The organism is Sphingomonas fucosidasi (genome assembly GCF_036663855.1).
In the GTDB taxonomy this organism is placed as follows: domain Bacteria; phylum Pseudomonadota; class Alphaproteobacteria; order Sphingomonadales; family Sphingomonadaceae; genus Sphingomonas; species Sphingomonas faeni_B.
Genome location: NZ_JAXOJR010000002.1, coordinates 1 through 115,343 on the forward strand (window position 1 = coordinate 1; position 115,343 = coordinate 115,343).

Annotated in this window: 107 protein-coding genes and 1 tRNA gene (1 of these 108 running past the window's edge); 51 read left to right on the plus strand and 57 right to left on the minus strand. The window is 64.8% G+C overall.

Annotation, left to right across the window (positions count from 1 at the left end; translation table 11 throughout):
* Positions 1 to 266: 266 nt before the first annotated feature.
* The 9 genes from U1737_RS03475 to U1737_RS03515 form a co-directional block, all read right to left on the minus strand.
* Positions 267 to 881: a superoxide dismutase gene (locus U1737_RS03475; RefSeq protein WP_332795650.1), complete on the minus strand. Its 615-nt coding sequence runs from the start codon at positions 879 to 881 to the stop codon at positions 267 to 269.
* Between the two features lie 134 nt (positions 882 to 1,015).
* Positions 1,016 to 1,630, minus strand: coding sequence for a DUF1989 domain-containing protein (locus tag U1737_RS03480; protein WP_332795651.1), 615 nt, complete (start codon positions 1,628 to 1,630; stop codon positions 1,016 to 1,018).
* A gap of 5 nt (positions 1,631 to 1,635) precedes the next feature.
* Positions 1,636 to 2,343 (minus strand): guanitoxin biosynthesis heme-dependent pre-guanitoxin N-hydroxylase GntA, encoded by a 708-nt coding sequence (gntA, locus tag U1737_RS03485; protein ID WP_332795652.1) that lies wholly within the window; start codon positions 2,341 to 2,343, stop codon positions 1,636 to 1,638.
* Positions 2,344 to 2,485: 142 nt separating this feature from the next.
* Positions 2,486 to 2,833: a hypothetical protein gene (locus U1737_RS03490; protein ID WP_332795653.1), complete on the minus strand. Its 348-nt coding sequence runs from the start codon at positions 2,831 to 2,833 to the stop codon at positions 2,486 to 2,488.
* Positions 2,830 to 3,627, minus strand: a complete 798-nt coding sequence (locus tag U1737_RS03495) for an SDR family NAD(P)-dependent oxidoreductase (protein WP_248521763.1) — start codon at positions 3,625 to 3,627, stop codon at positions 2,830 to 2,832. The genes U1737_RS03490 and U1737_RS03495 overlap by 4 nt, the downstream gene beginning before the upstream one ends.
* A 15-nt stretch (positions 3,628 to 3,642) precedes the next feature.
* The gene (locus tag U1737_RS03500; RefSeq protein ID WP_248521765.1) at positions 3,643 to 4,407 is read right to left on the minus strand and encodes an SDR family oxidoreductase; all 765 of its coding nucleotides are present in this window, start codon (positions 4,405 to 4,407) and stop codon (positions 3,643 to 3,645) included.
* A 140-nt stretch (positions 4,408 to 4,547) separates the two neighbouring features.
* On the minus strand, positions 4,548 to 5,591 hold the full coding sequence (locus U1737_RS03505) for a phosphotransferase family protein (protein WP_332795654.1): 1,044 nt from the start codon (positions 5,589 to 5,591) through the stop codon (positions 4,548 to 4,550).
* A gap of 17 nt (positions 5,592 to 5,608) precedes the next feature.
* A complete protein-coding gene (locus U1737_RS03510) occupies positions 5,609 to 6,691 on the minus strand; it encodes a Zn-dependent alcohol dehydrogenase (RefSeq protein ID WP_332795655.1) in 1,083 nt (360 codons plus the stop codon).
* 228 nt (positions 6,692 to 6,919) lie between these two features.
* Entirely contained in the window at positions 6,920 to 8,203 is a 1,284-nt protein-coding gene (locus U1737_RS03515; protein WP_332795656.1) for an acyl-CoA dehydrogenase family protein, read from the minus strand.
* 156 nt (positions 8,204 to 8,359) lie between these two features.
* Between U1737_RS03515 and U1737_RS03520 the strand changes: the two genes are divergently transcribed.
* Together U1737_RS03520 and U1737_RS03525 are read left to right on the plus strand one after the other, a co-directional pair.
* Positions 8,360 to 9,604, plus strand: a complete 1,245-nt coding sequence (locus tag U1737_RS03520; protein ID WP_332795657.1) for a TetR/AcrR family transcriptional regulator — start codon at positions 8,360 to 8,362, stop codon at positions 9,602 to 9,604.
* Between the two features lie 97 nt (positions 9,605 to 9,701).
* Complete coding sequence (locus U1737_RS03525) at positions 9,702 to 10,076, plus strand: hypothetical protein (protein ID WP_332795658.1); 375 nt, start codon at positions 9,702 to 9,704, stop codon at positions 10,074 to 10,076.
* Between the two features lie 164 nt (positions 10,077 to 10,240).
* Here the strand turns inward: U1737_RS03525 and U1737_RS03530 are convergent, their stop codons facing one another.
* Positions 10,241 to 11,545, minus strand: a complete 1,305-nt coding sequence (locus U1737_RS03530) for a spinster family MFS transporter (RefSeq protein ID WP_332795659.1) — start codon at positions 11,543 to 11,545, stop codon at positions 10,241 to 10,243.
* 450 nt (positions 11,546 to 11,995) lie between these two features.
* On the opposite strand from U1737_RS03530, the gene U1737_RS03535 reads away from it, so the two are divergent.
* Entirely contained in the window at positions 11,996 to 12,691 is a 696-nt protein-coding gene (locus U1737_RS03535) for a glutathione binding-like protein (protein ID WP_332795660.1), read from the plus strand.
* 404 nt (positions 12,692 to 13,095) lie between these two features.
* On the opposite strand, the gene U1737_RS03540 is transcribed toward U1737_RS03535, so the two are convergent.
* Positions 13,096 to 13,893 carry an SDR family NAD(P)-dependent oxidoreductase gene (locus U1737_RS03540; RefSeq protein WP_332795661.1) on the minus strand — a complete coding sequence of 266 codons (798 nt, stop codon included), beginning with the start codon at positions 13,891 to 13,893 and terminating at the stop codon, positions 13,096 to 13,098.
* A complete protein-coding gene (locus U1737_RS03545) occupies positions 13,890 to 14,504 on the minus strand; it encodes a glutathione S-transferase family protein (RefSeq protein WP_332795662.1) in 615 nt (204 codons plus the stop codon). The genes U1737_RS03540 and U1737_RS03545 overlap by 4 nt, the downstream gene beginning before the upstream one ends.
* 73 nt (positions 14,505 to 14,577) lie before the next feature.
* On the opposite strand from U1737_RS03545, the gene U1737_RS03550 reads away from it, so the two are divergent.
* The 5 genes from U1737_RS03550 to U1737_RS03570 all read left to right on the plus strand — a co-directional run bounded on the left by U1737_RS03550 (position 14,578) and on the right by U1737_RS03570 (position 19,869).
* Positions 14,578 to 16,170 (plus strand): class I adenylate-forming enzyme family protein, encoded by a 1,593-nt coding sequence (locus tag U1737_RS03550; protein ID WP_332795663.1) that lies wholly within the window; start codon positions 14,578 to 14,580, stop codon positions 16,168 to 16,170.
* 91 nt (positions 16,171 to 16,261) lie between these two features.
* Positions 16,262 to 17,038, plus strand: coding sequence for an acyl-CoA thioesterase (locus U1737_RS03555; RefSeq protein ID WP_332795664.1), 777 nt, complete (start codon positions 16,262 to 16,264; stop codon positions 17,036 to 17,038).
* Positions 17,039 to 17,171: 133 nt separating this feature from the next.
* Entirely contained in the window at positions 17,172 to 17,720 is a 549-nt protein-coding gene (locus U1737_RS03560; RefSeq protein ID WP_332795665.1) for an EF-hand domain-containing protein, read from the plus strand.
* 69 nt (positions 17,721 to 17,789) lie between these two features.
* Positions 17,790 to 18,509: a response regulator gene (locus U1737_RS03565; RefSeq protein ID WP_332796030.1), complete on the plus strand. Its 720-nt coding sequence runs from the start codon at positions 17,790 to 17,792 to the stop codon at positions 18,507 to 18,509.
* Between the two features lie 10 nt (positions 18,510 to 18,519).
* Positions 18,520 to 19,869: a sensor histidine kinase gene (locus U1737_RS03570; protein WP_332795666.1), complete on the plus strand. Its 1,350-nt coding sequence runs from the start codon at positions 18,520 to 18,522 to the stop codon at positions 19,867 to 19,869.
* Between the two features lie 150 nt (positions 19,870 to 20,019).
* Here the strand turns inward: U1737_RS03570 and U1737_RS03575 are convergent, their stop codons facing one another.
* The 6 genes from U1737_RS03575 to rpsU (U1737_RS03600) all read right to left on the minus strand — a co-directional run bounded on the left by U1737_RS03575 (position 20,020) and on the right by rpsU (U1737_RS03600) (position 25,635).
* Positions 20,020 to 21,315, minus strand: coding sequence for an MFS transporter (locus U1737_RS03575; RefSeq protein ID WP_248521788.1), 1,296 nt, complete (start codon positions 21,313 to 21,315; stop codon positions 20,020 to 20,022).
* Positions 21,315 to 23,450 (minus strand): M3 family metallopeptidase, encoded by a 2,136-nt coding sequence (locus U1737_RS03580; RefSeq protein ID WP_332795667.1) that lies wholly within the window; start codon positions 23,448 to 23,450, stop codon positions 21,315 to 21,317. Before U1737_RS03580 ends, U1737_RS03575 begins: the two co-directional genes overlap by 1 nt.
* Positions 23,451 to 23,555: 105 nt before the next feature.
* Positions 23,556 to 23,738 carry a hypothetical protein gene (locus U1737_RS03585; RefSeq protein ID WP_132740535.1) on the minus strand — a complete coding sequence of 61 codons (183 nt, stop codon included), beginning with the start codon at positions 23,736 to 23,738 and terminating at the stop codon, positions 23,556 to 23,558.
* A 47-nt stretch (positions 23,739 to 23,785) separates the two neighbouring features.
* A complete protein-coding gene (locus U1737_RS03590) occupies positions 23,786 to 24,502 on the minus strand; it encodes a Crp/Fnr family transcriptional regulator (RefSeq protein ID WP_248521792.1) in 717 nt (238 codons plus the stop codon).
* A gap of 187 nt (positions 24,503 to 24,689) precedes the next feature.
* Positions 24,690 to 25,268 carry an FKBP-type peptidyl-prolyl cis-trans isomerase gene (locus U1737_RS03595; RefSeq protein ID WP_132740541.1) on the minus strand — a complete coding sequence of 193 codons (579 nt, stop codon included), beginning with the start codon at positions 25,266 to 25,268 and terminating at the stop codon, positions 24,690 to 24,692.
* A gap of 160 nt (positions 25,269 to 25,428) precedes the next feature.
* Positions 25,429 to 25,635 carry a 30S ribosomal protein S21 gene (rpsU, locus tag U1737_RS03600; protein WP_055878578.1) on the minus strand — a complete coding sequence of 69 codons (207 nt, stop codon included), beginning with the start codon at positions 25,633 to 25,635 and terminating at the stop codon, positions 25,429 to 25,431.
* Positions 25,636 to 25,800: 165 nt separating this feature from the next.
* Between rpsU (U1737_RS03600) and cysS the strand changes: the two genes are divergently transcribed.
* A complete protein-coding gene (gene cysS / locus U1737_RS03605) occupies positions 25,801 to 27,228 on the plus strand; it encodes a cysteine--tRNA ligase (protein ID WP_248521794.1) in 1,428 nt (475 codons plus the stop codon).
* A gap of 4 nt (positions 27,229 to 27,232) precedes the next feature.
* Here the strand turns inward: cysS and U1737_RS03610 are convergent, their stop codons facing one another.
* The 9 genes from U1737_RS03610 to U1737_RS03650 form a co-directional block, all read right to left on the minus strand.
* Positions 27,233 to 28,174, minus strand: coding sequence for a DUF979 domain-containing protein (locus U1737_RS03610; protein ID WP_332795668.1), 942 nt, complete (start codon positions 28,172 to 28,174; stop codon positions 27,233 to 27,235).
* Positions 28,171 to 28,824: a DUF969 domain-containing protein gene (locus U1737_RS03615; RefSeq protein ID WP_248521796.1), complete on the minus strand. Its 654-nt coding sequence runs from the start codon at positions 28,822 to 28,824 to the stop codon at positions 28,171 to 28,173. The genes U1737_RS03610 and U1737_RS03615 overlap by 4 nt, the downstream gene beginning before the upstream one ends.
* Positions 28,825 to 28,830: 6 nt before the next feature.
* Entirely contained in the window at positions 28,831 to 29,760 is a 930-nt protein-coding gene (gene bla / locus U1737_RS03620) for a subclass B3 metallo-beta-lactamase (RefSeq protein WP_332795669.1), read from the minus strand.
* 76 nt (positions 29,761 to 29,836) lie between these two features.
* Positions 29,837 to 31,393 (minus strand): glutamine-hydrolyzing GMP synthase, encoded by a 1,557-nt coding sequence (gene guaA / locus U1737_RS03625; protein ID WP_332795670.1) that lies wholly within the window; start codon positions 31,391 to 31,393, stop codon positions 29,837 to 29,839.
* A 239-nt stretch (positions 31,394 to 31,632) separates the two neighbouring features.
* The gene (gene rplQ, locus U1737_RS03630) at positions 31,633 to 32,055 is read right to left on the minus strand and encodes a 50S ribosomal protein L17 (RefSeq protein ID WP_248521802.1); all 423 of its coding nucleotides are present in this window, start codon (positions 32,053 to 32,055) and stop codon (positions 31,633 to 31,635) included.
* A 180-nt stretch (positions 32,056 to 32,235) separates the two neighbouring features.
* The gene (locus tag U1737_RS03635) at positions 32,236 to 33,306 is read right to left on the minus strand and encodes a DNA-directed RNA polymerase subunit alpha (protein WP_031395236.1); all 1,071 of its coding nucleotides are present in this window, start codon (positions 33,304 to 33,306) and stop codon (positions 32,236 to 32,238) included.
* 97 nt (positions 33,307 to 33,403) lie between these two features.
* A complete protein-coding gene (rpsK, locus tag U1737_RS03640; RefSeq protein WP_031395237.1) occupies positions 33,404 to 33,793 on the minus strand; it encodes a 30S ribosomal protein S11 in 390 nt (129 codons plus the stop codon).
* Between the two features lie 84 nt (positions 33,794 to 33,877).
* The gene (gene rpsM / locus U1737_RS03645; RefSeq protein ID WP_056015521.1) at positions 33,878 to 34,246 is read right to left on the minus strand and encodes a 30S ribosomal protein S13; all 369 of its coding nucleotides are present in this window, start codon (positions 34,244 to 34,246) and stop codon (positions 33,878 to 33,880) included.
* 154 nt (positions 34,247 to 34,400) lie between these two features.
* Positions 34,401 to 34,646, minus strand: coding sequence for a hypothetical protein (locus U1737_RS03650; RefSeq protein ID WP_332795671.1), 246 nt, complete (start codon positions 34,644 to 34,646; stop codon positions 34,401 to 34,403).
* Positions 34,647 to 34,830: 184 nt separating this feature from the next.
* Between U1737_RS03650 and U1737_RS03655 the strand changes: the two genes are divergently transcribed.
* Together U1737_RS03655 and U1737_RS03660 are read left to right on the plus strand one after the other, a co-directional pair.
* Positions 34,831 to 35,043, plus strand: coding sequence for a DUF4160 domain-containing protein (locus tag U1737_RS03655; protein WP_332795672.1), 213 nt, complete (start codon positions 34,831 to 34,833; stop codon positions 35,041 to 35,043).
* Positions 35,027 to 35,452, plus strand: a complete 426-nt coding sequence (locus U1737_RS03660) for a DUF2442 domain-containing protein (protein ID WP_332795673.1) — start codon at positions 35,027 to 35,029, stop codon at positions 35,450 to 35,452. The genes U1737_RS03655 and U1737_RS03660 overlap by 17 nt, the downstream gene beginning before the upstream one ends.
* Positions 35,453 to 35,459: 7 nt before the next feature.
* On the opposite strand, the gene mutL is transcribed toward U1737_RS03660, so the two are convergent.
* A complete protein-coding gene (gene mutL, locus U1737_RS03665) occupies positions 35,460 to 37,265 on the minus strand; it encodes a DNA mismatch repair endonuclease MutL (protein WP_332795674.1) in 1,806 nt (601 codons plus the stop codon).
* Between the two features lie 171 nt (positions 37,266 to 37,436).
* Here mutL and U1737_RS03670 point away from each other — a divergent pair, with 171 nt between their 5' ends.
* The 9 genes from U1737_RS03670 (at position 37,437) to U1737_RS03710 (ending at position 46,516) form a co-directional block, all read left to right on the plus strand.
* Entirely contained in the window at positions 37,437 to 38,480 is a 1,044-nt protein-coding gene (locus U1737_RS03670; protein WP_055878614.1) for a rod shape-determining protein, read from the plus strand.
* Between the two features lie 105 nt (positions 38,481 to 38,585).
* Complete coding sequence (locus U1737_RS03675; RefSeq protein ID WP_332795675.1) at positions 38,586 to 39,458, plus strand: rod shape-determining protein MreC; 873 nt, start codon at positions 38,586 to 38,588, stop codon at positions 39,456 to 39,458.
* Positions 39,459 to 39,468: 10 nt separating this feature from the next.
* On the plus strand, positions 39,469 to 39,999 hold the full coding sequence (gene mreD / locus U1737_RS03680) for a rod shape-determining protein MreD (protein WP_332795676.1): 531 nt from the start codon (positions 39,469 to 39,471) through the stop codon (positions 39,997 to 39,999).
* A gap of 26 nt (positions 40,000 to 40,025) precedes the next feature.
* Positions 40,026 to 42,068 carry a penicillin-binding protein 2 gene (gene mrdA, locus U1737_RS03685; protein WP_332796031.1) on the plus strand — a complete coding sequence of 681 codons (2,043 nt, stop codon included), beginning with the start codon at positions 40,026 to 40,028 and terminating at the stop codon, positions 42,066 to 42,068.
* Positions 42,069 to 42,117: 49 nt separating this feature from the next.
* A complete protein-coding gene (rodA, locus tag U1737_RS03690; protein WP_248521814.1) occupies positions 42,118 to 43,224 on the plus strand; it encodes a rod shape-determining protein RodA in 1,107 nt (368 codons plus the stop codon).
* A gap of 158 nt (positions 43,225 to 43,382) precedes the next feature.
* Positions 43,383 to 43,458, plus strand: a tRNA-Lys gene (locus U1737_RS03695).
* A gap of 254 nt (positions 43,459 to 43,712) precedes the next feature.
* Positions 43,713 to 44,837, plus strand: coding sequence for a DEAD/DEAH box helicase (locus U1737_RS03700; protein WP_332795677.1), 1,125 nt, complete (start codon positions 43,713 to 43,715; stop codon positions 44,835 to 44,837).
* A 166-nt stretch (positions 44,838 to 45,003) separates the two neighbouring features.
* Positions 45,004 to 45,822: an ATP-binding domain-containing protein gene (locus U1737_RS03705; protein ID WP_332795678.1), complete on the plus strand. Its 819-nt coding sequence runs from the start codon at positions 45,004 to 45,006 to the stop codon at positions 45,820 to 45,822.
* The gene (locus tag U1737_RS03710; RefSeq protein WP_332795679.1) at positions 45,812 to 46,516 is read left to right on the plus strand and encodes a DUF2290 domain-containing protein; all 705 of its coding nucleotides are present in this window, start codon (positions 45,812 to 45,814) and stop codon (positions 46,514 to 46,516) included. The genes U1737_RS03705 and U1737_RS03710 overlap by 11 nt, the downstream gene beginning before the upstream one ends.
* Before the next feature lie 65 nt (positions 46,517 to 46,581).
* Here U1737_RS03710 and U1737_RS03715 read toward each other — a convergent pair whose 3' ends face one another.
* From U1737_RS03715 to U1737_RS20655, 3 genes are all read right to left on the minus strand, one after another.
* Positions 46,582 to 50,055 carry a class I SAM-dependent DNA methyltransferase gene (locus tag U1737_RS03715; RefSeq protein ID WP_332795680.1) on the minus strand — a complete coding sequence of 1,158 codons (3,474 nt, stop codon included), beginning with the start codon at positions 50,053 to 50,055 and terminating at the stop codon, positions 46,582 to 46,584.
* A gap of 962 nt (positions 50,056 to 51,017) precedes the next feature.
* The gene (locus U1737_RS03720) at positions 51,018 to 51,479 is read right to left on the minus strand and encodes a hypothetical protein (protein WP_332795681.1); all 462 of its coding nucleotides are present in this window, start codon (positions 51,477 to 51,479) and stop codon (positions 51,018 to 51,020) included.
* Positions 51,476 to 51,640, minus strand: coding sequence for a helix-turn-helix domain-containing protein (locus U1737_RS20655; RefSeq protein WP_443027087.1), 165 nt, complete (start codon positions 51,638 to 51,640; stop codon positions 51,476 to 51,478). Before U1737_RS20655 ends, U1737_RS03720 begins: the two co-directional genes overlap by 4 nt.
* Before the next feature lie 336 nt (positions 51,641 to 51,976).
* On the opposite strand from U1737_RS20655, the gene U1737_RS03725 reads away from it, so the two are divergent.
* Positions 51,977 to 52,156 (plus strand): hypothetical protein, encoded by a 180-nt coding sequence (locus U1737_RS03725; protein WP_332795682.1) that lies wholly within the window; start codon positions 51,977 to 51,979, stop codon positions 52,154 to 52,156.
* Positions 52,157 to 52,200: 44 nt separating this feature from the next.
* On the opposite strand, the gene U1737_RS03730 is transcribed toward U1737_RS03725, so the two are convergent.
* Both U1737_RS03730 and U1737_RS03735 read right to left on the minus strand, forming a co-directional pair.
* Positions 52,201 to 52,830: a hypothetical protein gene (locus U1737_RS03730; protein ID WP_332795683.1), complete on the minus strand. Its 630-nt coding sequence runs from the start codon at positions 52,828 to 52,830 to the stop codon at positions 52,201 to 52,203.
* 117 nt (positions 52,831 to 52,947) lie between these two features.
* On the minus strand, positions 52,948 to 54,138 hold the full coding sequence (locus tag U1737_RS03735; protein ID WP_332795684.1) for a tyrosine-type recombinase/integrase: 1,191 nt from the start codon (positions 54,136 to 54,138) through the stop codon (positions 52,948 to 52,950).
* A gap of 479 nt (positions 54,139 to 54,617) precedes the next feature.
* On the opposite strand from U1737_RS03735, the gene U1737_RS03740 reads away from it, so the two are divergent.
* A complete protein-coding gene (locus tag U1737_RS03740) occupies positions 54,618 to 54,854 on the plus strand; it encodes a hypothetical protein (protein WP_332795685.1) in 237 nt (78 codons plus the stop codon).
* Positions 54,855 to 55,199: 345 nt separating this feature from the next.
* A complete protein-coding gene (locus U1737_RS03745; protein ID WP_332795686.1) occupies positions 55,200 to 56,087 on the plus strand; it encodes a hypothetical protein in 888 nt (295 codons plus the stop codon).
* Between the two features lie 336 nt (positions 56,088 to 56,423).
* On the opposite strand, the gene U1737_RS03750 is transcribed toward U1737_RS03745, so the two are convergent.
* The 4 genes from U1737_RS03750 to U1737_RS03765 form a co-directional block, all read right to left on the minus strand.
* A complete protein-coding gene (locus U1737_RS03750; protein ID WP_248521820.1) occupies positions 56,424 to 56,765 on the minus strand; it encodes a hypothetical protein in 342 nt (113 codons plus the stop codon).
* Positions 56,766 to 57,324: 559 nt separating this feature from the next.
* Positions 57,325 to 57,945 carry a hypothetical protein gene (locus U1737_RS03755; protein ID WP_332795687.1) on the minus strand — a complete coding sequence of 207 codons (621 nt, stop codon included), beginning with the start codon at positions 57,943 to 57,945 and terminating at the stop codon, positions 57,325 to 57,327.
* 132 nt (positions 57,946 to 58,077) lie between these two features.
* Positions 58,078 to 58,362: a hypothetical protein gene (locus U1737_RS03760; protein ID WP_248521824.1), complete on the minus strand. Its 285-nt coding sequence runs from the start codon at positions 58,360 to 58,362 to the stop codon at positions 58,078 to 58,080.
* A gap of 243 nt (positions 58,363 to 58,605) precedes the next feature.
* Entirely contained in the window at positions 58,606 to 58,869 is a 264-nt protein-coding gene (locus U1737_RS03765) for a hypothetical protein (RefSeq protein WP_248521826.1), read from the minus strand.
* Between the two features lie 279 nt (positions 58,870 to 59,148).
* Here U1737_RS03765 and U1737_RS03770 point away from each other — a divergent pair, with 279 nt between their 5' ends.
* From U1737_RS03770 to U1737_RS03780, 3 genes are all read left to right on the plus strand, one after another.
* On the plus strand, positions 59,149 to 59,499 hold the full coding sequence (locus U1737_RS03770) for a hypothetical protein (protein ID WP_332795688.1): 351 nt from the start codon (positions 59,149 to 59,151) through the stop codon (positions 59,497 to 59,499).
* Between the two features lie 217 nt (positions 59,500 to 59,716).
* The gene (locus U1737_RS03775) at positions 59,717 to 60,598 is read left to right on the plus strand and encodes an alpha/beta hydrolase (RefSeq protein WP_332796032.1); all 882 of its coding nucleotides are present in this window, start codon (positions 59,717 to 59,719) and stop codon (positions 60,596 to 60,598) included.
* A gap of 257 nt (positions 60,599 to 60,855) precedes the next feature.
* Positions 60,856 to 62,199: a metal-dependent hydrolase family protein gene (locus U1737_RS03780; protein ID WP_332795689.1), complete on the plus strand. Its 1,344-nt coding sequence runs from the start codon at positions 60,856 to 60,858 to the stop codon at positions 62,197 to 62,199.
* Between the two features lie 63 nt (positions 62,200 to 62,262).
* Here the strand turns inward: U1737_RS03780 and U1737_RS03785 are convergent, their stop codons facing one another.
* The gene (locus tag U1737_RS03785; protein WP_248521830.1) at positions 62,263 to 62,994 is read right to left on the minus strand and encodes a VIT1/CCC1 transporter family protein; all 732 of its coding nucleotides are present in this window, start codon (positions 62,992 to 62,994) and stop codon (positions 62,263 to 62,265) included.
* A complete protein-coding gene (locus tag U1737_RS03790) occupies positions 62,991 to 63,641 on the minus strand; it encodes a BON domain-containing protein (protein ID WP_332795690.1) in 651 nt (216 codons plus the stop codon). The genes U1737_RS03785 and U1737_RS03790 overlap by 4 nt, the downstream gene beginning before the upstream one ends.
* Before the next feature lie 182 nt (positions 63,642 to 63,823).
* On the opposite strand from U1737_RS03790, the gene U1737_RS03795 reads away from it, so the two are divergent.
* The 4 genes from U1737_RS03795 to U1737_RS03810 all read left to right on the plus strand — a co-directional run bounded on the left by U1737_RS03795 (position 63,824) and on the right by U1737_RS03810 (position 67,595).
* The gene (locus U1737_RS03795) at positions 63,824 to 64,642 is read left to right on the plus strand and encodes a universal stress protein (RefSeq protein ID WP_248521833.1); all 819 of its coding nucleotides are present in this window, start codon (positions 63,824 to 63,826) and stop codon (positions 64,640 to 64,642) included.
* Positions 64,643 to 64,790: 148 nt separating this feature from the next.
* Positions 64,791 to 66,458: a PAS domain-containing sensor histidine kinase gene (locus U1737_RS03800; protein ID WP_332795691.1), complete on the plus strand. Its 1,668-nt coding sequence runs from the start codon at positions 64,791 to 64,793 to the stop codon at positions 66,456 to 66,458.
* Positions 66,451 to 67,083: a response regulator transcription factor gene (locus U1737_RS03805; RefSeq protein WP_248521835.1), complete on the plus strand. Its 633-nt coding sequence runs from the start codon at positions 66,451 to 66,453 to the stop codon at positions 67,081 to 67,083. The genes U1737_RS03800 and U1737_RS03805 overlap by 8 nt, the downstream gene beginning before the upstream one ends.
* 74 nt (positions 67,084 to 67,157) lie before the next feature.
* Complete coding sequence (locus U1737_RS03810) at positions 67,158 to 67,595, plus strand: response regulator transcription factor (protein ID WP_248521836.1); 438 nt, start codon at positions 67,158 to 67,160, stop codon at positions 67,593 to 67,595.
* 57 nt (positions 67,596 to 67,652) lie between these two features.
* On the opposite strand, the gene U1737_RS03815 is transcribed toward U1737_RS03810, so the two are convergent.
* The 4 genes from U1737_RS03815 to U1737_RS03830 form a co-directional block, all read right to left on the minus strand.
* Entirely contained in the window at positions 67,653 to 67,937 is a 285-nt protein-coding gene (locus U1737_RS03815; protein WP_248521837.1) for a hypothetical protein, read from the minus strand.
* Positions 67,938 to 68,065: 128 nt separating this feature from the next.
* A complete protein-coding gene (locus tag U1737_RS03820; protein ID WP_332795692.1) occupies positions 68,066 to 69,088 on the minus strand; it encodes an acetate/propionate family kinase in 1,023 nt (340 codons plus the stop codon).
* Positions 69,079 to 71,406 (minus strand): phosphoketolase family protein, encoded by a 2,328-nt coding sequence (locus U1737_RS03825; protein ID WP_443027088.1) that lies wholly within the window; start codon positions 71,404 to 71,406, stop codon positions 69,079 to 69,081. The genes U1737_RS03820 and U1737_RS03825 overlap by 10 nt, the downstream gene beginning before the upstream one ends.
* A 205-nt stretch (positions 71,407 to 71,611) precedes the next feature.
* Entirely contained in the window at positions 71,612 to 72,295 is a 684-nt protein-coding gene (locus tag U1737_RS03830) for an NAD(P)H-dependent oxidoreductase (RefSeq protein ID WP_332795694.1), read from the minus strand.
* Positions 72,296 to 72,596: 301 nt separating this feature from the next.
* Here U1737_RS03830 and rpsU (U1737_RS03835) point away from each other — a divergent pair, with 301 nt between their 5' ends.
* Positions 72,597 to 72,797 (plus strand): 30S ribosomal protein S21, encoded by a 201-nt coding sequence (gene rpsU / locus U1737_RS03835; RefSeq protein WP_031393196.1) that lies wholly within the window; start codon positions 72,597 to 72,599, stop codon positions 72,795 to 72,797.
* Positions 72,798 to 72,880: 83 nt separating this feature from the next.
* Here rpsU (U1737_RS03835) and U1737_RS03840 read toward each other — a convergent pair whose 3' ends face one another.
* Positions 72,881 to 73,807, minus strand: a complete 927-nt coding sequence (locus tag U1737_RS03840; RefSeq protein WP_332795695.1) for an L-lactate dehydrogenase — start codon at positions 73,805 to 73,807, stop codon at positions 72,881 to 72,883.
* 272 nt (positions 73,808 to 74,079) lie between these two features.
* Here U1737_RS03840 and U1737_RS03845 point away from each other — a divergent pair, with 272 nt between their 5' ends.
* The 3 genes from U1737_RS03845 (at position 74,080) to U1737_RS03855 (ending at position 75,450) form a co-directional block, all read left to right on the plus strand.
* Entirely contained in the window at positions 74,080 to 74,445 is a 366-nt protein-coding gene (locus U1737_RS03845) for a DUF4440 domain-containing protein (protein WP_332795696.1), read from the plus strand.
* 152 nt (positions 74,446 to 74,597) lie between these two features.
* On the plus strand, positions 74,598 to 74,948 hold the full coding sequence (locus tag U1737_RS03850; protein WP_332795697.1) for a hypothetical protein: 351 nt from the start codon (positions 74,598 to 74,600) through the stop codon (positions 74,946 to 74,948).
* A gap of 244 nt (positions 74,949 to 75,192) precedes the next feature.
* Complete coding sequence (locus U1737_RS03855; protein WP_248521846.1) at positions 75,193 to 75,450, plus strand: hypothetical protein; 258 nt, start codon at positions 75,193 to 75,195, stop codon at positions 75,448 to 75,450.
* Between the two features lie 60 nt (positions 75,451 to 75,510).
* On the opposite strand, the gene U1737_RS03860 is transcribed toward U1737_RS03855, so the two are convergent.
* From U1737_RS03860 to U1737_RS03880, 5 genes are read right to left on the minus strand one after another with little or no spacing between them, the layout of a single operon-like run.
* Complete coding sequence (locus U1737_RS03860) at positions 75,511 to 76,965, minus strand: mannitol dehydrogenase family protein (RefSeq protein ID WP_332795698.1); 1,455 nt, start codon at positions 76,963 to 76,965, stop codon at positions 75,511 to 75,513.
* Entirely contained in the window at positions 76,962 to 78,374 is a 1,413-nt protein-coding gene (gene uxaC, locus U1737_RS03865) for a glucuronate isomerase (RefSeq protein WP_332795699.1), read from the minus strand. The genes U1737_RS03860 and uxaC overlap by 4 nt, the downstream gene beginning before the upstream one ends.
* The gene (locus tag U1737_RS03870; RefSeq protein ID WP_332796033.1) at positions 78,371 to 79,657 is read right to left on the minus strand and encodes an MFS transporter; all 1,287 of its coding nucleotides are present in this window, start codon (positions 79,655 to 79,657) and stop codon (positions 78,371 to 78,373) included. The genes uxaC and U1737_RS03870 overlap by 4 nt, the downstream gene beginning before the upstream one ends.
* Entirely contained in the window at positions 79,651 to 80,862 is a 1,212-nt protein-coding gene (gene manD, locus U1737_RS03875) for a D-mannonate dehydratase ManD (RefSeq protein WP_332795700.1), read from the minus strand. Before manD ends, U1737_RS03870 begins: the two co-directional genes overlap by 7 nt.
* Before the next feature lie 10 nt (positions 80,863 to 80,872).
* A complete protein-coding gene (locus tag U1737_RS03880; protein WP_332796034.1) occupies positions 80,873 to 83,242 on the minus strand; it encodes a glycoside hydrolase family 3 N-terminal domain-containing protein in 2,370 nt (789 codons plus the stop codon).
* A 166-nt stretch (positions 83,243 to 83,408) separates the two neighbouring features.
* Between U1737_RS03880 and U1737_RS03885 the strand changes: the two genes are divergently transcribed.
* The 4 genes from U1737_RS03885 to U1737_RS03900 all read left to right on the plus strand — a co-directional run bounded on the left by U1737_RS03885 (position 83,409) and on the right by U1737_RS03900 (position 89,179).
* Entirely contained in the window at positions 83,409 to 85,532 is a 2,124-nt protein-coding gene (locus tag U1737_RS03885; protein WP_332795701.1) for an alpha-glucuronidase family glycosyl hydrolase, read from the plus strand.
* 49 nt (positions 85,533 to 85,581) lie between these two features.
* Complete coding sequence (locus tag U1737_RS03890) at positions 85,582 to 86,604, plus strand: sugar kinase (RefSeq protein WP_443027089.1); 1,023 nt, start codon at positions 85,582 to 85,584, stop codon at positions 86,602 to 86,604.
* 116 nt (positions 86,605 to 86,720) lie between these two features.
* Positions 86,721 to 87,932 (plus strand): endo-1,4-beta-xylanase, encoded by a 1,212-nt coding sequence (locus U1737_RS03895; RefSeq protein ID WP_332795703.1) that lies wholly within the window; start codon positions 86,721 to 86,723, stop codon positions 87,930 to 87,932.
* On the plus strand, positions 87,929 to 89,179 hold the full coding sequence (locus tag U1737_RS03900; protein ID WP_332795704.1) for an SGNH/GDSL hydrolase family protein: 1,251 nt from the start codon (positions 87,929 to 87,931) through the stop codon (positions 89,177 to 89,179). The genes U1737_RS03895 and U1737_RS03900 overlap by 4 nt, the downstream gene beginning before the upstream one ends.
* Here U1737_RS03900 and U1737_RS03905 read toward each other — a convergent pair whose 3' ends face one another.
* Both U1737_RS03905 and U1737_RS03910 read right to left on the minus strand, forming a co-directional pair.
* Entirely contained in the window at positions 89,180 to 92,188 is a 3,009-nt protein-coding gene (locus U1737_RS03905; RefSeq protein ID WP_332795705.1) for a glycosyl hydrolase family 28-related protein, read from the minus strand.
* A gap of 136 nt (positions 92,189 to 92,324) precedes the next feature.
* Positions 92,325 to 92,594, minus strand: a complete 270-nt coding sequence (locus U1737_RS03910; protein ID WP_248521861.1) for a helix-turn-helix domain-containing protein — start codon at positions 92,592 to 92,594, stop codon at positions 92,325 to 92,327.
* 294 nt (positions 92,595 to 92,888) lie between these two features.
* Between U1737_RS03910 and U1737_RS03915 the strand changes: the two genes are divergently transcribed.
* Complete coding sequence (locus U1737_RS03915) at positions 92,889 to 94,247, plus strand: GntP family permease (RefSeq protein ID WP_332795706.1); 1,359 nt, start codon at positions 92,889 to 92,891, stop codon at positions 94,245 to 94,247.
* Positions 94,248 to 94,290: 43 nt separating this feature from the next.
* Positions 94,291 to 94,968, plus strand: coding sequence for a FadR/GntR family transcriptional regulator (locus U1737_RS03920; protein WP_248521865.1), 678 nt, complete (start codon positions 94,291 to 94,293; stop codon positions 94,966 to 94,968).
* A gap of 37 nt (positions 94,969 to 95,005) precedes the next feature.
* Here the strand turns inward: U1737_RS03920 and U1737_RS03925 are convergent, their stop codons facing one another.
* Entirely contained in the window at positions 95,006 to 95,614 is a 609-nt protein-coding gene (locus U1737_RS03925; protein WP_443027080.1) for a gluconokinase, read from the minus strand.
* A 368-nt stretch (positions 95,615 to 95,982) separates the two neighbouring features.
* Between U1737_RS03925 and U1737_RS03930 the strand changes: the two genes are divergently transcribed.
* The 3 genes from U1737_RS03930 to U1737_RS03940 are packed head-to-tail and all read left to right on the plus strand — an operon-like array spanning position 95,983 to position 100,642.
* Positions 95,983 to 99,021 (plus strand): TonB-dependent receptor plug domain-containing protein, encoded by a 3,039-nt coding sequence (locus tag U1737_RS03930; RefSeq protein ID WP_332795707.1) that lies wholly within the window; start codon positions 95,983 to 95,985, stop codon positions 99,019 to 99,021.
* A gap of 44 nt (positions 99,022 to 99,065) precedes the next feature.
* Positions 99,066 to 100,172: a Gfo/Idh/MocA family protein gene (locus U1737_RS03935; protein WP_332795708.1), complete on the plus strand. Its 1,107-nt coding sequence runs from the start codon at positions 99,066 to 99,068 to the stop codon at positions 100,170 to 100,172.
* Positions 100,169 to 100,642, plus strand: a complete 474-nt coding sequence (locus U1737_RS03940; RefSeq protein WP_332795709.1) for a cupin domain-containing protein — start codon at positions 100,169 to 100,171, stop codon at positions 100,640 to 100,642. The genes U1737_RS03935 and U1737_RS03940 overlap by 4 nt, the downstream gene beginning before the upstream one ends.
* A gap of 147 nt (positions 100,643 to 100,789) precedes the next feature.
* Here the strand turns inward: U1737_RS03940 and U1737_RS03945 are convergent, their stop codons facing one another.
* Complete coding sequence (locus U1737_RS03945) at positions 100,790 to 101,902, minus strand: SMP-30/gluconolactonase/LRE family protein (RefSeq protein WP_332795710.1); 1,113 nt, start codon at positions 101,900 to 101,902, stop codon at positions 100,790 to 100,792.
* 111 nt (positions 101,903 to 102,013) lie between these two features.
* Here U1737_RS03945 and U1737_RS03950 point away from each other — a divergent pair, with 111 nt between their 5' ends.
* The 3 genes from U1737_RS03950 (at position 102,014) to U1737_RS03960 (ending at position 104,701) form a co-directional block, all read left to right on the plus strand.
* Entirely contained in the window at positions 102,014 to 103,537 is a 1,524-nt protein-coding gene (locus U1737_RS03950; RefSeq protein ID WP_332795711.1) for a GH39 family glycosyl hydrolase, read from the plus strand.
* Between the two features lie 89 nt (positions 103,538 to 103,626).
* The gene (locus U1737_RS03955; RefSeq protein ID WP_332795712.1) at positions 103,627 to 104,403 is read left to right on the plus strand and encodes an SDR family NAD(P)-dependent oxidoreductase; all 777 of its coding nucleotides are present in this window, start codon (positions 103,627 to 103,629) and stop codon (positions 104,401 to 104,403) included.
* Between the two features lie 10 nt (positions 104,404 to 104,413).
* The gene (locus tag U1737_RS03960; RefSeq protein ID WP_332795713.1) at positions 104,414 to 104,701 is read left to right on the plus strand and encodes a hypothetical protein; all 288 of its coding nucleotides are present in this window, start codon (positions 104,414 to 104,416) and stop codon (positions 104,699 to 104,701) included.
* Here the strand turns inward: U1737_RS03960 and U1737_RS03965 are convergent.
* On the minus strand, positions 104,676 to 105,794 hold the full coding sequence (locus U1737_RS03965) for an ROK family transcriptional regulator (protein WP_332795714.1): 1,119 nt from the start codon (positions 105,792 to 105,794) through the stop codon (positions 104,676 to 104,678). The two genes, U1737_RS03960 and U1737_RS03965, sit on opposite strands and share 26 nt — an antisense overlap.
* 113 nt (positions 105,795 to 105,907) lie before the next feature.
* Here U1737_RS03965 and U1737_RS03970 point away from each other — a divergent pair, with 113 nt between their 5' ends.
* From U1737_RS03970 to U1737_RS03990, 5 genes are all read left to right on the plus strand, one after another.
* The gene (locus U1737_RS03970; protein WP_332795715.1) at positions 105,908 to 108,466 is read left to right on the plus strand and encodes a TonB-dependent receptor; all 2,559 of its coding nucleotides are present in this window, start codon (positions 105,908 to 105,910) and stop codon (positions 108,464 to 108,466) included.
* 14 nt (positions 108,467 to 108,480) lie between these two features.
* On the plus strand, positions 108,481 to 109,611 hold the full coding sequence (locus U1737_RS03975; protein WP_332796036.1) for a YdcF family protein: 1,131 nt from the start codon (positions 108,481 to 108,483) through the stop codon (positions 109,609 to 109,611).
* Positions 109,612 to 109,763: 152 nt separating this feature from the next.
* Entirely contained in the window at positions 109,764 to 111,848 is a 2,085-nt protein-coding gene (locus tag U1737_RS03980) for a glycoside hydrolase domain-containing protein (protein ID WP_332795716.1), read from the plus strand.
* A complete protein-coding gene (locus U1737_RS03985; protein WP_332795717.1) occupies positions 111,826 to 113,199 on the plus strand; it encodes an MFS transporter in 1,374 nt (457 codons plus the stop codon). Before U1737_RS03980 ends, U1737_RS03985 begins: the two co-directional genes overlap by 23 nt.
* 139 nt (positions 113,200 to 113,338) lie before the next feature.
* On the plus strand, positions 113,339 to 113,833 hold the full coding sequence (locus U1737_RS03990) for an Hsp20 family protein (protein WP_332795718.1): 495 nt from the start codon (positions 113,339 to 113,341) through the stop codon (positions 113,831 to 113,833).
* Between the two features lie 100 nt (positions 113,834 to 113,933).
* Here the strand turns inward: U1737_RS03990 and U1737_RS03995 are convergent, their stop codons facing one another.
* The 3 genes from U1737_RS03995 to U1737_RS04005 all read right to left on the minus strand — a co-directional run.
* Positions 113,934 to 114,203, minus strand: a complete 270-nt coding sequence (locus U1737_RS03995) for a hypothetical protein (RefSeq protein ID WP_332795719.1) — start codon at positions 114,201 to 114,203, stop codon at positions 113,934 to 113,936.
* A complete protein-coding gene (gene aqpZ / locus U1737_RS04000) occupies positions 114,200 to 115,048 on the minus strand; it encodes an aquaporin Z (protein WP_332795720.1) in 849 nt (282 codons plus the stop codon). Before aqpZ ends, U1737_RS03995 begins: the two co-directional genes overlap by 4 nt.
* Positions 115,049 to 115,157: 109 nt before the next feature.
* Positions 115,158 to 115,343: the 3' portion of a CsbD family protein gene (locus tag U1737_RS04005; protein WP_187504463.1), read on the minus strand. Its footprint extends 99 nt past the window's final position; the window shows 186 of its 285 coding nt (coding positions 100-285); the start codon falls outside the window, past its right edge; its stop codon occupies positions 115,158 to 115,160.

The window sequence follows — 115,343 nt, forward strand, 5'->3', positions numbered from 1 at the left end:
CCTATCGGCAACATCCCGCCTGCCGAAGCCGAACACCAATATTATGCTGCCGCAGACAACATCGATATGGCGGCGTGACTCACAACCCAAGGCCTCCGGCAGACCCGGGGCGGTTCATAACTTAACTATCCGTCATCCCAACCTAAACACGTCATCCCAGCGAAAGCTGGGATCTCCCGGTTCTAGCTGAGACAACCGCCAACCGGGATACCCCAGCTTTCGCTGGGGTGACGGTGGTTATTGGGGTAGGTTTGTTCGAGTTGGGCTCAGCCCGCGACCTTCGCGTAGCGCTCACCGACGACGTCCCAGTTCACGATATCCCACCAGGCCTTCAGATAGCCCGGACGATCGTTCTTGTACTTCAGGTAATAGGCGTGCTCCCAGACGTCGTTACCGAGCAACGGCGTGCCGGGCTCCTTGGCGTCGTCCATCAGCGGGTTGTCCTGGTTCGGCGTGCTCGTGACCTTCAGCTTGCCGCTGGCGTCGGAAATGAGCCAAGCCCAACCCGACCCGAACTGCCCCGCACCCTTGGTGTTGAACTCTTCCTTCAACTTGTCGAGGCTACCGAAATCGCGATCGATCGCCTCGGCCAGCTTGCCCGACGGGGCCTGGCCGGCCTTAGGTGCCATCGTCTTCCAGAAGAAATCATGGTTCCAGAAACCACCGCCATTGTTGCGGACCAACGGCGGCTGCGACGAGATCGTGCCGAGGATATCCTCGATCGACTTGCCGGCGAGAGCCGAGTCCTTCTCGACGCCCTCGTTCAGCTTCGCGGTGTACGCGGCGTGATGCTTGTCGTGATGAAACTTCATCGTCTCCTGGTCGATCACCGGCTCGAGCGCGTCATAGGCGTACGGTAGCGGTGGGAGTTCGAAAGCCATGGGGATTATCCTTTATGGGGTCGGACGCTCAACGCCCGCAGCCATCAAATGGTCCCCACAAAGTCGTTACGCAAGCAGTCACGATCGCTTGCTCGAGGCACCGGACACAGGCGCAACGGGCAAAGCCGCTAAGCCTAAGTCAGTCGCGGATTCGGACCGATGGCATAATGGATCGGCTTGAAGGTCCCGCCATTCGAGTCCGGCGCCGAACAGGCCGTGAGACCGATCACGAGATCCATCGCGGCGCGAAACACGATCTGATCGCCGGCCTTGCTGATCGGCGGCAAGACCTGCAGTTTCCCGGTTTCCGCATCGATCGGCACGTTCATGAAGCAGTTGAACGCGGTAGGAATCCGGTCAGGCAGAACGCCGTAGGGCGCCAAAGCCGCAGCGAGATTGCCAAAACAGCCGCGATGCGGGGGCAAGGTCGGATAAAAATGATGAAACGTGTCGTACGAACACGGCGTCAGCAGAAAGTCATGTCGCCCGACATCGTCGGCGACGATCTCCAGCATCGGCTGCGAGCGGTTCGAATACAGCACATGCCCGGTCGTCAGATAGATCGTCTCGGCATAATCGAGCGTCCTGCCCGAAGAAATAACCTCGTCCAGATCGTCTGCCGCGAACGCCAGCAAATCCGCGACCTGCTCCCCCCGCGGATCGATCACCGTCAAGATCTCGCCGTGCCCCAACCGGAAGGCCGTGCCGCTCCGCTCGGGGATCTCGACCACCGCGAGCGCATCGGTCACGCCATTCACTGCGACGACCCCTGATAGGAAAACGGGCAGCGCCACACATCGTCGACCGAACGCCCGCTATACTGACGCGCCTCGCTCATTTCACCGTGGCGCGTGAGCATGGGATTACGGGATCCTGCGATCGCCTCGTCCCGAACCATGATCTTTTCGCGCATCGTCTCGTAACGGCCTTGCGCGCGCAGGGTCGTAAACTGATCATGGAGATTGAACACCATCGTCGGACGCGAGAACTGTCGCGCGGGGCGGCTGGCATTGGGATGCAGGCCAACCACGAAGAACGCCTCGCCGCCAAAGCTGAGCGAGAAATGCGGGCTGTCCGGATCGGCGCTCACTCGCTTGTCGTAATCCTGCCCGCGCCAGACATCCTTGTCGGATATCGACTGGATACGGTTCCACAAATGCCGCTCGAAGGTCGGCTCGTCGAACGTCACCGGCTCGTCGAACACAACCGCGAAACTCCGGAACAGCGCCGAGTCCGCGCGGTACGCCGCCGCAAAGGTCAATAACCCGTCATGGATACGAACGTCGTCCCACGCACTGTCGATCCGGTTGCACGACAGCACTTCCAAGGTCCCCTTGGCCACCGCGGCTTTCGCGCCGACGCACGGAAAACTGGCCTCGGCGATGTGATCGCGGAGCAGCGCGACGTGCGCGTCCTGATCCTTGTGACGCCAGGGGAATAAAGATGATTGCTGGATTTCCATAGGGCGAAGGACGCTTTCGAACGCCGCCCGTTCCTTCCATTGCCGTGGGTTAAGGCGATTACCCACCCGTTTCGATGCAGATCATCGCCGCATCCTATAGTAAATTTCGTGTCATCGTAGACACTTGAACGAGGCAGCCGTCTTATAGACAGGACGCCTTTATTGTAGCGAACCATGCCGCATAGGGGGTCGTCCTAGCCATATGTCGGTTAAAATCGGGAGCCTCGTCCGTCCACCACACCGGACCTCTTTCGCCGAGATGCCGCTTGGCCACGTCAACCGCAGCGTGCGCCGCCTGTTCGGCGTCCGCATCGTCGTTTCGACGAGCCCGCGCCACCGCACGACGGGCGTTCATCAGATCATGCACGAATCGATCCCGATCCGCATCGGACAGATCGGGGTTCGCCTTGCGCCACAACCGACCGCGGACGACGATATAACGACCGTCGGGCGTCGACAGCGGCGGGTCCTCGTCCGCGCTTCGGGTCATGCGGCGGTCTTGCCATACTCCTGTCGCGTCACCGGGTGGCTCGAGGACAGGCCACCGTCGACTGCGATGGCCTGGCCGTTGACGTAGCTGGCGTCGTCCGAGGCGAGGAACAGTGCCACCTTCGCCAGTTCCTCGGGCTGCGCGCCGCGGTGGAGCGGGTTGAGGCGGCCGACGCGGTCCATCTTGTTGGCCTCACGCGCGTAATCGAACACCGGCTTGGTCATGCCGGTCTCGGTCAGGCCAGGGCAGATCGCGTTGACGCGGACATTCGAGCCGGTGAGTTGCTGCGCGGAGACGGCAGCGAGATTGATGACCCCCGCCTTCGACGCGGAATAGGCAGGCGAGCCGGCGCCGGAGCGGATGCCGGCGACGCTGGCGGTGAGGACGATCGCGCCCTTGCCGCGCTCGGCGATGCGCGGGGCGGCGTGCTTGATCGCGAGGAACGGGCCGATCAGGTTGACGCGGAGTACTTCGGTGATGAGCGCGACGTCGGTATCGAACAGGTTCGCCATGCCGCCCGAAATGCCTGCGTTAGCAAACATGACGTCGAGCCCGCCGAAGCTGTCGCAGGCGAGCGCGATCGTGCGGATCACGTCTTCTTCAAGGCCAGCGTCAATGCGGATCGGTTTGGCAGTGCCACCTGCCTCGGCGATCAAGTGGGCGGTTTCATCCGCGCCCTCGGTCTTGTCGGCTACGATGACCTTGCCCCCTTCAGCCGCGAACAGGAGCGCGGCGGCGCGGCCTATGCCCGATCCTGCGCCGGTGACGATGATCGACTTGTTCTCGAAACGCATGGGGTTCCCTTCCGGTTAGATCGTGACGCCGCCGTCGATGACCATCGTCTGGCCGGTCATGAACGCGCTGGCCTGCGAGGCAAGGAAGACGACCGCGCCGGCGATCTCTTCGGGCTCGCCGATTCGGCGGAGCGGGACGCGCGTATTGGCCGCCTCGATCCGGTCGGGGTCTTCCCACAAGGCGCGCGCGAAGTCGGTCTTGATCAGGCCCGGCGCGATGCAGTTCACGCGGACGTTGGACGGGCCGAACTCGACCGCAAGGTTACGCGCGAGCTGCATGTCGGCGGCCTTGCTGATGCAATAGGCGCCGATCACCGGCGAGCCGCGCAGGCCGCCGATCGACGAGATGATGATTATGCTGCCGCTGCGGCGCTCCAGCATCTCGGGCGCGACCATCTGGATCAGCCAGTGGTTGGAGACGATGTTGTTGTCGAGGATTTTGCGGAACTGGTCGTCGGCGATGCCGGCTTGGGGGCCGTAATAGGGGTTCGAGGCGGCGTTGCAGACGAGGGTGTCGATGCGGCCGAAGTGGGCTCGCGTTTGGTCAACGAGGTGCTGGAGGGCTGCCTTGTCGGAAATGCTCGCGGCGATCGCGATCGCGGTACCGTCGCCGTGCTCGGCGTTGAGCTCCGCGGCGACGGTGTCGCAGGCGTCCTGCTTGCGACTGGAGATCACGACTTTCGCACCGTGACCGGCGAGTTCGCGCGCGGATGCGAGGCCGATCCCGCGCGACGATCCGGTGACGATGGCGACCATCCCGGTCAGATCGAACTGCGACATCTTCTGCTCCCGTAGCGACTTATCCCGAACCAATTCCGTCACCCCAGCAAAAGCTGGTGTATCCCGGTTGGCTGGTGCTCCGATCCAAACCGGGAGTTCCCAGCGTTCGCTGGGATGACGGGAGGATTGGGGGGCATGAACTAAGCCCCCGCCTTCACTGCGAAGCCCCAGGCCGCGTCCGCCAGCCCGTGGATCTTCGCCACCGTCTTCTCCGCCTGCGCGCTCGAGGCGGTGCCGTCGACGATGCGCTTCTTGATGCCCTGGACGATGCCGGTCAGCCGGAAGAGGTTGTAGGCGAAATACCAGTTGAGATCGGGGACGCCGTCCCGGCCGGTCGCGGCGCAATAGCGTTCGACGACCTGCTCGATCGTCGGGATGCCCGTCTCCGGCCCGGTCATGCCTAGCACACCTGAGCGTCCCTCGGGTTCGGTCACCCAGCTCATAAGCAGATACGAGAAGTCGGCGAGCGGATCGCCGAGAGTCGACAACTCCCAGTCGAGAACAGCAGTGACTTTCGGCTCTGACGGCGCGAAGATCATGTTGTCGATGCGGTAGTCGCCGTGGACGATCGAGGTACGCGTCTGCTCGGGGAGCGTGCGCGGGAGCCATTCGATGAGGCGTTCGACCGACTCCATGTGCTCGGTCTCTGCGGCGCGGTATTGCTTGGTCCAGCGACCGACCTGGCGCTCGAAATAATTGCCGGGCTTGCCGTAGTCGCCGAGCCCCGCCGCCGCGTAATCGGTGTTGTGGAGCGCGGCGAGCGTGTCGACCATCGCCTCGTAATGAGCAGTCCGCTCGGGCGGGGTCGCGCCGGGCATCGCGCCGTCCCAGATCGTCCGGCCCTCGACCATCTCCATGACGTAGAAGGCCGAGCCGATCACAGCCGCATCTTCGCAAAGGCCGTAGGGCCGCGGGACCGGGAAGCCGGTCGGATGCAGCCCCGCGATCACGCGGTATTCGCGGTCGACGGCGTGTGCGCTGGGCAGGATCGGCCCAAACGGTTTCCGACGCAGGACATAGGCACGCTCCGGCGTGTCGAGGCGGTAGGTCGGGTTCGACTGGCCGCCGGCGAACTTCGCGTAGGTGAGCGGCCCGGCATAGCCCGGCACGTTGGCGGTCATCCACCAACCGAGTGCGTCGAGATCGAGCTTGTCCCGCTCGCCGACTTCGATCGTTCCGACCATGCTTGTCGATGCGTCGCTCACGAGAAGGTTATCACGCTGCGGGTGGTGTCACCGCGACGAAGCTCGTCGAACGCGTCGTTGATCCGCTCCAGCGGCATCCGGTCGGCGATGATCGTGTCGAGATCGAGCAGCCCGCGCATGTAGAAGTCGACCAGCCGCGGGATGTCGACCGGAAAGCGGTTCGAGCCCATGAAGCCGCCCTGCAGCCGCTTGCCCGACAGCAGATCCATCGCCGACAGCCCGACCTTCTCGCCAAGCGGCATCATCCCGAGGATCGTCGCAGTGCCGCCGCGTCGCAGGACCTTCACCGCCGTGGCAGCCGACTGCGTACGCCCGACCGCCTCGATCGCGTGATGCACGCCACCCTTGGTGATCTCCACGACCTCATCGGCGGCGGTATCGGACAATGCATCAATGCTGTGCGTCGCGCCGAGCTTTTCCGCCATCGCGCGCTTTTCAGGCACCGGATCGAGCGCAATGATCTTCCCCGCGCCTGCGATCTTGGCCGCGTTGACCGCCGCGAGGCCGATACCGCCGCAACCCACCACGCACACCGTCTCGCCCGGCGTCACGTCGGTGGTGTTGAACACCGCCCCCGCCCCCGTCGTGATCGCGCAGCCGAGCAACGCCGCGCGGTCCATCGGCATGTCGCGATCGATCGCGACGCACGCGTGTTCGTGGACCAGCATCATTTCCGCATAGGCGCTGAGGTTGAGCATCTGCGCGATCGGCCGGTCGCCGAGCATTAGGCGCGGTGCGGCGCCCTTGGGACGACGCACGCTGGCGTCGATGCACAGCGACATCCGCCCGGTGACGCAGAACTCGCACTGGCCGCAGAAGGCCGAGAGACAGGTGACGACATGGTCGCCGACCTTCACGCCGCGCACCTCGTCGCCGACCGCCTCGACCACGCCGCACGCCTCGTGGCCGGGGATAGTCGGCATCGCGTGCGGATAGGCACCGTCGACGAAGTGAAGGTCTGAGCGGCATACGCCGACCGCCATTGTGCGGATCAGAACCTCGTGCGCGGTCGGTTTCGAGACGGTCACGTCCTCGATGCTGAGCGGGGTGTTGGCTTCGAAAAGGACTGCGGCTTTCATGTCTGCCTTTCGTTGATTTCTGTAGTCGTCATTTTAGCCCCAATCGCTTTCACGCCGCCGGTCGCGCCGCCGCCCGTCTGCCAATAATCCCGTCACCCCAGCGAAAGCTGGGATATCCCAGTTGGCGGGCGCTGCGACCTGAATGGGGAGATCCCAGCTTTCGCTGGGATGACGGGCGGGGGGCGTCCTTCGACTTCGCTCAGGACGAACGGGGGGATGGGGGTGGGTTTACCGGCTCACCCCGACATCCCCGCTCGACACGCCACCTTTGCGGAAGTCGCCGTATTTCCCGAACTCGTTGCGTGCGATCGAGCGGTTGTGGACCTCGTCCGGGCCATCCGCGAACCGGAGAGTCCGCATCGCCGCCCAGTCATGCGCCAAGCGGAAGTCGCCCGAGACGCCGCCGCCGCCATGCGCCTGGATCGCATCGTCGAGGATCCGCAAAGCCATGTTCGGCGCCGCGACCTTGATCATCGAGATCTCGATCTGCGCAGACTTGTTGCCGGCCTTGTCCATCATGTCCGCCGCCTTGAGGCAGAGCAGACGAGTCATCTCGATGTCGATGCGGGCGGTGGCGATGCGCTCCTCCCAGACCGAAAAGTCGGCGATCCGCTTGCCGAATGCGACCCGGTCGAGCAGCCGCCGCGCCATCGCCTCGATCGCGGTCTCGGCGACCCCAATGGTGCGCATGCAGTGATGAATACGGCCCGGCCCGAGCCGTCCCTGCGCGATCTCGAACCCGCGGCCCTCGCCAAGCAGCACGTTCTCGACCGGCACGCGGACATTCTCGAGCACCACTTCGCCGTGACCGTGCGGCGCATGGTCATAGCCATACACGGAGAGCATCCGCTTGATCGTCACGCCGGGCGTATCCATCGGCACGAGAATCTGGCTCTGCTGCTGGTGCCGCGAACCCTCGAAGCTCGTCTTGCCCATCACGATCGCGATCTTGCAGCGCGGATCGCCCACGCCCGACGACCACCATTTGGTGCCGTTGATGACGTAGTGATCGCCGTCGCGCATCATCGACGTCTCGATGTTGGTCGCATCCGACGACGCCACCGCGGGCTCGGTCATCAGGAACGCCGAACGGATCTCGCCGCGCATCAGCGGGCCGAGCCAACGGTCCTTCTGCTCGCGCGTGCCATAGCGGTGAAACACCTCCATGTTGCCGGTATCGGGCGCCGAGCAGTTGAAACACTCGCTCGCCCAGCTGACCTTGCCCATCTCCTCCGCGCATAACGCATATTCGAGATTGGTGAGCTGCGTGCCTTCGAATTCGAACGAATCGTCGACGTGCGTCTGGCCCGAATGCGGCGGCATGAAGAAATTCCAGAGCCCCGCGGCCTTGGCCTTCTCCTTCATCTCCTCGATCACCGGAATCACCTTCCAGCGCTCGCCCTCATGCGCCTGCTGGTCGTAATCGGCCTGTCGCGGGCGGATATTCTGGTCGATGAAATCCCGGACCCGATCCCGGAAATACGTCTCTCGTTCGCTCAGCGTAAAATCCATGCGGGCTCTCCGTTCGTCATCGCTTTGGAGGCGGGTTAGACCATACCGCGTATTCGGTAAAGCGTGCGGAGGGCCTCGGAAAGCATGTTTTCAAGTCCGCCCTGAAAGCGCCTAAAAAGCACTGTATCTTCAAATCGAAGCTGTTAGGGTGTTTCGATGAAGGTTCCGGCAGAGGCCAGCGACGAGAGCGAACAGGGGACCAAGCGCTTCCGTGCGAAGCGTAACGCGATCCTCGCCGCGGCGGCAGAAGCGATCAACGAACAGAGTGCCAAGGGCATGACGTTCGCGGACGTGGCGCGGCGCGTCGGGCTCAATACGACGAGCGTTACCTATTATTTCAAGCGCAAGGAAGACCTTGCCGCCGCTGCGTTTGAGAACACGCTCGAATCGCTGATCGCGATGCTCGACGTGGCGATGGAAGAGGCTACGCCGGAGGAGCGCGTGCGGCGTTATCTCGCGCTCAACATGGACCGGCTCGGGCGGATTCAGCGCGGCGAGGAGAAGGCGTTCGCGGTCCTCTCCGATCTGCGTGCGACCGAGGAGCCTATGCGTGGCCGGCTGATGGCGGGCTGGCGCGAGGTGTTCCGCCGCACGCGCCTGTTGTGGGGGCCGACCTCGTCGCGCGCGCAGACCGATCTCAACGGCGCACGCGCGCATGTGCTGCTGGAGAACACGTTCTGGTTGCCGATCTGGCTGACGCGGTACGAGCCCGATCAATATGGGCGCGTCGAGGAGCGGCTGATGGACGTCCTTGCGCACGGCATCGCGGGCAAGGATGCGCGCTGGTCCCCTACCCTGCTCGATCTCAGCCATGACGAAGCGGAACCAGGCCGCGAGGCGTTCCTGCTCGCCGCGACGCGCCTGATCAACGAGCTCGGCTATCGCGGCGCCTCGGTGCAGAAGATTGCATCCGAGCTGAACGTCACAAAGGGCAGCTTCTATCACCATCTCGACGCGAAGGACGATCTCGTCATCGCTTGTTACCGCCGCAGCTTCGACACGATCGCCGATGCGCAGAGCCGCGGCGAGGCCGAGGGCGGGAGCTATTGGCACAAGCTGTCGAGCACCGTCGCGACCTTGCTCGACGTCCAGTTCGCCGAGCGCGGACCGCTGCTGCGCACCACCGCGCTGAGCGGCCTGCCGGTCGGCGTGCGCAACGCGATGGTCGACCGCTCGAACGGCATCGCGCGGCGCTATGCGGGCATGATGATGGACGGGATCGGCGAAGGCTCGATCCGCGCCGTCGATGCGCTGATCGCGGCGCAGGCGCTGATGGCGCTCCAGAATGCGGCGTTCGACATGCGCAAATGGGCCTCGACGATGCCGCGCGAGCGGGCGATCGCGATGTACGCCTCGACGCTGATGTACGGCCTGTTCGACGATCGGATGGCGAAGGCCTGACCGTTCTGCCCGGACTGGTCGACGTTCGAAGCCGGAACGGTTTGGTTACGCGGCGTTAACCGCGGACGGCCGATTTCCACGCCTCCACGGAGGCGGCATGCACACTATCACAACCGATCTTGCGACGGGTATCATCGAGGTCGACGCGTCCGGCTTCTGGACGATCGCGCATGTCGAGGAATTTCTGCGCGACCTGGAGCGCGAGGGACGGCGCGTGCTTGCGACCGGCAAGCGTCACATGCTGCTCTGCAACTTCTCCAAGTCCGCGATCCAGCCGCAGGAGGTGATCGCGATGCTGCAACGCGTCGCGGTGTCGATGCCGCTGAAATCGCGCAAGGCCGCGTTGTATACCGACGGCAAGCTCGCGCGGTTGCAGGTCAAGCGGATCGCGTCGGTGCGCGACGACATGGCGGTGTTCGACGACCGGGCGACGGCGCTGGCGTGGATGCTGGAAGACGGGCCCAACGGATAGCTCGAGTAAGCAGTAACCCCTCAATCATCCTGCGGCCGCACAGGGAGCGCCCCCCCCCCCGCCCACGCCGTCATCCTGACGAAAGTCAGGACCCAGAGTTACAGACGCCGTCCCCTACGATCCTGGGTCCTGACTTTCGTCAGGATGACGGACGGAGCGGGCGCCTATCTGGCCAAATCTTCGTCCCGCTTCAGCAGAACCCCCGCGCGCCAGTAATGGAACAGCGCCCACGGCGTCATCAGCACGATAATCACCAGTGCATAGCGCAGCGAATCCTCGCCGAATCCCGGCTTCAGCAGATCGCTCAGCCACCCGACCAGCGTCGGCCCCAGCCCCAGCCCGACCAGGTTGATGACCAGCAATGTGATCGCCGCCCACATCGCGCGGATCTGCAACGGCGCGAGATGCTGGATCAGCGCGAAGCTCGGCCCGAGATACGAATTGGCGAAGATCAGCGAGACGAAATAGCTGCCGATCGCGATTGCCGGCGCATCGATCAGGTAGAAGGCCAGCGCGAACGGCAGCGACAGCCCCTTCATCCCCAGCACGACCCAAGCCTGGACATGCAGGCCGTGGCGCTTCGCCAGCACGTCTGCGATCTTGCCGCCCGCAAGCGCCGAGACCGCACCGAACAACGCCCCCGGCAACGCGACATAACGCGAGATATCGAGCATCGACACGCCCAGCGAGCGCTGCATATAGCTCGGCCCCCAGCCGGTAAGCGCGTAGCCGATCATCGACGTGAGCGTGACACCGACGACCAGATGCCGCGCCGGGGCACTCGCCCACATCGACGCGAAGCCTTGCGCGACGCTCGGCATCGGCTTCACCTCGGTCGCGCGGGCGGCATCGGACAGGCCGCGGCGCGGCTCGACCATGAACAGGCGGACGAGGACCGCGAGCGCGATCCCCGGTAGGCCGACCGTCATCATCGCGATCCGCCAGCCGTAAGAGTGCGCGACGACTCCGCCGATCAGCGTGCCGAAGCCTGCGCCGAGTACCACGCCGAGCGAATATACCGCCATCGCGCTCGCGCACTTCTCGGGCGGATACAGGTCGGCGATGATCGAATGGCTGGGCGGGCTCGACCCCGCCTCGCCGATGCCGACGCCGATCCGGAACAGCATCAGCTGCGTGAAATTCTGCGCGAGCCCGCACAGCGCGGTCATCGCGCTCCAGATCGTCAGGCTGGCGGCGATGATGTTGCGGCGGCTGGTCCGATCCGCGAGTCGCGCGACCGGGATTCCCAGCGTCGCATAGAAGATCGCGAACACGAGCCCCGACAGCAGCCCGAGCTGCGTATCGGTCAGCAACAGGTCCGCCTTGATCCGCTCCAGCAGGATCGCGAGGATCTGGCGATCCATGTAACTGAAGAAATAGGTGAAGGTAAGCAGCGCGAGCGTCAGGCCCCGTCGCTTCATCGCCAAGGCATCGGCGATCTCGGGATGGGACTGATACGCGACGGCCATCGGCAATACCTCGAAGTCGAAACAGACCTTACGCTAGGGCATGGGGAGCGTACCAGACAAGCTAAAGCTGCAATCCCCGCACATCTGCGACGAGCCGAGTGCATGACGATGCCGGGCGGAATTGTCGCGACGAAGTAAGGTCTTGCGAGTTTCGGGATATAATCGGTGGTTCGCGAGAAGGACGGCGGAAGATGCGTCCTCATTCGGGTCGCTCTTCCGCCTTATCCCCTCTCCAACGTCGTGGCCGGGCTCGTCTCCGCATCGTCGATGGAGCGAAGCGTCCGGGCAATCTGAATACCGGGTATGCGGCCCCCTCGCATAGATTCGCGGCGTTGCAAAGCGACTTTTGCCCGCCGCCGCATTCTTGGCAAAATCCGACAGCCGTGTCGCGCTTGCTGCACGCGCTGGCCTGCACCATCAGCGGGACGACACACTCGACGGAGTGCCCCGATGATCGACCTGTTTTACTGGCCCACCCCCAACGGCCACAAGATCACGCTGTTGCTCGAGGAAACGGGGCTCGAGTATACGATCAAGCCGGCAAACATCGGTGCGGGCGAACAATTCGCGCCCGATTTCCTGAAGATCGCGCCGAACAACCGGATGCCGGCGATCGTCGATCACGCACCCGCCGATGGCGGCGAACCCATCGCGATCTTCGAATCGGGTGCGATCCTTCTGTATCTGGCGGAGAAGACTGGGCGGTTCGGCGGCGGCGACCTGCGCGGGCGGACTGCGGTGAACCAGTGGCTGATGCGGCAGATGGGGGGGCTGGGGCCGATGCTCGGGCAGAATCATCACTTCAATCGGTATGCCCCGGAGAAGATTCCGTACGCGATCGATCGCTACGTGAAGGAGACCAACCGACTGTACGGCGTGCTCGACCGCCGGCTCGAAGGGCGCGACTTCATCACGGGCGAGTATTCGATCGCGGACATGGCAGCGTACCCGTGGATCGTGCCGTACGAAGCACAGGGCCAGCGGCTGGAGGATTTCCCGAATTTGAATCGCTGGTTCGAATCGATCGCAGCCCGGCCCGCGACGATCGCGGCGTATGAGAAGGGCAAGGCGGTGCATGACATCAGCGTCCCGATGACCGACGAGGCGAAAAAGACGCTGTTCGGGCAGACTGCGGCTGCTCGGTAGGGGGTTCCCTACTGCTCGGCAATCGTCTGGACTACCGCCACGTCCAGATGATGACACCACCCCGGCGAAGGCCGGGGCCCAATTGGAGGACGTCGCTGAGCAGCGGAAGCGCATAATTGCTAAAGCCACGCCCATTGGGCCCCGGCCTTCGCCGGGGTGGGAGCTTGGCGGTCGGAACCGCTCGATACTCGACTAGCCTCTCGTTCACCCAGATTAGTCTGACGTAACGATCCTCCCCCGCCAGGGGGAGGTGGCTGGCTCTTGCCAGACGGAGGGGGCGTAAAGGAGCGGCTGCTGTTCCGTGCCCTCCCCCTCCGTCGCCTACGGCGCCACCTCCCCCTGGCGGGGGAGGATTGAAGTTGTTGCGCTTCCCACGGTCGTTCAGGTCTTACAGCTCGCACCCCTCACCCGTCCCGACCGGGCCGCCGCGACAAAGCGACGTCGAGATGCCCGCCGCCATCCAGCAGCAACACCTCGCCCGTCATCGCCCGGCTCATCGGATCGAGCAGCATCTCGATCGGCCCCGCGACGTCGTCGGGCCCGGTCGCAAAACCCATCGGCACCGACGACGCGACCTTGGCGTTGAGTTTCGCGAATCCCTCCTCGCCCAGCTTCTTCTCGTACCAGCCGGTCGCGACATACCCCGGCGCGACGGCATTGACCCGAATCTCCGGCGCCAGGACACGCGCCAGGCTCTTCGTCATCGTCACCAGCGCGCCCTTCGATGCGGCATAGGCGACCGACGATCCCATGCCGAACACGCCCGCGACGCTCGCAACGTTGACGACCGCGCCCATCGGGCTTGCGCGCAACGCCAGGGCGCAGGCACGGACCATCTGAAACGGTGCGATCGCGTTCAGCCGGTAGATGTCGAGGAAGTCCTCCGCGTCGAGCGCGTCGAGATCCTCATGCGCGGCGAACTTGGTCTTTCCGGCATTGTTGACCAGGAAGTCGATCCGACCGAACGCGTCTGTGGCTGCCTTGGCCAGCGCTCGGGAGGCAGCATCGCCGACGATGTCCGCCTGCACCGCGATCGCGCCCTGCCCAACCTCGACCGCCAGTGCCTCGGCCTCGTCGCGGCTGGTCGCGTAGTTGATGACGCACGACACGCCGCGCGCTGCCAGCCGCCGCACGACCGCTGCGCCAATCCCGGTGCCGCCGCCCGTCACTACCGCGACCGCGCCTTGCAAGGCATCGCTCATGCCTGCGCACTCGGACGAGCCGACGCACGGGCATGCCAATCCTTCAGGTGCGTCAGTTCGTCTGGCATCGTCACGCCGACGAACTTCGCGAAGTCGATCGTCGTCAGCAGGACGATGTCGGCGATCGTATAGCGCTCGCCATCGAGCCAGTCGCGGCCGTCGAGCGCATGATCGAACTCCGTCATCGCCGCCAGAACGCGCGGGCGCTGGCTCTCGCCGAACTCGGTATATTGCGGCTGGACGATCCGCGCGGTCCAGGGGTGGGTGTGTTGCCAGACCATCGACAGCGGCGTCATCAGCCGCAGCTCGATCCGCCGGGTCCACATGTCGATCTCCGCGATGTTGTGCGCGCCGTGGCCGAACAGCGGGGGCTCAGGATGCAGCACCTCGAAATAGCGGCAGATCGCGACGCTCTCGGTCAGCACGCGGCCATCGTCGAACGCCAGCGCGGGCGTCTGGCCGAGCGCATTAACCGACAGGAACGAGGCCGACTTGTGCTCGGCCTTGGGGATCGAGATCTGCGCCATCGGCACGCGGACATGCTTTTCGGCGAGGAAGATGCGGACGCGACGCGGGTTGGGCGCTGGCAGCGCGCTATCGTAGAACAGCATGAGCGTCTCCTCGATTTCGGTTTTCGAATATACCGTATGGCATTGCCGGACGGGTTCGCCTAGCGATGCGCGAATGACGACTGCCGCAGATATGCTCGCCACGGGCTTCGCCACGCTGCCCGATCTGATCCACGCGCATGCGCTCGAACGGGGGGATCGCACCGCGGTTGCCGATTCTCAGGGCAGCATCGACTATCGGACGCTCGATTCGACGATGGACCGGGTCGCGGCGGCGTTGCAGCGCGACGGGGTGGCGCAGGGGACCGCGGTGGCGATCGTCGCGGCGCCGACGACGGACTATGCAGCCGCTTTCCTTGGTGCGGTACGCGCGGGGTGCGTGGCGACGCCGATCGCGCCGTCCGCTACACCGGCGGCGATCGCGGCGATGATCGCCGATAGTGGCGCGCCTGTGGTGTTCCTCGACGCGGAGAATGCGCGAGCGCTGGAGGGACAGCAACTGACGGCCCGCCCGATCTTGTTCCCCCGCGGAGGCGGGGGTCCAGACTGGGCCCCCGCCTTTGCGGGGGAACAAGCTTTTCAGGCTTTCGAGGACTGGCTTGAACCCGAGAACGCCAAGCCGACGTCTGTCGCAATTGCTCCCGGAGACCCGTTCAACATCATCTATTCGTCCGGCACCACCGGCACGCCAAAGGGTATCGTCCAGAGCCACGCGATGCGCTGGGCGCATATCTCACGCAACACCGCAGCGGGGTTCGACACCGCGGTGACGATGATCGCCACCCCGCTCTATTCGAATACCACCCTCGTAAGCTTCCTGCCGACGCTTGGCTGGGGCGGTACGGTGGTGCTGATGAAGAAGTTCGAGGCCCGCGCGTATCTCGAACTCGCCGACCGGTACCGCGCGACGCACACGATGCTGGTCCCGGTCCAGTATCAGCGGATCATGGCGCTGCCCGATTTCGACGACTTCGACCTGTCGGCCTTCCGCTTCAAGACCAGCACCAGCGCCCCCTTCTCCGCCGCGCTGAAGGCCGACGTGGTCGCGCGTTGGCCGGGATTGCTGGTCGAATTCTACGGCATGACCGAGGGCGGCGCGAGTTGCGCGCTGAACGCGACCGCCAACCCGACCAAGCTCCACACCGTCGGCCAGCCGATGCCCGGCCACGAGATCTGCCTGATCGACGACGACGGCAACGAGGTCGCGCCGGGCGAGATGGGCGAAGTCGTCGGTCGCAGCCCCGCAATGATGAACGGCTATCACGGCCGCTCCGAAGCGACGCGCGATGCCGAATGGTATGACGAAGCCGGCAACCGCTATATCCGCCACGGCGATGTCGGGCGGTTCGACGAGGACGGATTCCTCACGCTGATGGACCGGAAGAAGGACCTGATCATCTCGGGCGGGTTCAACATCTATCCGTCCGACCTGGAGACGGTGCTGGCGCAGCATCCGGCAGTGGCGGACTGCGCGGTGATCGGAATGCCGTCGGAGGCCTGGGGCGAGACTCCGGTCGGCTTCTACGTCCCGCGCGATGGTGCAAGCGAGGATGCGCCTTCGATCCTGGCGTGGGCGAACGCGCAGCTCGGCAAAACGCAGCGGCTGTCGGCGCTCCACGTCACGGACGAACTGCCACGCAGCGCGATCGGCAAAGTGCTCAAGCGCGAACTCCGCGATCAATTAGCGGCCTCCCTTCCGTCATCCTGACGAAAGTCAGGATCCAGAGCCACGAATGCTCCGGCGCGCGGCTTTGGATCCTGGGTCGAGCCCAGGATGACGAAGGATGAAAGGATCAGAAATGACCAGTCTCAAACAGGCGATCGACGCGCTGGAGCCGACCGAGGGCGGCTGGCGCGGCACCGTGCCGGAGAACTGGCTGCAAGGCCGCACGGCGTATGGTGGCTTCTCCGCCGCGCTCGCGCTCCACGCCGCGCAGAAGTCCGACACCGACCTGCCGCCCCTGCGGTCCGCGCAGGTGTCGTTCATCGGGCCGCTGTCGGGTGACATCACGATCCGGGCGAGCCGGTTGCGGCGCGGTCGCAACGCGGCATTCGTCCAGGCGGATGTCGAGAGCGCGGCCGGGCTGGGCCTGCGCGCGACCTTCGTATTCATGGGCGCGGTGGAGTCGCGCGTCGATCATCAGACCGGCGGGGCGCCCGACTTCCCGATGCCCGGCCCGGACACGCAGACCTTCCGCGGCCACAGCGAGGTGGCATTCTCGCGCAATTTCGACCTGCTCGACCGCCGCGACGACAGTGTCAGCCCCGCCGAGTGGCTGCGCTGGGCAAGGCTGGTCGAACGTGACGGGCTCGATCCGATGGTCGAACTGGTCGCGCTCGCCGATTGCCTGCCCCCCGCTGCGCTGAAGCTTCTCGGCGGCCCCGCCCCGCTCAGTTCGATGACATGGCTGCTCAACATCCTCGGGCCGCAGCCGGTGACGAGCGACGGCTGGTGGCTGCTCCGCGCGACCACCGATTACACGCGGGACGGCAGCTCCAGCCAGCAGATGGCGATCTGGAATGCCGACGGCACGCCGGTCGCCGAACAGATGCAGAGCGTCGCGATCTTCGCCTGACGCTGGCGGAGGGGGCGTGCGCGCCCGACATATCTTGCGACACATTGGCAGCCCGGCGGCAAAACGCTGCGACAACCGGGGTTTAGACCGGCGTCATTCAGTGGGAATTCGTCCCACACAGCCGGAGTCCGACATGCGCAAGACCGTCCTTACCCTGATGCTCGCTGCCAGCGCGATCACGTCCGCTGCCAGCGCGCAGACCGCACCCGCCCCTAGCCCCGCTACGCCCCGTCCGCCGATGCGGCAGGATGCGAACCGCGACGGCGTCATCACGCGCGCCGAGGCGATCGCGCAGGCCGACGCCCGGTTCGCGCAGATGGATACCGACCGCGACGGCCGCGTCAGTGCCGGCGAGATGCGCGCCTATCGCACCGCGATGCACGACCGGATGGTGGCGAACGGTCGCGACGTGCCCGTGCCCCCGCCGGGCGGTCGCAAGCATGACGGCATGGGTCGCGGGATGGACCCGAACCGCGACGGCAGCGTGACGCGCGAGGAGTTCGAGGCACGCGCGCTCAAGCGGTTCGATCGGATGGACGCCAACCACGACGGCACGATCGACGCGACCGAGCGCGCCAATGCCACCGAGATGCGCCGCGTCGACCGGCGCGAACGCCGCGAGGGCGTCACGCCACCAGTGCCCGCGCCCGCCCCCGTCCCCGCCCCCGCCCCTGCTCGATAATCCGGAAAGGGGGGAGGCACCGCGTCCCGGTGCTTCCCCTGGACAGCCGCCATGCTAGACACTGCCCCGATGGGAGATATGCCGCATCTGCTGCTCGTCGACGACGAGCGCTCGATCCGCGAGCCGTTGGCCGCGTACCTCACCAAACAGGGGTTTCGCGTCACGCAAGCGAGCGATGCGGAGAGCGCGCGGACGCGGCTGACCGCCTATGCGATCGATCTCGTCATTCTCGATATCATGATGCCGGGCGAGGACGGGCTGTCGCTGTGCCGCCATATCGCCGCGACCAGCGACGTACCGGTGATCCTGCTGACCGCCCGCACCGAGGAGACCGACCGGATCGTCGGGCTCGAAATGGGCGCCGACGATTATGTCGTGAAGCCGTTCTCGCCGCGCGAACTCGCGACGCGGGTCAAGGTCATCCTGCGCCGCGCGACCGCGGGCGGCGCGCGCCAGCATGCGCCCGAGGCGAACGCCTATGCCTTTGCCGGCTGGGTACTGAAATCGGGCGAGCGCGCGCTAGTCGACCGCGAGGGCGTGTCGGTGCCGTTGTCGACCGGCGAGTATAATCTGCTGCTCGCGCTCGTCACGCGGCCCCGCCAGGTGCTCACGCGCGACCAGTTGCTCGACCTGACGCAGGGGCGCGAGGCCGCCGCGTTCGACCGCGCGATCGACAATCAGGTCAGTCGGCTTCGGCGCAAGATCGAGGCGGATGCCAAGACGCCGGAGTTGATCAAGACGGTTTGGGGCGGCGGCTATACGCTCGCTGCCGAAGTGACCCGTTTGTGATCCCCTACCGATGATCCGGCCGTGGCCGCGGAGCCTCGCGGGCCAGATGGCGCTACTGATCGCGCTGGCGCTGTTCGTCGCGCAGGCGATCAATTTCGGTTTGGTTCTGCGCGATCGGATCGAATTTCGTCTTTCTCAGGCTACCCGGCCGGTCGCGACGCGGATCGCCGATGCGCTCGACCGGGAGGCGCATGGCGGTCGTCCCCTCGTTGCAGACCGCGGTCGCGTTCGCCGGCTTGCCGCCAATCCGATCCCGCCATCGGGGTATGAGCGCCACCCCGAGGTAGCCGCGGAGCTACGCCGCCAACTCGCGGATCAGGGCGTCACGGTCGGACGGATCGATACCGGGCTCCAGCCGTCGGCGTCCGACACCGATGGGGATCTCAACACCCGCCACCGAGCCGGGGTCCGCCGTAGCAACCGCGATGGTGCCACGTTGCTGATCGCACTCGAACAGCCCGGCCGCGGCTGGCTGACGATCACCGCGCCCTGGCCTCAACCCGGCTGGCGCCTTCTGGTCGCGTTGCTGAGCCAGACCGCGATCCTCTACATCGTCGTCCTGTTGCCGGTGCTGTGGATCGTGCGCCGAATGTCGCGACCGTTGCGCGATCTGCGCGAGGCGGCGGAGCGGTTCCGACCGGGTGAGCCGAGCCCGCCGCTGCCCGCACGCGGCCCCGACGACGTCGCCGCGCTGATCACCGCGTTCAATGCGCTCCGGCTGCGGGTGACGGGGATGCTCGACGAGAAGGACCGGATGCTTGGCGCCATCGGCCATGACCTGCGCACGCCTTTGGCGGCGTTGCGGGTACGGATCGAGTCGGTCGAGGACGATACCGATCGCGCGAAGATGATCGACACCGTGGCGGAGATGAACCGGACGCTCGACGATATCCTGTCGCTGGCGCGGCTCGGGCGCCCGAGCGAGCCGCCGACCGATGTCGATCTGGCCGCTTTGGTCGACGCGGTGGTCGAGGATTTTCGCGATCTCGGCTGCGAGGTGAGCTTCGTCGAAGCCGACCGGCTGCGGATGCGGTTGCGGCCATCGCTAATGCGCCGTGCGGTGCGCAATCTGATCGAGAATGCGGTGAAATACGGCGTCTCGGCGGAGGTGCGCGTCGAGGCCGGTACGCAGTCGGTCGCGATCGTCGTGGCGGACCAGGGCCCCGGCATTCCGGAGGACCGGATGGGCGATGTGTTCGATGCCTTCACGCGGCTGGAGAGTTCGCGCAACCGTGAGACGGGGGGAATCGGACTGGGGCTGGCCCTGGCGCAGGCGATCGTGCGCGAGGCCGGCGGAGAGATCCGCCTGGTCAACCGGGCGGAAGGCGGCCTCGACGCGATCATCGAACTACCGCGTTAGACTTCGGACGATCCTCCCCCGCCAGGGGGGGGAGGTGGCGCCGAAGGCGACGGAGGGGGAGGAACGCGCAACAGCGGTGATCCCTTACCTCCCCCTCCGTCTGGCAAGAGCCAGCCACCTCCCCTAGCGGGGGAGGATCGTTCACCCGCCTCAATCCTCCAAAATCTGGCTATGCGTGCGCGTGTCCTTCATGCGGAGGTACACGATCAGCGACACGCCGATCATCGCCGTCACATACCAATAGAATCCACGCTCCATGCCCTCGTTCTTGAGCCACAGCGCGACATATTCCGCCGTCCCGCCGAACATCGTGTTCGCCAGTGCATACGGCAAAGCCACGCCCAGCGCGCGGACATGCGCCGGGAACAGTTCCGCCTTCACCACCGCGTTGATCGCGGTGTAGCCGGTAACGATGAACAGCGAGCCAACGACAAGGCCGAACGCCAGATACGGGTTGGTCGCCGTCTCGAGCACGGTGAAGATCGGCACCGTGCACAGCACGCCGGCGATCCCGAACCCGACCATCAGCGGTTTCCGCCCGATCCGATCCGACAACGCCCCCGCCAACGGCTGGAACGCCGCATACAGCGCCAGCGCCGCGGTCATGATCAGCGTCGCGGATTCACGGCTGAACCCGCTCGTGTTGACCAGGAACTTCTGCATGTACGTGGTGTACGCATAGAAGGCGAGCGTACCGCCCGCGGTCAGCAGCAGCACGGTGAACGCCTCGCGCGGGTATTTGCTGAACAACAGCCACCCGCTCGATTTCGGCGCACCATCCGACTTGGCGTTCTGATAGCTCTCGGTCTCAAGCAGCCCGCGACGGATGCGGAACACGACCAGCGCGAGCACGCCCCCGATCGCGAACGGAATGCGCCACCCCCAAGCGTCGAGCTGCCCTTCGCTGAGCGTCGACTGCAGCAGCAGCAGCACACCGAGCGCGAGCAACTGCCCCGCGATCAGCGTGACGTACTGAAAGCTGGAGAAGAAGCCGCGCCGCGACTTGCCCGCCATCTCCGACAGGTACACTGCACTCGCGCCATATTCGCCGCCGACGCTGAGGCCCTGCATCAGTCGCGCGAGGATCAGCAACGCAGGTGCGATCCAGCCGATCGTCGCGAACCCGGGCGTGATCGCGATCAGGAACGAGCCCGCGCACATCAGCGTCACCGACAGCGTCAGGCCTGATTTGCGCCCGTGGCGATCGGCATAGATGCCCATCACCCACGCGCCGATCGGCCGCATCAGGAAGCCGACCGCGAACACCGCGGCGACGCTCATCAACTGCGCGGTCGAATTGCCCTTGGGGAAGAACACCGGCGCGAAATACAGCCCGAACGCGGAGTAGACGTACCAGTCGAACCACTCGACCAGATTGCCCGCCGACCCGCCGAGGATCGATTTGAGACGGTGGTTCTTCTCAGGCGGAAGTGTGCTGCTCGCCATCATTTAGCTCCCTGCGCCGCTGGTGTCGTGGCGAACCCGCGCTTCTTGAGCAGCGCGTTCACGTCAGGATCACGCCCCCGGAACGCGCGATACGCCTCGGCGCGATCGGTCTCGTTACCCGTCGACAACAGCACCTTGGCGAACTTGTCCGCGGTCGCCTTGTCCCACGGGCTGCCCGCCTCCTCGAACGCCGCGAAGGTGTCCGCGTCCATCGTCTCGGACCAGAGGTAGCTGTAATAGCCCGCCGAATAGCTGTCCGACGCGAACAGATGCTGGAACTGCGGCACGCGGTGACGCATCACCAGCTGCTTCGGCATGCCGATCTCGGCCAGCGTCGCCGCCTCGAACTTGTCTGGATCGATCACACCGTCGGGCACGGTGTGGATCTTCATGTCGACGATCGCGGACGACAGATACTCCGTGGTCGCAAAGCCCTGGTTGAAGGTGCGCGACTTCTCGATCTTGTCGAGGAGGTCCTGCGGCATCGCCGCCTTGGTCTGGTAATGCCGCGCGTACTTGTCGAGCACGTCGCGGGTCAGCAGCCAATGCTCGTTCACCTGGCTCGGATATTCCACGAAGTCGCGCGGCGTGCCGGCGAGCCCCGGATAATAGACGTTCTGGAGCATCGCATGGATCGCATGGCCGAACTCGTGGAACAGCGTCTGCGCATCGTCGAGGCTGATCAGGATCGGCTCGCCAGGCGCACCCTTGGCAAAATTGTTGTTGTTCGACGACAGCACGAGCTGCGCCGGCGCGAGGCCACGCTGGCCACGATACGTGTTCGCCCACGCGCCCGACCGCTTGCCGGTCCGCGCGAAATCGTCGCGATAGAACAGCCCGACGTCCTTGCCGGCCTTGTCCGTCACGCTCCAAACCCGCATGTTCGGTTCGAACACGGGAACGGTGCCGGTGATCTCCTTGAAGTTCAGCCCGTACAGCCGGTTGGCGGCGTACAGCGATCCCTGGATGATGTTGCCGAGCTCGAAATACGGCTTCAGCTGCGCCTGATCGAGGTCGTACCGCGCCCTGCGGACCTTCTCCTGGTAGAAGCGGTAATCCCACGGCTCGATCGTCAGCGACGTGCCGGCAACCTTCTGCATGTCCGCAACCTCCTCGGCGACACGCCCCTTCGCGGCGGGCCAGACGCGCATCATCAGGTCCATCGCCGCGGCGGGGGTCTTGGCCATCGTGTCCTGCATGCGCCAGTCGGCATGCGTCTTGAACCCGAGCAGGTGCGCGCGGTCGGCGCGCAGCTTGACGATCTGCGCGATCGTCGCGTTCGTGTCGTTCGCATCGCCATTGTCGCCGCGGTTGACGAACGCACGCCACACCTTCTCGCGCAGCGCACGGTCGGTTGCATAGGTCAGCACCGGATCGACCGCCGACCGCGTGTTGACGATCGCGAAGCCCGGCAGCTTCCGCTCGGCGGCAGCGGCCTTCGCGACCGCCTTCACGCTGTCGGGCAGCCCGGCAAGCTGCGCCTCGTCGGTGACCGAGATTGCCTTGCTCTCGTCGGCCAGCAGCTTCTCGCCGAACGTAGAGAACGCGGTCGCGAGCTGCTGGTTATACTGCGAAAGCTGCGCCTTCTGCGCATCGTTCAGCTTGGCGCCCTGCCGCACATAGCTGTCGTAGATCCGGGTGACGAGCCGGATCTGCTGCGCGTTCAGCCCGCTCGAATTGCGCGTATCGTAAATCGCCTGGATCCGCGCGAACAGCGGCTTGTCGAAGGTGATCGCATCCGATGCCGCGGAGAATTTCGGCGACCATTCGCGGTCGAGCTTCTGGTAGGCGGGCGTGTTCATGTTGCCGGTCATCACGCCGAACAGCGTCATCACCTGGCCGTAGCGCTTGCCGGCAAGCTGCATCGGCACGATCGTGTTGGCGAAGGTCGGCTTGGCCGGATTGTCGGCGATCTTGCGGTAGTCCGCGGTGCGCTCGGCCAGCGTCGTCTCGAACGCCTGCGGGAACAGCTCGGGACGAACCTTGTCCCAGGGCGGCACCCCACCGGTCGGGCCGGTCCAGTCGGCAAGCAAGGGGTTCGCGGCGGGTGTCATGGTGGCTGCACCAGTCTGCGCGACGACGGATGTAGACGCCATCAGCGCAACGGCACTGGCGGCGAGGTATAGAAACTGCACATGGATCTCCCGGTCGATGTACCGGGTAGCATAGTGATAAAGTCACACAGAGGAAGCCGCGCGGGGTAATTAGCCCCCGCCGGGCTCGCCAGGCATGCTTGGTGCTCAGTCCAGCGGCAGTTCGTCAGTCGCCTGGGTCGCCGCGATTTCGGCCGCTGCGATCAGCCGCCGCCCCGTCTCCGCAGCCGCCTCGGGGGTCATCGCGATCGCCAGTCCATCGGGTCCATCTAGGGTGACCACGCCGTTTTCCGCCGCGGCGACGCCGGGGATGGTTTCAGGCTCCAACATGATCGCGCTCCCGGCAGCGGTCCCCTCGACAGGCTGCTTGGTTACAGTCAGTCGCCTTTGGAGCCGTACAGATATTGTGGTTCGAACTCCGCAACGGCTGCGAGCGCCTTCCGATCCAGAATACGGACCTCATTTGCCTTGAATGTCAGCATATTTTTTTCACGCAGTGCTCTCAACACGCGGTTGACGTGTACCCCCGTCAGCCCGCTGGCCTCGGCGATGTCCGGCTGGGTCATCGGCAGCATGAACCGGCCATCGGCCGCAAGGCCGACCATCTCGAGCCGTTCGTTGAGTTCGCAGAACAGATGCGCGACCCGACCCTCGGCACCCAGGCGACCCAGTCTGAAAATCCACTCGCGGTGCATCGCGGCGTCGAGCAACGTACTGAACCAGAGCTTTTGGGTGAGGTGCGGATAGCGTTCGGTGATCGCCTGCAGCGTATTATGATCGTAGCAGGCGATCTTGACCGGCCCCAACGTTGCGATGTCATGATCGAGCCGCTTCATCGGGAAGGCATGCAGGTCGACGAAATCGCCCGGGACATGCACCGCGACCAACTGCCGCTGCCCCTCACGGTCGTCCATATAACGACATACGAACCCTTCGAGCAGCAACGTGCTGGTCTCGATGATCGCGCCTGCGCGTACGATCTGCTTCCGGGCGGCGACCTGCCGCACCGACCCGATGCTGTCCTCCAGCACCCGCTTTTCTTCGTCGCTCAGTTCGTGCCGGCCACGACCCAACAGAAATTTACCCGAGATCATCCAAGTCCCCTCTTCGTTCGACCTCGTACCGTGGCCGAACCTAGAAGAACAGATCGGGACCCGTACTGATCTTCATCAAGCCCTCACCGAGGATGAAACCCGACAAGCTCTACATCAGGCGATTTCAAGGCCGACGGGTCGCGCGCCGACCGAACGGCGCAGCGACTCCATGCCAGCCTAGCCGAAATCAAGGCTGGACGGGGACCGCACCGGGAGCACCCGGGGCGCCGCCCGGCATGCCGCGCTGCTGCATCTGGGCCTGCGCCTGCATCTGCTGGACGACGCTCTGCGGCAGGAAGTCGAGCAGTTCGACGTCGAATACGAGCGTCGAGTTCGCCGGGATCGGCCCGGTCGCCTTGTCGCCATAGCCAAGCGAGGGCTTCATCCAGAAGCGATACTTCGCGCCCTTCGGCATCAGCTTGAGCGCTTCCGAAAAGCCAGGAACCACGCCGGTGACGGGCATCGGCGTCGGCTGCTGCGACTTGTCGAAGGTAGTGCCGTTGAGCAGCTTGCCCTCGTAATTGACGAGCGCAACGTCCGCATCGGTCGGCTTCGCAGCGCCAGTCTTACCCGGCGCCAGCACCTTGTACTGAAGACCCGATGCCGTCACCACGACACCGCGGGCACGAGCGTTGCGCGCCAACGGATCATCACCCTGCCGCGCTAGCGCGACAGCCGCGATCAACGCGAGCGCGATCCCAACCCAAAGATAGACGAGATAGCTGCGCTTGGTCGGCTGCAGCGGCACGGCGGTGACGGTCGACATCGGATCTGGCCCCGGTCATCTGGTCACGCCGGAGCGCCGCGCGTGCCGTTGTAAAGTCTTGCGACTGAATCATCACGGGGTTGCGACGATCACAACCCCGAACATCGTGATCCCGCACCCGATCGCACGATGACGATCGATCCGCGGGACCGGTCAACGCTTACCGTGCGCCGTCACGCTCGGCGCGCTTGCGGTCGAGCTTGCGCGAGCGACGGATCGCTGCTGCACGCTCGCGCGCGCGCTTCTCGGACGGCTTCTCGTAATGACGGCGCAACTTCATCTCACGATACACGCCTTCGCGCTGCAGCTTCTTCTTAAGCGCGCGAAGGGCCTGGTCGACGTTGTTGTCGCGTACGATGATCTGCATAAACCCGTTTAGCTCCGGTCGAATAGATTTAGCCGTCGCGAACAGGTCCGCGCCGCATGAACCGTGGCCCCTACCAGCGCCTGCCCGAGGTTTCAAGCCTGTGCACCCGGCCCCCGTTGAATCGCGTCGTTTGCGAGACCCGTACCGTAGCGCTAGGAGCGGCGCATGACCCGAATTCCCCTTACGCTCTATAACAGTCTCTCGCGCGCGATCGAGACGTTCCGGCCGATCGATCCGACCAATGTCGGCATCTATTCATGCGGGCCGACGGTCTACAACTACGCACATATCGGCAATTTGCGCGCGTATGTCTTCACCGACACGCTGAGCCGCGTGCTGACGTGGAAGGGCTATCCGCTCACGCACATCATCAACATCACCGATGTCGGGCATCTGACCTCGGACGCGGACGTCGGCGACGACAAGATGGAGGCGGCGGCGCGTGCGAGCGGCCAGGATATCTGGGCGATCGCAAAGCACTATACCGATGCGTTCAAGCAGAACCTCGTCGACCTCAACATCCGCGAGCCGAGCAAATTCCCGCTCGCCACCGATCACATCGCCGAGATGATCGCGTTCGCGGAGTCGATTGCCGAGCGCCATTGCTACGTCCTGCCCGACGGCCTGTACTTCGATACGACCACGGTGCCCGATTATGGTCGCCTTGCGCGATCGCAGGACGATGACGGCGAGGGACGAATCGATCCGGTCGCAGGCAAGCGCCACCCGCAGGACTTCGCGATCTGGCGGACGTCGGCCGCTGGCGAGAACCGCCAGATGGAATGGGATTCGCCCTGGGGTCGCGGTGCGCCGGGCTGGCATCTCGAATGCTCGGTGATGAGCAAGAAATATCTCGGCGCGACGTTCGACATCCACACCGGCGGGATCGACCACCGCGAGATCCACCACCCGAACGAGATCGCGCAGAACCAGGCGCATTGCGAGTGCGGCGATACCGGCGCGACGCTCTGGATGCACAACAACTTCCTGGTCGAGCGGTCGGGCAAGATGTCCAAATCGGGGGGCGCGTTCACCACGCTGCAGACGCTGATCGATCGCGGTTTCCACCCGCTCGCCTACCGACTGATGTGCCTTCAGGCGCAGTATCGCAGCGAGCTCGAATTCTCGTGGGAGAACCTCGCCGCGGCCCAGACGCGGCTGAAGCGGCTGGCGATAACGGTCGACGCCTTGCGCCAGCGACCGCCGGGTGGCCCCTCGGGGAGCGCCCTCGCCTATCGCGATCGTCTTGATGCCGCGGTGTCGGACGATCTCTCGACGCCGCGCGCGCTGCCGATCCTCGACGAGATGCTCGGCGACAAGCGAGTCGCGCCGGCGGATCGGCTGGACGCGTTGATCGATTTCGACGCGGTGCTGGGCCTCGACCTCGCGACGATCCGCCGCGAGGATCTGCGCATCCGCCCGGCCGATGCGAAGCTGGACGAGGCGACGATCGACGCCCGGCTCGATGAACGGCGGGACGCGCGCGCGGCGAAGGATTTCCCGCGCTCCGATGCGATCCGCGACGAACTGGCGGCGGCGGGCGTCGAGGTCATGGACGGCGATCCGCTCGGCTGGGACTGGAAGCTCGGCTGACGGCTCAGCGAAAGCCGAGCCAGTAGAGCAGGCCGATGTTGACCGCGAGCAACGGCAAGGCGGTCGGTATCTGCGCGCGGATGACGGCGTTCTTGTCCTTGAGCTCGAGAAGCGCGGCGGGGACGAGATTGAAGTTGGCGGCCATCGGCGTCATCAGCGTACCGCAAAACCCGCTGAGCATACCGATCGCGGCGACTACGGCCGGATCGCCCCCATAGTGGCGCACGAGCAGCGGTATGCCGATCGCTGCGGCCATGACGGGGAACGCCGCGAAGGCGTTGCCCATGACCATCGTGAAGAGCGCCATACCGAGCGTATAGGCTAGCACCGCGCCGATCAGGCTGCCTTCGGGGATCGCGTGGCCGGCGAGTTTGCCAACGACGTCGCCTACGCCGGCGAGCGCGAAGACCGCTCCCAGGCTGGCCAGCATCTGCGGGAGGACGGCGGCCCAGCCGATCGCGTCCATCAGCTGGACGCCTTCGGCGAGCGGTGTCGCGATGCGGGGGCGGAACCAGAGGTGCATCGCGATCAGCGCGATCAGGACGCCACAGGTCAACGCGACGAGCGTCGCCTGCTTGGGGTCGACGAGGCTCGGGACGGCGCGGAACAGGACGGTGCCGCCGAGTGCCGCCGCGGGGATAATCAGTGCGGGCAGGAATATCCGGTTGCCGAGCCTTGCGGCTTCGGCGCGGCGCTCGTCGAATGTGGTCGTGGCACGCCCGCCCCGCCCCATCGCGCCCGATCCAGCGATCGCGACAAGGGCGAGGACGAGAACGCCGTTGCCGATATCGCCGAGCTTTCCACCTAGCAGGAAGCTGATCGCCAGCACCGCGTAGAACGCCGCGTTGCCGAAACGCTTCGGGTTGGCGCGATCGGTCGCGCTGAGGATCGCAAAGGCCGCAAACATCAGACCGGCGACGCCGTAGATGAAGCCGGTGCCGATCATCGGGCTCGCGCCAGTCTGCGATCGAGCAGCCAGAGGCGGAAACCGTGGATCAGGAACGCAGCGATCGCGGTCGGTATTGCCCACATCGAGAGGTGGAGCGGCTGGATGACGATGCCGTAGCCCTCCAGCACGCCCTTCATCAGCAGGATCGACCCGATCGCGATGAAGATGTCCTCGCCGAAGAACAGTCCGATGTTGTCGGTCGCCGCCGCCATTGCGGGGATGCGGTCGCCGCCGGGCGCGACGCCTTGCGCCTCGGCGGCGGCTTCGGCCATCGGCGCGACCAAAGGACGGACGCTCTGTGCCGGGCCTGCGATCGAGGTGAGGCCGAGTGCTGCGGTGAGTTGGCGGAACAGGAGGTAGCCGATCAGCAGGCGCCCGACGGTCGCGCCTCTGAGCTTAGCGATGGCGAGCCGGGCACGTTCCTGTAAGCCGTGGCGTTCGAGTAGTCCGATTACCGGCAGGACGATGTAGATCACGGTGACGTAGCGGTTCTCGTTGAACGCCTTGCCGAACGCGGCGAGGATTGCGAGCGGTGCGATGCCGGCGGCCAGGCCAGTGACGAGCGCGGAGACGGCGACGACGAGCAGCGGATTGAACCGGAGCAGGAAGCCGGCGACGATCACCGCGATGCCGCACAGGACCAGCATCGCCGCTCAGCGTGCCTGCTTGGCGAGATCAGCGTCGAACGCGACCTTGGCCTTCGCGACAATCTTCGGGAGCAATGTGGGGTCGACGAACGCAGTGGTGTCACCGGCCTGGCGGCGCTTGCCGCGGGCGATCACGTCGGCCAGTTCGGGATGCGACGGGAGGACGATGTCGGCATGCAGCGTGCCGAGCATCGCGATGCTGCGGCGGTAGTCGGCGACGATGCCGGGATAGGCGCGGTTGCCGATCAAGCGGTTGCCCGCGACGCTGACGCTACATGGGAAGACCACGTCGAGCTCTCGTGGCTTGGCGGGGATACGCATCGTCCAGGTCGTGCAGCCCGGCGTGTGCCCGGGTGTCGCGCGCGCCGTCAGCGTAGTGGTGCCGAGGGTCACCGTTTCGCCATCGCGTATGCCGCGATCGACGTGCACTTTCGGGAAGCGGATGACGCCATAGTTGGTCTCGCCGGGCGGCGTGCCGGTTTCATGCGCGCGGACGTCGCGGATGCCGGCGACAACGCGCGCGCCGGTTGCGTGCTTGAGCGCGGCGACTCCGGCAGCATGATCGAAATGGGCGTGGGTGACGAGGATCAGCTTCACGTCGCGAAGGCGGACGCCCGCCTTGGCGATGTTGCGCCCGATCATCCCTGCGTTCTCGACGAGCGTGCCGTCGATCAGGATCGCGCCGGCGCTGGTTTTTATCAGGTAGGCGGCGATGCCTTCGCTGCCGACATAGGTGATAGGGCCGGCGATGGGGAACGGGACTTGGGGACGTGTCCAGGCAGGCGGATCTGCGGCGCCGAGGAGCAACGGGGCGCTGGCGGCGATTGCGAGTGCGCCGACGAGTGATTTGGCCCGACGACCTGACGATCCTCCCCCGCCAGGGGGAGGTGGCAGGCGTAGCCTGACGGAGGGGGCGGTAAGCGGTAACCTCTGCATCTTATCCTCCCCCTCCGTCTGGCAAGCGCCAGCCACCTCCCCCTGCCGGGGGAGGATTGCGCAGTGCGCGTCTAGCTTATTCCCACTCGATCGTGCCGGGGGGCTTCGAGGTGTAGTCGTAGGTCACCCGGTTGATGCCCTTGACCTCGTTGATGATCCGGGTCGCGACGCGGGGCAGGAAGTCGCCGGGGAACTGGAACGCCTGCGCGGTCATGCCGTCGGTCGAGGTGACCGCACGCAACGCCAGCACGTTGTCGTAGGTGCGGCCGTCGCCCATCACGCCGACGCTGCGGACCGGGAGCAGCACCGCGAACGCCTGCCAGATCGTGTCGTAGAGCCCGGCCGCGCGGATCTCCTCGAGGTAGATCGCATCCGCCTTGCGCAAGATGTCGCAGCGTTCCTTGGTGACTTCGCCGGGAATGCGGATCGCAAGGCCGGGTCCGGGGAACGGATGACGGCCGACGAAGATCTCGGGGAGCCCGAGCTCGCGGCCAAGTACGCGGACCTCGTCCTTGAACAGCTCGCGCAACGGCTCGACGAGCTTCATGTTCATGCGCTCTGGAAGACCACCGACATTGTGGTGGCTCTTGATCGTCACCGACGGCCCGCCGGTGAAGCTGACGCTCTCGATCACGTCGGGGTACAGCGTGCCCTGCGCGAGGAACTCCGCGCCGCCGAGCTTCTTCGCCTCGGTATCGAACACGTCGATGAAGGTCTTGCCGATGAACTTGCGCTTCAGCTCGGGGTCGGTGATCCCGGCGAGGCCGCTCAGAAACAGCTCCTCGACGTTCACGTGGATCAGCGGGATGTTGTAGGCGCCCCGGAACAGGCTGACGACCTGCTCGCTCTCGCCCGCGCGCATCAGGCCGTGGTCGACATAGACGCAAGTGAGCTGCTCGCCGATCGCCTCGTGGATCAGCACCGCCGCGACCGCGGAGTCGACGCCGCCGGACAGGCCGCAGATGACGCGGCCGTTGCCGACCTGTGCGCGGATCTCGGCGATCTTGGTCTCGCGGAATTCGGCCATCGTCCAGTCGCCGCTGAGCCCGCAGACGTGGCGCGCGAAGTTGGCGATCAGCTTGCCGCCATCGGGGGTGTGGACGACCTCAGGGTGGAACTGCACGCCGTAGAACTTACGTGCCTCGTCGGCGACGATCGCATAGGGCGCGCCGGTCGAGACCGCGACGGGGGTAAAGCCGGGCGGGATCGCGTCGACCTTGTCGCCGTGGCTCATCCAGACCTGATGGCGCTCGCCTTCCGCCCACAGGCCGTCGAACAGCGCGCAGTTGGACTTGACCTCGATGAACGCACTGCCGAACTCGCCGCCGTCGCCCGAAACGATCACGTTGCCGCCAAGCTGCGCGGACATGACCTGCTGGCCGTAGCAGATGCCGAGGATCGGAATGCCCGCCTCGAAGAAGCGCTGCGGCACGCGTGGTGAGTTCTCGGTCGTGACCGAGGCGGGGCCGCCCGAGAGGATGATTCCCTTGGGCTGCATCCGGTCGAACGCGGCCTCGGCGGACTGGAAGGGGGCGATCTCGCTATAGACGCCAGCCTCGCGCACGCGGCGGGCGATCAGCTGGGTTACCTGGCTGCCGAAATCGACGATGAGAATGCTGTCTGGGTGCTCCATGTCGGGCGCATAGCCGGATGGACGCGTTAACGAAAGAGGCCGCGCCTCCCGGATGGGAAACGCGGCCTCTGATCGGCGGTAAATCTGATCCTCCTCCGCAAGGGGGAGGTGTCGCCGAAGGTGACGGAGGGGGAGGACACGCAACCGAGGTTGTCGCCGCCTCCCCCTCCGTCAGGCTGTGCCTGCCACCTCCCCCTGGCGGGGGAGGATTGGAAGGTCAGCGCTTCGGCGGAAACAGATTATGCCGCTTCGTTGTAATCCTCGTCCGACATCACCGGACCCGAATCCTGGCCCTTCGCCGAGACGTCGCGGTCGACGAACTCGATGACGGCCATCGGCGAGGCGTCCGACATGCGGATACCGGCCTTGATGACGCGGGTGTAGCCGCCGTTGCGATCCGCATAACGGGTCGCCAGAACGTCGAACAGCTTGATCAGCTGCGCATCGTCGAGCAGCTTGCCGTGCGCGAGACGACGGTTGGACAGGCCACCCTTCTTCGCGAGCGTGATCAGCTTCTCGACGTAAGGACGCAGTTCCTTCGCCTTGGCGACGGTGGTGGTGATCTGCTCGTGCTTGATGAGCGCGGCGCTCATGTTGCGGAACAGAGCAAGACGATGGGCCGAGGTCCGCTGAAGCTTACGGCCGCCTACGCGATGGCGCATGTTTAATACCTTTTCGTTCGTTCAGGGGCCGTATGAGGTACCCGGGAGCTGGTGGGGACGAAGAGCCCACCCAAATTACCGTCATCCCAGCGAACGCTGGGATCTCCATGAGGAGCGGACCGGACCCGAACCGCGATACCCCAGCTTTCGCTGGGGTGACGGCATGGGATCCGGAAGCGCTTACCCCATAATCTCCTGCTCGAGCTTCTTGGCCATCTCTTCGATGTTCTCAGGTGGCCAGCCTGGGATTTCCATACCCAGGCGAAGACCCATCGACGACAGAACTTCCTTGATCTCGTTCAAGGACTTGCGGCCGAAGTTAGGCGTACGCAGCATCTCGGCTTCGGTCTTGCCGACCAGATCGCCGATGTAGATGATGTTGTCGTTCTTGAGGCAGTTCGCCGAACGCACCGACAGTTCCAACTCGTCGACCTTCTTGAGAAGGTAACGGTTGATCTGCTGGGTATCGCCTGCGGGCTCCGCACCACCGGCAGCGGGTGCTGCCTGGCCGATCGGGGCCGACGAGCGCGTCACCGACGAATCGTCGAAGTGGACGAACAGCGCGAGCTGGTCCTGGAGAATGCGACCGGCATAGCCGACTGCGTCTTCAGGGGTGATCGTGCCGTCGGTTTCGATCGTCAGCGTCAGCTTGTCGTAATCCAGATCCTGACCGACGCGGGTCGGGTCGACCTTGTACGAAACCTGCCGTACCGGCGAGTACAGCGCATCGACCGGGATCAGACCGATCGGCGCATCGGCCGGGCGGTTTGCGGTCGCGGGCACGTAACCCTTACCGATGTCGGCGGTCAGCTCCATGTTGAGCGTCGCACCCTCATCGAGGTGGCAAATCACGAGATCCTTGTTCATGATCTCGATGTCGCCCGAGACGGCGATGTCGCCGGCCTTGACTTCACCCGGACCCGTTGCCGAGAGCTGGAGGCGCTTGGGCCCCTCGCCCTGCATGCGGATCGCGATCTGCTTCACGTTGAGGACGATGTCGGTCACGTCCTCGCGGACGCCGGCCAGAGACGAGAACTCATGCAGCACGTTCTCGATCTTGATCGAGGTGACGGCCGCGCCCTGCAGCGACGAAAGCAACACGCGACGCAGCGCGTTGCCGAGCGTCAGGCCGAAGCCACGCTCGAGCGGCTCGGCGATGAAGGTCGCCTTGCGCTTGGTGTCGCCACCGGCCTTTTTCTCCAGGCCGCTGGGCTTCTTGAGTTCCTGCCAGTTCTTTGCGTTGACAGACACATGCTTCCCCTAATTTGGGGGCCGGCGAACGGGTGTGTCCGCCGACCAATAAAATACACCCGTGCGGCGCGATCAACCGCGCACGGGAGGCGGAGAATCAGACGCGACGACGCTTCGAAGGGCGCACGCCGTTGTGCGGGATCGAGGTCACGTCGCGGATCGACGTGATCTGGAAACCGACTGCCTGAAGCGCGCGCAGGGCCGATTCGCGACCCGAGCCGGGGCCCTTGACCTCGACTTCGATCGTGCGGACGCCGTGCTCGGCGGCCTTCTTGCCGGCGTCTTCCGCTGCGACCTGGGCCGCGTACGGAGTCGACTTGCGCGAGCCCTTGAAGCCCATTGCGCCGGCCGACGACCACGAGATCGCGTTGCCCTGGGCATCGGTGATCGTGATCATGGTGTTGTTGAAGCTGGCATTCACGTGAGCGACGCCAGAGGTGATGTTCTTGCGCTCGCGCCGCTTAATGCGCTGAGGTTCGCGTGCCATGGTGTATTTCCTGACCTGTATCTGCGTGACGCCGGGCGGTCTGTAGGGACCAGCGCCGGCGGAGTAATCCATTGAAAAAGTGGATTACTTCTTCTTGCCGGCGATCGGCTTGGCCTTGCCCTTGCGGGTGCGCGCATTGGTATGCGTGCGCTGGCCGCGGACCGGGAGGCCCTTGCGATGACGCAGGCCGCGATAGCAGGCGAGATCCATCAGGCGCTTGATGTTCATCGAGGTCTGGCGGCGCAGATCGCCCTCGACGGTGTGATCGGCGTCGATCGTCTCGCGGATGTGCAGGACTTCCTGGTCGGTCAGGTCCTGAACACGTGCGGTGTCGGCGATGCCGAGCTTCGCGACGATTTCCTTGGCCTTGGTCGAACCGATGCCGTGAATGTAAGTCAGCGCGATCACCACGCGCTTGTTGGTCGGGATATTAACACCCGCGATACGTGCCATGAACTTGGTTCTCCTGCTCCACGAGGTCCGGCATGGCTGCACGAACCCCATCTCTTAGCGATGAACCGAAACGCACGATAGCGACGAACGCAAACAAGCGCCGCCGGAACCGTCGTGTCGGGGAGAGTTCGAATAAGCGCGCGCCAACGCGCTGTCAAGCAAGCGGTTCCATTGGCGCGGGCACGTCTCGGCGCATCGCGAGCCAGCGGCGGAACGAGACGACCGTCCAGATGATTTCGACCACCCCGAACGGCCACGCACCCTGCAGGAAGCCGTAGACCGAGCCGAGCACGCACCCGAACGCGAAGCCCAGCGTCCACCAGTGCGACCCGGCCTCCTTGGCGTAGCATAGCAGGGTGAACGAGACTGCGGCTAGGCCGAATAGAGAGAGGGAGTCCATTTGCGGCCCTGTGCCCTGAATGGCGCGACAATGCCAATGTCAGGCCTGACCTTATAACTACTCCTCGCATGTCAATCTCTAGTGGGACCGACCAAGCACACATCGCCGCCCCGATTGCACAAACCCATCAGATGGGTTATTTGTAGTAATGGTTGTGGTTCATCGCGCTCTCGGATTTCGGTTCGTGATCTACACCCTGGATCACGAACCCGCGCACGTTCACATCACCGGCGCAGGACAGGCGAAGATCAATCTGCTCAGTGCCGATGGCAAGCCGGAGATGGTCCAGAGCATCGGCATCAAGCGCGCCGACCTGCGCCGCCTGATGGCTGAAGCGATGGAGCATCAGGCGCACTTTCTCGCGGCATGGGAGACGATACATGGCTCAAAAGACTGACCCCCAGCTTGAAGCGCAGTTCGACGCGGCGGAAGCGCGTGGGCAGGACTTGATGAAAAACGCGGTGCGGGCGGCAGAAGCCCGGTACGATCACGCAACCGGGCGCGTGACGCTCGAACTGACCAACGGCTGCGCCTATGCCTTCCCGGCCCAACTCGTCCAGGATTTGAATGGCGCGACCGACGATCAGCTTGCCGACGTCGAAGTCGACGGTCTGGGGTTCAATCTCCATTGGCCGGCTCTCGATGCCGATCTCTACGTACCGGCGCTGGTGTCGGGCCTGTTCGGTACGCGTGACTGGATGACGCGTGAGTTGGCTCGACATGCGGGTCAGGCGACATCGCCCGCCAAGGCCGCAGCAGCACGGGCGAATGGCGCGAAGGGCGGACGCCCCCGCAAAGCCGCGTAAAGCCCGATTACTTCCGCCCGAACAGCTTCTCGATATCGCCGTGTGCGAGTTTTACCCAGGTGGGGCGGCCGTGGTTGCATTGGCCGGAATGGGGGGTGACTTCCATTTCTCGGAGCAGCGCGTTCATTTCCGTTACCGACAATATGCGGCCGGCGCGGACGGAGCCGTGGCAAGCCATAGTGCCGGCTACTGCGTCTAGGCGCTCTTTTAGGGAGAGGGCTTCGTCGAAGGCGGCGAGTTCGTCGGCTAGGTCGGTGACGAGGCCTTTGGGGTCGCTTTGGCCGAGCAAGGCTGGGGTAGCGCGGACCAGCATGGCGTGGGGTCCGAAGCGTTCGAGATCGAGGCCGAATTCGGAGAGTTCTTCGGCGCGGGATTCGAGACGGTCGCAGGCGGATTCGTCGAGTTCGACGACTTCGGGGATCAGGAGGGCCTGGCTTGCTATGGTGCCGCCGATCAGGGCTGCGCGCATGCGTTCGAGGACGAGGCGTTCGTGGGCGGCGTGCTGGTCGACGAGGACGAGGCCGTCTTCGGCTTCGGCGACTATGTAGGTTTTCGCGACCTGGCCGCGGGCTACGCCCATGGGGAAGGCTGTGGTCTGCGGTGGGGGTGCCCAGGCGGGTTCGGCTCTTGCCTGTGGAGGTGACGCGAAGAAGGTTGGGCGGAAATCGTTTACCGAGCCATAGTGGCGGTTTTCTAGCGCTAGTCTTTGGGGCGTGCCCTCACCTTCCCATCCGCTTTGCGGACGGGCCCCTTCCTCTCCCCCGGGGGGAGAGGAGAAGTTTTCAGGTTGCCACATGGAAAGGGCGGACTCGCTGGCGCGTTGACTTCTGTGGCCGGCGGCGTCGAGCGCTCGGCGTAAGCCCGAGACTATGAGGCCTCTGATCATTGCGGGGTCGCGGAAACGGACTTCGGTCTTGGCGGGGTGGACGTTGACGTCGACCTGATCGGTGGGGATGTCGAGGAACAGCGCCACCACGGCGTGGCGGTCGCGGGGGAGCATCTCGGCATAGGCGCCGCGGATCGCGCCCATCAGCAGGCGGTCCTTTACGGGCCGTCCGTTGACGAACAGATACTGGTGGTCGGCGATGCCGCGATTGTAGGTTGGCAGGCTGGCGACGCCGCCGAGCACCAAGCCCTCACGTTCGAGGTCGATCGCGACCGAATTGTCGGCGAGCGCGCGATCGGTGAGCGTCGCCACCCTGCCCGGCCGATCCTCGACCTGCATCGCCGACAGCGCGCGGCGGCCGTCATGCTCCAGCGTGAAGCCGATGTCGGGCCGCGCCATCGCGAGCCGGCGGACGACGTCGAGGCAGGCGGCGTACTCCGCGCGGGGGGAGCGGAGGAACTTGCGGCGGGCGGGGACGCGGGCGAACAGGTCCTCGACCACCACCCGCGTACCGGGCGGGAGCGCGGCGGGGCCTTCGCGCTCGACACGGCCATTGTCGACGGTCCGCGCCCAGCCTTCGGCGCCGCGAATCCGGCTCTCGATCGTCAGCCGTGCGACGCTCGCGATCGAGGGCAACGCCTCACCGCGAAAGCCCAACGTCACGACCGATTCGATAAACTCGTCGGGCAGCTTCGAGGTGGCATGCCGTTCGAGCGCCAGCGCCATGTCCGCAGGGGTCATGCCGCAGCCGTCATCGGCCACTTCGATCCGCGAAGTGCCTCCTTCGACAAGGATAATCGCGATACGCCCCGCGCCTGCGTCGATCGCGTTTTCGACTAACTCCTTCAACGCGCTGGCGGGTCTTTCCACCACTTCACCGGCGGCGATGCGATTGACCAGATGCTCGGGGAGACGCCGTATTGACATGGGTTTGCGTCTAGACCAAGCGACGGCATCCCGCGACCCGCAAACGCCACTTAATATAGTATAGGCACCCGGTGCTCGAAACCACCGGCGGGCTCCGCGAGATGATGTGTGTGCGCATGTTTTGCTGGCGGTCCGCCCGTCCGGCGGACAGGATTACGGGACCCTGATTGAATGGCCTTCTACTCGCGTTTCTTCAAGTTCATGTCGCACGACATGGCGATCGACCTCGGCACCGCGAACACCGTCGTCTACGTCCGTGGCCGCGGCATCGTCCTGAACGAGCCGTCGGTGGTCGCGGTCGAGACGATCAACGGGATCAAGCGCGTCAAGGCGGTCGGTGACGACGCCAAGATGATGATGGGCAAGACGCCGGGCAACATCGAGGCGATCCGGCCTTTGCGCGACGGCGTGATCGCGGACATCGACGTCGCCGAGCAGATGATCAAGTATTTCATCCAGAAGGTGCACGGTCCGCGCAAGTTCGCGCGCTGGCCTGAGATCGTGATCTGCGTGCCGTCGGGCTCCACCAAGGTCGAGCGCCGCGCGATCCGCGATGCAGCCTCGAACGCGGGTGCGTCGCAGGTCTGGCTGATCGAGGAGCCGATGGCGGCGGCGATCGGCGCGGACATGCCGGTCACCGAGCCGATCGGCTCGATGGTCGTCGACATCGGCGGCGGCACGACCGAAGTCGCGGTGCTGAGCTTGCGTGGGCTCGCCTACACGACGTCGGTGCGCGTCGGCGGCGACAAGATGGACGAGGCGATCGTCTCGTACGTGCGCCGCAACCATAATTTGCTGATCGGCGAAGCGACCGCGGAGCGGATCAAGAAGGAGGTCGGCATCGCCAAGCCGCCGGTCGACGGCATCGGCATGATCATTCAGATCAAGGGTCGCGATCTCGTCAACGGCGTGCCCAAGGAGATCCAGATCAACCAGGGCCAGATCGCCGAGGCGCTCAGCGAGCCGGTCGCGACGATCGTCGAGGGCGTCCGTGTCGCGCTCGAGAACACCGCGCCGGAACTGGCCGCGGACATCGTCGACCAGGGCATCGTGCTGACCGGCGGCGGCGCGTTGCTGCAGGGGCTCGACGAGGTGCTGCGCGACGAGACCGGCCTACCGGTGACGGTTGCCGAGGACCCGCTGACCTGCGTCGCGCTGGGCACTGGTCGTGCGTTGGAGGACCCGCTGTTCCGCGGTGTCCTGATGAGCGGCTAAAGGGTTGGTTTTGCTGTAAGACACACGGATATGAAATCGCGCCGTTCGAGTCGTGGGGATCGCCGCCTGCGCCTCGGCGACGCCAGAGGACAGGGGGACAGGCGCATGGCGCCAGCCCGCGACCGGCGCACGGGGTTTTCCCGGCGTCGACAATATAGTGTGTTCCTAGGCTATGTGCTCGCCGTCGCCGGAGCGGTGGTGGGCCTGGTGCTGCTCGTCGCGTCCACCTTCAATCCACCTGCGTTTTCGGCACTCCGGATGGGCGTCGCCGGCGTCACCACGCCGGTCTCTACGGGGTTCGCTGCGGTCGGGTCGTCGATCTTGGGCATCCCCGGTGCGATCGGCAATTACTTCTTCGTGAAGCAGGAGAACGTCGCGCTTCGGGCGGACCGCGAGCGGACCCGTGCGCTGCTGATGCGGGCGAGGACAATCGCCTATGACAATCGTCGATTACGCAACCTCCTGGCGATCCGCGAACGTTCGCCGGAGCCGGTGGTCACTGCCCGCCTCGTGAGTTCGAGCGCGTCGAGCGGGCGGCGTTATGCCCTGCTCAACGCCGGCCGGTGGAGCGGCGTGAAGCCTGGCATGCCGGTACGCGGTCCCGATGGCCTAATCGGGCGGGTCGTCGAGACCGGGCCAAACGCGGCGCGCGTGCTGTTGCTGAGCGACGGCGACAGCATCGTCCCCGTCCGCCGCACCCGCGATGGCCTGCCCGCGATCGCGGCGGGGCGCGGCGACGGGATGATCGACATCCGCTCGGTCAACGCGACCAACGTCCGCTTCAACGCGGGCGACATCTTCGTCACGACCGGCACCGGCGGCATCTACGGCCCCGGCGTGCCGGTCGCGCGCGTCACCAAGGCCGGCTCGGATTCGGTGATGGCGCGCACCTTCGCCGATCCCGACACGCTCGATTTCGCGCTGGTCGAGAAGGTGTTCATGCCGGTCCCGCCGCCGCGCCCGATCGCCCCGCAGTGAGCGTGCCGCGATGAGCCGCCCCCGCGTCGTCGACAGCGTCGACTACAAGCCGTTCGAGACCAAGCTGCCCGCCAGCCGCGCGCGGGCCATCCCTTGGGCGACGGTCATGGCCGGATCGCTGGTCACGATCATCCCGGTGGTCGCGACGATCCCGCTGCTGCCGCCGTTCGGGTTCGTCATGCTGCTGGCGTGGCGGCTGCTCGCGCGGTTCGCGTTCCGGCCCTGGGCGGCGGCACCACTCGGGCTGTTCGACGATCTGGTCAGCGGCCAGCCGCTCGGCAGCGCGGTGCTGATGTGGTCGCTCGCGTTCGTCGCGATCGACATGCTCGAACAGCGCCTGGCGTTCCGCGATTATTGGCAGGACTGGCTGATCGCGAGCGGCCTGATCGCGGCATGCATCCTGGGCGGGCGGTTCATCGCGGTACCGGTCGGCGCGCATGTCGATACCGTGCTGATCGCGCAGATCGTCGTCACGATGCTCTGCTTCCCGCTCGCCGCGCGGATCGTCGCGTTCATCCAGAACAAGCGGGGCGGCGAGTGAGGAACACCCCGCGGATCGTCACCGAGATGTCGCAGGCGTACACCTTCTCCAGGCGTGCGTGGATGCTGGGCGCGGCGCAGGGCGCGGTCGGGCTCATGCTCGCCGGCCGGATGGCGTGGCTGTCGGTCGCGCAGAACGAGCGCTACACGATGTTGTCCGAGAGCAACCGCGTCAACATGACGCTGCTGCCGCCCCGCCGCGGCTGGATCGTCGACCGCCACGGCGTACCGATCGCCAACAACCGCACCGATTTCCGCGTCGACATCATTCCCGATCGCCTCCGCGACAAGGAGCGCGTGCTGCCGCTGCTCGGCCGCATCCTCCAGCTGCCGCCCGAGGAAGTCGAGCGGATCGCGATCGACCTTGAGCACGCAGCGGGCTTCCAGCCGGTCCAGGTCGCCGAGAATCTCGACTGGGAGCGGTTTGCCGCGGTCAGCGTCCGCCTGCCCGAACTGCCGGGCGTCGCCCCCACCCGCGGGTTCGCGCGCAGTTACCCGGCGGGCGCCGCGGTCGCGCATCTGACCGGCTATGTCGGCGTGCCGAACGCCGAGCAGTATAAGAAGACGCGCGACCCGCTGCTCGTGACGCCCGGCTTCAAGCTCGGCAAGGACGGTCTGGAGAAGATGCTCGAGCCCGAACTGCGCGGCATCGCTGGGGCCAAGCGCGTCGAGGTTACCGCGCGCGGCAAGCTGGTCGCCGAGCTCGCCACCAAGCCCGACGTGCCCGGCAAGACCGCGCGGCTGACGATCGACGTGGGGCTTCAGGAATATGCCGCGCGGCGGCTCGGCACCAACTCCGGATCGGTCGTGGTGATCGACACCCGCACCGGCGAGATGCTCGCGATGGTGTCGATGCCGGCCTATGATCCGAACAGCTTTTCGGACGGGATCAGCCATCTCGAATGGCAGATGCTGAGCGACGACGATCACGTCCCGCTAATGAACAAGGTCACGCAGGGGCTGTATCCGCCGGGGTCGACCGTCAAGCCGATGAACGGCCTCGCGCTGATGAACGCGGGCGTCGATCCGTCGACCCGCATCAATTGTTCGGGCGCAATGCGGCTCGGGACCAGCGTGTTCCATTGCCACAAGAAGAGCGGCCACGGTCCGCTCGACCTCAAGAACGCGATCATGCAGAGCTGCGACATCTATTTCTATGAGATGGCGCGCCGGGTCGGCTACAACGCGATCGCGCCGGTCGCGCGCGTGCTGGGGCTTGGTCAGAAGTTCGACCTGCCCTTCTCGACGCAGCGCTACGGCACGGTCCCCGATCCGGCGTGGAAGCTGAAGAAGTACAAGCACGACTGGACCGTCGCGGACTCGCTGAACGCGTCGATCGGCCAGGGCTATGTGCTCGCCAACCCGTTGCAGCTCGCGGTGATGGCGGCGCGGCTCGCGTCGGGGCGGGCGTTGCAGCCGAGCATCCTGGCGAACCACGTCCACCGCGACTCCCCTGCCCTCGCGATCGATTCCGAGCATCTCGCGCGCGTCCGCGACGCGATGTTCGGCGTGATCAACCAGGGCGGCACCGGCGGCGCGGCCAAGCTGCTCATTCCCGGCGTCGCGATCGCGGGCAAGACCGGCACCGCGCAGGTCCGCCGCATCACGATGGCGGAACGGCGCTCGGGCGTGCTGAAGAATGGCCAGCTGCCGTTCAAGATGCGCGACCACGCGCTGTTCATCGGTTTCGCGCCCGCCGATAATCCGCGCTATGCGCTGGCGGTCGTGCTGGAGCATAACGGCCACACCGTGCGCAACCTCGACACGCCGATGATCGCCCGCGACATCATGACCTATATGCTCGACCGCGACCGTGCGCTGAAATCGCTCGCCGAGGTCGAACCGACCTGGGGCGGCGATATCCGCACGCGCATGGCCGCGACCGCGGAGACGTACCGCAAGGCGCAGTCCGCCCCGCCCGCGGCGATCGCCACCAAGACCGACGCGATCGTGCCCAGCGACGCGCCCGCGGTGGTCAACGCCACCGACATGGCCAACGCGACGCAGGAGGCGCTCACCACGCCCGGCAGCACGGTCGCCGAGGACGATACGCGGGAACGCCAGCAATGATCCCGGATCGAATGAATCCCGACCGAATGACTCCCATCAGGCGCACGCGATGAACCGTATCGTCCCCGAACCGCTCGCCAAGCTTCCCTGGCTGGTGATCATCCTCGTCATCGCGATCGGCTGTTTCGGGCAGATCGTGCTGTATTCGGCGGCGGGCGGATCGCTGCGGCCCTGGGCGCTGTCGCAGGGCATCCGCTTCTTCGTGCTGCTCGCCGGGGCGATGGGGCTGTCCTACATCCCCGAGCGCACGTGGAAGGCCGTCGCGCTGCCCGCCTATGCGCTGATCGTGCTGTCGCTGATCGCGGTCGAGATCCTCGGCAAGGTTTCGGGCGGGTCGCAGCGCTGGCTCGACCTCGGCTTCATCCGCCTCCAGCCGTCCGAGTTCATGAAGCCCGCGATCGTGCTGGCGGCGGCGAAATTCTACGACATGCTCCCACCCGGCGAGACGCGCCGGTTCGGCGGGATCTGGCCCGCCGCGCTGCTGATCGCCGTTCCCGCGGCGATCGTGATGAAACAGCCCGATCTCGGCACCGCGCTCATGATCTGCTCGGGCGGCGCGACCGTCATGTTCCTCGCGGGCGTGCCCCTGCGGCTGTTCATGGGCGGCGCGATCGCGGCCGCGATCGCGATCCCGCTCTCGATCAATTTCCTGCTGCACGATTATCAGCGCAACCGCATCCTGATCTTTCTCGATCCCGAGAGCGACCCGCTCGGCACCGGCTATCACATCAGCCAGTCGAAGATCGCGATCGGCTCGGGCGGGATCTGGGGCAAGGGCTTCCTCCAGGGCACGCAGAGCCATCTCGACTACCTCCCCGAAGGCCATACCGACTTCGTCTTCGCGACGATGGCGGAGGAATGGGGGCTCGTCGGCGGGTGCCTGCTGATCCTCGCCTTCCTGCTGGTGATCCGCTGGGGGATCGAGGTCGGCCAGCGCGCCAACAGCCGCTTCGCCAGGCTGACCGCGGCCGGCCTCGCCACCACGATCTTCTTCTACGTCGCGATCAACCTGATGATGGTGATGGGCCTTGCGCCGGTCGTCGGCATCCCGTTGCCGCTGGTGAGCTTCGGCAGTTCGGCGCAGATGACCGTGCTGCTGTGCCTCGGCATCCTGATGTCGATCGACCGCCAGAACCGCAAGACGGTCGGCTGGTAGGCCGGATAATTCGGCTTATTTCGCGAAAAAACGGCTCGATCGACGAAAACGGACTCGGATCGACGAAAAGGGGGTTGCGGCCTCCGATGAGTCTGCTAACAGCGCGCCTCCAGCAGCGGGGCGCCACACCAGGGCGCCACTCAAAACCGCCCCGGAATGGACGCATAGCTCAGTTGGTAGAGCAGCTGACTCTTAATCAGCGGGTCCTTGGTTCGAGCCCAAGTGCGTCCACCATCTTTTCAATGACTTAGCGGCCCTTTGATTGGGCAGCTCCGAGATCAGGTAGCAAATAGGTAGCAGGCTGATTTCAGGCGCAAGGGTACCACCCTTTTTTCCGACTAATGCCCGCGCCTATCTCAATCCCCTCTGCGGGATCACATCATATTTTTCGGTGTTTTTGGGTTCTATAAATCTCCCAAGGGCGACACGTCCTTTCTCGCTAGCTTGCTAACGGGTAGGCTTACGCCTTCAGTTTCAGGGAAGAGCTAGTGGCACTCGAATTCATACCGACCCGGACGGACCAAGCCCGCTACCCTGCGATCCAAGCCGCGATCACGGCCCTCCAACTCAACGCTGCCGATCTGGGCATCGAAAACGGGGTACTCTACTATGGTTGGCCCAAGTTTCAGGATTATGAGGCCGTCGGCCACCCTGTTGACCTAGCCCTGCTCAGCGAGCGGACAGGCTTGTTGCTCATTCGCTACCTTAGCAACCCGACTCCGATTATCATGGTCGAGGCCGACGATAGCATCGCGCAAGCGGCGGCGACCGCTGAGGCGCAAATGCTGAAAAGCGCAGCGCTTCGCGGCAAGAACCGCAAGCTCAGCTTCGATGTCACACCGGTGGTTTACGCGCCGGGTTTTGATGGTCTACCGCTGCAACAGTCCGAGCTAGCCAGCTCGGAACCCGGCCTTCTCAATCTCGTAAAGGGCATTGAAAATCAACGGTTACAAGCGCGCGCGATCGACGAAGCGCGTTCCATCCTTGAGGGGGCCAAGGCGCTAAGCCGCCCCAGTCGCCGGCATATTGAAAACCCAGATACGAAGCCAGCAGCAGTTGCGTTCGCCAAGCTGGAGCAGGAGATACATAAATTTGATGCGCAACAACGTCACGTCGCGCTGACCAGCCTTCCATGTCCTCAAAGAATACGCGGACTTGCCGGCTCGGGTAAAACGGTCATCCTCGCCATGAAAGCAGCATTGGCCCATATTGAGAACCCAGAAGCTCGCATTCTTGTAACCTATTACACCCGAAGCCTACGCGACCATCTGACGCGCTCTATAACGCGATTTTACCGGCATTTCGCGGAGGGTGAACCTGATTGGAGCAGGATCGATATACAACATGGTTGGGGCCAGAAGAATTTGCCGGGCGTTTATCGCGAAGCAGCCCTGCGCGCTGGCATCTCTCCCATTCCGTTCGGCGAAGTTCAAGGAAAACGGAATCCGTTTGATTACGTTTGCAAGGCATTAGTCGCGACCGGCAGAATCGTTCCTTTCTATGATCTGGTTCTTATTGACGAAGGTCAGGATTTTCCGGAGGGCTTCTATCAAATGTGCTTTTTTCTTGACGAGAGGGCCAAGAGATTCAAAGCAGATCATTTGGGCGTATGACGAACTACAGGATATTTTTGATGTAAGGGTTCGCACGCCCGAAGAGCTTTTCGGCATTGATGGAGACGGCCGTCCCAGAATATCGCTGCGTCGATCAGTACCTGCAACAGCGGAGACGAACGACTTCGTACTCCCGAAATGCTACCGAAATCAACGAGACATACTTGTGTTGGCGCACGCAATTGGATTTGGCATCTATAGCGAGAAGCCGGTTCAGATGCTGCAGAATGGCGCCCACTGGGAAGACGTAGGCTATGAGGTATTGGCAGGCAATTTTCAACCTGGCTCTCCTACCGTCATCCGACGTCCCGACCGCAACAGTCCTGCAATACTTACCGCCCCGGCTGGTCTTCCAAGTGTCGAGGGCGTGCACAAAGCTAATCTTACTGAGGAAGTCGACTATTGCGTAGCCGAGTTTCAACGGTTCATCGCTTCCGGCCTTGAGCCGCACGAGCTCATGGCCATTGCTATCGATGACAGAGCGGCAAAGGTTTATCTTTCAGAGCTAGGGGCCAAGCTCGCTGCCGTAGGAATTCAGTCGAACAATATAATCGCCGACAGGTTCAGCGAGCCCCCATTTATGATTGAGGGGAAGGTTACGCTTTCGACAGTCTACCGGGCAAAAGGCAACGAGGCGGCGGTAGTTGCCGTATTAGGTTGCGACGGCGTGCCATTGCGCAGTCGCACTGGGCGAAACCGCCTTTTTACAGCATTCACCCGGACAAAAGGGTGGCTTCGTGTAACCGGTCAGGGAGAAAAGTTCATCCCCCTACTTCGCGAAATGAATCAAGCTATGGCGAATGCGCCCGAGCTACGTTTTACAATGCCCGACCCGTTGGAAATCGAGACCATTCAGCGCGATCTCGCCGAACGCGACGCGCGGCTTCTGCGAGCCCGAGAGGAGATGAACAAGGTTAAGGACGAGCTAGGCCTCACCGATGATGACCTTGTCGATATCCTTGGACAGCCTCGCAATGCGCGGTGAAGATTTTCGGCGTCGGATTGTTCAAGCAGTCGACCTAGTACATCATAATTTGAAACTAACAAGGACGGTTTCTTCAACTTTATCTTTGCCAGTTAACAGAGATTTCAACGAGGTAGCCTTAAATATGGAGTCTACCTACTCCCAAATATACCGCGCTGCGGTTTCGCTATCTCAGTATAATGTGATGTTAAATGATTACGCGGTATTTCAGTTTAGTTGGGATAGCGAAACCTCTTGGAGACTCGCGTATCTACCAAATCCATGGTTGTCTGGCGTTGATGTGGCGCAAAAAACTGTGTCTGATTGGGAGACGTTAGAATCTCTCGGCGAGCTGGACAACGAAGAAGTGACAAGCCTGCTAGACGAACTGCCTTACTATGGTTCAATCCCACCATTGCGCTTCGAATATTCTGTCGCTCAGTATCGCGAGATATCACACCCGGCAGCCCACCTGCATATTGGGCGACACACTGACAATAGATGGGCGCTGTCTAGACCACTAGATCCGCTGACGTTTATCATGATAGTATTACGTCTTTATTATCCAGCGGAGTGGAATCCTCTTAGCTCTTTCCATGGTGGCCGGGAGGAGGAATGCCTAGATCGACGATTAGCTACAGAACTTGGTCGCATACACCTTGTTCATGAATTCTCAGAGATTGAACGCCGCTCCCTTCATTTTGCTTCGCAGTAAGCTGCAATTACTACGGCAAAGGCTAGCACATCGTTGACTCATGTGCGGCAGGCAATGAGTATAGTTCAAGCGGCGTAACGTCCGTCTTTTAGCCGGCGTGCCATGCCGAGGCCAGCGAGAGCATCAAGCACTGGGCGAACGGTAGCCGCCCGCTTGCCCCTGAAGCTGCGCGCAATCTCCTGCGCTGCCAACGGCGTGGCGGCGGCGGCGAGGACCTGCTGTACCGCACCGACCTGCTCGGGCAAAGTCGCGGGCCATAGAATGATGTTGTCTTGTGCAGCAGCGGCGCTCTCACCCAGATCGAATGCCCCAGAGATCGGCGCCCGGTAGCCGGGGTCCTGAAATTCAGGTCGCAAATACCGGATCAACCCGCGCGTCTCTTCGGCGGCGCGTTCGGCGTTCAGCGCGACTAGCCGAGTGAGGATCGTCTCGTCGTCGAGCGTGCCCGCGCGTTGTGCCTCACCCCAGCCATACGCGTCCGCGACACCGTCATCGATCGCATCGTGATGCTTACGGATCAGCGTTACCAGCCCGCGATCATGAACGTCGCGGTCCTTATCGGTCAGCGCGGGCCCGCCGCGGTCCGCTGCGTGCAACGCCTCCAATACATTGTAGAGCTTTGTCAGCGTCAAGTCGGGATGCTCAGTAAGCACGCGCTTGCGCAACGCATCGAGAGCCTCGGCCTCGGCGCGGACCCGTGCCTTTAGCAGTTCGGGCACGTCGGCAGGGAAGGGAAAGGGGTCGAAGCACCGGGTCTTATTGTAGCGTGGGTCGTTCCCGACACCTAGACGCCCACCTGCCGCAAGTGCCCAACAAACATGAATACTACTAGAAAGTACACCAAGCGCGAAAGCGTCGTCCAGCGCAATAGCAATAACCGTTTGATCGGGCAGTGTTGGCATTTCAACAAACTGGAACGTTCGTCTTTTAGAGGTCTCACTTGTACCTATGTAGCGAGATATGCCGCTGAGTGATAAGCGAAGATCTGTGTTTCGCCGTCCAAATTTCCACCACATACTCCGTCTAGCCTGATCCCGATCTTGATCGCGAAACGGCTTCACGAGATTGACCAATCGCTGATAAATATTTGGATGGTCCCGAAGCAAATCGGTATCATTCAGGTGGTCGACATCGATAATCTTTATATTCCTAGCTCTACCTGTCAGATCCCGTCCACTAACGTAGTTCTTTATCAGAAAAGCATCATCTGAAGACTCAAAAATCTTTTGTTCGGTAAGTGGCAGCAAAAACCCGTCACCCAAAAATATAATACCTTTTGCCGACAATCGGTCATTTGCCTTCAACGCGTAGGCATCCGAAACTGCAGCACCGACACGCAAATCAGCACCTATCATTCCGACTTGCTGCGCAAACGCGATGTGCTCGGGCGCCTCTCGTTCATTTATTACATCAAACAGCGCCCCTTCGGACTCGCCTAACTCGACTACCGTCATCCCGATCCGTACGGCTGCTCCTTCCTTTTCATCAATCCACGGATGGTTTGGAATCGCGAAGCGAATAGATACCCGGTCCTTGGCGGTAAGATGTGGAACAATGACGCGGCGGCTAAATAACTGCGTGATGGAATTTGTGGTGACAAACCCAAAGCGACGAGTTCCGCCCTTGCGCACAGCAAGCGCGGCCCTGTCCCACCAATGCATGACGAAATCAGCGCTTTCTGGGACGTTCGTCGAGCGGAACAGCGCTTCGAAATAGCCGTTACCGAGCCGCGGCCGAATGTCATTGCCGCCTATGAATGGCGGATTTCCGATAATGAAATGCGCCTTGGGCCATGTCGCCGCCTTCGCCTTGACGTAATGATAAACCTCCACCCGCGCGGCTTCGTCGGGCACTGGCTTTCCCGTCACTGGGTGGATCTTCATCGTCTCGCCGTCCCAGCGCTTAACGGGCGCCCCAGTCTCGTCGCGCTCGAGCACCCGCGCGTCCCAGTCCATCAGCGCGTCGCGATTCTCGATCGTGCGGATGTCGCGCAAGATCGGTTCGGGCGGCGGGCTGGTTTTCCCGTTCACCCGAAAATGCCATTGCAGGTAGCCAATCCACAGCACCAGCTGCGCGATCGCTGCCGCGCGCGGGTTAATTTCGATTCCCAGAAAATTCTCAGGGGTAACGGTGTGGCCAGTTAGTTCGGCGACATATTGCGTGTCACCTAGGTCCATCAGCAGGTCGAGGACCTCGCCTTCCAGCTCCTTCATCCGCGCCATGGCAACGTAAAGGAAATTACCGGTGCCGCACGCTGGATCAAGTACGCGGGTAGCGGCAAGGCGGCCATGAAACGCCTCGACCGTGTGGAGAGCTTCGCCGGACTTGCCCTGATCAATCAATTCAGCGGCGGCGACGCGTATGCCCGCCCAGTCGGCGCGGAGCGGCTCGATAATGGTAGGGCCTACAAGGCGCTCAACATAAGCGCGCGGAGTGTAATGCGCGCCGAGCTTAGCACGCTCCTTGTGGCTGAGCGCGCGTTCGAGAAGCGTGCCGAAGATCGCGGGCTCGACCTCGGTCCAGTCCTTCTCTGACGCCTCGATCAGCACTAGTAACTCGTCGCGATTGAGCGGGAGGGCGGCGGTATCCTTGAACAGATAGCCGTTGAAGCGCTTGACCGGGATGCCGAGCGCGGGCGCGAACGTGCCCTTGTCCATCGCGGCCCACAGCGACGACAGTTGGTGATGGAGATGCTGGGGATGGTCTAACTGACCGCGTAGCAGTGTCTTGAAGCTGTCCTGCGGCAACAGTACGCCGGTATCTTCGGCAAACATTGTGAACAGCAGTCGCATCAGGAAGCCGCTGACTGCCTCCGCCGAATGGCCCCGCGCCTCCAACCTGCGCGAGATGGTAGCGAGCAGGTCGGCCACCTCGCGCGTGACACGTGCCGATTGAGCCGAAGGATCGAGACTCTTGGAATCGGTCCAGACCGCGGCGAGACGCGTGCGGACGTCGGGGTCGCGAAGATCCTCTAGCATTATGCGGTAGCGCGACCGATCGGGAAACTGTGCGTAGGCCTTCCCGCTACCGGTGAAGTCGGCATAGACCTCGATACAGTAGCCAATGTCCGTGATCAGCAAGAACGGCGGCCAGCCGTGATCGACAGGAAGGGCCTTGGCGTAGCGCTCAGCCTGTCCTTTCGCCTGCACCATCGCCTTCGCCCAGCCCGGCGTGCCGCGACGTGCAGTGCCGCGCTTCATGCGCACAGTGGCGGTCTGCCCGAACAGGTCGAGATCATCCTCGCCACGCTCGGCTGCGGCGCGGTCGGCGTCGCTACCCTGTTTGGCTTCTAGGATGAACGCACCGCGCTTGTAGGCATCGATGCGACCGAAGCTTTTAGAGCCGTCGCCGTTGTCTTGAAACACGCGCCGCTCGAACACGTAATCGTTGTGGGCATCGTCGGCGCGACTACCATGCGGTGGCTCGACGCCGATCAGTCGGCACAGGGCGTTGATGAAGCTCTGCGTGTTCGCCAGCTCCGATCCACCGGTCTCGCGCCAGTGCTCTATAAACCGTTCGACTTCCGCGTCATGTCCCATGCCGATGTCTTAGTTACTAACCTAAGCCATAAGCAACCTGCCAGAAGGCCAACGGCCCGGCCGATTGCGTTGGGCTTCAGCGAGGGGGCGCTCCCAGGTAAACTGAGCGGAGGCTGTCCCCTCCCCATGCAATGAATCAGCATCGGTGCCGGACGATCAAAGAGAGGCCGCAGCTAACAGCCCTCTTCCAGCGCGACTGTAAAGCTCCGTGGCGGTCTCTGACATGGTAGGTCACCGATACCTCACGCGGAGTGCCTTTCGGCTTCTATGAAGCTCCTGCAGCATCGCTCGCGCCAATCATTAAGCCGGGGGCCTTACGGGGTTCCTACTACTACGGAGCAATACGGTTGATCGCGTAAAAGAAAGCCATTTATGTGCAAGTCCTTTGCCCCTTAAGAAGTTATTTTTCCTATTACTTTTTTATCTTCTTCTTCTTCAAGCCAAATGATTGATTATAGATAGATACCTATATCACTGAGTGATTATCGAGAAAGAGATCTCTAAAGGGAGGAACTTGAGATTTATATCTGGCGCCGTTTTACGGGTCCTTCGCTGTTGAGGCCTCTGAATCAACTGGTAGCCGGCGAACTATCAAGTCGGCCCCGTCGAGAGAGGCCGCAAATGTACCTGCCCCTTTCCGTCGTAGGTGACGAGCCGTGGCTTTAGCGGATGCTAAGTCGGCCGCCCCGGCGTCATGCTTCATCACGATCGACGCTCCGACCGGTAGGCGGTACCACCACGCGAGCTTTGTCTGCTGTCCGGGTTCGACACGCCACCAGAAAACTCCGTCTACCCGTTTCTCCACGCGAAACGCTCGGTTCTCCGTTCGATAGCTTCGAGCAAGGCGCGATAGCCGCTTGTACAGCGCGTCGATCGTCTCGTTCGGCCTCGGACAGATTACCTCGTGCTCGCCAAGTGGCAAATAAAACAAGCGGCCCATTCGTTTCATACTGCCAAATCCTTCAGCATGAGCCGAGGGTAATGCGAGTTACCCAGAGCGCGTTATTGTGATCTAGACACCACTGAAATCCGCCCAGACCGGCGGCGCGCATCCGAACCGCTCGGGCTTTGGACGTTTTCAAATCACGATGCGTAGCCTCTGGGTTCCACATCAACGGGCGGGCGAGGTCGAGTTGGAAGAGCTCGGATAGCTTTTCTGTCGGCTTCGATACAAGCCGCCGGACACAAACAAAGCGACCGGCACGCCGATACGATATGAAAACGTCATCCTTCAACCACTCTTCAGCGTAGAAGTATCCCTTCGGGCCAGAGAATAGACGTTTCGCCTCTTCCACGGACTTATTCTCAATCCAGTAGGCGTCAAAATTGCGCTCCGGTGGGAGAGAATAATTTAGGGCCATACGATTATCAGTGTGTAGGTTTTCGAAATTCTGCCACACAGGAAATAGTTTCAACTGTGTCATTTCGGATCTCCGGCTAGGCCAGCGAATTTCTCTAGGTCCGCCATGGTATAACGAACAGCACCACCAAGTTTCATAAATCGCGGACCCCGTTGCGACCAGCGCCAACGGTCCAATGTTCGAGGAGATAGCTTAAGATATTCAGCGGCTTCACTGTTCGTCATTAGTGGGGATTGTAGCACTTTTACATCCTTCCGTTATGTAGAAGGACCGTATTATCGCGCGTTTGGGCGCGAACCAGGGCAATCGCGTTAACCGCGCTGCACCACGCGCGATCAAAGACAATCCACGCCAACCATTGCGGGACGCCCATCGCTCTGCCATCGTCTGCACGCGTCACGGCCAAATCCGTGCGTGGGGTTTGGTATCCTCTTTGGCATTCGTCCGGTCGAGCTTCTCGGCCGGGTGCCTGCCGTGCTATGTCCAAGGCATCCGCCCAAAGGCGGCAGGGCCTTGTACGAGTGCAGGGATACCAACGCCCGGCTCAAACCGGAGGCGTTGTGAAGAAGAAAAAGCCGATCTGGATAGTTGTTATCTTATTGCTCGTATTCGTGAAATACGTGGCTGATCAGCGTCAGGCGGACAAAGCGGTTGCGTACGAACAACTTGATACTGAATTACGCCACGCGAAGGCTCAAGCGGATATCGCGACTTGCCGCGCTGGCGGCCCTTGTAACTGATTGAGTTTGAGTGCTGCGACAGAGCGGTTAACGCGCTCCACTTATTATAACCCATCGGCCGTGTTGATTTTCATTTTTTCACGCTCGTCCGATTCTTGCCGCTGTTCGCTAGTAAACTCAACTTGCGATCGATATTCGAGATAAATTGTCGTTAGCTTACCGCCATTCGAATAGCATTGACGCCTCGCTGAACGTTCCTTTTCGTAAGCTCGGACGCTCTTCCTTTCGATCGTCTCAGGGTCATAAAATACTAAAGAAACGGTTACACGGGTTGCAGCATTAAAATAGGATTGGCGAACGCCTTCTACGACGCCCTTGTCATTCACAACCGTCTCGCGCTGACGGTTCGGGTATTTACTCTGCAAGCCATTGCCGAAATCGATTAATGCCTGCTCGGCGGCTTCGTCACAGTCGGTATGCGACAACGTTACGGTACTTAGGCGGTCATCAACGAACGATGGATCCACTTTGACCTTACGGGGACCTACAGATATCCCCGCCTCACTGTATTCTATTTTTAGCTCTGCTTCCCTCCCCTTCTTACGTTCAATTTGAACGGTCGAAATGCCGTCGATACCCCTCAGGGCAGCGGCCGCCGCTTCTGGTGTCATACCTTTTTCGAGACCATGCCAGAGCGGTATCAGGGCAGGCGAAGCTTGGAGCATCAGCGACATGAATAGTATCATCATGACCGGGTTATCAGCGAACCCAAAACCTGCGTCAACGACGCTTTGGTCAAGCCCAATTGGGTCGTTACGTTATGTCGAAACTTCAGGAGCTAATGCCTATCGCTATGCCATCGACGCCGGTTGCGCTACAACGCAGGCCACTCGCATCAACTCTTCACTGATTGCATCAGCGGCAGCTCGCACCGGGTCTTGCGCTAGATGAGCATACCGCGCCGTTGTCGCCGCCTGTGTGTGACCTAGCAATCGACCAAGCAGCGGGAGACTCATTCCGAGACCTGCACCGATACTGGCATATGTATGTCGCAAGTCGTGGATCCGAACATCTTCTAAACCTGCAAGGGCGCGCAGCGCGCGCCACGGCTTCTGCAAGTTCACTAGGGCTGCTCCTTTGCGCTGACCTGCAATCACGAAAACCTCATCGCGTCCGCTCGCCTTTAGCTCTGTGAGAATAGCAACGGCGGCGGCGCCAAGTGACACGAGCAACGCGCCGTTCTTTGTGTCGGGCAGACGCATAAGGTTCGCGTCTAGGTCAATCCATGCCCATCGCAGCCCTAGAACCTCGTTCAATCGGCGGCCGGTTAGCATCAGCAGTTTTATTGCGGCTATCGAACTAGGTGAGGCCGTCAAAGCGGCATCAGTAGAATGAAGCACCGTCCACAAGCGGGCGACTTCAGCGCTGGTCAAATAGCGCTCCCGCTTTTCCTCGTTGTAGCGATCGATGTTTTTTGCAGAATTGGATCCGTCCGCCCGTAGACCCCAACGTTCGGCAAGGCCAAACATTTTGCTTGTCATCGCCAACATGCGATTAGCCTCATAAGGAGTGGCGCGAAGCGAGTGATGCAGTCCTGCTATATCTGGCCGAAATACAGAACCTACCTTCTTTGTGCCAAGAGTCGGAATTAGGTGGTTGTCGATCAATCGCCGATCATTCCGTATCGAAGTCGCTTTCTTGCGGGTCTCGGCGTGCTCCTCCATATAGCGTTCGCACAAGTCTCGAACCGTAGGAGAGGCACGTTCGGTCGTCCGAGTCTGCGACGGGTCCTTGCCTTGAGCCACATCAGCGAGCCAGCGGCGCGCAATCTCGCGCGCACCCTCGGGGCGTGTTGGACCATGCACCCCTATCGTGGGTCGGCGCTGTTGTCCCGCTTGGGTGCGGTAATACAGGAAGTACGACCGTTTGCCCTTTGGGGTCACTTTACAGCCGAAGCCAGCGAGCTCCGTGTCCCAAACAATCAAGTCTACAGTTCCGGGCTCGATCCCCTCGACGCTACGGACCGTCAGTTTCGCCTTCACTACTGCTCTCCAACAAGTAGCAGACAGGTAGCACGTTGCAGCAAACTACAGCAATAGGTATTAAACGGTAGCGTATCGCTAATTCACAGTTATCAATAGCTTAGCAATGTCTAGCGTAGCGTAGCGAAGCACAGCGTATACATGAACGTGAGACTCTTAATCAGCGGGTCCTTGGTTCGAGCCCAAGTGCGTCCACCATACTCCACATTGCCATGACATGATGTGTCTCGATGGCGGAGTTTTTCTGACGACATTTCGAACGGGGTATTCCGACAAGCTGCCGAACTGCGGCTAGCTGATGTTGGGCCACGGCGCGCGCGCGGCAGGGCTGCGGTGCTGCTGAGCGGCAGTTCGTCGCGCAGGCCAGTGGTGCCAGCGCAAACCGGGCTGCGGCAGCCTGGACGCGGCATTGTCCACGCTCCACGTCTGCGATCTTCCCGGGGCGTCTGTGATCTCCCCGGGGCCCGGAGATAGTAAGCGTGTTAAAAACCATGTTGAACATGCCCGCCAAGCTGGTGCGGGAAACGGATGACAACGACGACGACGCGCAAAACAGCGAACCGATCGCATCCGGATCGCTCGCGCAGATGGTCCAGGCGTTCAGCGCGCTCGATCCTGCCGAGGTCGAAGGTTTGGTCATCACATGCGCCGGTCGCGACCGCCCCATCACATCGGCGGAGGCACGCGATCTGCGACTGACTGCCGCCGCAGCCTGAGGCATTTGCCAAGAAGCCTGTGGCGATCCGAAAAACCGCGTTCGCTTGCCGAGGAACACGGACACAAGGCTAGCAAACCGCCTTGACCCACTTCATCGGGGGCACGTCGCTCACCTGGGTATCTGCAATACCCTGTATCGGCTGAGCTATCGCGTGTTTTTACGGGAGGTTAGCCCGCCGGCACATATCGGCGGGACGCTTCACAGCTTTTTCCAGCTCCGCAGGACTGCTGGTAGTTGGCGTGCAGGTAAATATACGCGAACATCGTGGAAAGGCAGCGGTTGGGGCACGATATCCCATCGGGACAACGTGCGGGCGGCTGGCTGCTCGACGGCTGGCGGCCTGTTGCTCGCGTCCGAACTCGGGCTCGACATCGTGCCGCACGCCCTTGCGATCGGGATGGACAAGAACGCCTTCATGCCGGGACCCGTCTGGCCAGCCACGCTTGAGGATTACAGCGGCGCAACGACATACAAGGGCGTCAAAGGTCAGCGTTTCCCCATGGGCGCGCTCCTCATACTGCCGGCCGACTTCAATGTCGATCGGCTGGGCCTCCCGGAATCGCGGGCGATTGCTCGGACATTGAAGAAATACGGCGGGTATATCGTCGATGCGACGGTCGGCTCGCTGAACTTCTATGCCGAGACCGGCAGCGGCTGGAACAAGTGCATGGTCGCGGGTAAATATACGGCCGCATTCAGTCCCGACATGCAGGCGATCAAGGCTGCATTGCGTCAGGTGATCGCACAAAGCGGCTATCTGGATCGGGACGGCAAACGTTTCACTCCTACGCCGTTCCGCGCCATGAACCTGCTGTCGATGCGCGGCCCCTGGCAGGGCTACAACGGGTCAAAGACGTTCGGCCGGTACAGCGCGGCGTCCGACCTTTACCAAGCCGAGGCGACCGCCGACGCCCGAACCATTCGCCAGCTTCTCTACACACACGCCGAGAACGATCCTGATCGCTTCAAATGGAAGAAGCAGAGTTGGAACCTGAATCCAGAACCCGGCGCGAAATACATCGTTCGCGCGATCGGTGAGGGAGATATCGTGGCTACGCTCAGCGTAAAGAAGAGCAATTACAAAGCCAATTACGGCTCGACCGGAAAGCTCGCGCCGGGACAGTCCGCAACCTTCACATGGCCTATCGACCCGGGAACCGTGACCGAGGTCAATATCGACAAGCCGAAAGGCGCCGCTGCCAACATCCGCCTCGAACTGGTCAAAGCCTGAAACTGCAAGGTGCGGCGTCGCTCACCGCGATGAGATCGACGTCGCGCCTACCCTGCACTTTCCTTTTGCAGCCGTTGCTTACATGGGCTGCACGAAAAAGCCTACTGTCCCGCCCCACCTCGACATTATGGCACGCGGGCTAACCCGCTACTTGCGCACATCGTTGCGACGCTGGGAGTTGTCCGCCCTACCCGGTCGGGTTTCGTCGCATCGCACCGAAAGGATGCGCGGTTCTTCGGCATGGCGATCGCAAGCTAGTTCAGGGGCCACCCAGCACTCGTAATCGTGAGGTCTGTGCCGGTAAACCAATCCCGACCCCGGATGTCGCAGGCACGACTATCCTCGATAATAGTTTGCGAACCCGACGACGCGGTGACGGCCCCGGGTCCGGTACGCCCAGACCGACAATGCGGCGCCGAGAACCGGCAACACCAGGGTCATGAGGTTTGGCACCGTCGGATCCAAGGCAACAGCGAGCACGAACGAGATGCCGCTGCCGATCGTGTAAAGTATGCAGGCCCTCATGACGCGCGTTCGGCTGGTGCGCGTGTATGCGGCAAAAGGCGCGATAGCGATCAGCGCGGCAATCCCGATCGCCAAGGGGATCAGCGCTACGATCTGGCTGCCCGCATTATACGACCGGAAACCGATCGCCGCCGAAACTAAGATCGCTAACATACAGGCGGCACGCAATAGACCCATCGGTCATTTCCTTGGACAGAACGTCATAGATCGGGAGCCGCCGCGATGAGCCGAAGCGCCGCGGCGGGTTAGCGATCACTACACGCCGCCGAATTAACAGCGGCATACCGAGCATACCCAAGCTTCCCATCTCTTGGCCACCTCGCTTTTAACGTTTTGGCGGTCACTAAAGATGCGCGCAACCACGATCAGATAAAAACTATCCTAGGATATGATACCGCAGCGGGGAGGCGTCTTGGGAATGCTCAACCCGCTGCGATGCCCAGACAATGTCACTTACCAAAACGTTAAGCAAGCGTTCGCCAATCCCAAACTGGAACAGTGCCGCGACGAGTGCGTGTGACAAGCGCGATTGAAGAAGGCTGGCCGCGACGTCAGCGGGATATCGTTATCCTGGTCGTTTGCACCTGGCGGTCCAAGGCCCGCTTCACGCAAAGATAGACCAGCGCCGTGATCGGTATCGGATACCTGGGGAGCGTCGCAGTATCTTCCGGACCTATGGTCTGGCGGGATCGTGACGGGACGAAGCCCAAACCTAGCTGCCACGGGACGATGCCGGGGTATTCCTGTCGGTAGTTCTATCGCGGTCCTCGGCGTCCCCGCCACTATCGTCTGGTCGCGCTGTGCCCCGCGCTTGTCGATCCGCGGCTATCAACCGGAGTTGCTCCGCATTCAATTCGACCGTCCGGCGTTTGTCCACGATCAACGCCGCAGCCAGAGCATCGCCTGACAGCGGATCTGCAATCCATTTCGACGAGCCTTTGCTTGCCGGACTGACCTTCGCGGTTTCGGAAGCGGAGTTACTCCGATGGAGCCCCGCCATACGCTGTGCAGAGGGCGCCTGGACCGAGGTTACCGGCCTGGTTGCAGTCGACTCGGGTGCAACCGGTTGCGTTGCGCTCTTCGGCGTCGGTGTCGGCAGGTTGGCGGATATCGAATATTTTGCAGCCCGGTCGACCGCCGGCTTGAGCGTATAGACAAGCCCGCCGAGGACCGCCCCTGCCAAAGCTACGATGACGGTGATTGCACCCGACCGATTCCGGTAAAACGCGCTTTGCTTGGTAACGAGCGTTTTTGGGGCGTAGCGGTCTCTCAGGTCGGCGGCAGCAGCGTGCGCGGGCGACGGATAAAGCCGGTCGAATGATTTGATATCCATCACTTAGGCCCCTCGCACGATACTATTTCGAGTCCTACACCCGGCGCCTTTGCGCACCTACTTCATTGATATCCAATTTCCGCGAGACCGCTCCAACCTGACGATAGGTGCGCGATATGCACCTGTGCGTCGTCAGCGCTTCTCGGCCCCCAGACGTGCGGCGACACGTTCCCATTCTGCACGGGTTCGGCATTCGACGTTCCCGGTTTTAAAACGCGTAAGGCATACCCGCTGCACATTTCGCCGGTCAGCCAGATTCTGTACTGGAAAACTGCCGTCGTCCCGCGTTCGCAGCTGATAATTATTCCCAGCAGCGGTTATCTGCCTGCTGGTGGGATAGGGCGACGACCGATTGATTTGCGCCACCGCGGGCGTGCTGGCCAATACCATAATGGCCGGCAGGACAATGTACTTCATCGACTTGGCTCCCGGGATTACGACCTTTGCTCAATGCCGGGATGTTCTATCAGTTCCGCTGCCAGCATCCCCCTGGATACCCCTCTGTAGTCGTGTCGGCCGCTGCCGGGATGTTCCAGGGGCAATGCATAGCCTTCTTCCAGCGGCACCGCGGCGTCCGACGATCTGGTGGATCATCCGCACCTTTGCCTCGCTCGTCTCACGAGACGCGCACGCGCGCCGCCGTTGCCCGCGCAGCGTCGCCTACGTGACCTTCGCTTTTCCGAACCGCCACCAGCGGCGCGGTGCTCGAAGGTCCAGGCCCCGCGAGACCGACGCGCGACCCAGATCGCGCGTGAGCGACCGCAGCTGGCGGTCGTTCAGGGCAACCGAAACGCGCGTCAGACGCCCGGCCTCATAATCCGCGGCGGTCCCGGCGACCTGGATCGTCAGCATGATCCCGTTGCTCGACGGCACCCTCTTCCAGCCAACCAGCGCACCCGTCACTTCGACCGACATAACCCTCACCCACTTATCCAAGCGCCAGCGGCAATGTCGCGGCCTGGTCTTGGAGGGGGCGATGGCTGATTGAATAAAGGATTGTCAATGCAGCGCATTCTCGTCCGACGACAGCCCAACCGATATCGTCGTGATCTCGCACCGTAAGCGGTGACAGAGGCCGCCTCGAATCCGCTGCCGACGCTCGTCGCCAGACGATCGGCGCTCGACCGCGACCGTGATGGTTCAAATTCGGACGGACGCGACGCGTACCGGGCCTATGCGAGGCCGATCGATTGAGGCAGAGCCATGCCGATGATACTCGTACCGCTCCTACTGACGCTCGCCCTGAACCCCGCCCCCCTTGCTGGCCCAGCCCCTGGTACGTCGTCGGCGAAATCGGCCTGGGAAAGCTGCCTCCAGACAGTCGCTCAGGTCGAAAGCCTCGGTACGAAAAGCGAAGCCGCAATAGCCGTCAACGCTTTGGCCGCGTGCTCCGCCGATCGAGACCGGTATATCAAGTCGTTGATACGCGATGCCAATGCGAAGCCTCAGAACGGCCAGACGGCGGTCGGCCAAGCGCAGCGGCAGGTGGCAACGGATCAGCGCGATCTGACCATCCGGTTGATAGCCTTTATCCGGCGCGCTCGCCGGGCTTGACGCGCCATGCCGTCGACCAGCGACGCCCCATCCTCGCCTGCATCGACACACGTCATCTTCGCAGCGTTGCATAATATTGGACAATGATAGCGCTCTCTTTACTATGGTGAATCAAGAATAAAACACAGGGAGAGCGGGCATGATTCGTATGTTGAGCGTCACTGCGGCCGGTAGAGACGTACGCGTGCTTTTCGCCCGGATCGGCCTGACCGCCGCGATGCTGATGGCGATGCCCGTGTCCGCACAAAGCGACAAGATGGTGCCGATCGCCGTCCCCGCGCAATCGGGCGCGATCGAACTCGGCACCGGCAAGCTGCCCGGCGCGACCGCCCCGGAGGCTTGGCACAGTCAATATGGCAGCGTGTTCACGCGCAACGTGACGGTCGCCACCCTGACTCCGTTCCTGCCCGATCCCGCCAAGGCTACCGGAACCACCGTGATCGTCGCGCCGGGCGGAGGCTTCCGCACATTGTCGATGCAGAATGAGGGGTGGGACGTTGCCCGTGCGCTGGCCGCAAAGGGCGTGGCGGCGTTCGTCCTGAAATATCGGCTCAACCCCACGCCGGTCGCGATGCCTGCCTTCGAACGGTCGATGACCGAGATGTTCTCGCCCGGCGCACGCGCGCCGCGGCCCCAGCCCGATGCGATGATCGCCGGCCTGGCCCCTCAGATCGCGGATGCGCGCGCCGCCTTCGCCTTGGTCCGTCAGCGGTCTGGCGAATGGCATGTCGACCCGTCGCGGATCGGCATGATCGGCTTTTCCGCCGGCGCGATGCTGACGATGGCGACGACCGTTGCGGGCGGTGATGCGAAGCCTGCGTTTATCGGCAACATCTATGGTCCGCTGGCGACGATGACGGTGCCCGCCGACGCCCCGCCGATGTTCGTCGCCTTGGCCGCCGACGACCCCTTCTTCGGCAGTGGCGGGTTCGGGCTGATCGAAAGCTGGCGCGCGGCGAAGCGCCCGGTCGAGTTCCATTTGTTCGAGCAGGGCGGCCATGGCTTCGGCATGTACCCGAAACCGACCACGAGCACCGGATGGTTCGATTCCTTCACCCGCTGGATGGCGATGCACGACCTTCTCAAACCGGCGCGCTGATATGCGCCCGGACGAGACGGTCTGCGGGGTCGAGCACGGTCGGCACGATTCCGACGTGCCCGCCCGTCTTTGCCGGGAACCCGACACCAGCTTCGTCGGCGGCCTGTTCGGGTGATGCGGGAGCCGGCCTTACGATCGTCAAGGACGCGCAGACCGTCGACCGGCGGCACGATTTTTCCGTTTGCCGCCAATCCCGGCAATGATCCCTTGCAGCCGCGTCGCGCTTCGGCAAGCATGCCGCAACGGGGGAGATACTCATGATCAAGGCATGTCTGATCGGTCTGGCGGCAACCGTCTCGATGGCCGCTTTTTTGATGGCGGCAACGATACCGGCGTCGGGCCAAACCACGCCGTCCAAGACTGTTTATATCCACGCAGGAACACTGCTCGATCGCCCCGGGCAGACCCCGCGGGGCAACACGACGATCGTCGTTCGCGATGGCAAGGTCGTCGAATTGCGCGATGGCTTCGTCGCGCCCGAGCAAGGCGCCACGCTGGTCGATCTGCGCACGGCGTTCGTGCTGCCGGGGTTGGTCGACATGCACGTTCATCTCTGGGGTATCGGCGGCGATCCGATGCGCGCACGGCTCGAGGCGCTGAACCGCGATCGGTTCGATGACGAGATGACCGCGGTCGCCAATGCGCGGACGACGCTTGACGCGGGCTTCACCTCGGTCCGCGATCTTGGCGGGGACCCGCGCGGTATCCGCGCGCTGCGCGATGCGATCGACGCCGGCACGGTCGACGGGCCGAGCATCACCAACGCCGGCGAGATGATCTCGGTGACCGGCGGGCATGGCGATGGCGGCAACGGGCTCGCGGAGGAATTCGCCGACATGGTCCATTCCAGGGAGGTGAACCTGTGCGACGGTCCCGATGATTGTCGCCGTGCGGTGCGGGCGCAGGTGGCGCTGGGCGGGCGCGTGATCAAGTTCGCCGCGACCGGCGGTGTCTTGTCCAACGTCAGCGGCGGGCTGGGCCGGGCGATGACACCGGAGGAAATGCGCGCGATCATCGAAACCGCCCATGCGCTAGGCCGCAAGGTGGCCGCGCATAGTCACGCGGCGGAGGGGACCAAGGCGGCGCTGGAGGCCGGCGTCGACTCGATCGAGCATGGCACGTTCCTCGACGACGATACGATCCGGCTGTTCAAGACGAAGGGCGCCTATCTGGTGCCGACCGAGATCGCGCCGGTCGCGGCACTCGCCCAGGCCCGCGGCGGCGCCTTGCCGCCTGCCACGATCGTCAAGGCGGAGGCCGCAGCCGCCGCGATGGCCGCCAGCCACCGACGCGCCTACGCCGCCGGGGTCAAAGTCGCTTTCGGAACCGATACCGGCGTGTCGAAGCACGGCGACAATGCGACCGAATTCGCGTTGATGGTGCAGAACGGGCTGACCCCGACACAGGCGATCGCCGCGGCGACCATCGGTGCCGCCGACTTGCTCGGACGCGACGACATCGGCACGCTCGCACCCGGCAAGACCGCGGACATCATCGCCGTGGCCACGTCGCCGCTAAACGATGTCACGCAGCTTGAACGCGTGACCTTCGTCATGCACCGCGGCATCGTCGCGAAATCGGCGATCCGCGGCCTGCCCTAGCGGCATCGGCGACTAGGTAGGTGCGAACGCCGGGGCGAGAACCAGACGCCCTGCGCTCGACCATCACACCGCGCCACCGATCAAAGTGCCGATCGCCGCGGTCGCGGCCATCGCGAAGGCGCCCCAGAAGGTGACGCGGAGCGTGCCGCGCCAGACGATCGCGCCGCCGGTCTTCGCGCCGATCGCGCCGAGCAGCGCCAGGAACAGCAACGAGCCGATCCCCACCGCCCAGACGAGCAGCCCCGGCGACGCCACGAACACCGTCAGCAACGGCAAAGCCGCGCCGACGGTGAAGCTCGCCGCCGACGCGAACGCGGCCTGCACCGGCCGCGCCCGTGCCCCAAGTGGAATATCGAGTTCGTCGCGGGCATGCGCGCCGAGCGCATCCTTCGCCATCAACTGCGCAGCGACCGTCGTGGCGGTAGCCTCGCCCACCCCCCGCGCGACGTAGATCGCCGCGAGTTCGGCCCGCTCGCCGCCCGGATCATCGACCAGCTCGCGCCGCTCCCGCGCAAGTTCGGCATTCTCGGTATCCGCCTGCGCGCTGACCGAGACATATTCGCCTGCCGCCATCGACATCGCGCCGGCGACCAGGCCCGCCGTCCCCGCGATGACGATAGCGCTCGTCTGGTCCGCACCCGGTGCAGACGCCGCCGCGACGCCGATGATCAGGCTCGCGGTCGACACGATCCCGTCATTGGCGCCGAGCACCGCCGCGCGAAGCCAGCCGATCCGGTCGACGACATGACGTTCGCCGTCGCTGGCGCCGTGGCTGGAGATCGCGCGAACCATCATGCTATTTCGAGCAGGTTCTCGACCTTCACGGCGCCCGGCGCCGCCCACGCGGTGCGCTCGGCGACCATCCGGTCGTGCGGGGAATCGACCGATCCGGTGAGCCGCACCGTGCCGCCATCGACCGACACCTTGATCGTGTCGCCGTCGAAGAACCACGACCGGTGCAGCGCGGTGCGGATATCGTTGCTGACATCGGTGACGTCGACCCGCGGCTTCAGCGTGATGTGGTTTACCACGCCGACCACGCCCGCGAGCGGCCGCACCGCCGCCTCGGCCGCGTCCTTCTGGAAATGCCAGCGCACTTCGCCGCGCAGGCTGACCCAGCCGTCCTCGACCTGCGCCTTGATGCTGTCGTGCGGCACGGTCGTGTCCCAGGACAGCCGCTCGACGATCGCGCTGGCAATCGCCTCGTCGCCACGCTTGAAGCGGTCCTCCAACTGGACTTCGATCTTCTCCGCGACCGCCTTGACGCCGTCGACGCGCGCCGCGGCACGCTCGGCGGCGTATTTCGCCGCATAGCTGCCGGCGTGGCCGCTGAGCGTGACGACGCCGTTGTTCGCGGTGACGCCGATATGGCCGGCGGGCACGCTCGGATCCCAGTTGAGTTCGGCGAGTACGGCCTTCTGCAATCTTGCGTCGTGGGACATGACACTCTCCTGAAGCGACGCGGGGATGCCCGGCCGATGATCGCGAGCCTATCGATGCGACCGATCGCCGACAGTATCGGGAACTACGCATGCCTGGGGCCCTGCCGACCACCTGCGTAATTCCCGATCCTTTCGTGCCTCCGCCCGAACGCCGAAAGCTCGGCGAAAGAGGGAGACCGCGCATGACCTATTCGACCCTGATGGTGCATCTCGATGGCGGGCACCCCAACGCCGCCCTGCTCGACGTCGCGGCCACGCTCGCCGACCAATATGACGCGGCGGTGATCGGCATCGCCGCGTGCCAGCCGGTCCAGATCGGCACGTGCGACGGCTATCTCGGCGGCGACTATGCGGTGATCGAGCGCGACATCGTCGCCGGCGAACTGGCCCGGGCCAAGACCGAGTTCCACGCGCACGAACGACTATCGCGGCACACGCTCGAATGGCGCTCGATCCCGACGCTGGCCAACATCGCGCACGTCGTCGCGGAGAATGCGCGCGCCGCCGATCTCGTCATCACCAGCGCAGGGCCAGGCTTCGCCGACCTCGCCACGCATGCCGATACCGGCGATCTGATCCTGCGCGCGGGCCGCCCGGTGCTGGTCGTGCCTGACGGCGGCGCCACCGCGACGTTCGAAACCGTGATGGTCGCCTGGACCGACACCCGCGAATGCCGCCGGGCGATCAGCGATGCGCTGCCGATGCTCCACGCCGCCGACCGCGTCGTCATCGCCGAGGTCGCGATCGACGCGATCGACGCACGGGCGCCGATCGCCGATGCCGCCGCCTGGCTCGCGCGCCACGGCATCGACGCGGACAAGATCGTCGCGCGGATGAAGGGCACCAGCATCGACACGCTCGCCGCGGTCGCCGACGAGGTAGAGGCCGATCTCGTCGTCGCAGGCGCGTATGGCCATAGCCGGATCCGCGAATGGGCGTTCGGCGGCGTCACCCGCGACCTGTTGCTGCGCGACCGGCGCTGCACCTTGTTGTCGCACTGAGCCATGACCGGGGACGGCAAGTATTTGCGGCCGTTCGCGGCGGTGAACCCAAGAATAGCGATCGGCGGGACGATATTGTCCGCAATCACGATTATCGAAGGATTATTAGCGTATAGTGGATATTTCGCTTAACATGGGTCATGTTCCGATGTCGGAGGTCGAAACCTCGACGCCCGACGGATCGGAATCGTCCGCAGGACAAGGCCCCCGTCTCAATGACTTGCCGCTTCGTGCCACGAGCAACCGCACCGCCCGCATGATCGCGTCGCAATCCCCCGACGGCACTGCCGCATCCGTCGCGCGCGGCGATGCGACGCTGGCGGAGGAACTGGGGCTGCTGATCGACGGCGCGACGACCTATGCGATCTACATGCTCGACCCGCAGGGCCGCGTGACGATCTGGAACCGTGGTGCCGAGCGGATCAAGGGCTGGGCCGAGGCGGAGATCATCGGCCGCGATGTCGCCATCTTCTACCCCGCAGACGATATCGCCGCGGGCAAGCCCGAGGCCGACCTCGCCCGCGCGCATGCTTGCGGCCGAATCGAGGAGGAAAGCTGGCGGGTCCGCAAGGACGGCTCCGAATTTCTCGCGGCGGTCACGATCACCGCGCTGCACGACGAGGCCGGCGCGCTGCGCGGCTTCGGCAAGGTCATTCGCGACATCACCCACGAAAAGGCCGCCGAGGCCGCGATCGTCCGACGCGAACATCACCTTCGCTCGATCCTCAACACCGTCCCCGACGCGATGATCGTGATGAACGAGAACGGCATCGTCGCCTCGTTCAGCGCGGCCGCCGAACTCGTCTTCGGCTACACCGCAAGCGAGGTGGTCGGCCAGAACGTCGCGATGCTGATGCCGCACACCGACGCGCGCGACCACGACGCGCACCTGCGGAAGTACCGCCATACCGGCGAGCGTCACGTGATCGGCAACGTCCGTCTCGAACGCGCGATGCGTAAAGGGGGCGAGACGTTCCCGATCGAACTGGCGGTCGGCGAGGCGTCGATCGGCGGCGAATGGATCTTCACCGGCTTCATCCGCGACCTCACCAACCGCCACGCCACCGAGCGGCGGTTGAAGGAACTCCAGTCCGAACTCGTTCACGTCTCCCGCGTCAGTGCGATGGGGACGATGGCGTCGACCTTGGCGCACGAGATCAACCAGCCGCTGACCGCGATCGCCAATTATCTCGAGGCGACGCGGGCGATGATCGAGGACAGCGACGATCCGCTGTTGGCCGACGTGGCCGAGGCGCTGGACCTGGCGGCGGCGCAGTCGTTGCGCGCGGGGACGATCGTACGGCGGCTGCGCGCGTTCGTCGACGGCGGCGACACCGGGTTCCGCGATGAGCGGCTCGACCTGCTCGTCGAGGAGGCGACCAGCCTCGGCCTGCTCGGCGCGCACGAGGCCGGCATCACGGTGACCAGGCTCGTCGCGCCGGGCGACGTCATGGTGCTGGTCGACCGCATCCAGATCCAGCAGGTGCTGGTCAACCTGATCCGCAACGCGATCCAGTCTATGGCGTGCTCGCCGTGCAAAGTGCTGACGATCGCCACCGCGCCCGAACGGGAGGGCTGCATGCAGATCACCGTCGCCGACACCGGCACCGGCATCGACACCGCCGTCCGTGCGCGCTTGTTCGAGGCGTTCGCGACCACCAAGGAGGACGGCATGGGCCTCGGCCTGTCGATCTGCCGGACGATCGTCGAGGCGCATGGCGGGCGGATCTGGGCGGAGGGCGTGGCGAGCGGCGGCACCGCGTTCCACTTCACCGTGCCCCTCGCCCCACTCCCTGAAGGCGAAACCCATGACTGACAAGAACCGAACGGTCCACATCGTCGACGACGACGAGGCGATCCGCCAGTCGGTAGGCTTCCTCCTGCGCAAGGCGGGCTACGCGGTCGAGACCTATCCCGCCGGCACGCACTTCCTCAAGGCCGTCACGCGCGAGACGCGGGGTTGCGTGTTGCTCGACGTCCGCATGCCCGATCTCGACGGGTTCGAGGTGCAGGCGCGCCTCGCCCAGACCGGCATCGCGCTGCCGGTGATCATGTTGACCGGCCACGGCGACGTGACGCTCGCGGTCCGCGCGATCAAGGCGGGCGCGATCGAATTCCTCGAAAAGCCGTTCGAACGCAGCGCGTTGCTGGCGGCGATCGAGTCCGCACTGGCGCACGCCGCACGATCCGATCGCGAGCACCTCGCCGCCGCCGACGCCATCGTCCGGCTCGCCGCCCTCACCCCTCGGGAACGCGACGTGCTCGACGGCATGGTGCTCGGACGCCCCAACAAGCTGATCGCCTACGACCTCGACATCGCCACCCGCACGGTCGAGGTCCACCGCGCCAATCTGATGGAGAAGCTCGGCGCGCGCAGCCTGTCGGACGTCCTGCGCATCGCGTTTTCGGCGGGGCTGGGCGAGACCGCCGAGCCCGCCTGACGCCCCCCTCGCCTTCTACGTACAGACGCGGCGCAACACGCGTGTCATCCCCGGTCGGGACAAAGGACCGCCCGATGATTGACCAGCCCCCCTACACCCATGACGGCATCGGCATTTCGCTGGTCGACGGCGACCCCGTGATCCGCCGCGCGCGCCAAATCATGCTGGTCTCAGAACGCTACGACGTCCGCTCCTACGCGACCTGCGCCGCGCTGCTCGCCGATCCGCGCTCGCGCGACGTCTCGTGCATCGTCGTCGATGTCGCCGGTGACGGCGAAGAGGACAGCGGCGCAGAAGGCGGCGGCTTGGCCGCGCTCCACGCGATGCGCGCCTCGGGCTGGCGGGGAAAGGCGATCCTGCTCGATAGCGGACTTCCCGTGCCTGCGCTGATCCACGCCGCCGAACGCCACGGCGACCGCATCCTCGACCGCGCCACCGGCGACGCCCCCCTCCTCACCGCGATCGCCGCCTCGATCGATCACGGCTGGTCCACCTGGAATGCCGAGGGCTGAAACGAAAGGCCGGGGGAATACCCCCCGGCCTTTCCGTGCTCCACGTCGGGCGTCGCCTCAGCAGGCGAGCTTCAGCGTAAGACGAGGCCGGGCTGTCGCCTTGCGCAGCGTCGACGGCGTCGCCACGCGCTCGACCCGCAACACACGCCGCGGGATCGCCGCCACCGGTTCGGCGATCAGGCAGGGCAGTGTCGCGCCCAGTGCCGCCAGCGTCTCGCCATACAACCGCGCGAGCGTTTCATGCGCCACCCGCGCGCAAGGCCCCGCCGCGGCGTCGGCCATCGCGCGCGTAGCGTCCAGACGGCGCTGGAAATAGAGCATCTCGGTATGGATAGCGTTCATGGCGAAGTCCCCGCCGGTCCGCCCTCGCCGCCGCACGATGCGGGTATCGAAGGGCTGATCCGTATCAAGACAATAGCGCGGGCGGGCGAAGCCGTCGGGCCTCGGAAAGCACGTACTCCCTGGTTTCGTCAGCCGAGCGCGGCGGCATGGCGCGCGATCTGCGCGTCCTCCTGCGAGGGCATGATGCGGATGTCGAGCCCCGGCACCCAGGCCAGCCCCGCACGGATCGCTCGACAAGTCGCCGCATCGTTCTCGCCGATCCCGCCGGTGAGCACGACCATGTCGGCACCGCCCAACGAGGCGATCATCGCCGCGACCTGCTTACACACCGACCGCTCGAACATCCGGATCGCTAGGCCAGCCTCGTCGGTCGCGGCGGCGCGAAGAACGCGCATGTCGCCGGACAGCCCGGAGACCCCAGCCATTCCCGATGCGTGATCGACCAGCGTCGCCAAGGCCGCGGCATCCAGTCCGGTCTCGCGCAGGAGATACAGCAGCACGCCCGGATCGAGATCGCCCGTTCGCGTCGCCATCATCACGCCGCCGGACGGGGTCAGCCCCATGCTGGTGTCGATCGAGCCGCCGTCGCGCACCGCGGTCACACTCGCGCCATTGCCGAGATGCGCGATCACCAGCCGAGCGGGACTGTCGTCACCGAGCTGCCGGACGATCGACTCGCAGGACAGCCCGTGGAAGCCATAGCGCCGCACCCCGCCCGCCCGATACGCACGCGGGATCGGCAGCGTGCTCGCGACGTCCGGCATCCCCGCATGGAACGCCGTATCGAAACACGCGACCTGCGGCAGACCCGGATAGCGCGCCCCCGCCGCCCGGATCAACGCCAGTGACGCCGGCCCATGCAGTGGCGCGAACGCACACGCCGCTTCCAGATCCGCCATCACCGCATCGTCGATCCGACAATGTGCGTTGCGGTGCGGCCCGCCATGAACGACGCGGTGGCCGATCACCGTCGGAGCCGGAGAGCGCTGCAACGCGGTCTCGATCGTATCGAAAAAGCGCCCGTGATCGTCGCCATCATCGTCGGGCGTTTCGATCGTCCCACCAACCAGCAGGATCGGATCGCCATCGACTGCGTAAAGCCCGTATTTCAGCGACGACGATCCGCTATTGAGCGCCAGAACTACGCCCATTGCCAGTCACGCACCTCCGGCAGATCGTCGCCCTGTTCGGCGATATACAGCTTGTGCCGCTCCATCGTCGTCCAATAGCGCGCCGTCTCGCGTGGCACCCTGTCCTGGAACCGCGGAATCCGCTCGATCGCATCCAGCGCCAGCCGATACCGGTCGAGGTCGTTCAGCACGACCATATCGAACGGCGTCGTCGTCGTGCCCATTTCCTTGTACCCGCGGACATGGATGTTCGCGTGGTTCGCCCGCCGATAGGTCAGCTTGTGGATCATCGCCGGATAGCCGTGGAACGCGAAGATCACCGGCGTGTCGCGTGTGAACAGCGCATCGAACTCGCGCTCGTCCAGCCCGTGCGAATGTTCGGAGCGCGGCTGCAACACCATCAGGTCGACCACGTTCACCACCCGGATACGGATGTCGGGCAGATACTCCCGCAACAGCGTCACCGCCGCCAGCGTCTCCAGCGTCGGCACGTCGCCCGCACACGCCATCACCACGTCGGGATCGGCATCGTTGCCCGCCCATTCCCAAATCCCCGCACCCGCGGTGCAATGCCGCACGGCCGCGTCGATTCCGAGCCATTGCCACTCGGGCTGCTTCCCCGCGACGATCACGTTCACATACCCACGGCTGCGCAGGCAATGATCGCCGACCGACAACAGGCAGTTCGCATCGGGCGGCAGGTAGATCCGCGTTACGTCCGCGGTTTTGTTCGCGACGTGATCGATGAACCCCGGATCCTGATGCGACAGCCCGTTGTGATCCTGCCGCCAGACATGCGAGGTCAGCAGATAGTTGAGCGAGGCGATCGGCCGCCGCCACGGGATCGTCCTGGTCGTCTTCAGCCACTTGGCATGCTGGTTGACCATCGAATCGACGATGTGGACGAACGCCTCGTAGCACGAGAACAGCCCGTGCCGCCCGGTCAGCAGATACCCTTCGAGCCAGCCCTGGCACAGATGCTCGCTCAGCACCTCCATCACCCGGCCGTCGGGTCCGAGATGCTCGTCGACCGCATCGATCTCTGCCATCCAGACCTTGCCCGACACGTCGTATACGTCGGCCAGCCGGTTCGACGCGGTCTCGTCCGGCCCGAACAGGCGGAAGTTCACGCTTGCCAGATTGAGCTTCATCACATCGCGCAGATAGCGGCCGAGTACCCGCGTCGCCTCCGCCTTCACCGTGCCCGGCGCGTCCACCGGCACTGCAAAGCTGCGGAAGTCGGGCAGCGACAAAGGCACCATCAGCTCGCCGCCATTGGCATGCGGATTCGCGCCCATCCGCCGATGCCCGGTCGGCGCGAGCGATGCGTATTCCTCCAGGAACTTGCCGTTCGCGTCGAACAGCTCCTCAGGCCGATAACTCCGCATCCACTCTTCGAGCTGGCGCAAATGCTCGGGATCCTTGAAGTCCGCGATCGGCACCTGGTGCGCGCGCCACGTGCCCTCGACCGGCTTGCCGTCGACGAACTTCGGCCCGGTCCAACCCTTCGGCGTGCGGAACACGATCATCGGCCAGCGCGGCCGCTCGGGCGTCACGCCCTCGACCCGCGCCGCCGCCTGGATCGCCTGGATCTTCGCCAACGCCTTGTCGAGCGCCGCGGCGAGTTGCTGGTGGACCGCCGCCGGATCGCTCCCGCCGACATAATAGGGCTCATGCCCATAGCCGCGCAGCAACGCGTCGAGCTCATGCCCGTCGATCCGCGCGAGGATCGTCGGGTTGGCGATCTTGAACCCGTTGAGATGCAGGATCGGCAGCACCGCACCGTCGCGCGCGGGATTGAGAAACTTGTTCGAATGCCAGCTTGCTGCCAGCGCACCGGTCTCCGCCTCGCCGTCCCCGACCACGCACGCGACGATCAGGTCCGGATTGTCGAACGCCGCGCCATAGGCATGCGCCAGCGAGTAACCGAGCTCACCGCCCTCGTGGATCGACCCCGGCGTCTCCGGCGCGACATGGCTCGGGATACCGCCCGGCCACGAGAACTGCCGGAACAGCCGGTGCATGCCGCTCCGACTCCGCTCGATCGCCGGATAGCGCTCGGTATACGAGCCCTCCAGATAGGTATTCGCGACCAGCCCCGGCCCGCCATGCCCCGGCCCGATGATATTGATCATGTCGAGGTCATGCTCGACGATCAGCCGGTTGAGATGGACGTACAGGAAATTCAGCCCGGGCGTCGTCCCCCAATGCCCGAGCAGCCGCGGCTTCACGTCGGCGATCGTCAACGGCCGATCGAGCAACGCATTGTCACGCAGGTAGATCTGGCCGACCGACAGATAGTTCGCAGCCCGCCAATACGCGTCCATTCGACGCAGCATATCCGGGGACAGCGGGTGCGCCTTGGCGTGCGTGGTGATCGGCGCCAAGGCTGACGACCGTGTCGCGAGATCGCTCATGACTGGCTTTCCTTCATTGGAACAGGACATGGACGGGACACGGTCGGGCGGACGAACGCCGTCAACGGGAAGGCGACAGCTGCGTGCGGCATACGGGTCATGTGGTTTCCTGGAGAATGTGCGATGGTCAGCGACCGATCCGGGCAATGAGTGCGGGATCGGACAGCAGTGCCTCGTCGCCGAACGCGATTTGCGCGCAGGTGCGTCGGGCCTGGGCCGAAACCTCTTGCAGATATTGGTTGGCGAAGTGCGGGCTCAGCCCCGACACGATATTGGCGAACCGCCGATGCTCCTGCGATCGCATCCCGAAGGCGTGGACGATATACTGGTCGAACACGCTGTTCAGGCCTTGCCCCTGCCCCTGTTCGTCGAGCCAGATCTTGCTGGCCGCCGACGTCGAGAAACTGAGCAACCGCTTACCGCCGAGCAGGTCGGTCCGCGACCGGCCTTGCAGCGCCTCGGGTTGTACGCCCGCACCGAACACCCGCTCGACATAGCCTTTCAGCATTGCCGGCGGCGTGCCGAACCAGATCGGATAGATCAGCACGAACACCGCGCAGCCGTCGATCACGGCGAGTTCGTCGAGCACATCCGGGCGATATGCGGCGGGGCGATGGGTAGGCCGCTCGGCTGCCGACAGCACCGGATCGAATCGCATGGCATACAGGTCGCGCATCACGACGCTCTGCCCCGCGGCACGGACCGCTTCGCAGTAGGTGTTGGCGATCGCGTGGTTGAAACTCGACGGATCGGGATGGCACACGATCACCGCATGCCTGTGGTCGGTGGAACTACGCTCGTCGACGATCATCGCAACGTCCTTGCAGCAAAGCTTCCCGCCCGCCGCCCGCTTTGCACTGGCGGACGACGGCGGCATCTGAAGTCTCGCCGAACCTAGCGGGTAGCCCTTGGCCCCGTGACCCTCGGGAACTACGCAGTGCGCCACGAAGCGGTGCCGGGGTTGGAAATCAGCGCGATATCGGGCCCACGACCACACCGGATTGCACCGAATGGCCTGCGGCGATGCATTTCCAGGCTTGGCTTCGACGGCGTCGCATCATAAAGCGATCGCGACTCATCCTTGCGCATTGCGCGCCGAAAGCCTCTCTTCCATGCAGATCATCGTTCGCGACAACAATGTCGACCAAGCCCTCCGTGCCCTGAAGAAGAAGCTGCAGCGCGAAGGCGTCTACCGCGAGATGAAGCTGCGCCGGCACTATGAGAAGCCATCGGAAAAGCGTGCTCGCGAGCATGCCGCCGCCGTGAGCCGTGCGCGCAAGGCCGACCGCAAGCGGGCCGAACGCGACAATTAATCGTCGCTACCGACGGACTCGCGCCGGCGGAACACGGACGAACGGGGCTGCGTCGATCGGTGCGGCCCTATTCGCATTCGGCCCTATTTGCATTCGGTCAGCGTATGACGCAGCGCATCGGCGGACGCCCGTAGCGCGGTCACCTCTTCGGCCGCCAGTTCGGGTGTCAGGATCCGGACGATCCCTGCGGCACCGATCAGGCACGGCAGACTGAGATACACTGCATCGATTCCGTACTGGCCATCGAGCATGGCGGATACCGGCAGGACGATCCGTTCGTCACGGTGGATGGCCTCGCAGATCCGAACGATCGCGGTGGCAACGCCGAACGACGTATGCCCCTTGCCGTGACTGATCGTATAGCCGGCGCGCACGACCTCATGGGCAACGGCTGCGCGATCGAAGGCTTGTCCGGCCAGATAGCCGTCGAGATCCAGCCCGCCGATGCGAACGCTGGAATAGGCCATGACCTCGCTATCGCCATGCTCGCCCAGAACCACGCCTTCGACCGCACCGGGCGCAATTCCCAGCTGGTCCGCGACGCGCTTTCTGAAGCGATTGCTGTCGAGTAGCGTCCCGGTCCCGATCACCCGCGCCGCCGGCAGACCCGAAGTCGTCTGCGCCACCTGGGCCATGGCGTCGGCCGGGTTGGATGCGACGACCAGGATACCTTCGAACCCCGCCGCCATGGCAGCCTCCACGCAGGCTCGCACGATGACGGCACTCTTACCGGCAACCGAGGTGCGCGCCTCGCCGTCAGCCGTGGCCGCTCCGGCGGTAATCACCAGGATGCTAGCATCTCTGGTGTCGGCATAGTCGCCTGCCCAAATCCGCGCGGGCCGCGCGATAGCGTTGGCGTCGGCGATATCGGTCGCCTCCGCGGTGGCACGATCGGTATTTGTATCGATCAGCACGATCTCGGCGACCAGTCCGCGCAACATCAGAGCATAGGCGGTGGTGGCGCCGACGTTACCGGCGCCGACGATCGCGATACGGGACGAAACAGGCATCGGGGAACTCCATATGCGCGCGATCGTGCCAAACGCCCAGGTCGCCAGTGCCGATCGTCAGGTCTTGTCTGGGCTATAGTCTTGTTTGGGTCTTCTCTGGGCAACCCCTCACATCGCAACATGGACGCATGCCAGCCGCCACAGTCTGCGGAAAATTACGGGTCATTCACCGTCCTGCGGAAAATAGCCTGCGGAAATAGATCGTGTTTTCAGCGGTATCGAGGAACGTTTTAAAGCGCCTGACGCTCCTTCCCCGACAGAGGAGACGAACGATGGACGACACGCGAGTTTGGAATTTCGAGGAAAGCCTGTGGACCGGCGATGCCGCGCAGTATCACGCATTGATCGACGACGAATGCGTGATGGTACTGCCCGAACATCCTTTCATCCTGACCGGCGCTCAGGCGATCGAAACGGTGGCCGATACGCCGCGGTGGACGACCGTCACGTTCACCGAAAAACAGATCATGCGCCCGCAGGAGGGCCTCATCGCCATCGCCTACAAGGCCAAGGCCGAACGCGAAAACGCTGACGGCTATACCGCGTATTGCACGACGACGATGCGTCGCCTGGAGCACGAGGAGTGGCGGGTGGTCCAGCACCAGCAGACCCCTGCCCTGACCACTCCAGCCGTATAAAAGCTGCCGCCTAGTACAGGCGCTCTAAAGGCGGACCGATCACGAAGGGCACGCCCGTGTCGCCCTTCGTGACGATCGCAGCGGACCGCGTCGCATGCCGTTCAACGCCACTTTGGCGGCCGTCCGCGCCAATAACGAATCGAGTAGAGTGCATGCCCCACGCCAGCAATATCGTCCGTTGCGACGGTCCCGGCAGTCCCTACGCGCTCGACACGATCCCGATCCGGCCACGGAACGGCGAGCTCGATGCCGTATGCCCCGTGTGCAGGGGGCGTGGGCAATGGAATACGGAAATCGATCTCGTCAGCTTTCGCTGCAAGCGCATGACATGCGCCGAATGCCATGGCGCAGGCTGGGTGGAGACGGGCAGCGACCCTGTCGTGCTCCCGGACATCGTGATGAGCGAGGACGGCCACCCGCAATGGACTGTCCGCTACCGGGCCAGTAGTGAGAGCGGCGCCATCGACCCCGCCAAACCGGGGCTCACCGATCACGGGAATTAAGACGCGATAGCCTTACCCGGGTTCACGCAACCGTGAAGTGGGGGCGATGACAGTCACGTTTTTTGCGTGTTGCAATGCAGCATATCATTTCTTGTTTATAGAGCAGCTTCCGGGTATTCCGCTACGGATTGACTAACATTTGGTCGGGACGAAACCCGCTTTATGGTCGTCGACAGGAACCCATCTGACTCGAAATCGTTTCGGAAGGGGCAGCCGCACCGGCTGATACATGAGAGTGTGACTTATGATTAAAACTTGGATTCTCGGCGTTTCGGCCGTTGCGATGACGGCTCTTCCGGTTGCAGCAAGCGCAGCGCCTGCCGCTCAGTCGCTTTCGGTTGCATCGTCGGTTCGTACCGGCACCGCCACCACGAAGTCGAGCAAGCTTGCCGGTCTTCAGGATTCGACCATCGTTCCGCTGATCATCGGCGCTGGCGTTATCGCGGGTGTTGCATATCTGATCATCGATCACGAAGACGACAACGATTCCGACAGCAACTAAGAGAATGGGCCGGTAATTCCGGCCCATTTTTTATCCCGGGTCGACCCCAGACCGACGATGCTAAGACTTCAGCGCCTCGTTGATCGCTGATACAGCACCGGATCTTTCCAGCGTCGCCAAATGTGCGATCACCGTACCGCGCAAGCTGGGATCGGGTCGGAAAGACATCAGCCCCGATAGCGCATCGACGCGATCCTGCGTCGTATCCGCACCACGGGCCGCGTTACAGAGCCGATCGCTGATCGGATCCTCGACCGTAAACGCCTCCCCCGAATCCGTCATACCCGACTGCCACCGCATCCAGGCGGCAACCGCCAGCGCCAATGCGTCCGCCGGCAGCCCGGCCGCGCGACGGTCCGCGATCGGTGCCAACAGCCTCTGCGGCAACTTCTGCGAACCATCCATCGCGATCTGGCGCGTGCGATGCTGGAGCGCGGGATTGGCGAAGCGGGCCATCAACGCCGCACGGTACTGCGCGATATCGAGCGCGGCGGGGGGATCGAGCGTCGTCGCGCTCTCGTCCCACAGCGCTTCGACAAAGGCGCGTGCCTGGGGCTGCGCAACGACCTCGTGAACGAAATCGAACCCGGCCAGCCCCCCGAGATAGGCGATGGCCGAATGCGCGCCGTTGAGCAGCCGCAGCTTCGCGTCCTCCCACGGCGCCACCGCATCGGTCAGTTGCACGCCGAACGCCGCCAGATCGGGTCGTTCGCCGGCGAAGCGATCCTCGATCACCCACTGGGTGAACGGCTCCGCCTTCACCATCGCGTGATCCTCGACCCCCAGCGTGTCCGCCAACGCGGCGATATCGGCGGGCGTGGTCGCGGGCACGATCCGGTCGACCATCGTCTGCGGGAACGTCACGGTGGCGGCGATCCAGTCGCGCAGATCCGCGTCGTGCGCCGCCGCCATCGCCAGTACCGCATCGCGCAACAGCGTACCGTTGTGCGGCAGATTGTCGCACGAGAGTATCGTCAGCGGACCGGTGCCCGCCGCATGGCGCGCCGCGAGCCCGGCGACGAGGAACCCGGGTGCGGTCCGCGGCGCGGCGAGCGAGGCGAGATCGTGCGCGACATCGGCATCGCCGGCCTGCAATCTGCCCGTCGCGCGGTCGAGCTTATAGCCCTTCTCGGTGATCGTCAGCGTGACGATATGCGTGTCGGCCGACGCCAGCGCGGCAACCACCGCCGCCGGATCCTCAGGCGCCACGAGCACATCCATGACCGCGCCGATGACCTGCAAGCGCTCGCCCTCGCCGTCACGGACGACGAGCGTGTAGAGCCCGCCCTGCGGCGCGAGCTGGTCGCGGACGCCCGCGGATCGCAGCGATACGCCGGTGATGCCCCAGCGCAGATCGCCCGCCGCCAGCGCCTGTTCGAACACCGCCGCCTGATGCGCGCGGTGGAATGCGCCGATCCCGAGATGCACCACGCCGCGCGTCACGCGCGTCCGGTCGTAGGTCGGCCGCGCGACGGCGGCGGGCAACCGGTCGAGCGTGGCGGTAGACAGCCTCACAGCCGGTACGCCTGTTTGACCAGATCATAAGCGAGCGCGCGGGCGACCTCATGCGCTTCGTCCTCCTCGAGCCGGTGTTCCGCGACGAGCTTGGCGAGGAACGTGCAGTCCATCCGGCGCGCGACGTCGTGCCGCGCCGGGATCGAGAGAAAGGCGCGCGTATCGTCATTGAAGCCGACCGTGTTGTAGAAGCCCGCCGTCTCGGTCGCGCGCTCGCGGAAGCGGCGCATGCCCTCCGGGCTATCGTGAAACCACCAGGGCGGGCCGAGCTTCAGCGCCGAATAATGGCCGGCGAGCGGGGCGAGTTCGCGGGAGTAGGTGTCCTCGTCGAGCGTGAACAGGATCAGCGTCAGTGCCGGGTCGTTGCCGAACCGGTCGAGCAGTGGTTTCAGCGCGCGGACGAATTCACCGGGAAGCGGGATGTCGCCACCCTTGTCGCGGCCGAACCGCGCCAGCACCGAGGCGTTGTGGCTGCGAGAGACTGCGGGGTGGAGTTGCATCACCATGCCGTCCTCGACCGACATCGCCGCCATCTCGGTCAGCATCTGTGCGCGGAAGAGTTCGGACTCCGCGGCGGTCGGCTGCGCCATGACACGGGCGTAAAGTGCTTCCGCTTCGGCGGGCGTCAGGTCTGCGGTCGCTGCCGATGGGTGGCCGTGATCGGTCGAGGTTGCGCCGGCATCGCGGAAGCGCGCGCGGTGGAAGCGGTGCGCAGCGAGATAGCCCGCATAGCTGCCGACATCTTCGCCCGCGGTCTCGCCGAAGCGACGGACGTTGGCGGCGAAGCCCGGCGTTTCCGGATCGACGACGGGATCGGGGCGATAGGCGGTGACGACGCGGCCGTTCCAGTCGCTCGCGCGGATCGCGGCATGGTGTTCGAGCGGGTCGAGCGGGCTTTCGGTGGTCGCGATCAGTTCGATGCCGAACCGGTCGAACAGCGCGCGCGGTCGGAAGGCTGGCGTCTTCAGCGCGGCGTCGATCGTGTCGTAATACAGGTCGGCGGTCGCAGGTTCGAGGCGGACGTCGATCCCGAACGCCTCGGCAAACACCCAGTCGAGCCACATCCGCGACGGCGTGCCGCGGAACAGAGGGTAGTTCGCCGCGAAGATGTGCCAGATTTTCCGCGGATCGGTTTCCGTCATGCTGCCATCGACCGTCGGCACGCCGAGCGCGTCGAGCGGCACGCCCTGGCTGTAGAGCATCCGAAACACATAATGATCGGGGACGATCAGCAGCGAGGCTGGATCGCTGAACGCCTCGTCCCGCGCGAACCATGCCGGATCGGTATGGCCGTGCGGGCTGACGATCGGCAGGTCCTTCACGCCCGCATGCAGCGCGCGCGCGATGTCACGGGTACGGCCGTCGCTGGGGAACAGGCGATCGGGGTGGAGGCGTAGCGGATGGGTCATGCGAGGCGTTCCAGATCGACGGGGGTATAGTGCGGGACGAGCAGGTGGATAACCAGCAACGCGACGAAATAGGCGCACCCGGCGACCACGAAGATCGGTCCATAGCTGCCGACGCCGGCCAGAATGGTGCCTGCGAACTTGGCCATCAGCATCCCGCCGAATGCGCCCGCCAGCCCGCCGAGACCGATCACCGATCCGCCCATGCCGCGCGGAAACAGGTCGCCGGGGATCGCGTACACGTTGGCGGAGAAGCCTTGGTGACACGCGCAGGCGAGGCCGATCGCCGCGACCGCCCACCAGAGTCCGGGCGCCTGCGCGGCGAAGATGATCGGCAGGGCGAACAGTGCGCAGGCGAACAACGCCGTTTTCCGCGCGCGGTTAGGGGTCGCCCCCTTCGCCAGCAGCCGCGACGAGAACCAGCCGCCCGCGACCGATCCGACATCGGCCAGCACGTACACAGCGACCAGCGGCGGCCCGAAATCGAGCATCTTCACGCCGTATTGCCGGTTGAAGAAATCGGGTAGCCAGAACAGGAAGGTCCACCACACCGGATCGATAAGAAAGCGACCGAGCATATACGCCCAGGTCTGGCGCAGTCGCAGCAGCGTGCGCCAGCGGACCGGCTTGGCGGCGGGCACGGGATCGGCCTCGATCCACGCCAGTTCCTCAGGCGTGACGCGTGGATGCTTGCGCGGTGTGCGGTAGAAAGCGAGCCAGGCGACCAGCCAGAGTACGGTCAGCGCGCCGGTCGCGATGAACGCCATCCGCCAGCCGAACGTCACCGCGATCACCGGCACGATCAACGGGGTGAGGATCGCCCCGACGTTCGAGCCTGCGTTGAAGATGCCGATCGCCAGCGCACGCTCGCGTTGCGGAAACCATTCGTTGGCCGCGGCGAGTGCGGCCGGGAACGCCCCGGCCTCGCCGATCGCGAGCGGGATGCGCGCGAAGATCATCATGCCGGCACTGGTGAACAGCGCGTGCGCGACATGACCGATGGTCCACAACGTCACCGCGACCGCATAGCCGATCTTCGCGCCCACCCGGTCGACGAACCGCCCGAACAGGACATAGGCGATGCCGTACGCGGCCTGGAACGCGATCGCGAGATCGGCATAGCCCTGCTCGCTCCAGTTGTAGCGCGCTTGAAGTTCGGGCTTGAGCACCGGCAGCACGAGCCGGTCGATGTAGCTGAGCGCGACGGCGGCGAAGAGCAGCGCGCAGACGATCCAGCGGACTTTCCCGCGCGGCTTCTCGATCGCGGCGGCGGCCCCGGTCACCAATTGCACAGCGTGCCATCCTCGAGACGCGCAACCGGGAGATAGGCCCGCTTATACTCATAGGTCGCGGCCAGATCCTCATCGATGTCGACGCCTAGCCCCGGCGCCTCGCCCGGATGCATCATGCCGTCGTCGAAGCTGTACGCATGCGGGAAGACCGCATCGGTCTCGTCGGTATGCGGCATATGCTCCTGCACGCCGAAATTGGGCACCGACAGCCCGAAATGGAGCGCGGCGGCCATCGCCACCGGCGACAGGTCGGTCGCGCCGTGGCACCCGGTCCGCACCTGATACAGGTCGGCGAGCGACGCGATCCGGCGCAGGTGCGTGATGCCGCCGGCATGCACGACGGTCGCGCGGATATAGTCGATCAGCTGGTTCTGGATCAGGTCCTTCGCATCCCAGATCGAATTGAACACCTCGCCGACCGCGATCGGCGTCGTGGTATGGTGACGGATCAACTTGAACGCCTCCTGGTTCTCGGCAGGCGTCGGGTCCTCGATCCAGAAGAGGTTGTATGGCTCTAGCGCCTTGCCCAGCCGCCCCGCCTCGATCGGCGTCAGCCGGTGGTGGATATCGTGGAGCAAATGAACGTCCCAGCCCATCGCCTCGCGCGCGGCCTTGAACAGCTCGGGGACGACGCGGAGATATTTCTCGGTCGACCAGACGCTCTCGCTCGGCAGGTCGGCGTCGGCAGGTTCGTAGCGCGCGCCGTGCTTGGCGACGCCGTAGGTCGAGGCGAGCCCCGGCACGCCGCATTGCAGCCGGATCGCCTTGTAGCCCTTCGCCTGCTCGACCTTGGCGACCGCGATCGTGTCCTCGATCGTCGTACCGTTAGCGTGTGCATAGACCATGCACGCATCGCGCGCCGCGCCGCCGAGCAACTGGTACACCGGCATCCCGGCGAGCTTGCCCTTGATGTCCCACAGCGCGGTGTCGACCGCGGCGATCGCCGCCATCGTCACAGGACCACGCCGCCAATACGCGCCCTTGTAGAGATACTGCCAGACGTCCTCGATCCGGTGCGCATCGCGGCCGATCAGGCAGGGCACGACATGATCGGTCAGGTAACTCGCGACGCTCAACTCGCGGCCGTTGAGCGTCGCGTCGCCGAGCCCGGTGGTGCCGTCGTCACACTCGATCTTCAGCGTGACGAAATTGCGCCCCGGACAGGTGACGATGACGCGGGCGGAAACGATCTTGGGCATCGCAGGTCCTTCAGGCGATTTCGAGGATGGCGGATTTGAGCTGTGCCGAACTTGGCCCGGCCATGATCGTGAACAGGCCCGGCTCGACGACCTCGCGCATGTCGACGTCCCACAAAGCGAACGCGTCGGGGCCGAGCGTGAAGCGCAACGTCCGTCGCTCGCCGGGGGCAAGCGTCACGCGTTCGAACCCCTTCAACTCCATCACCGGCCGCGCGACGGAGGATACCTGATCGCGGACATAGACCTGCACGACCTCGTCGCCGGCGCGTTGCCCGATATTGGCGACGTCGACCTCGACCCCGACGCTGCCGGCGATGCCGATCTTCGCCGCAGACAGCCGCGGTGCGCTGATGTCGAAGCGCGTGTAGCTAAGCCCGTGGCCGAAAGGGAACAGCGGCGCCGTCTCCGCGAACAGATAGCCGCGCTGCGTCGACGGCTTGCGGTTGTAATAGAACGGGACCTGCCCGACTTCGCGCACCGCGGTGACGGGCAGCTTGGCGCCCGGATTGATCCGCCCGAACAGCGCCTCGGCCATCGCCGTGCCGCCCTCCTGCCCCGGATACCAGCATTCGAGGACCGCGTTCGCCTTCGCGATCACGCTGGGCCAGCTCGGCGGCCGGCCGTTGATCGCGGCGATCACGATCGGCTTGCCCAGCGCGTGCAGCGCGTCGAACAGCGCGTTCTGCTCGCCGAGCAGGTCGAGCGTGGTGCGATCGCCGAGATGGTTCGCGGAGAAGCCCTCGCGGCTGGTCTGCTCGGTATCGCCGATCGCGAGGATGATCGTGTCGGCCCCGCGCGCGACCTCGACCGCCTCGGCGATCAGCGCGCGGTTCTTCTGCGGGTCAGCGAGCAGCACCTCGTCCTGCGACCGGTCCTCGCTCTGGGTGATGAACGCGCCCTGCGCATGGACGATGGTCGCGCCGCCGCCGACCAGCGCGCGCACGCCTTCAAGCAGCGACACCGACTGGCGCGGAGGCGCGGAATAGCCCCCGAGCCGGGCGACCGCCGCATTCGGTCCGATCACCGCGATCCTGCCGTTGGGCGCGAGCGGCAGGGTGCCGTCGTTGGTCAGCAGGCACATCGATTTGCGCGCCGCCTCCAGCGCTACGCCGCGTGCTTCTGCGTTGCCGGTCAGGCGAGCGGCTGCGCGGGCATCGACCGCCGACTCCTCGAACAACCCGGCGCGGAACTTCAGCGCGAGCATCCGCGCGCACGCCGCGTCGACCGCCGCGATCGGCACCGTCCCCGCCCGCACCTGCGCGGGCAATGTGCGGAACGCGATCCCGTCCGGCAACGCGCTGTCCACGCCCGCCTCCAGCGCCAGCCGCGCTGCGCCGGCCACGTTGGGCGCGATGTGATGGATCGTATCAAGCTCTTCGATCGCGCCGTAATCGCTGACGATCGCGCCCGAAAAGCCCCATTCGCCGCGCAGCACGTCGCCGAGCAGCCACTGGTTCGCATGGCTCGGCACGCCGTCGATCTCGTTATAGGACGGCATCACCGCGCCGATCCCGGTACGCGTCACGACCGCGCGGAACGGCGGGAAGAAGCTCTCGCGCAGTTCGCGCTCGCCGATCGGTGCCGGGCCGATATTGTTGCCCGCCTGGGGCTGGCCGTGGCCGGTCATGTGCTTCAGCGTCGCGAACACCTTGCCAGGTGCCAGCGTCGTGCTGTCGCCCTGCAGCCCCTCGACCGCGGCGACTCCCATCTCGCCGCACAGATACGGATCCTCGCCGAACGTCTCCTCGATCCGGCCCCAGCGCGGATCGCGCGCGATGTCGACGACCGGCGACAGCGAGAGGTGGCTGCCATGCGCGCGCACCTCGCGACCGATGATCGCCTGCGCGCGCCGCATCAGGTCGCGGTCGAACGCACCGGCCATGCCGATCGCCTGCGGGAACATCGTCGCGTCGGGCGCCATGTAGCCATGCAGCGATTCCTCGTGGAAGATCACCGGGATGCCGAGCCGCGTGCCGCGTGCCCAGCGCTGGACCGCGTTGACGAACGCGATCGTCGAGGCCGACCCCCGCCACGCAGCGCCGGTCCCACCGGCCGTCACCGCGATCGACGGGCCGCCGCGCTTGTCGGACGGCCGCGTGATCTGGCCGAAGCCCGCCGGATACGCCGCGGTTGCCCGCGTCGGATCGAAATCGAGCCCGCCCGGAACCATCACATCCGCCTTGGTCGCCCATAAGGAAATGGTCTGGCCAACTTTCTCCTCCAGCGTCATCCGCGCCATCAGGTCACGAACCCGGAGATCGACCGGCGCACGGGCGTCTCGGTAGACCGGCGTCGCCGCCGCGGCCTGTGCGACACCGGGAACGAGCCCCACGATCGAGACCGAGCCGAGCAACCCGAAAAGGTCGCGCCGGGTCGGCATCGCGGCTCGCATCGTGGTCGTTACGATCCCTGCTGTCTCAGTATCGGCCACGATTATCTCCTAATATGAAACGCGGCATTGCTGTCGAAGCCGTCGTCGTGATAGCGATAACATGGCTGATCATCCGCGATCCTGTCAATGTGGCGCGGAACGGCGGGAGAGGATTATGACGCAATTCGGCCGATGGATCGGTAAGTTCGCGCTGCTGTTCGGCGCGGTAATTGGTTTGACCGCACCGGCGCGGGCCGAAGACGGCTACGACCTCTGGCTGCGCTATCACGCCCCCGCGGCGACGCCTGCGCGGAATGCCCCGACGGTCGACGCGCGCGGCGATACGCCGACGCTTCGCGTGGCGGTGGAAGAATTGCGGCGCGGCGTGGGGCTGTTCGGGACGAGCCCGCCGCCGATCCTGCTGGCCACCGCCAGCGATCGCGACGTCGTGGCACTCCGCTTGCCGCTGGCCGGGCTCGGCGACGAAGGATACCGCGTCGGACAGGTCACGATCGGCGGTCGCCGCACACTCCTCGTCACCGCGAACACCGATCGCGGAGTCCTGTACGGCAGCTTCGCGCTGCTGCGGCACCTCCAGACCGGTGGCAGCCTCGACCGGATCGCCCTGACTTCGAGGCCGCGCGTAAAACTGCGCGTGCTCAACCACTGGGACAATCTGGATGGCGTGGTCGAGCGCGGCTATGCCGGCGTGTCGCTGTGGGATTGGTGGACGCTCCCCGACTTCCGCGATCCGCGCTACACCGATTACGCGCGCGCCAACGCGTCGATCGGGATCAACGGCACCGTCCTCAACAACGTCAACGCAAAGGCCGACAGCCTGACCGCGCCGTATATCGCGAAAGCTGCGGCACTCGCCGACGTGTTTCGCCCGTACGGGATCAAAGTGTACCTCTCAGCGCGCTTCTCGGCCCCGATCGAGATCGGTGGCTTGAAGACCGCCGACCCGCTCGACCCGCAGGTCGCGGCGTGGTGGAAGGCGAAGACCGACGAGATCTATCGCAGCATCCCCGATTTCGGCGGCTTTCTGGTCAAGGCCAACAGCGAGGGCCAGCCCGGCCCGCGCGACTATCATCGCAGCCACGCCGACGGCGCCAACATGCTCGCCGCGGCGGTCGCACCGCATGGTGGGATCGTGATGTGGCGCGCGTTCGTCTATGCCGAGACCGACCCCGACGATCGCGCGAAACAGGCCTATACCGAGTTCAAGCCGCTCGACGGCAAATTCGCCAAGAACGTCATCGTCCAGGTCAAGAACGGCGCGATCGACTTCCAGCCGCGCGAGCCGTTCCACCCGCTGTTCGGGGCGATGCCGAAGACGCCGCTGATGATCGAATTCCAGATCACCAAGGAATATCTCGGCTTCGCGACGCACCTCGCCTATCTCGGGCCGATGTTCGCCGAGACGCTGGCGAGCAAGACGATGCAGACGCCCGGCGAAACCGTTGCGGACGTCGTCGACGGGTCGGTCGAAGGTCACACACTGACGGGCATGGCGGGGGTCGCCAATATCGGCCGCGACCGCGACTGGGCGGGCTCGACGTTCAACCAGGCGAACTGGTACGCGTTTGGGCAGATGGCGTGGGATCCGACGCTCGGCGCCGCACCGGTCGCGCGCGAATGGGCGGCGATGACCTTTGCCCCCTCTGCCAAGATCGTCGATCCGGTGGTCGCGATGATGATGGGATCGCGTGAGGCCGTGGTGGACTACATGACGCCGCTCGGCCTGTCGCACGTCATGGCGACGGGACATCATTATGGCCCGGCTCCGTGGGTGGCCGATCTCAAGCGCCCCGAATGGAACCCGGTCTATTATCACCGTGCCGACAAGGCCGGGATCGGCTTCGACCGGACCAAGACGGGCAGCAACGCGGTCGCGCAATACGCCCCTGCCCTCGCCCGCACGCTCGCCGATCCGGCGACGACGCCAGAGCGCGACCTGCTGTGGTTTCACCACGTCTCCTGGGACCGGCGCATGGGATCGGGGCGGACCTTATGGGCGGAGATGGTCCATGATTACGATTCCGGCGCCGGCTATGTCGCGGACATGCGCCGGCGATGGGATGCGCTGAAGCCGCAGGTCGATGCCGAACGCTGGGCGAAGACCGCGACGTATCTGGCGGTGCAGGAGCGCGAAGCGCGGTGGTGGCGCGATGCGAGCCTGGCCTATTGGATGTCGGTCAACGGCCTGCCGCTGCCCGCCGGCGCCGCCGCACCCGCACACGATCTGGCGTGGTACAAGGCGCAGCGCTTTCCCTATGCTCCCGGAAACCCGCAATGATTCCCCGGCCGCCTCCACGTGAAGCGGCCAAGCAAAAGGCTGATCGATGATGCGCGCCGACGGGCCGATACTGTGTTTCGGTGAACTGCTGCTCAGGCTCTCCCCGCCGGGGCACGGTCCCTTGTTCCGGGAGTCTCGGCTGGACGCGAATTTCGGCGGCGCGGAGGCCAATGTCGCCGTCGCGCTCGCGCGTCTTGGCAGGAGCAGCGGCGTCATTTCCGCGGTGCCCGACGACGTCGTCGGCGACGCCGCGATCGATGCGCTCCGCCGGCCCGGCGTCGATGTATCGCGGATCGCGCGCAGCGACGGGCGACTCGGCCTGTATTACCTCGCACCCGGTGCAGGGCTGCGCGCGTCGGCGATCGTCTACGACCGTCAGAACAGCGTGTTCGCGACCCGGACGGCGACCGCCTATGACTGGCCGGCGCTGCTGGCCGGCGCGGCGCGGCTGCATCTGTCGGGGATCAATCCGGCGATCGGTCCCGCGATGGCGGACATCTGCCTGGCAGCGATGACCGCCGCACGCGCGATCGGCGTACCGGTGTCGTTCGACGGCAATTACCGCGCGAGCATGTGGGCGAGATGGTGTGCGGACCCCGCCGCGATCCTTCTTCCGCTCGTCGACCATGCCGATCTGTTGTTCGGCAATCACCGCGACATCGCGTTGCTGCTGCGGCGTCCGCTCGATGGCAGCACGCCGCAGGGCCGACGCGAGGCGGCATTGGCGGCGTTCGACCGGTTCCCGAACCTGCGCCACATCGCGTCCATGTCCCGCGAGGTCCGCGACGCCGGATGCAACGTCCTGCGCGCCCGGATCGACACGCCGACCGACATCATCGAGACCGACGCGATCGAAGTTTCGGGCATCGTCGACCGGATCGGCACCGGGGACGCCTTCGCCGCCGGTGTTCTCGCCGAGCTTAACATCGGGGGGGGCGAAGGCGCAGCCCACGCGGCGCAAACCGGGCTGGCGCTGGCGGTCTTGAAACATGCCACACCGGGCGACCAGAGCGAGACCACGCCGCGCGATCTGGCGACGTTCCGCGAGGGAGGGTTCGACGTTCGGCGCTGAGCCCGACCACCAAAACCAAGCGCGCGGGCCGGTCGCAATTTTCATCCTGATCGGTTGACAGCACCTCCAAGCACGCAAATGATATCGCTATCATAATGATAAAATAGGAGAGTTCGGTGGATATCACGCGACGCGACGGGCTGGCGATGCTGGGCGGCCTTGGGGTTTCCGCGGCGACCGCCGGGCGTGCCTTGGCCCAGATTGGTGACGCGATACCATCGCTGGACGGTAACGGAGCGGGCTTGCAGTCGATCGCCTCGACCAAGGGGATACGGCTTGGGTCGTGCTTTGCCTGGGGACGCCCCGGCGCGGATCGCGGATCATTCGCCAACCCCGCTTACGCCGCGCTGCTGAAGCGCGATTGCGGGCTGCTGGTGCCGGAAAACGAGATGAAGTGGCAGGCGATCCGGCCAAGCGCGACCCGCTTCGACTTTGCCCATCTGGACGCGATGATGGCGTGGGCGAAGGCCAGCCGACTGCCGGTGCGCGGCCATAATCTGCTGTGGCATCAGCCGAAATGGATGCCGCGGTGGGAGGAAAGTCATGATTTCGGCGCGAACCCGGCACAGGCGGCGGAGCGTCTGCTGGTCGAACATATCACCACCGTCTGCCGCCGCTATGACGCGCAGATCGGCAGCTACGACGTCGTCAACGAAGCGGTGAATCCGGCGGATTCAACGCTGTACCAGACGGCCCTGTCGCGTGCGCTGGGCGGTCCCGAGGCAACGATCGATCTCGCCTTCCACACCGCACGCGCTGCCGCCCCACATGCGCAACTTGTCTATAACGACTATATGAGCTGGGAACCCGGCAACGCCAAACACTGTGCCGGCGTGCTGAATTTGCTCGAGGGTTTCAAACGGCGCGGCGTGCCCGTGGACGCGCTCGGGGTGCAGTCTCACCTCGTGACGCAGGGCTCCGATACGCGCGCGGCGATCACCGCGCTTGAGGGCGAATGGCGTCGCTTCCTCGATGCGGTGACCGCGATGGGGTATGGCCTCGTGATCACCGAACTCGACGTTCGCGACAACAAGCTGCCGGGCGACATCGCCGCGCGCGATCGCGCGGTGGCGGATTTCACACGCGGGTATCTCGATCTCATGCTGTCATACCCGGCGGTCCGCGACGTGCTGCTATGGGGCATGTCCGATCGCTACAGCTGGATCGAAGGTTTCGAGCCTCGCCCCGACAAGGCCCGCCGCCGCCCCTGCCCCTATGACGACAGGTTCGTCGCCAAGCCGATGCGTGCGGCGATCGCGGGCGCAATTGCCGCCGCCCCGATGCGAGCGACGTCGAAGACGGTTGCAGGCGAAGGGTCGCGCCGATGAGTCGCTGGGCGATAGCGCTTCTGCCAGCCGCCCTGCTCGCGGCCAGTGCGGGCGCGCGGGATGCTGCCCACACTGCGCCTGCGCGTCAGTGGATCGCGAGTTGGGGCTCGTCGCAGATGATCGCGGACGGCGACAATGCGTTGCCCGCGGATCGCGCACGCGCGGTCACGCTGCGTCAGGTGATCCGGCTGTCGGCAGGGGGTGATCGCCTCCGTGTCCGCCTGTCCAACGCGTTCGGAACGCGGCCGCTCACCATCGCTGCGGGGCACATCGCGCGCAGTTCGTCGCCTCAGACAGGCGAGATCGTCGGCGGGGTGCGACTGACCTTTGCCGGCCATGCCGATGCCGTCATCCCCGCGGGAGCCGAACTCTATTCCGATCCCGTCGCGATGCCGCTCGCGGCCGGCGCCGATCTCGCCGTCAGCCTGTATCTGCCCGAAGCCGCGACCCCGCAGACCGGCCATCCCGGCGCGCGCGCGATCAGCTTCGCACTCGCGGGCAATCACGTCGCCGATGCAAGCCTGGCAGGCGCTACGCAAACCCCGCATTGGTACGCACTCGCCGATGTCGAAGTAGGGGGTCCGGCCAACGCAGGGACGATCGTCGCGATCGGGGACTCGATCACCGACGGCTACGGCGTCAAGCCAAACCGCAACACGCGGTGGACCGACATTCTCGCCGAACGGTTGCGGCGCACCCCCGCCACCCGCGGTACCGGCGTCGTCAATGCCGGGATCGGCGGCAACCGTATCCTGCTCGACGGGCTGGGTCCCAATCTCATGGCGCGGTTCGACCGCGACGTCGTCGCGCGTAGCGGCGTGCGCTGGGCGATCCTGCTCGAAGGGGTCAACGATCTCGGCGTACTCACGCGGGAGGCGCCAGCGACACCCGCCCAGCACGCCGCGCTCGTGACGCAGATCATCACCGCCTACACCGAACTCGTAACGCGCGCGCATGCGCACGACATCAAGGTGATCGGGGCGACGATCACGCCGTTCGGCGGGAACGACTATTATCACCCGGGACCAGCCTCGGAAGCGGATCGTCAGGCCATCAACACGTTCATCCGCACATCCGGCCTGTTCGATGCGGTAATCGATTTCGATCGTGTCATGCGCGACCCGGCGCAACCGGCCAGGCTGGATCCCGCCGTCGATTCAGGCGACCACCTTCACCCATCCGAAGCCGGGTATCGCCGGATGGGCGAGGCAGTTCCGTTGGCCTTGTTCGGTAGCGGGCGGCGCTGATCAGATCGCAACCGCGTACAAGGCGTGATGCGTCAGGATAAAGAGCGTATGATTGTCGTCGCCGCCGATGACGAGCTGCAAGGGGCGTTCCGGCGTGTCGATGCGCCGCCGCAGCGTGCCGTCGGCGGCGTAAACGAACACCTGCCCATTGGCGACGTAGAGTTGCCCGGCGGCATCGCGGACCGCGCTTTCGCCACCCCGGTCGGCGACGATTTTGAGGTCGGTGACCCGGCCCTGATCGCCGACCAGACCGTCATAGGTCCGGTTTTCGGACGCGTTGGTAAGGACGACGCGAGCGCCGGGAGCGGCGGACACCAGACCATAGGCATCGAGTGTGTCGGACCAGCGCCACCCCTGGTGGTCGTCGGGTCCCTGGTTCCAGACCCGGAACGCAGGCAGCGCCAGCGATCCATCGGGTGAGCGATATTTCTCGGGCTTGGGCTCTGCCATCTTGGTCGCGAACATGTCCGCCATGGTCGGGAACTGATAGGTCGTGGGATCGATACGGTCGGCGAATTCGCCGTTCGCCCAGACGTTGACGGGGAGCAAAGTCGCCGCACCTTTTCCCCCGGCAGCAGGCGTAGGTGCGATCACCTGAACAGCCGCGGGCTTGGCGGGATCGAGGCTATACACGGTACCGTCGCGCCCTGCCGAGGATAGCACGAGCAGATGCCCCGACCGATCGACCGCCAGATTGACCGGATCGAGCGGCGCGTCGGCGACGATCGAGAGCCCTTCGGCCTTGGTCCAGCCATGGATCCGCTGGAAATGCCGGTCGATGAAATAGAGTTTGCCGTGCGCATCGACGGCGCCACCGGCGATCGAATAAAAGCCGTCCGCAAGCTTCCTGACGTCGGTCGACACCGGGATGGCGGAGGCAAGCGCGGCGCTTGTGACTGCAGGCGGCACGTCCAGGCGCGCAAACTCGCGTTCGCGCACTTCCTGGCGCCGCGTGATGTCCTTGATCGCGGTCTCGAACGGGAATTTGCTCGCGCGCAGATACGTACCGCACCCCTTGGCGTCGCAACTCGCAAACCCGCTTTCGGCGTTCACATGCACGTTGCGAAACCGGATATCGCCCGAGTCATACAGCTTCACCGCGGCATCCATCGGCTTCGCCGAGCGGGTGACGCGATAGCCGTGATAGTTGGCGAACAGGATATTGCGCGAATGCCGGATTTCGGTCGAGATCGCATCGACCCCGTCGCGGACCTCCTGTTCGGTCTGCGGCGCGAGGAATTCCCAGTTCTCGACATGGTCGAGGACGATTTCGGCGCGGTAGTGATGCTCGGCCGACAATTGGTACACATGGCCCGGCGTCTTGGTGTTCGACACGTGGAAGCCGGAGGACGCGAGCGTGTTGGGCGACCAGATCGCCGCAAACGTCCCGCCGCCACCATCCGTCACCCAGATGCTCGGCGACTGGCCATCGAACCGCGCGCGCGGATCACCGAAACCGATCGGGCTTCCCTTGGTCAGCGCGGTGCCGCCCCCGCCCTGGATCTTGACGTCGTTGACCATCGAGGCGGCGCCTGCGCGCCACAGCAACGCGGTCGCGCGCGGATTGACGCCGCCGGTCCACAGCCCGAGCCCGGAGACGATCGCATTGCCGCCCCGGGCACTCTCGACCAACGCCTTGGGAGGGCCGACGCCAGCGTAGCCGGCGGTCTCGTCGACGAGATAGAGGTGCGTCAGGCCGGGGTGAAGCGCGATCAGAACGGTATCGGCGCGCAGTTTCACCGTGTCGGACACGCGGTAGCGGCCGGTCGGAAGATACAACACGCGGTGCGTGTCGATCGCGCGTTGCAGTGCCGCCGTGTCGTCGGTGGTGTCGTCGCCCTTCACCCCGAGATCGCGGACGTTCGACCAGTCCTTGACGGGCGGCAGCGCGCGGATCGCCGGCGTCGCGCGGACCGGCACGCGGCCCAGCGGCGCCATCTTCACGTCGGTCGCATACGCGCCGATCGTGCCGAGCGCGGGCAGTTTCAGCCCATAGGAGAAATCGGCGACGCGATAGCGTGGCCCGGTACCCGGTACCGTCTTGCCGCTGTCGCGGAAGCGGACGAAGGTCGGCGTATTGATCCCGACGGCATTGTCGAAACCGATCTGGGTGAAGACGCTGTTCTCGGCCGAAACGACGACTCCGGCGCGCGTGACGTTCTCGAACCGGACGTCCTTGCCCCACAGCGAGTCGGAATAGCCGCGATCGATCTCGATGCCGACCGGCGTATCGCGGATCGCGACGTTGACGAGCGTCAGGTCGACCTCGTGCTCGCGGATCGCGGCGTCGCGCTGGCCCTGGAATTCGGAGTCGATCAGCGTGAACTGCCACGCGGGCGAGGTCTTCTCCGAGATGATCCCGTAGCGACCGCCGAAGAACCGCAGATCCTCGAATTCGTTGCCAGCCTGATAGACCCCGGCGAGCCCCGAATCGATGTGGAAGTCGACGTGGCGCAGATAGCCATGCTGTGCGACCCGGAAGCGCACTGCGACCGCGCCCGCATTGCCGTCGCCGATCCGGAAATCGATATTCGACAGGGCCGAATAGAAGGTACTCGAGGTCGCATCGAAGATCGCGGGGTCGAACGGCACGCTGGTGGGCGGCGGCACCGGCGCCTTGCCGACCCGGTATTGATCCTCGCCGGTGAAACTCAGCATCGCCGCGACGCCCGATGCGTAGCCCGCACTATTGTCGCCGAGGACGATCTCCGGACGCGTGGGGCCGATGCCGAACATCCGGACTGCCGAGCGGACGAAGATCGTGCGGCTGATCCGGTAGCGTCCCGACGGGAGGAACACCACGCCGCCCTTCCCGCCCGCTGCGGCCGCATCGATCGCCTGCTGGAGCGCGACGCTGTCGTCGGCACGCCCGTCGCCGACGCCCTTGACGGTCACCGCGCGCGGATCGTCGGGACGGGTGAGATAGACCGAATTCGTCTTCGCGAATGCCGCGACGGGGAACAGCACGGGCAGCAATGCCACACCACTCAGCAGCCATTTCATGGTCATGTCGATCCTATCCCCGATGACGGGCCGTAGTTGCGGATGACGATTTTGCGGTCGCCAGCCTGGGAGCGGGATTGTCCGCTCACATGTCGAACCCGGTCGCCGGACGCGCGCACGCTCGGCTTGTGGCGCAGGTCGATCAGGCGGGGTGCAGCACCAGGGTCTGCGCGACGATCGCCACCTGCGTGCGATTGCGCACGTTCAGTTTGCGCATCAACGCGGTCATGTGTGCCTTCACGGTCGCCTCGGCGATCCCGAGGTCATAGGCGATCTGCTTGTTGAGCAACCCCGAGTGAACGCCGCGCAGGACCTTGATCTGGGTCGGAGTCAGCTGGGGAGGACGCAGCGACACTGGCGGGGCAGCATTTGCGCGCAGGGGTCGGCAAGCATCGCGAACAGTCGCTTCCATGATCATCCTCCACCGTTTCGGCTTTGACGCCGCACTCTTTCACCCCGCGGTCTGATGCCGCGGCAACAAGGCTCAAGCTCTCGGCCCCCTATTCTGCTTTTACAGATTCGGTTGGACAGGTTTATACTATGCTCCGCTGCTCATTACCGTATCAAGCCTTTTCTGTTGGCAGTTGGCAAATACCTGTCCTACAGATCGATACCTATCGACAGGTGAACGCGCCGTCGGATCGCAGGGAAGGATGTCGATGTCGCCACCATGCAAGCGCCTCGCCAGGACTGAGGGTACCCGCCGATGATCGGCGGCGACCTGAGGCTGATCATTGCGGCGCTGGCGGGAATCCTGCTTGCCGTGGTGATGATCGTGCGCGGGCGACTGCACCCGTTCATCGGCCTGTTGTGCGGCGCGTTCACGGTCGGCCTGCTGGCGGGACTGCCGCTGCCCGATGTTGCCAAGGCCGTCCAAAAGGGCGTGGGCGACATTATCGGCGGCACCGGTCTGGTCGTCGCGCTGGGGCTGTCGTTGGGCGCGATGCTGCATCTGTCCGGCGCCGCCGCGTCGCTTGCCAAGGGCGCGCTGAACCTGACCGGCACCCGCGCTGCGCCATGGGCGACGCTCGGCATCGCGATCGTCATCGGACTGCCGCTGTTCTTCGAGACCGGGCTGGTCCTGCTACTGCCGATCGTCGTCGCGGCGGCGGAGGAAATGTCCGCGATGAGCGCGGGGACCAGCGATGCCGCGCGCGATCAGGCCAAGCTGCGGCTGATCATGCCCGCGCTGGCGGGTCTCGGCGTGGTGCATGCGCTGGTGCCACCGCATCCCGGCCCGCTGCTTGCGGTCGAGGCGCTCGGCGCGAACCTCGGGCTGACGATGCTCTTCGGAATCCTCATCGCGATCCCGACGGCGATTGTCGCCGGGCCGCTGCTGGCCAAATTCACCACCCGCGGCGTGCGACTGGCATCGCCGGTGCTGCGCGATACCGGACTGGCGATCGCCACGCCCTCGCGGCTGCTGTCGCTGGTAATCGTGCTGTTACCGGTCCTGCTCATCGCAACCGGCGAACTGGGCCAGATGATCCCGACGCTGAAGGGCGCGCCCGGCCTGGTCGCGGCGAGCAATCCAGTCGTCGCGCTGCTCCTGACGAACCTGCTCGCGCTGCCGTTGCTGTTCGGGCGGCGGCTGCGCGAGGCTGCGATTCAGGATGCGGTCTGGCACGAGACGATGGGTGCGGCCGGCGCGATCCTGCTCGCGATCGGTGCCGGCGGTGCGCTGAAACAGGTGCTGGTGACCGCCGGCCTGTCCGACCTGCTCGCGCGGACGGTGATGATGTACGCGATCTCGCCGTTACTGCTCGGCTGGCTGGTGGCGGTCGCGATCCGGCTCGCCGCGGGCTCGGCGACGGTGGCCACGATTACCGCGGTCGGCATCATGCCCGGCGTCGTCGCCAGCTCGGGGGTATCGCCCGAGCTGGTCGTGCTGGCGATCGGCGCAGGGTCGGTATTCTTCAGCCACGTCAACGATCCGGGCTTCTGGCTGGTCAAGAGCTATGTCGGGACCAGTACCGCGGACACGTTCCGCACCTGGTCGCTGCTCGAGACCGCGATCTCGGTGGTCGGCCTCGCGCTGGTGATGGCGCTGAGCTATGTCGTCTGACGATGGCGGGATCAGGGTATATGCCACCGCAGGACGTGCGGTCGTGACCGAATTACGGCTCGCGGATCGCGCCTATACGGCGATCGTCCGGATCATCACCGACGACAAGCTTGCGGTCGGCGATCGGCTGCCATCCGAAGCGCAACTCGCCGCCACGTTCGGGATGTCCCGGACGATCGTCCGCGAGGCGTTGGCCCGGCTCGCGTCCGATGGCATCACCCAGGCACGGCGGGGCGCGGGATCCTACGTCAAGCGCCGCCCGTCCGAGCGGCTCGGCACGCACATGCCCATGGACGCGCTGGCGACGACGCTCGGCACCTACGAAGTGCGGTTCGTGCTGGAGGCGGAGGCCGCGCGGCTCGCGGCATCGCGCCGATCGCATCATCAGCTCGAGGCGATCGAACGGGCGCTGGAGGCGTTGCGCAGCGCGTTGCTGTCGAACGCGCCCGCGCATGACGAGGACTGGGTCCTGCACCGCGCGATCGTCGAGGCGACTGCAAACGCCGCGTTCCTGCTGGTGTTCGACCATCTCCACGAGGAGGTGATGCGGATCCTGCGTGCCGGCGTCGATATCTCCCGCTCGCGCCCGCCCGAGGTCATCGGGGCGATGATGGACGAGCATGATGCGATCGTCGAGGCGATCCGGGCACGGGACGCGGATGGCGCTGCGCTCGCGATGCGCTGGCATTTGTCGCAGGGGCGCAAACGGCTGATGCCGTGATCCGGTTCGGTGCCCACTGTCGCATTCGGCAGGCAGGTCAGCCGCGCTGTTGCTCCGATCGGGGCGCTGCGATCCCGAGCCATGCCAGCACGTCGGCCACCAGCGCGTCCGGCGTCCGGCCCGCATCGAGCGTCAGTGCGTTTTCATCCGGTGCCGGCGGCTCGAGTGTGGCGAGTTGGCTGTCGAGCAGGCTTGCCGGCATGTAATGCCCGGCCCGCGTTGCCAGCCTGCGCGCGATCTCCGCGGGCGCCGTATCGAGCAGCACGAACGCCAGCGGCACGGCGGATGCCGCGGACAGACGCTCGCGGTAGCTGCGCTTCAGTGCGGAACAGGCGGCCACTGCCATGCCACCGTGCTCTGTCTGCGTCTCGAGCGCGGCGTCACCGAGCGCGGCCCCCACGCGATCGAGCCACGGCCAGCGGTCGGCATCGTCGAGCGCATGACCGGATTGCATCTTGGCGATGCTCGCCGGTGCATGAAACGTATCGCCTTCGAGTAACGGGCAACCGAGCCGTTGCGCGAGATGCGCGGCCAATGTGGATTTGCCGCTGCCGCTCACGCCCATGACGACGATGCCCCTGACAAGGCTGTCACCTGGGGTATCGCCACCCGGGTTCCCTGAAGTCTCTCGCTTTGCCTGCACCACGCGCCCTCGTCGACTGCTCCGCCATTACGCTATCGGGCGGCGGAGCGGGCTTGGCCATTACGACCTTTGTCGCAGTCGTCCTAGCCGGCACGACCGCCTATCCGGCATGATGTGCCGAAAAACCGCGCCCACGCCGAAAAGCAACCGGCGATGACCGCCGCACATGCGATCATGCCCCTGCCTCTGACCATACCTGCGCCCGTGCCTGCGCTGGGAGCGGTGCCGCGCATGGCGCCGCCTGCCCGGCGCAGATTGCGACCTTGGTCGTAGATGCCGCGCGGCACGCGATGCGATAGACCAGACGATACACGATGGCATGACCAAGCCGGATCACCGGCACGCACCGTGGGCGGATAGGGGATCGACTGATGACAACGGCTAAGCGCGACCGGCGACTTTTCGGACGATTTGATGGTATCGTTACCAGCCTGATGGCGCTGTCGACCGCGCTGGCCTGCACGCCTGCCCTGGCTCAGACCGTCGACCCTGCCCCCGCCCCCGCCCCCGCCCCCGAACTCGCCGCGACCCCAGAGACGTCGCCCACCGATCTGCCTGATACCGCGCCGACGCCTGCCTCGGTCAGCGATATCGTCGTCACCGGCACGCGCATCACGTCGAGCGGCTTCAACGCGCCGACCCCCACGACCGTGATCGGCGAGGAACAGATCCTCAAGAACGCGCAACCCAACATATTCACGACGGTGGCGCAATTGCCCTCGCTCCAGGGCTCGACCGGCGCCAACACGGGGACGTTCAGCACGTCGAGCGGATCGCAGGGGCTCAGCTCGTTCTCGCTGCGTGGTCTCGGCACGATCCGGACTCTGACGCTGCTCGACGGCCAGCGCGTCGTCGGTGCCAACGTCACCGGCGTGCCCGACATCAGCCAGTTCCCGCAATTGCTGATCAAGCGCGTTGACATCGTCACCGGCGGTGCGTCCGCCTCCTACGGTTCGGATGCGGTCGGCGGCGTGATCAACTTCATCACCGATACGAAGTTCACCGGGTTCAAGGCGAACGTCCAGACCGGCGTGACCACCTATGGCGACGACGGCCAGGTGCTGTTCCAGGCGGCGGTCGGCAAGAACTTCGCCAACGACAGGCTGCACGTCATCCTGAGCGGCGAATATGCCAAGGAACAGGGCGTCGGCCCGGGCAATTTCGGCGAAGATCTCGCCGGCAGCCGCGACTGGTACCGTGCGACGACCCTGGTCAACACCGGTATCATGAATAACGGGTCGCCGCAATATCTGGTGCGCGATCATGGCCAGGCGTACCAATACACCAAATACGGCCTGATCAGCGCCGGCCCGCTGCAGGGCACCGCGTTCGACGCCAACGGCCAGCCCTTCCCGTTCCAGTACGGATCGAACGGCGTGCCGGCCAAGGACAGGGCCGGCAACGTCAACGGTTGCTTCGTCGGCTTCTGCGTCGGCGGCGACCAGTCGGGGCATGTCGGATCGGGCACCTCGCTGCAATCCGCGATCCAGCGCCTCAACGGCTATACGCGCATCAGCTACGACGTCGCGCCCGACATGGAGGTCTATATGACCGCCAACGTCGCGCAGGTGAAGACGCACAACCAGCCCAATCCCGGCTCCGCGAAGACCGGGCTGACCGTGCAGTGCGCGAACCCCTATCTGCCCGCGTCGATCTCGGCCGCCTGCGCGGCGAACGGCATCACCAATTTCCAGTACGGCCTAAGCAACGCGATCCTGCCGAACATCAGGGTGAACACCGATCGTCGCCAATATCGCTTCGTCGGGGGCCTGAAGGGCAAGGCCGACGTGCTCGGGACGAACTGGACCTATGACGCGTCGTACGAGCACGGCATCAACATCACCGACATCGACGTCGACAACATCAGCCTGACCGGACGCTACAACCAGGCGATCAACGCGACGCGGATCAACGGTCAGATCGTCTGCGCCGACGCCGCCGCACGCGCCGCGGGCTGCCAGCCGATCAACATCTTCGGCGGCGCGACACCGTCGGCAGCGGCGCTCGCCTATGTCACGCCAGCCGCGGGGCCGTTCCAGCATACCAAGCAGACGCAGGACGCCTTCGCGGGCAGCATCTCGGGCGAGCCGATCACTTTGTGGGCGGGGCCGCTCGCGGTCGCGGCGGGGATCGAATACCGCCGAGAATTCTACCGCGTGAACGCCGATCCTTATGGTGCAGGCGTCTCCGACATCAGCCCGAACTCGACGCTGTATCCGGCCGATCCCAGCCTGAATTCGGTGAACGGCAGCAACTGGTATGCCGGCAACTACAAGAACGGAACGGGCAAGTACAACGTCCTGGAAAGCTTCCTGGAGCTGAACCTGCCGATCCTCAACTCCGACACGCTGGGTCGCGCGAACGTGAACGCGGCGGGCCGGGCGACGCGCTATTCGACCTCGGGAGTCGTCTATGCCTGGAAGGTCGGCGGTACCTGGGACACGCCGCTCGACGGGCTCCGCTTCCGCGCGGTGACGTCGCGCGACGTCCGCGCGCCGAACCTGTCCGAGCTGTTCGCGGCACCGGTGACGACAACAGTCCCCAACTTCACCGATCCGCGCCGGACGGCCGAGAACCCGAACGGCCGCCAGGTGCTCATCATCCAGAACACGATCGGCAACACGGCGCTGAGGCCCGAGATCGCGCGCAACACCGAACTCGGCGTCGTCTATGCGCGGCCGAAATGGCTGCCCGGCCTCAGCCTGTCGTTCGACTATTACAAGATCAAGCTGAACGACGTGATCTCCAGCCTGTCCGCACAGCAGGTCGTCAACCTCTGCCTGGTCGACAACATCCCCGACACCTGCGGGGCGTTCGACCTCGACAGCGATTCCAAATTCGTCAACGTCCAGTCGTTCAACCTGGCGTCGATCAAGACCGACGGGTTCGATATCGAGGCGAGCTATCAGTGGCGCAAACCGCTGGGAATCGACGGTAATTTCACCCTGCGCGGGCTGACCACCCACGTGATCAAATACGTCACCGATCCGGGCCTGCCCGGCACGATCCCGGTCGATTCCGCGGGCGCGAACACCGGCGCGACGCCGAACTGGAAATGGCTCGTCACCGAGAGCTACGACAACGACGCGTTCAGCATCACGCTGCAGCAGCGCTGGTTCAGCGACGGCGTGTACGGGAACCAGTATGTCGTGTGCTCGGCCGGCAACTGCCCGGTCTCGACCAGCAACAACCCGACGATCGACAACAACACGATGAAGGGCGCGTTCTACTTCGACGTCGGCGGTGCACTGAACGTCACCAAGCAGGTGAGCATGTTCTTCAAGGTCGACAATCTGTTCGATCACGATCCCGAGCCATCGCCACAGACCAATACGGGGCTCGACGTGAACCCGGCATTGTACGACACATTGGGCCGGTTCTACCGGATCGGCGTGCGCGCGCGGTTCTGACGGGTCCGGATCGCCTATCCTTCCAAACGCCGGGATGCTCTTTCATGGATTTTGCACGACGCGATATCATCCTGTCCGCCGCCGCACTGGCACTGAGTTCGGCGGCGTGCGGCGCGGCGCGGTCTGACCGCAAGCTCGGCTATGCGATCGTCGGGCTCGGCTCGTACGGGCTCGACGTCATCATACCCCAGTTCGCCAATTGCACGCACAGCCGGCTGGCCGCCGTGGTCAGCGGCGATCCCGTCAAGGCGAAGCGGGTCGCCGCCGAGCACGGCCTGCCCGCCAGCGCGGTCTATTCCTACGCCAATTTCGACTCGATCCGAAACAATCCGGATGTCGACATCGTCTATGTCTGCCTGCCCAATGCGCTGCACGCCGAGTACACGATCCGCGCGGCGAAGGCGGGCAAGCACGTGATGTGCGAAAAGCCGATGGCGATCTCGGTGGCGGAATGCGAGGCGATGATCGCCGCGTGCAAGACCGCGAACCGCAAGCTGATGATCGGCTATCGCTGCCATTTCGAGGCCTATAACCTGGAGGCGATGCGGCTGGCGCATACCGGTGCGGCGGGGAAAATCCGTTATGTCCGGTCCGAGCATGGGTTCGTTCAGGGCGACCCATCGAAATGGCGGCTGAAACGCGCGCTGTCGGGTGGCGGGTCGCTGATGGACATGGGCATCTACAGCCTCCAGGCGGCGCGCTACATGACCGGCGAGGAACCGATCGCGGTGACCGCACGCGAATCCACCGACCGCCGCGATCCGCGCTTTACCGAGGTCGAGGACATGATCGACTGGACGCTGGAATTCCCCTCGGGCGCGATCGCCGGATGCCAGTCGATGTACAGCGCCAACCAGAACCACATCCTGTTGATGGGCGCCGCCGGCCGGATCGAGCTCGAGCCGGCAACGCGCTATGACGGCAACCAGATGTGGGTCGGCAAGGACGGCCGCGAGCGCGCGGTCATGCCGCCGCCCGGCCCCGGCAAGACGCAGTTCGCGGGGCAACTCGATCACCTCGTCGACTGCGTCCGCACCGGGCGCGAACCGATCGTGTCGGGCGAAGAGGGCCTGCGCGACATGCGCATCGTCGAGGCGATCTACCGTTCCGCGCGCGAGGGACGGACCATCCGCCTGGACGGTCGCGCATGATCGGGCGTCTGGTGGCTGTTGCCCTCGCTTTCGTATCGGTTGCTGCAACGGCGCAGACCACGGATCCCACTGCCTTCGCATCGGGTGCCGACGTGACCTCGCAGGTCGCGGCGATGGCGAAGGGCATGAAACCCGGACAGGGCTTTGCGTGGCAGCCCCTGGTGCGCGACGGCGAAACGGTGGCCGCGCTCGAATATTGGAAGACGCCGGGACGCCCGGCAGTGCATCCGGACCAGGCCGAATACGCGATCGTCATCGCCGGCGCGGGGACGCTGATATCGGGTGGCACGCTAGAGGCGGCGAAATCCGTCAAACCCGACCTCACCGAAGGCGACCGCATCATCGGCGGCACCACGCGCACGTTGAAGCCGGGCGACGTCATGCTGATCCCGGCGGGCGTCCCGCACTGGTTCGGCATCACCGGCAATCGCCTCGTCCTGCTCGGCACGAAGCTGTCTGCGAGACGGTAGAGAAACCTTCGATCCTCCCCCGCCAGGGGGAGGTGGCAGGCGCAGCCTGACGGAGGGGGAGGTAAGGAATGTCTTCGGTTGCGTCGGCCTCCCCCTCCGTCGCTTCGCGCCACCTCCCCCTGGCGGGGGAGGATTCAGGACTCAAGGTCACCCCCACCAACCGCGGCGCAGCGGCACGCGAAGGACGCGGTCGTTCGCAGTCAGGTACAGCGCCCTCCCCCGCTCGCCGAACGCGCAGTTCGCGATCGGCGCCCCGGTCGAGATCAGCCCCAACGGTTCGGCCTCGGGCGTGAGGATCATCATCCCGCCGGGCACCGAGCACACCAGCGTGCCATCGCGCGCCACCTTCATGCCGTCGGGCAGCCCCGCACCACCCCGCGCCTGCATCGGTTTCGCATCGAGCCAGACCCGCGCGTTGCCAGGCCGCCCCGCGGAATCCAGGTCATAGACCATGATCCGTGGCGCGGTTTCGTCCGATACCGACACGTAGAGCCGCCGCTCGTCGGGCGACAGCGCGATCCCATTGGGGCGCGTCAGGCCGCCGTCGAGCAATTCGACACCACCGTCCCGTGTCCAGCGATAGACGCCGTTGACCGTCATCTCCTTGTCCGGCGAGGTGTCGCCGTCGACCAGTCCATAAGGCGGATCGGTGAAGTAGATCGTGCCGTCACGCGCGACGTGCAGGTCGTTCGGGCTGTTGAAGCGCTTGCCGCGATACCGGTCGATCAAGACCGTGCGGCGGCCGGTGGCAAGGTCGACGCGGTCGATCGACCGGCCGCCACTGTTGGCAATCAGCAGCTTGCCCGTCCGGTCGAGCGCCAGTCCGTTGGCACCAGGCTCGCGGACGCGCTTTGGATCGGTTCCGCCCGCCCCCGAGGGATCGAGGAACGGCGTCGCAGCCCCCCCCTTACGCCACCGCCTGACGATATTGGCCGCCGGATCGGAGAACAGCAGATACTGCCCGGCCTCGACCCACAAAGGCCCCTCTGCCCAGCGTATCCCGGTAGCGAGCGTCTCGATAACCGCGTCGGGCGCAATCATCCGATCGAGTGTCGGCGACAATCGTGCGATCCGCGGCACCACCGCACCCACCTTTGCCTCGCCCGCCTCTGTGGCGCGCACCACTGCCCCGCGCGCCGCCGCTCCCCCAGCGATGCCGAGCAGTGCAAGTCCGCCGATCAGCATGCCGCGCCGATCCAGCACAGCGCCGTGGCGAAGGTCGGGCGCCGAATGGTCGTGTCCGGTCGGTTCCAAAATCATGCCAGCATCCCCCCGCGTTGCACTTGGTAGCGCTATCGCTCAAAGTGCGGTGATAAAAGCGAGGGGATGACGGTGTCGATACCAAAATGGGGATGCGCTGCGGCGTTGGGATTGAGCGTCATCGTATCCAGCCCGGTGTCGGCGGCCATCGTCGCGCGGACGATCGCGGTGGACGTACGCGCACCGACGACGCCGCGCGACCGCATGGCCGAGCTTTCCATCGGCGCCGATTTTCCCGGCACGCTGCAACGCGAGGACAGTCTGGCGCAGCTTGGGCTCGTCCAGAAAGACCTACGCTTCCGCTATATCCGTTTCCACAACGTCTTTGCGGACCAATTGGGTGTGTACCGCGAAGTGAACGGCAAGCCGGTCTACGACTGGCGCAAGCTCGATCGGCTGTACGACCGGCTGCTCGGCATGGGGCTCAAGCCGTTCGTCGAACTCGGCTTCACGCCCGACGCGATGAAGACGTCCGACCAGACGATCTTCTACTGGAAGGGCAACACCTCGCATCCCCAGCCGGACAAATGGACCGCGCTGGTCGATGCGTTCACGCGCCACATGATTGACCGCTATGGCGCCAAGGAAGTCCGCAGCTGGTATTTCGAATTCTGGAACGAACCCAATCTCGCCGGCTTCTGGGAAGGCGCCGACCAGGCCGCCTATTTCGACTATTACAAACGCACCGTGCGCGCGATCAAGGCGATCGATCCCGCGCTGCGCGTCGGCGGGCCGGCGACCGCAGGCGCTGGCTGGGTGCCCGAATTCCTCGCTTATGCGAAAGCCAATGCGCTCCCGGTCGATTTCGTCAGCACGCATACCTACGGCGTCGAGGGCGGATTTCTCGACGAGAAGGGCGAAGGCGATAACAAACTGTCGCGCGATCCCGATGCCGTCGTGAAGGACGTCCGCGCGGTGCGCGCGCAGATCGATGCCGCCGGCCGCCCCGGACTGCCGCTGTTCTTCACCGAATGGAGCACCAGCTACAATCCGCGCGATCCGATCCACGACGACTATCTCGGCGCGGCCTATGTGCTCTCCAAGCTGCGACGCACCGAGGGGCTGGCGCAGGGCATGAGCTACTGGACGTTCAGCGACCTGTTCGAGGAACCCGGGCCGCAGGCCAAGCCGTTCGAGGGCGGCTTCGGGCTGATGACGCCGCAGGGTGTGCGCAAAGCGACGTGGTTCGCCTATAAATACCTCGCCGAGCTGGGCGACCGTGAAGTGCCGACCGGCGACGCCCAGAGCATCGCCGCGATCAAGGGCCGGACGATCCAGCTGCTCGCATGGCGCGACGTCCTGCCCAACCAGCCCGTGAGCAATCGCCCGTTCTTCACCAAAATCCGCGTTCCCGCCGCCGCGGCGCCGCTCGATATCAAGTTCGGCGGCCTGAAGGCGGGATCGTACCGCGTCACGGTACGCCGCACCGGCTTTCGCCAGAACGACGCCTATACCGCGTATCTCGAAATGGGCAGGCCGGCCGCGCTGACCGGGGCGCAGCTTGCACAGTTGCAGGCAGCGACGCGGGATTTGCCGACCACCAGCACGCTTCGGGTCCGCGCCGATGGCAAGGCGACGATCGACCTGCCGATGCGCGATCACGATGTCGTGATGATCGAGCTGACACCGGCCTGAACGGAGCGCGATCCGGCAGGAACAGTCGGACACTTTCGTCGCGTTCGAGGATTGGAGCACCACCCCCGCACAGACCACAGGACACCGTCATGCTCATCGATCTTACCGGCAAGACCGCGCTCGTCACCGGCTCTACCGAAGGCATCGGCTTCGGCATCGCGCAAGGACTCGCTCGGACGGGCGCGACCGTCATCGTCAATGGCCGTACGCAGGCAAAGGTCGACATGGCGGTCGAGAAGATCGGCGGCAATGCGCGCGGGGTGGCCGCAGACCTCGGCAACGCCGACGGTCACGACGTGCTCGTCGCCGCGGTGCCGCACGCCGATATCGTCGTCAGCAATCTCGGCATCTTCCAACCCGCCGACTTTTTCGACGTCGACGACGCGACCTGGGACCGGCACTGGCAGGTCAACGTGATGGCCGGCGTTCGATTGGCGCGTGCCTACCTGCCCGGCATGGCGACGAACGGCTGGGGACGCCTCGTGTTGCTGTCGTCCGAATCCGCCTTCAACATTCCCGTCGAGATGATCCACTACGGCGTCAGTAAGACCGCCGACGTCGCGCTCGCACGGGGCCTCGCCAAGCGGATGGCGGGCACCGGCGTGACGGTGAATTCGGTGCTGCCCGGCCCGACCTTGTCCGAAGGCGTCGAGGCGATGCTCGAGGACGAACGCGTCAAGACCGGCAAGCCGATCGACGAGGTCGCCGCTACGTTCGTGCAGACGCATCGACCAAGCTCGATCATCCGCCGTGCCGCCACGGTCGAGGAGGTGGCGAACATGGTCGTCTATCTGGCCTCGCCGCTTGCCTCCGCCACCACCGGGGCGGCGATGCGCGTCGATGGCGGCGTGATCGACACGCTCTGATACGGCACCGGTGGATCCGTTTCTCGCTGCGCTCGACCGGTTGCCGACCGGCTATAGCGAGGGTCTGTTCGCTGGCCGTCGCTGGGGCGTCACGGTCGATCTTTCGGCGGATCGTCGGCGGTGCTGGGTCTGGGGCGAAGAACTGGGCGGCAAGGCACGGATCAGTTTCAACCTTTACAGGTTGGCGGACCGGCCCGTGCTACGCCCCTGCGAGATGCCCGCCGAGACGGTGACCGCCTTCATACTCGGCTACACGCCCGATCCGGTGCGGCTCACGCCACCGCCGTCGCGTGGATAGGCAGGAGTGCCGCACCGATCGTCGCGGCGGCCCCCTCCAGCGTGGACACCGAGATGATCGGCACGCCGCTGACATGATCGCCGATGTGCATCGCGCCGAAGTCGATATGCTCAACCAGCGCGCGCAGGATGCGGTTCGGCAGTGGGCTTGAGATCACGAACTCGCCCGGATCGATCCACGCAAGCCCCCAGTTTATGATCGGTGCGATCTGACTGGCGGCGCGGCGGACCCAGGCGTCGACGACGTCCTCGCACCCCGCGACCACCGCCTCGAAATCGACCAGCGAGTGGATCTCGCAACCCGCCGCACGCAGCGTGATCAACAGGTCGAGCGTCGAGGGGCGTGGCCGGTCGTTGGGATAGAGGCAGCCGATCTCCCCCGCGCTCGCCATCGCGCCGCGCAGGATCCGGCCCTCGACGATGATCCCCGCGCCGATCCCGTGGCCGAGCAGGATCACCACCGCGGTCGAGCAGCGCCGCATCAGACCACCGACGTAATATTCCGCCAGCGCCGCGGTGTTGGCATCGTTCTCGATCCAGATCCGGTGGCCGATATGCTCCTCGAACAGCGTCTTCAGGTCGATCCCGCGCCATGCACCGAGACTGTCGACCGTCCAGCGCCGGTTCCCCTCGGGCGATAGCGACGAGCCCGGAACGCCGATCCCGACCCCCAGCAGTCGCCGTCCGAGCAGCCGGTTCTCGATCGCCATGGCGTGCATCGATTCCGTGACGCGCGCGGCGAAGACGCGTGGATCCGGATCGTCGAACGGCTGCGAGCTGTGCGCGATCACCCCGCCCGCGTAATCGACCAGCGCCACCTCCATCAGCCCGCGGTGGAGCATCGCACCGACCGCATAGCCGGCATCGGGCGATATCCGCAGCGGCACGGCGGGCCGACCGGGCGTCACCGGCTCCGAACTCGGACATTCCTCGATCAGTCCGTGCGCGAGCAGGTTGCTCGACAGCCGCGTCAGCTTCGACGCGCTCATTGCGAGATCGCCCGCGAGTTGCTTGCGCGATCGCCCACCGACCGAGCGCAGGACCTGCATGATCCGCCGCTCGTCGTCGTCCAGTCTCAGCTTAGCATAGGCCATCGCCCGCTCCCTCGCCGATCCCGATAGTCGATTAGTTTATTTCGTGAAATTAATTAAAATCGTCATATTCCACGTCCAGCGGCGTGGCATCGAACAGGGCTGGGGACGAACAGATGACCAAATTTGGCTTGCGCACGGGTTGCGCCATTCTCGCGTTGAGCATCGCCGCGCAGTCGCCGGCCTGGGCCCAGACCGCCCCCACCACGCCGCCTGCCGCCACGCCCCCGGCCGATACGGTCCCGGCCGAAGCGGTCCCGGACGCATCCGCACCCGACGCCGCGGCGCCTGACGCCGGCGGCGGCGACATCATCGTTACCGGTTCGGCCCGCCAGCAACGCCGCTTCGACGTATCCTACGCGGTCAACTCGCTCAGCAACGCCGACATCCAGAAGCTCGCACCGATCAACTTCGCCGACCTCCTCGGCAAGCTGCCCGGCTTCGCGGTCGAGAACACCGGCGGCGAGGTCCAGAACATCATCCGCCTGCGCGGCCTGCCGAGCGACGGTGGCCTCGTCACCTTCCAGCAGGACGGACTGCCGATGTTCCACGAGAATGACGGCAATTTCTTCCGCGGCGACAGCATCAACCGGTTCGACCTGATGACGCAGCGCGTCGAGGTCGTGCGCGGCGGCCCTGCCCCGGTTTATGCGAGCTATGCCGCGGCGATCGTCAACAACATCACCGTGTCGGGGACCGACACGACGCGCGGCAAGGCACAGGTCACGCTCGGCGATACCGGGCTATACCGGCTCGACGCGTACCAGGCGGGTCCGATCGACGAGTCGACCTATTACGCGATCGGCGGGTTCCTGCGCCGCCACGACGGCTACCGCGACAACGGCTTTCCGAACGATCGCGGTGGCCAGGTCCGCGCCAACATCAAGCATGACTTCAGCAACGGATCGCTGCGCGTGTCGGGGAATTACCTGAACGACCACAACGTGTTCTATTTGCCGATCCCGACCGCCGACCCGCGCGATCCGAGCAAATCGCTCAACCAGTATATCGATTTCTTCAGCGGCACGATGAACTCGCCTGCGCTGCGCAACGCGAACATCCGTTTCCGCGAGGCCGACGGCACGACGCGCAACGTCGACGCCGATCTCGGCAATGGTCGCCACACGCAGTTCGGCAACGTCGGCGTGCAGTACGACGCGGATTACGACGGCTGGAAGGTCGCTGCGAAGGGCGGCGTCAGCGTCGGCAAGCTCCATTTCAACGCGCTGTATTCGACCAGCAACCCGTCGGACGCCAACGCCTATGCCGCCAGCAACCTCGGCGCGGCACGGACCGCGTTCGGCGCGGGCGTCACCCGGCTCGGCTATGCGATCGCAGGCACCAACGGCGCCGAAGTCTACGACCCCAACGCCGCCTCCGGCCTCGTCGTCCCCGCGCAGTTCCGCGACGTCGTCTCGAAATATTATTCGACGCAGGGCGACCTCAGCGTCACGCGCTCGATCGCAACCGGCTTCGGCACGCACGATCTCCGCGTCGGCGTGTATGGCAGCCTGTACGGCGAGACCAACGAGGTCGCGTATCAGGACTATCTGCTCGAGGTGAAGGGCAAGCCGCGGACGCTCGATCTGATCGCGTACAACGCCGCGGGCCAGGCGGTCGGTTCGATCACCGACAACGGCGTGCTGCGCTATACGACCACGCTCAACCGCGGCAACACCGACGCGAAGATGTACGCGCTCTACGCCAACGACACTTGGGAACTGACCAAGGGCCTGACCCTGGACGGCGGCGTCCGTCACGAACGGTACAGCTTCAACGGCTATGCGTTCGCGACGACCTCCGCCAACCTCGGCGATCCGACCACGCTGGCCGACGACGGCGTCCGTGCGTTCACCGGCCAGATCATCAATTCGAAGCTGAGCCCGAACATCACCAACTGGACCGGCGGGATCAACTACGACGTCACGCAGCATCTCGGCGCCTATGCCCGCGCCTCGCATCTCGAAACGCCGCCCTCGACGCAGGTGACGTACCAGATCAACCCGACGATCATCACGTCGAAGGCGAACCAGTACGAGGTCGGGCTGAAGGCCGCATTCGGCCGGTCGTATTTGTACCTGATCGGCTTCTATACGCGCTATAATCCGCTCAACGCATCGTTCGTCGCGCTCGATCCCGTAACCGGCCGCAACGACCAGTCGGTGCCGTTCGTCGGCAAGGCGGAGATCAAGGGCATCGAGATCGACGGCAACCTCGCGCTACCATACGGCTTCGCGGTGACCGGCGCGCTGACGATCAGCGATCCGCAGTATAAGAGCCTCGTCAACGCCAATGGCGCGAGCGCCGGCGATGTCGAGGGCAACCAGCTCGTCCGCGAACCGAAGGTCTACGGCAACATCCGTCCCTCGGTCGACTTCGACGTCGCGGGCAGTGCCGTGCAGATCTACGGCCGCTACGAATATACTGGCAAACGCTATGTCGACTTCTTCAACAACACCGCGCTGCCCGCCTACCAGACGGTCGGCGCGGGGATCACGCTGACGCACGACACGTGGCAGATGCAGGTCGTCGGCGACAATCTGTTCAATGCCAAGGGCCTGACCGAAGGCAATACCCGCACCGACCAGTTGAGCGGCCAGGGCACGGCCGACGCGATCTACGGCCGACCGAACTTCGGTCGCAACGTCCGCCTCGTGGTCAGCAAGTCCTGGTGACGGGCTTGCGTTTGATGCTTGCGGCGCTGGCGATGACGGCGGCTGCACCGGTGTGGGCGGAGACGCCTGCACCGGTGACGGTCAGCGACACGGTCGTCGACACGCTGTCGGAGCGGCTGTTTCCGATGCTCGGCGCGCTGGGGCGGTTGCCGACAGCGACGTTCGATACGCGGGCGCGACGGATTGCCGCGTGCGGTGACGTACCCGCCTGCGTGATCGAGGCGACGATCTGGACCGATCAGGACCGAGCGATGGTCGTCGCCAGTCTGTCCAAGAATGGCGCGCGGCCGAAGTCGAATGCCGACCTGCCAGTTGCGGCCGGCATCGATCAGGAACTCGAGGCACTGAACGTCGTGCTCCGGGTTTACGGCCTCGGCTTGCCCGGACGCTACCCGAAGATCGACGGACCGATCTTAGCCACCGACACGCCCTTCTTCGCCGACAGCGTGAAGGTCGCGATCGATACCGCGCGCGCCGCGTCGGATGCGCCGCCCGCGACGATCGCGGCCAGCGTGCGGTTGGCCGTGGCGTTGCTCGATGCCAACGATGCGACAGCGGCTATGCGGTTCGAACCGCTCGACCAGCGCGAGAATGCAGGCGCACGCACGCTTGCCGCGCGGACCGACTGGAAGGCCTTCCGCTATTCGCTGCTGATCGTGCCCGGCGTCGGTCCTGAAGATACGGGTACTGAACTCAGCCCACGCAGCAAGCTCCACGCGCTGCTCGCCGCGCAACGCTATCGCCAGGGTCTTGCACCGTTCATCCTCGTCTCGGGCAGCGCGGTGCATCCGCGCGGCACGCGGTTCGTCGAAGCCGTCGAGATCCGCCGCGCACTGGTCGAGCGCTACGGCATCCCCGCCGACCGCGTCATCCTCGAGCCCTATGCCCGGCACACGACCACCAACCTGCGCAACGCGACGCGGCGGATGGTGGCGCTCGGTATCCCGCTCGATCGTCCGACGCTGATCGTCACCGACGCCGAGCAGAGCAAATACATCGAGAGCCCGACCTTCACCGACCGCAACCGCACGGAACTGGGGTATCTGCCGGGCGCGGTCGGGCGGCGGCTGTCAGTGTACGATCTCGAATTTCAGCCGTCGCGGCTATCCCTGCGCCACGATCCGCGCGATCCTCTCGATCCATGAACGATTATTTCAGGCACGCATTGTCCAGCACGACAAACACCCCTGCCTCCACCCCGGCGAAGGCCGGGGCCCAATTGGGGGACGGCCATAACCGGGGATCGCGCTCCGTCACGTCGACCTTTCCAATTGTGCCCCGGCCTTCGCCGGGGTGGTTGAAATATCCGCTGCTTCTCGTCCTGTTCGCGACCCCCGCCGCCCTCACCGCGCAAGAAACCCCCGCCGACCTGGTCGACCCCTTCGTCGGCACCCTCGCCGATTTCGGCCAACTCTCCCCCGCCGCAGTCGCACCGTTCGGCATGATGCAGCTCGGCCCCGACACCAGCCCCGCCAACCACGCCGGCTACGACCATGCCGCGACCACATTGCTCGGCTTCTCGCACACCCGCGGCGTCGGAGTCGGCTGCGGCGGCGCAGGCGGCGACCTGATGATCTCGCTGCGCTATGCTGGCCAGACCGGCCCGGCACTGATCGACAAATCCAGCGAAGCCGCGCATCCCGGCACCTACCGCGTCCGCTACGCCGGCGGCATCCTGGCCGAAATGGCAACGACACGGGGGGCGGGCGTGCTGCGCTTCACCCTGCCCCGCGCCGGCACGGTCGACCTGCGGATCGACCCGCGCCACAGCTATTCGAAACGTCTGGCCGCCAGCTGGGGCAGCCTCGCCAGTGACGACCTCCGCGCCGACCTCGTCGCGGGCACGGTCTGCGATCAGGGCGCCTATCATCTCCACAGCGCCAGCCGCATCCTCGTCAACGGACGGCGGATCCACCAGACGCTGACCGCCGGCCCGAACGATCTGGCCACGCTCCGCATCGCCGGCAAAGCGGGCGACACGATCGAGGTCCGCACCGGGCTCTCGACCGTCGACGGACGCGGCGCAGCATCGGTCCGCGACACGGAAGTCGGCAACAAGTCCCTCGCCGCCGTCGCGACCGAAACACGCGCCGTCTGGAACCGCGTCCTCGGCCGCGTGGTGCCGAGCGGCTCGCGAGACCAGCGTGCGCTGTTCTACACCTCGCTCTACCGCGTCATGGAAACCCCGGTCGCGATCGACGATCCCGACGGGCGCCACCGCGACAATGACGGCGCGGTGCAGACCTCGCCCAAGGGCCGGACGCGCTACGCCAACTGGTCGCTATGGGACAATTACCGCACCCAGATGCCGCTGCTCGCGCTGCTCCAGCCCGAGCGCAGCGCCGATATCGCGCAGTCGCTGGTCGCGCTCTATGCGAACGGTAAAGCGCAATGGTCGACTCCCCACGAACCCTTCCTGACGGTCCGCACCGAGCATGCCGGGATCGCGCTGCTCGACATGCACCGCAAGGGCATCGCGTTCGACGCGGCCGCCGCGCTGGCCGGAATGGCGGCGGACAGCGACACGCTCAAGCGCGGCACGCCCGACGAGCAGATCGAGGCCGCCTATGACGATTGGGCGACCGCCGAACTCGCACGCGATCTCGGCCGCACCGACCTCGCGAAGACTTTCACTGCCAAGGCGCAAAGCTACCGCCCGATGTGGCGATCGGTGTTCCAGACGCCCGGCGCGGACGGCGACGTGGTCAAAGCACGCGGGCTGTACCAGGGCACCTTGTGGCAATATCGCTGGGCGCCGATCTTCGACCTGCCTTGGATGACGCAAACGGTCGGGCGCGATCGACTGCTCGGCGAACTGCATCATTTCTTCGATGCCGGCCTGTTCAACATGACCAACGAGCCCGACATCCATGTGCCCTGGATGTTCGCCGCGCTGGGCCAGCCGCAGCCGACCGCCGATCTGATCCGGACGATCCTGACCAAGCCGATCGCGCATCCCTATACCAACAGCGGCAAGCTGCCGGTGCCGTTCGTCGGCCACAGCTTCGCGCTGTCGCCTCAGGGGTTCGCCGACGGGATGGACGACGATGCCGGCGGGATGACCGCGTGGTACGTGTTCGCGACGCTCGGCCTATATCCGCTGGTACCCGGCGAACCGTGGTACGTCGTGACGACCCCGGCGTTCTCGCGCTCCGACATCGATCTCGGCAATGGCCACCGGCTGACGATCCGGCGCTCGGGGCCCGAGGACGGCCGGATCACGCAGGCCAGCCTCAACGGACGCCCCCTCCCGAACTTCCGCGTCCAGCACGCGGACCTGCTCCGCGGCGGCACGCTGACGATCACGACGGTAAGAATTGTCCCGCAACTGCAAGACGCCGCCGCTAAGACGGTGAACGATGGAGCAAGCCGCCCCCGCTGACGTCTTCGATCCCCCGGTCCAGCGGGCCCGGATGATCGGCTATGCGAGCGGCAATTTTGGCAAGAACGTCCTCGCGTCGACGATGGATGTCTTCCTGCTGTTCGTCCTGACCGAACGCTGGGGCGTGTCGCCAGCGGCTGCCGGGCTCGTGGTGATGATCGGGCTGGTGTGGGACGGCCTCTGCGATCCGCTGCTCGGCCGGCTGGTCGATCGGTCCGCGGACCGGCTCGGGCTGTACCGGCGACTGCTGTTCGTCGGTGCGCCCCTCGTGGGGGTGTTCTTCACGCTGTTCTTCCTCGATCCCGGCTGGCGCGGACCGGCGATCCTCGCATGGGCGACCGTGATGGTACTGCTGTTCCGCACCGCCTATTCGGTGTGCGACGTCGCGCACAACGCGTTGATGATGCGGATGACGCGGGCGCCGGGCGCCGCGACGACGCTGTCCGGCTTGCGTTATATGTTCAGCTGCCTCAGTGCGCTGACCGTCGCACATTTCGCGCGCGCATTCGTCGATCCGGCGGCCGACCGCGGTGGTTATGGCCTGCTCGCCGTCACCGGCGGTGCGGCCCTCGCCTATGTCGCGACCCTGTGGCTGTCGGCTGCTGCCGCACCGCGATCGGTGGTCGCACCTGCCGCCTCGGCCCCGCGCGCGCCGCTCGCCTGGGTTCTCGGCAACCGGCCGTTGCTGCTATTGCTGGCGCTCGGCTTCGTTCAGGCACTGACGCTACCGTTCTTCGCACGCTCCTTCGCCTATATCGGCAAGGGGATATTTCACGATCCGGGCTGGACCGGCAAGGCGCTGACTATGCTGGCGCTCTCGCAACTCGTCGCGCTGCCCGGCTGGATGTGGGTGGCCCGGCGTTTCGAGCAAGGCCACGTGCTTGGTCTCGCGCTGGCCACCACCGCAGCCGGCCTGACGCTTTTTGCGACCGGATCCGCGGCGATGATCGCCGGCATCGCAGTGTTCGGCGTCGGGAATGCGGGGTTGCAGATGATGCTCTGGGCGGCGCTCGCCAACGCGATCGATCACGGGGAACGCGATACCGGCACGCGGTTCGAAGGGCTTCCGGTCGCATTGCTGCTGTTGACGCTGAAAACGGGCGGCGGTCTCAGCGGTGCGCTGCTCGGCCATGGTCTATCGCTGACCGGATGGAACGCCACGGCACGGCTGACACCAAACCAAGGCGATCAGTTGATGACGCTGGCATGGTCCGTGCCATTAGGCGGCGCGCTATCATGTCTAGCGTTGCTGGTATGTTTAAGGCGCCGACATTCGTCGGACGGGTTTACCGCACGCTCGTCATGGTTTCCTCGATCGTCGTGTCCACGATCGCCCGGGAATGCCCCATGAAAAATTTCGACCCGGTCTTGATGCGGTAATCGGCCGAATTATTTTGCTCTCGCCGGACGCGTTGATCGGTCCGGTGACTGAGGGCACCGGCTCTCCCGGTGCTCCTCGTGCTCAGATTGCTCATGAGGAGGATTTGGATATGAGGACGAACTTCGATTTTACGCCCTATCGTCGGTCCACCGTCGGCTTCGACCGGTTGTTCGACCTGTTGGAGGCGACCGCGCGGACCGAGACGGTCGATGGCTATCCGCCGTTCGATATCGAACGCGAGAGCGAGGACAGCTATCAGATCACGCTCGCGGTGGCCGGGTTCCGCCCCGACGACATCGAGATCGTCGCGCAGAACAACCAGTTGACGGTCAGCGGGCGCAAGCCGGACGATCGCGACGAAGGCCGCTTCGTCCACCGCGGCATTGCGACGCGCGCGTTCGAGCGACGGTTCCAGCTCGCTGATTTCGTCCAGGTGCAGACCGCGAGCTTCGACAACGGACTGTTGCGGATCGCCCTGAAGCGCGAAATACCCGAGGCGATGAAACCGCGCCGGATCGAGATCACGGGTGCGGCGGCGAACGACCGCGCGCACGATACCGAGGTCCGGATCGAGGATCATCAGGCGGACCGCAACGCCGCCTGATCGGTCCTGAACAATCGAAGGGCGGTTGCCGGCTACGACGCTGGCAACCGCCCTTTTTTTGCCTTCGATACGGCCCGCAGTCGGCGAGCCGTATGCGGTTTCACCGTGGCGGTGGCGGCTTGACGTAGATATCGGCGGCAGACGGAACGACGTGGTTCGGCCGCGAAGACAGCCGCAACCAGCCGCCGCGCAGGACCACCAGTGCGGCGGCGGTCGCGACGACGACCAGCCCGAGTTCGATCTTGCGGAGCGTATCGCGGTTGCGCTCCTCGGTATTCCACAGGCCCTCCCATTCCTCCTCGGAACGGGACTCGTGATGGGTCTCGTCGAACTCCGCATCGTAATCGCTGTGATCGCCGTGCTCCATCATGCGCGGCCTCCTTCCGCGAAGGTGCGGTCGTCGCCAACCAGCATCTCGACCGGGGTATCGCCGATCGGGCCGGGCGACTGATCTTCGTCGGTATGCGCAAACAGCCAGCGGCCGAGCAACCCGGCGACGGCAGCGCCGGTCAGCGGTGCGAGCCAGAACAGCCAGAGCTGCGACAGCGCCCAGCCGCCGACGAACAGGGCGGGGCCGGTGCTGCGCGCGGGATTGACCGACGTATTGTCGATCGGGATCGAGATCAGGTGGATGAGCGTCAGCGCGAGGCCGATCGAGAGCGGCGCGAACGCTGCGGGAGAGCGCTCATCGGTGGCGCCGAGAATAACGGTCAGGAAGCCCGCGGTCAGGATCGCCTCAGCGAGAAACGCAGTAGCGGCGCTGTAACCGCCCGGCGAATGCGCGCCATAACCATTGGCCGCGAACCCACTAGCGACCAGATCGAACCCGGCCGTACCGGAGGCGAGTGCCGCAAGCGCCGCGCTGGCAAGGATTCCGCCTACGAGTTGCGCGAGGACATAGCCGGGCAGATCGCGCGCGGGAAACCGCCCGGCGATCGTCAGGCCCAGGCTAACCGCGGGGTTGAAATGCCCGCCGGAGATAAAGCCGACGGCAAACGCCATCGTGAAGACGGTCAGGCCGAAGGCGAGCGAAACGCCGACCAGACCGATCGAACCGGGAACATCAGTGCCGGCTGCCAGCACGGCGGCGCCGCAACCGCCAAGGACCAGCCAGAAAGTCCCGATCGTCTCGGCGGCCAGACGGCGCGCGGTCGCGATCGGACGGGGGCGCCGCGCTGCTCCGGCAGCGGGGCGAAACTGTGGCGTTTCGGTCATCCTCGTGTGCCTCGTACAGGACGCCTCGACGTGCGTCTCTGATCCTCGAAATTGGGGGCGGCGGAGGCCTTGGCCGTCCGCCGCCTTTTTTGGGCTCAGCCCGTACGGCTTACTTGCCGCGGAGCGTGTTGATCAGCGCGATGCCGAGGACGCCGGCAACCGCTGCTGCAGTGAAGGGACGCTCCTTCGAGAACTGGCGCACATAGTCGACGAGCGGACGGATGTTGTCTTCGACAACGTCCTTGGCCTGGCCGACGGTCTTCTGGACGGTGCCGCCCAACTGATCCGCAACGCC

Bases quoted from the DNA above. Each gene is read 5' to 3' on its own strand.
- rpsU (WP_055878578.1), bottom strand. From the start codon at position 25,635: ATGCAGATCATCGTACGCGACAACAACGTCGACCAGGCCCTTCGCGCG.
- U1737_RS03565 (WP_332796030.1), top strand. From the start codon at position 17,790: ATGGGAGATATGCCGCATCTGCTGCTCGTCGACGACGAGCGCTCGATC.
- U1737_RS03720 (WP_332795681.1), bottom strand. From the start codon at position 51,479: ATGACACAGTTGAAACTATTTCCTGTGTGGCAGAATTTCGAAAACCTA.
- U1737_RS03840 (WP_332795695.1), bottom strand. From the start codon at position 73,807: ATGCCTGTTTCGTCCCGTATCGCGATCGTCGGCGCCGGTAACGTCGGC.
- U1737_RS03500 (WP_248521765.1), bottom strand. From the start codon at position 4,407: ATGTCGCAGTTCGATCTGACCGGGATGGTCGCCATCGTCACCGGATCG.
- U1737_RS03545 (WP_332795662.1), bottom strand. From the start codon at position 14,504: ATGCTGTTCTACGATAGCGCGCTGCCAGCGCCCAACCCGCGTCGCGTC.
- guaA (WP_332795670.1), bottom strand. From the start codon at position 31,393: ATGGAGCACCCAGACAGCATTCTCATCGTCGATTTCGGCAGCCAGGTA.
- U1737_RS03755 (WP_332795687.1), bottom strand. From the start codon at position 57,945: ATGGATATCAAATCATTCGACCGGCTTTATCCGTCGCCCGCGCACGCT.
- gntA (WP_332795652.1), bottom strand. From the start codon at position 2,343: ATGGAAATCCAGCAATCATCTTTATTCCCCTGGCGTCACAAGGATCAG.
- U1737_RS03885 (WP_332795701.1), top strand. From the start codon at position 83,409: ATGACGCAATTCGGCCGATGGATCGGTAAGTTCGCGCTGCTGTTCGGC.
- U1737_RS03650 (WP_332795671.1), bottom strand. From the start codon at position 34,646: ATGGACTCCCTCTCTCTATTCGGCCTAGCCGCAGTCTCGTTCACCCTG.
- U1737_RS03930 (WP_332795707.1), top strand. From the start codon at position 95,983: ATGACAACGGCTAAGCGCGACCGGCGACTTTTCGGACGATTTGATGGT.
- U1737_RS03810 (WP_248521836.1), top strand. From the start codon at position 67,158: ATGATTGACCAGCCCCCCTACACCCATGACGGCATCGGCATTTCGCTG.
- U1737_RS03800 (WP_332795691.1), top strand. From the start codon at position 64,791: ATGTCGGAGGTCGAAACCTCGACGCCCGACGGATCGGAATCGTCCGCA.
- U1737_RS03965 (WP_332795714.1), bottom strand. From the start codon at position 105,794: ATGGCCTATGCTAAGCTGAGACTGGACGACGACGAGCGGCGGATCATG.
- U1737_RS03905 (WP_332795705.1), bottom strand. From the start codon at position 92,188: ATGACCATGAAATGGCTGCTGAGTGGTGTGGCATTGCTGCCCGTGCTG.
- U1737_RS03955 (WP_332795712.1), top strand. From the start codon at position 103,627: ATGCTCATCGATCTTACCGGCAAGACCGCGCTCGTCACCGGCTCTACC.
- U1737_RS03670 (WP_055878614.1), top strand. From the start codon at position 37,437: ATGGCCTTCTACTCGCGTTTCTTCAAGTTCATGTCGCACGACATGGCG.
- U1737_RS03760 (WP_248521824.1), bottom strand. From the start codon at position 58,362: ATGAAGTACATTGTCCTGCCGGCCATTATGGTATTGGCCAGCACGCCC.
- U1737_RS03590 (WP_248521792.1), bottom strand. From the start codon at position 24,502: ATGATCTCGGGTAAATTTCTGTTGGGTCGTGGCCGGCACGAACTGAGC.
- U1737_RS03530 (WP_332795659.1), bottom strand. From the start codon at position 11,545: ATGGCCGTCGCGTATCAGTCCCATCCCGAGATCGCCGATGCCTTGGCG.
- U1737_RS03750 (WP_248521820.1), bottom strand. From the start codon at position 56,765: ATGTTAGCGATCTTAGTTTCGGCGGCGATCGGTTTCCGGTCGTATAAT.
- mrdA (WP_332796031.1), top strand. From the start codon at position 40,026: ATGTCGCAGGCGTACACCTTCTCCAGGCGTGCGTGGATGCTGGGCGCG.
- U1737_RS03710 (WP_332795679.1), top strand. From the start codon at position 45,812: ATGCGCGGTGAAGATTTTCGGCGTCGGATTGTTCAAGCAGTCGACCTA.
- U1737_RS03540 (WP_332795661.1), bottom strand. From the start codon at position 13,893: ATGAGCGATGCCTTGCAAGGCGCGGTCGCGGTAGTGACGGGCGGCGGC.
- U1737_RS03815 (WP_248521837.1), bottom strand. From the start codon at position 67,937: ATGAACGCTATCCATACCGAGATGCTCTATTTCCAGCGCCGTCTGGAC.
- U1737_RS03825 (WP_443027088.1), bottom strand. From the start codon at position 71,406: ATGCTGCGTCGAATGGACGCGTATTGGCGGGCTGCGAACTATCTGTCG.
- U1737_RS03790 (WP_332795690.1), bottom strand. From the start codon at position 63,641: ATGTCCCACGACGCAAGATTGCAGAAGGCCGTACTCGCCGAACTCAAC.
- U1737_RS03585 (WP_132740535.1), bottom strand. From the start codon at position 23,738: ATGTTGGAGCCTGAAACCATCCCCGGCGTCGCCGCGGCGGAAAACGGC.
- U1737_RS03570 (WP_332795666.1), top strand. From the start codon at position 18,520: ATGATCCGGCCGTGGCCGCGGAGCCTCGCGGGCCAGATGGCGCTACTG.
- U1737_RS03510 (WP_332795655.1), bottom strand. From the start codon at position 6,691: ATGAAAGCCGCAGTCCTTTTCGAAGCCAACACCCCGCTCAGCATCGAG.
- U1737_RS03820 (WP_332795692.1), bottom strand. From the start codon at position 69,088: ATGGGCGTAGTTCTGGCGCTCAATAGCGGATCGTCGTCGCTGAAATAC.
- U1737_RS03715 (WP_332795680.1), bottom strand. From the start codon at position 50,055: ATGGGACATGACGCGGAAGTCGAACGGTTTATAGAGCACTGGCGCGAG.
- U1737_RS03830 (WP_332795694.1), bottom strand. From the start codon at position 72,295: ATGATCGTCGACGAGCGTAGTTCCACCGACCACAGGCATGCGGTGATC.
- U1737_RS03990 (WP_332795718.1), top strand. From the start codon at position 113,339: ATGAGGACGAACTTCGATTTTACGCCCTATCGTCGGTCCACCGTCGGC.
- rodA (WP_248521814.1), top strand. From the start codon at position 42,118: ATGAACCGTATCGTCCCCGAACCGCTCGCCAAGCTTCCCTGGCTGGTG.
- U1737_RS03660 (WP_332795673.1), top strand. From the start codon at position 35,027: ATGGCTCAAAAGACTGACCCCCAGCTTGAAGCGCAGTTCGACGCGGCG.
- U1737_RS03855 (WP_248521846.1), top strand. From the start codon at position 75,193: ATGATTAAAACTTGGATTCTCGGCGTTTCGGCCGTTGCGATGACGGCT.
- U1737_RS03780 (WP_332795689.1), top strand. From the start codon at position 60,856: ATGATCAAGGCATGTCTGATCGGTCTGGCGGCAACCGTCTCGATGGCC.
- U1737_RS03505 (WP_332795654.1), bottom strand. From the start codon at position 5,591: ATGGTCGGAACGATCGAAGTCGGCGAGCGGGACAAGCTCGATCTCGAC.
- mutL (WP_332795674.1), bottom strand. From the start codon at position 37,265: ATGTCAATACGGCGTCTCCCCGAGCATCTGGTCAATCGCATCGCCGCC.
- U1737_RS03845 (WP_332795696.1), top strand. From the start codon at position 74,080: ATGGACGACACGCGAGTTTGGAATTTCGAGGAAAGCCTGTGGACCGGC.
- U1737_RS03775 (WP_332796032.1), top strand. From the start codon at position 59,717: ATGCTGATGGCGATGCCCGTGTCCGCACAAAGCGACAAGATGGTGCCG.
- U1737_RS03770 (WP_332795688.1), top strand. From the start codon at position 59,149: ATGCCGATGATACTCGTACCGCTCCTACTGACGCTCGCCCTGAACCCC.
- U1737_RS03550 (WP_332795663.1), top strand. From the start codon at position 14,578: ATGACGACTGCCGCAGATATGCTCGCCACGGGCTTCGCCACGCTGCCC.
- U1737_RS03805 (WP_248521835.1), top strand. From the start codon at position 66,451: ATGACTGACAAGAACCGAACGGTCCACATCGTCGACGACGACGAGGCG.
- U1737_RS03520 (WP_332795657.1), top strand. From the start codon at position 8,360: ATGAAGGTTCCGGCAGAGGCCAGCGACGAGAGCGAACAGGGGACCAAG.
- U1737_RS03475 (WP_332795650.1), bottom strand. From the start codon at position 881: ATGGCTTTCGAACTCCCACCGCTACCGTACGCCTATGACGCGCTCGAG.
- U1737_RS03910 (WP_248521861.1), bottom strand. From the start codon at position 92,594: ATGGAAGCGACTGTTCGCGATGCTTGCCGACCCCTGCGCGCAAATGCT.
- U1737_RS03850 (WP_332795697.1), top strand. From the start codon at position 74,598: ATGCCCCACGCCAGCAATATCGTCCGTTGCGACGGTCCCGGCAGTCCC.
- U1737_RS03560 (WP_332795665.1), top strand. From the start codon at position 17,172: ATGCGCAAGACCGTCCTTACCCTGATGCTCGCTGCCAGCGCGATCACG.
- rpsM (WP_056015521.1), bottom strand. From the start codon at position 34,246: ATGGCACGTATCGCGGGTGTTAATATCCCGACCAACAAGCGCGTGGTG.
- rplQ (WP_248521802.1), bottom strand. From the start codon at position 32,055: ATGCGCCATCGCGTAGGCGGCCGTAAGCTTCAGCGGACCTCGGCCCAT.
- U1737_RS03610 (WP_332795668.1), bottom strand. From the start codon at position 28,174: ATGATCGGCACCGGCTTCATCTACGGCGTCGCCGGTCTGATGTTTGCG.
- U1737_RS03970 (WP_332795715.1), top strand. From the start codon at position 105,908: ATGACCAAATTTGGCTTGCGCACGGGTTGCGCCATTCTCGCGTTGAGC.
- cysS (WP_248521794.1), top strand. From the start codon at position 25,801: ATGACCCGAATTCCCCTTACGCTCTATAACAGTCTCTCGCGCGCGATC.
- U1737_RS03935 (WP_332795708.1), top strand. From the start codon at position 99,066: ATGGATTTTGCACGACGCGATATCATCCTGTCCGCCGCCGCACTGGCA.
- U1737_RS03525 (WP_332795658.1), top strand. From the start codon at position 9,702: ATGCACACTATCACAACCGATCTTGCGACGGGTATCATCGAGGTCGAC.
- U1737_RS03490 (WP_332795653.1), bottom strand. From the start codon at position 2,833: ATGACCCGAAGCGCGGACGAGGACCCGCCGCTGTCGACGCCCGACGGT.
- uxaC (WP_332795699.1), bottom strand. From the start codon at position 78,374: ATGACCCATCCGCTACGCCTCCACCCCGATCGCCTGTTCCCCAGCGAC.
- rpsK (WP_031395237.1), bottom strand. From the start codon at position 33,793: ATGGCACGCGAACCTCAGCGCATTAAGCGGCGCGAGCGCAAGAACATC.
- U1737_RS20655 (WP_443027087.1), bottom strand. From the start codon at position 51,640: ATGACGAACAGTGAAGCCGCTGAATATCTTAAGCTATCTCCTCGAACA.
- U1737_RS03495 (WP_248521763.1), bottom strand. From the start codon at position 3,627: ATGCGTTTCGAGAACAAGTCGATCATCGTCACCGGCGCAGGATCGGGC.
- U1737_RS03795 (WP_248521833.1), top strand. From the start codon at position 63,824: ATGACCTATTCGACCCTGATGGTGCATCTCGATGGCGGGCACCCCAAC.
- U1737_RS03915 (WP_332795706.1), top strand. From the start codon at position 92,889: ATGATCGGCGGCGACCTGAGGCTGATCATTGCGGCGCTGGCGGGAATC.
- U1737_RS03675 (WP_332795675.1), top strand. From the start codon at position 38,586: ATGGCGCCAGCCCGCGACCGGCGCACGGGGTTTTCCCGGCGTCGACAA.
- manD (WP_332795700.1), bottom strand. From the start codon at position 80,862: ATGCCCAAGATCGTTTCCGCCCGCGTCATCGTCACCTGTCCGGGGCGC.
- U1737_RS03535 (WP_332795660.1), top strand. From the start codon at position 11,996: ATGATCGACCTGTTTTACTGGCCCACCCCCAACGGCCACAAGATCACG.
- U1737_RS03995 (WP_332795719.1), bottom strand. From the start codon at position 114,203: ATGATGGAGCACGGCGATCACAGCGATTACGATGCGGAGTTCGACGAG.
- U1737_RS03880 (WP_332796034.1), bottom strand. From the start codon at position 83,242: ATGCCGACCCGGCGCGACCTTTTCGGGTTGCTCGGCTCGGTCTCGATC.
- U1737_RS03890 (WP_443027089.1), top strand. From the start codon at position 85,582: ATGCGCGCCGACGGGCCGATACTGTGTTTCGGTGAACTGCTGCTCAGG.
- U1737_RS03615 (WP_248521796.1), bottom strand. From the start codon at position 28,824: ATGCTGGTCCTGTGCGGCATCGCGGTGATCGTCGCCGGCTTCCTGCTC.
- aqpZ (WP_332795720.1), bottom strand. From the start codon at position 115,048: ATGACCGAAACGCCACAGTTTCGCCCCGCTGCCGGAGCAGCGCGGCGC.
- U1737_RS03785 (WP_248521830.1), bottom strand. From the start codon at position 62,994: ATGATGGTTCGCGCGATCTCCAGCCACGGCGCCAGCGACGGCGAACGT.
- U1737_RS03940 (WP_332795709.1), top strand. From the start codon at position 100,169: ATGATCGGGCGTCTGGTGGCTGTTGCCCTCGCTTTCGTATCGGTTGCT.
- U1737_RS03575 (WP_248521788.1), bottom strand. From the start codon at position 21,315: ATGGCGAGCAGCACACTTCCGCCTGAGAAGAACCACCGTCTCAAATCG.
- U1737_RS03515 (WP_332795656.1), bottom strand. From the start codon at position 8,203: ATGGATTTTACGCTGAGCGAACGAGAGACGTATTTCCGGGATCGGGTC.
- U1737_RS03975 (WP_332796036.1), top strand. From the start codon at position 108,481: ATGCTTGCGGCGCTGGCGATGACGGCGGCTGCACCGGTGTGGGCGGAG.
- U1737_RS03595 (WP_132740541.1), bottom strand. From the start codon at position 25,268: ATGTCGACCGTCACCGCCGTGCCGCTGCAGCCGACCAAGCGCAGCTAT.
- rpsU (WP_031393196.1), top strand. From the start codon at position 72,597: ATGCAGATCATCGTTCGCGACAACAATGTCGACCAAGCCCTCCGTGCC.
- U1737_RS03945 (WP_332795710.1), bottom strand. From the start codon at position 101,902: ATGATTTTGGAACCGACCGGACACGACCATTCGGCGCCCGACCTTCGC.
- U1737_RS03900 (WP_332795704.1), top strand. From the start codon at position 87,929: ATGAGTCGCTGGGCGATAGCGCTTCTGCCAGCCGCCCTGCTCGCGGCC.
- bla (WP_332795669.1), bottom strand. From the start codon at position 29,760: ATGCAGAGGTTACCGCTTACCGCCCCCTCCGTCAGGCTACGCCTGCCA.
- U1737_RS03985 (WP_332795717.1), top strand. From the start codon at position 111,826: ATGGAGCAAGCCGCCCCCGCTGACGTCTTCGATCCCCCGGTCCAGCGG.
- U1737_RS03555 (WP_332795664.1), top strand. From the start codon at position 16,262: ATGACCAGTCTCAAACAGGCGATCGACGCGCTGGAGCCGACCGAGGGC.
- mreD (WP_332795676.1), top strand. From the start codon at position 39,469: ATGAGCCGCCCCCGCGTCGTCGACAGCGTCGACTACAAGCCGTTCGAG.
- U1737_RS03730 (WP_332795683.1), bottom strand. From the start codon at position 52,830: ATGTCGCTGATGCTCCAAGCTTCGCCTGCCCTGATACCGCTCTGGCAT.